Source organism: Streptomyces sp. NPDC026515 (genome assembly GCF_055567595.1).
The window spans coordinates 111778-224836 of sequence record NZ_JBVHQD010000002.1 but is presented as its reverse complement, the minus strand read 5'-3'; the positions used below and the strand labels follow the sequence as shown (position 1 = coordinate 224836).

Genomic DNA, 113059 nt, shown 5'->3' with positions numbered 1-113059 from the left:
TGATGCGGTGCAGCCAGCCCTCGAAGGTGCCCGGCGAGTAGGTCGACAGGGAGCGGAAGACGCGGACGAAGACCTCCTGGGTGAGGTCCTCGGCGTCGTGCTGGTTGCCGGTGAGCCGATAGGCCAGGCGGTAGACGCGGCCGCTGTGCGTGCTGACGATCTCCTCCCACGTGGGCGGAGTCCATGCCTGCCCGTCCGCGTCGGTGGAGAAGGTCGCGGTCCGGTCCTCGCCCATGGCGAGCGCGTCGGCGTGGCTGGGGTCAGCAGCGGTGTCGTTCACGGATTTCGGCCTGCCCGCCGATCCGAGGAAGCGCCGTAGCACTCCTCCCCGGTCCCCGGGTTCGGCCGCACCTCCCCTGTCGGCTCTGGTGGTGTCCAGTGGAGCCCCTACCATAGCCACCTCGCCCGTTAGCACCGGATAAGCGGTTTTACGAGAATTTGATCTCTGCCGGTACGGCTCGTCCCGCCGTGTCGGCGGCTGCTCTGCCGCCGTCTCCTCATCGTGATCCATTCGTGTCCCCCCGCCCTGTCTTCCACCCCTCTAAACGCCTGGTCCCATCTGCGGGTTCCCGGCACCAACGGATACAGTCACGCCCAGGCAACCACGGGGACAGGAGAGGGTCATTACCGGCAACCGGCAGACGAGCTGGGCGTTCGCCGACGCCTTTGTCGCCGAGGACGAAGCGCTGCGGTGGGCCCGTGACCGGGCCCGCGACGCAGGGCTGCGCTCGGTGTCGCCCGGCACGGGTGCCGCGCTGCGTCTGCTCGCCGCCTCCGTGGACGCCAAGGCCGTCGCCGAGATCGGCACCGGGTGCGGGGTGTCGGGGATGCACCTGCTGCACGGCATGCGCGCGGACGGTGTCCTGACGACCGTCGACCCCGAGCCGGAGCACCAGCAGTTCGCCCGGCAGGCCTTCCGCGCCTGCGGATTCGCCAGCAACCGGGCCCGCTTCATCCCGGGCCGCGCCCTCGACGTACTCCCCCGTCTCGCGGACGCCGGTTACGACCTGGTCTTCTGCGACGGCGACCGGCAGGAGTACTCCGACTATCTCGCTGAATCGTTGCGCCTGCTGCGCACCGGCGGCCTGGTGGTCTTCGAGGGCGTCTTCGCCAACGGCCGGACGGTCGACTCCGGGCCGCAGCCGACCGAGGTGCTGCGGCTGCGCGAGCTGCTGCGCACGGTCCGGGAGAGCCCGGAGCTGCTGCCGTCACTGCTGCCGGTGGGCGACGGACTGCTCTGCGCCGTCAAGCGCTGACCCGCCGCGCGGGGACCCCGGATACGGCACCGCCCCGGTACCGCATGCGGTGCCGGGGCGGCCGAAAGGGTGTGGTCGCTGACGCCTCAGACGACGACGTTCTTGAGGGCGTCGGCGAGTGCCGCGGCCTCGTCAGGGGTCAGCTCGACGACGAGCCGACCGCCGCCTTCGAGCGGAACGCGCATGACGATGCCCCGCCCCTCCTTGGTCACCTCGAGCGGGCCATCACCCGTCCGCGGCTTCATGGCCGCCATGCTGGTTCCCCTTCCTGAAAACAGCTCATCGTCTGCCGACGGCCCACGAGGGCACGCGCGATCCTTGGCGGGACACGCGGTACCGGCATCGAACACATTGCTTCCAAGCCATTATCCCGCATCTCAGGACCCGATGACCAACATCAGTCGGCATCGCTTGGGCAACGCGCGCGAGCAAAACCACCCAATTCGGCGATGTGACTGCGATACTGCGCCGCCTCGCGTCCTTACGCCGACCGAGTCGGCTCCGATTTTCTTTGACGCAGGTCACACAACGGGTCCGGTCGCCGGACCGCGATCTCCGCCATGCTGTCCTTCGGACCTGTACGTACTGAGCGGTACGTCAGCCGCGACGACGGAGACGACGGAGGGGACGCACCATGACCGACACCGTGCTCTACGAGGTGAGCGACGGGCTCGCGACGATCACGCTGAACCGCCCCGAGGCGATGAACGCGCTGAACATCGCGACGAAGGTCGCGCTTCGGGAGGTCGCGCGGGAGGCGGCGGCCGACCCGGCCGTGCGGGCCGTCCTGCTGACCGCCGCCGGAGACCGGGCGTTCTGTGTGGGCCAGGACCTCAAGGAACACATCACGCTGCTCGCCTCCGACCGGGAGACGGGGTCGGGGCAGACGATGACGACGGTCCGGGAGCACTACAACCCGATCGTGCGGGCACTGGCGGGGGCACCGAAGCCGGTGGTGGCCGCGGTGAACGGCGTCGCCGCCGGTGCCGGTCTCGGGTTCGCGCTGGCCGCGGACTACCGCGTGGTCGCCGACACGGCCGCCTTCAACACGTCGTTCGCCGGGGTCGCGCTGACCGCGGACTCCGGGGTCTCGTGGACGCTGCCCCGGGTCGTGGGCCCTGGACGCGCCGCCGACCTGCTGCTCTTCCCGCGCAGCATCAGCGCGCAGGACGCCTACGAGCTGGGCATCGCGAACAAGGTCGTGCCGTCGGCCGAGCTGCGGGCCGAGGGCGAGAAGATCGCGCGGAAGCTGGCCGAGGGGCCGACGATGGCGTACGCGGCACTGAAGGAGGCCGTCGCCTACGGGCTCACGCACTCCCTCGACGAGACGCTGGACAAGGAGGACGAGCTGCAGGCCCGGGCCGGTGCCTCCGAGGACCACGGGATCGCCGTGCAGGCGTTCGTGAACAAGGAGAAGCCGAAGTACCTGGGGCGGTGACGGCCTGTGGGGAACCGCGGGCGCGCAGGGCATCTCGCGCAGTTCCCCGCACCCCTCAACGGGAGCGTCTGCTCATGCACGCTTCCAGGTGGTCGTCGACCAGACCGCACGCCTGCATCAGGGCGTACGCCGTCGTCGGGCCGATGAAGCGCAGCCCCCGCTTCTTCAGGGCCTTGGACAGGGCCGTCGACTCGGCGGTCACCGGTGCGACGTCGGCGATGGTCCGCGGGGCGGGGTAGGTACCCGGCCCCGGGGCGAACGACCAGATCAGCTCGTCCAGCTCGCCCCGCCCCCACTCCGCCAGGACCTTCGCGTTGGACATCGTCGCGTCGATCTTCGACCGGTTGCGGATGATGCCCGGGTCCGCCAGCAGCCGCTCCCGGTCCTCGTCCGTGAAGGCGGCGACCTTCTCGATGCGGAACCCGGCGAAGGCGGCGCGGAAGCCGGGGCGGCGGCGCAGGATCGTGATCCAGGAGAGTCCGGACTGGAAGGCCTCCAGGCTGAGGCGTTCGTAGAGGGCGTCGTCGCCGTGGACCGGACGGCCCCACTCCTCGTCGTGGTAGGCCACGTAGTCCTCGGTGGACAGGGCCCAGGGGCAGCGCAGCCTGCCGTCCGGCCCGGCCACGGCCGCGCCGGCGGTCGGGGCGGCCTGACCGGTCAGGTCGGTCACGGCCGGTCCTCCGGCTCGGGCTTGTCCAGCGAGGTGTGCCGGGCGTGCGGCGTGGCCCGGGAGCCGGCCAGCGTGGTCTCCAGGTCGGCGATCCGGGCGTCGCGCTCGGCGAGTTCGGCGCCGAGGCGGCTGAGCGCGTCGTCGACGTCCGCCATGCGGTAGCCGCGCGGGGCGAGCGGGAAACGGAGGCTCTCGACGTCCGCGCGGTTCACCGGACGGTCCGGGGGCAGCGGGTCCTGGAAGCGCTCGGGCGCCACCTCGGCCAGCGGGGCGCTCTCGCCGCCGCTCACCACGGACAGCGTGACCGCGGCGACCACGACCGCGAGCGCGACGACCAGGAACAGGAACATAACCATCGCGGTGGCCCCCAGGCTCGATGAAGCTCGTGCGTACTCGTACTGCCGAGTGCGCTTAGTGTGCTCGGTGTCGAATGTGTCTGTGTCCGATCGTGCCATGCGAGTCTGACAGTCAGGGGCACAGGCGGTCGCACCGAGGGACTTACTACGAGAGGTCACAGGCGATGCTCAGGCTGGGCAAGCGGGAATTCGCGCCGCACGAATCGGTGATCATGGCCATCGTGAACCGGACGCCGGACTCCTTCTACGACCAGGGGGCGACCTTCCTCGACGAGCCCGCCCTCGCGCGCGTGGAGCAGGCGGTCGCCGAGGGGGCCGCGATCATCGACATCGGCGGGGTGAAGGCCGGCCCGGGCGAGGAGGTCACGCCCGAGGAGGAGGCGCGCCGGATCGTCGGGTTCGTCGCCGAGGTGCGCCGGCGGTTCCCCGACGTCGTGATCAGCGTGGACACCTGGCGGGCGTCGGTCGCGGAGGCCGCCTGCGAGGCCGGCGCGGATCTGCTGAACGACGCGTGGGGCGGGGTCGATCCTGCGCTGGCGGAGGTCGCGGCCCGGTACCGGGTGGGGCTGGTGTGCACGCACGCGGGTGAGGCGGAGCCGCGGACGCGGCCGCACCGGGTGACGTACGACGACGTGATGGCCGACATTCTGCGGGTGACCCTGGGGCTGGCCGAGCGGGCCGTGGCGCTCGGGGTGCCCCGGGAGTCGGTGATGATCGATCCCGGGCACGACTTCGGCAAGAACACCCGGCACAGCCTGGAGGCGACGCGCCGGCTGGGCGAGATGACCGCGACGGGGTGGCCGGTGCTGGTCTCCCTGTCCAACAAGGACTTCGTGGGCGAGACGCTGGACCGGCCGGTGAAGGAACGGGTGATCGGCACGCTGGCGACGACGGCGGTGTCGGCGTGGCTGGGAGCGCAGGTGTACCGCGTCCACGAGGTGGCGGAGACCCGCCAGGTCCTCGACATGGTCGCGTCCATCGCGGGCCACCGCCCTCCGACGGTGGCCCGGCGAGGCCTGGCGTAGCCTCCGGCGGCTGCGCCCCCGGTAGCCGGCGCGTCCTAGCGGGCCGCTTCCTTGGAGACCAGGGCCACCGCTTCCGCCACGTCGTCCGTCACGTGGAACAGCAGGAGGTCCTTCTCCGAGGCCTTGCCCTGCGCCACCAGGGTGCTGCGCAGCCAGTCCACCAGGCCGCCCCAGTAGGCGCTCCCGAACAGCACGATCGGGAAGCGGGTGACCTTCTGCGTCTGCACGAGGGTGAGCGCCTCGAAGAATTCGTCCAGGGTGCCGAGGCCGCCGGGCAGCACCACGAAGCCCTGGGCGTACTTGACGAACATCATCTTCCGCACGAAGAAGTAGCGGAAGTTCAGGCCGATGTCGACGTAGGGGTTCAGGCCCTGCTCGAAGGGCAGCTCGATGCCGAGGCCGACCGAGACGCCGCCCGCCTCCAGGGCGCCCTTGTTGGCCGCCTCCATCGCGCCGGGGCCGCCGCCCGTGATGACCGCCCAGCCGGCCTCGACCAGGCCCCGGCCCAGCCGCACCCCCGCGTCGTACTCCGGCGAGTCCACCGGCGTCCGCGCCGAGCCGAACACGCTGATCGCGGCGGGGAGTTCGGCGAGCGTGCCGAAGCCCTCGATGAACTCCGACTGGATGCGCAGCACCCGCCAGGGGTCCGTGTGGACCCAGTCGGAGGGGCCGCCCGCGTCCAGCAGACGCTGGTCCGTCGTGCTCGCGGTCACCTGACCGCGCCGTCGGAGGACCGGTCCAAGGCGCTGCTCGTCCGGCGGCACCTTCTTCCCCTCGGGGTTCCCGGTAGGCATATGCGCGCTCCCTCCGCTTGCACGTGTACCCGACCCAGCGTAGATCCACCCGGGTTACCGGCGCGGGACGTCGGCATGTCCGCCGCGCAGCGCCGTCGTGCGGCTCAACGGGTCAGCCAGGCGCGCAGCCGCTCCTCGCCCGACAGGATCTTTCCGGTTTCGACCCTTTCGTCCCTCTTGTGCGCCAAGTGCGGATTGCCCGGACCGTAGTTGACCGCCGGGACACCCAGGGCGGAGAAACGGGAGACGTCGGTCCAGCCGTACTTGGGCATCGGGGTGCCGCCGACCGCCTCGATGAAGGCGGCCGCGGCCGGGTGCGAGAGGCCCGGCAGCGCACCGGGGCTGTGGTCGTCGACCACGAACTCCTCGACCCCGCAGCCGGCGAAGACCTCCCGGACGTGCGCGATCGCCTCCTCCTCGGAACGGTCGGGGGCGTACCGGAAGTTGACCGTGACCACGCACTCGTCGGGGATGACGTTGCCGGCGACCCCGCCCGAGACACCCACCGCGTTGAGGCCCTCGCGGTACTCCAGGCCGTCGATGACCGGGTAGCGCGGCTCGTAGGCGGCGAGCCGGGCGAGGATCGGGGCGGCCGCGTGGATCGCGTTGGAGCCCATCCAGGAGCGCGCGGAGTGGGCCCGCTCGCCCGTGGTCCTCAGCAGGACCCGCAAAGTGCCCTGGCAGCCGCCCTCGACCTCGCCGTCGGACGGTTCGAGAAGGACCGCGAAGTCGCCCGCCAGCCACTCCGGGTGCGCCTCGGCGACGTGCCGGAGGCCGTTGAGATGGGCGGCGACCTCCTCGTTGTCGTAGAACACGAAGGTCAGGTCGCGGTTCGGGGCGGGCACGGTGGCCGCGATGCGCAGCTGGACGGCGACGCCGGACTTCATGTCGCAGGTGCCGCAGCCCCACAGCACGCCGTCCTCGTCCAGCCGGGACGGCACGTTGTCCGCGATCGGGACGGTGTCGATGTGACCGGCCAGGATCACGCGCTCGGAGCGGCCGAGGTTCGTCCGGGCGATCACGTTGTTGCCGTACCGGTCGACCGTCAGATGCGGCAGGGCACCCAGCGCGGCCTCGATCGCGTCCGCGAGCGGCTTCTCGGTGCCGCTCTCCGAACGGAAGTCGACGAGTCGCGCGGTCAGCGCGGCCGCGTCCAGAGTGAGGTCAAGCGAGGTGTCGGCCATGGCCCCGACCCTAGCGCGCGGTACCGCGGAGGCGGTTTCACAGGCTTTCGCGCGTGGGGTTGAGCCGCTCGTACTCTCCAGTATGTTGTACGCGTGCGAGAGCCGTCCCCCACCCGCCCCACGCGTCGCCGCCGCGCCCTGCGTTTCGTGTCGGGTTTGCTCATCCTGTGCGCCGTCGCGGCGTATCTGGTCGTCCAGTACGTCACCGGCGGCGGCGGCTCCGAGGGCTGCAAGGTCGTCTCGGGCCGGAGCGACAGCGAGTCGTACGATTTCACGCCCGAACAGGCGGTGAACGCGGCGACGATCGCCGCCGTCGGCACCGGGCGCGGCATGCCCGAGCGGGCGGTGGCCATCGCCCTGGCGACCGCGCTCCAGGAGTCCGGGCTGCTCAACATCGAGCACGGCGACCGGGATTCACTGGGCCTGTTCCAGCAGCGGCCCTCACAGGGCTGGGGCACCGCGAAGCAGATCCTGGACCCGGCGTACGCGGCGGGCATGTTCTACGCGCACCTGGCCAAGGTGCGCGACTACGAGACCCTGCCGCTGACGGTGGCCGCGCAGCGCGTGCAGCGCAGCGGCTACCCGGAGGCGTACGCCAAGCACGAGACCGACGCCACGCTGCTCGCGGCGGCCCTGACCGGGCAGGCGGCGGCCACGCTGACCTGCGACGGGCGCCCGGCGGCCGTCACCGGGGCGGCGGCGACGGGTCCGGACGCGGTACGGACCGCGCTGGTACGGGACTTCGGGCGGGACGCGGTCGAGGAGGCCGGCGCGGAGGTGAGCGACTCGTCCGCGAGTTCGCCGACACCCACGCCGAGCGTGACCGCCACGGCGCACGGACGGACCGTGACCGTGCCGGTGCCGCAGGGCGGCGGGAAGGACGGGTTGGGGCGCACCGAGAGCGAGCGCGGCTGGCAGCTGGCGCACTGGGCGGTGGCCAACTCCTCGGCCCTGCACATCCAGCGGGTGTCGTACGCCGGCCGGGAGTGGTCCGCCGGGAGCACGGACAGCCAGTGGCGGCCGGCGGCCGGTTCGAAGAGCACGGGCGGAGCGGAGAAGTCCGCGGGGGCGGTGCGGATCGTGACCGGGCAGTAGTTCGGCGTTTCACTCCGACGGGTCGGCCCGGGCGGATCGGGTCCATGGTGTACCCACGTTCTCGCACGGTCAGCCACGCCTGCGCGAAACCCGTTGCGAGCACGGGGACGTAAGGATTCTGCGCGGTTCCGGGCACCCTCACCCCCGGGCGCTCTTTGCCCGTTTTTATCCACACCCGATAATGCGATGCGTTATCAATTCTTTACCTTGCGCCTCCGCAACCTTCGCGGACTTCGAGCGGTAGTCACGGCGATCACGTTCCCTCCCGTCGAATGGAGCATCATGTCCCTCCCTCTGACCCGCCGGATCGCCCGTGCCGCGCTGCTCGTCGCAGCGGGAGCGGCAGCCGGGGTCGGTGCGGCCGGCTCCGCCGGCGCGGCCCCGAGCCTGCCGGCCGCCACTCCGAACCTGGGCGGTCTGACCGCGCTGGACGGCGCGAGCGTCGGCAATACCGCCGACAGCGCGGCGCAGAACGTCGCCGGCACCGTCGGCCACACCGGCGGCAGGACGGTCGAGTCGGCGCTGCCGGCCGCGGGCAGGACCGGCGGCAAGGCCGTCAAGGTGGCGGCGCCGGTGGTGCAGCACGCCGCCGGCGACGCGGCCGGCTCCGCCGGTGGGCTGCTCGGCGAGACGGCGGCCACGGCGACCAAGGGCGGCCTGCCGACGCAGGAGCTCACCAAGGGCGGCCTGCCGACGCAGGGACTCACCAAGGGCGGCCTGCCGACGCAGGGACTCACCAAGGGCGGCCTGCCGACGCAGGGACTCACCAAGGGCGGCCTGCCGGTCAAGGGCCTGCCGCTGGGCGGCTGACGCCGCGCGACGCCGGTGATGCGAGAAGGAAGGGACCCGGGGTTCGCCCCGGGTCCCTTCTCGTCGTGCCTCGGCTGCCGCCGAAGAGAACTCCGGCAGCGGTCGGGGTCTAGGAGAGCCGCTCCACGGCCGCCCGTACGCGCTCGTCCGTCGCCGTCAGGGCCACCCGGACGAACCTCTCGCCCGCCGTGCCGTAGAAGTCGCCCGGTGCCACCAGGATGCCGAGTTCGGCCAGGTGGGCCACCGTCCGCCAGCAGGACTCGTCCCTCGTCGACCACAGGTAGAGGCTCGCCTCGCTGTGTTCGACGCGGAAGCCGTGGGCCACCAGCGCCGCACGGAGGAGGCGGCGGCGGGCCGCGTAACGCTCGCGCTGTTCCTGGACGTGGGTGTCGTCGGACAGGGCCGCCACCACCGCCGCCTGGGTGGGTGCCGACGTCATCATGCCGCCGTGCTTGCGGATCTCCAGGAGCGGGCCGAGCACCGCCGGGTCACCGGCCAGGAAGGCCGCTCGGTAGCCGGCCAGGTTGGACCGCTTGGAGAGGGAGTGGACGGCCACGATGCCGTCGTACGAGCCGCCGTTCACGTCCGGGTGCAGGACCGAGACGGGGTCTGCCTCCCAGCCCAGTTCGAGGTAGCACTCGTCGGAGAAGACCAGGACGCCGTGGGCGCGGGCCCAGGCGACGATCTCCGTCAGCTCCGGCGCCGGGATGACCCGGCCCGTCGGGTTGGACGGGGAGTTCAGCCAGAGGAGCTTCAGGTTCGTCGGGTCCAGGTCGCGCGGGTCGTCGTAGACCTCGTACTGCGCGCGGGCCAGGCGGGCGCCGACCTCGTAGGTGGGGTACGCCAGGCGCGGGTAGGCGACCTTGTCCCCGGGGCCGAGGCCCAGCTGGGTGGGGAGCCAGGCGACGAGTTCCTTGGAGCCGACGATCGGCAGGACGTGTCGGTGGGTGACGTCGCGGGCGCCCAGGCGGCGCCCGACCCAGCCGGTGATCGCGTCGCGCAGCGCCGGGGTGCCCCAGACGGTGGGGTAGCCGGGCGAGTCGGCCGCGTCGATCAGGGCCTTCTGGATCAGGTCGGGGACCGGGTCCACCGGGGTGCCGACGGAGAGGTCGACGATGCCGTCCGGGTGCGCCGCTGCCGTCTTCTTGTACGGCTCCAGCTTGTCCCAGGGGAAGGCGGGCAGACGGTCGGAGACTGCGGACACGGTCACTGGCTCACTTTCTTCGGTACGACCGGTACGACCGGCACGGCAAACGCCTCGGTCCCGCAGGCGCCGACCGGGTGCGATCAGGCCGGTACGGGACCGAGGCGGCACGGTGGTGCGGCGGGCCGCCGTACGGGCTACCCGGCCTGCGGGGGCAGCGCGGCGACGAAGGGGTGGTCGCGCTCGATCAGGCCCAGCTTGCTGGCGCCGCCGGGAGAGCCGAGCTCGTCGAAGAACTCGACGTTGGCCTTGTAGTAGTCCTTCCACTCCTCGGGAGTGTCGTCCTCGTAGAAGATCGCCTCGACCGGGCAGACCGGCTCACAGGCGCCACAGTCAACGCATTCGTCCGGGTGGATGTACAAGGACCGCTGGCCCTCGTAGATGCAGTCGACCGGGCACTCCTCGATGCACGCCTTGTCCTTCACGTCGACACAAGGCTGCGCGATGACGTAGGTCACGCTGTCGTTCCTCCTCGATTGGGCGCTGGCGGGCCTCCGTAGGCTCCGCCGCCTGGCGCGCGGGAGCGCGGCGTCGTCGATGCCCACCCCTAGTATCTCCGTTCTCGGGCATGATCCGAACAGGAGGGGTGAACCGACCAGTGGAAATCTCGGCCGCAGGACGCTTCGAGGTCCGTATCACCGCTGCTGACGTGGGCAAAAGAATCTCCGTGCGCCGTTTGGCGGGAAATGGCCTACCCGGGGAGAAGTTCACCGACACGGTGGGTGTTCTCACATCATGGGACGACGACGGCATGCTGACGATCGCACGGCGGGACGGGCTGATCGTCCGGATACCGGAGTCCGCTCTGGTGGCCGCCAAGGTGGTGCCGGCCGCTCCGGCGCGCCGCCGGGGACCGGCGGCCACCTACCGCGAAGTCGCGCGTGTCGCCTCGCGCGGCTGGCCGCCGCTGGAGAGCGAGCGGCTCGGTGAGTGGGAGCTGCGGGCTTCCGGGGGATTCACCCGGCGGGCGAACAGCGTGCTGCCGCTGGGCGATCCGGGCCTCCCGCTCGACGCGGCCCTGGACGCCGTACGGCGGTGGTACGGCGAACGGGGGCTGCCCGCGTACGTGCAGACCGCGACCGGCGCCGAGGGCACGCAGGAACTGCTCGGCGCCGAGCTGGAGCGGCGCGGCTGGGTGCGTGAGGTGAGTGCCGAGCTGTGGACCGGGGCGACGGCGCCGGTGGCGGACCGTGCGGAGGGTGCCGGTGTGGTGCTCTCCCGGTCGGCCGACGAGGCCTGGCTCGCGCGCTACCAGCGCAAGGGGGTCGGCGAGGTCGCCCTGCGGGTGCTGCGGGGAGGGCCGTCCGTGTGGTTCGCGGCCGTTCCCGGCGAGGGCGCCCCGGCGGCCATCGGGCGGCTGGTGGTGGACGGCCGGTGGGCCGGGTTCGCCGCCGTCGAGGTGGATCCGGCGCTGCGACGCCGGGGACTGGCCGGCGAGGTCATGGCCGCGCTCGCCCGGCGGGCGCTGGAGGAGGGCGCGTCCGCGGCCTGGCTCCAGGTGGAGGCCGGGAACACCGGGGCACGGGCGCTGTACACCGGGCTGGGTTTCGGGGCACACCACGCGTACCACCACTACAGGGAGCCGGCGGCGGACGGCCGCTGAGGCCGCCGTGGTACGGAGCGTTCCGGAAGGGCACGAAACAGCTATGCACCCCCCTGTTCCAGATCCGGATCCAGCACCGCGTCCGCGTCTGCGTCCGCCGGCGCCGGAGCGGGCCTCCGAGGTCGGGCGGCGCTTCGCCGAGGAGGCGCGGTCCGAGCGGCCCGATCTGGCGACGCTGTGTCTGCTGCTGGGCGCGGCGGCCGACGGCTCGCTGGACGAGGCCGGGATCGACGCGGCGCAGATGGAGCTGGACCGGCTGGCCGGACAGCTTCCGTACCGGCCGGGCGGCCCGCACGCCTGGGCCACGGCGGCGCACCGGCTGCTGGGCGAACGGCTCGGCTTCCACGGCGCCGCCTCGGACTACCGCAGGCTGGAGTCCTCACTGCTGCACGAGGTGCTGCGCCGGCGGCGCGGGCTGCCGATCCTGCTGTCCGTGGTCTGGCTGGAGGTGACCCGGCGGGCGGGCGCGCCGGTCCACGGGGTCGCGCTGCCGGGGCACTTCGTGGTGGGGTTCGGGCCGGCCGAGGAGCAGGTGCTGGCCGATCCGTTCGACGGCGGCCGGGTGCTGACCGGTTCGGACGCGCAGACGCTGGTGGTGGGGGCGACGGGGGCGCCGCTGGAGCCGGCGATGCTGGAACCGGCAGATCCGCTGGACGTCGTACGCCGGATCCTCAACAACGTACGGGCCTGGGCGGCGGCCCGGCCCGAGCGGTCGGAGGTGGGCCTGTGGGCGGTGGACCTGTCCCTGCTGATGCCCTCCCACCCGGCCAGGCTGCGGTACGACCGGGCACGGCTGCTGGTGCAGCGGGGTGACTTCACCGACGGCGCCGAGGAGCTGGAGGAGTACGCAGGGCTGATCGAGGCCGTCGACGAGGCGGCGGCGGAGAAGGTGCGCGGCGAGGCACGGTCGGCTCGGGCCAGGCTCAACTGAGGGGAACGGGGGCCGCCGCTTCGCCGTGGGGGGACGCGTTGCGCGGCCGCGAGTCCGTCGTGGCGCGGCGCGCGGTTCCCCGCGCCCCAGGCCGGCTGCCCATGCCGGCAGGCAGTCCCTCGGACTCCCGGGTCCTCTACAGCCAGCCCTTCTCCCGGGCTATCCGGACCGCCTCCGCCCTGTTGCGCACCGCCAGCTTCTGGATGGCCGTCGAGAGGTAGTTGCGTACCGTCCCCTGCGAGAGGTGCAGGGCCGCCGCCAGCTCCGCGTTGGTGGAGCCGTCTGCCGCCGCGCGCAGCACCTCCCGCTCGCGGTCGGTCAGCGGGTTGGCGCCCTCCGCCAGGGCCGCCGCCGCCAGCGTGGGGTCGATGACGCGCTCGCCGGCCAGGACCTTGCGGACCGCCTCGGCGAGCTGGGCGGCGGGGGCGTCCTTGACCAGGAACGCGTCGGCCCCCGCCTCCATCGCGCTGCGCAGGTAGCCGGGCCGCCCGAAAGTGGTCAGCACGACCAGCTTCACGGCGGGCAGCGCCTTGTGGAGCTGGGCCGCCGCCTCGATGCCCGTGCAGCCCGGCATCTCGATGTCGAGCAGGGCGACATCGACGCCGTGCTGCCGGGCGGCCGCCATCACCTCGTCGCCGCGCGCCACCTGTGCCACGACCTCGATGTCGTCCTCCAGACCCAGCAGGGCGGCGAGCGCCTCGCGGACCATCGACTGGTCCTCGGCGAGGAGGACCTTGATCGTGCTGCTCATGCCCCGGATCCTACGGCCCCGTCGGCTCCCAGCGGGACCCGGGCGACCAGCCGGAAACCGTGCTTCAGGCGCCCCGCCTCCAGCGTGCCGCCGGCCTTCTCCAGGCGCTCGGTGAGCCCGGTGAGGCCGTTGCCCGGGCCCTTGCCGGAACCGCCCGATCCGTTGTCCTCGACGGCGAGTTCGAGGACCGGGCCGTCCAGCGTCTGCCGGCGCAGCAGCTCCACCGTGCAGGCGCTCGCGCCACTGTGCCGGACGACGTTGGTGACCGCCTCGCGCAGCGCCCACGCGAGGGCCGCCTCGCCGTCCTCGGGGACTCCGGTGAGGTCGGGCTCGGCCGGGACCTCCGCGGTGACCGCGGCGGCGGTCAGGGCGACCTGGGCGCCCGCGAGCTCGGCGGCTAGCCGGGGGCGCCGGTAGCCGGTGACCGCCTCCCGGACGTCCACCAGGGCCTGCCGGCTGACCTGTTCGATGTCGGAGACCTGCTGAGCCGCCTTGTCGGGGTGGTCCGGGAGCATCCGGCCCGCCAGCTCGCTCTTCAGGGTGATGAGCGAGAGCGAGTGCCCCAGCAGGTCGTGCAGGTCCCGGGCGAGCCGCAACCGCTCCTCGTTCGCCGCCAGTTGGGCGACGGTGGCGCGGGCCTTGCGCAACTCGATCGTGGTGGCGACCAGTTGCCGTACGCCGATCATGGAGTAGCCGATCAGGAGCACCACCAGGAACAGGCCCCAGGCCTCGTCCAGGTCGTGGCGGTACCAGCCCGCCAGCATCATGGCGGCGGTGTTCAGCGGGATCGTCCAGTAGGCCACCCGCAGCGGGAAGGTCACCCCGCACATCACCGAGACGTACACGAACAGACCGAACCAGGAGCCGCCGAGGCCGAAGGCCAGCACGACCGCGAGCGTCCCCTCCACGGCGATCGCGGCGTCGACGATCCAGCCCCGGAAGGGACGGCCCATGGAGCGGAAGACGATCGCCAGGTAGATCCCGACGAAGGCCACGAGGCCCGCCCAGCCGGCCGCCGTCGCCACGGTGCCGTGGTGGCCGGAGGCAAGGTCCTCCGCCGGGGAGGCGAGGTAGATCAGCCAGGGCAGGACCCACACCATCTTGCGCAGCGCCTCGCCCTGGCTGCGGGGCGGCCGGCCGATCGCTACCAGCCGGTCCCCCCGCGTCTGCCCGTCGGGCCGTGGGTCTTGCGTCATCGTGCTCACGCCTTCAGCGTGTCCTTCCGGTACAGCCAGGCCGCGCCGCCGACGAACAGGGCGAAGAAGGCGACGAGGATGGCGATGTCCTGGGCCTGCGGGGCCTGGCTCTGTTCGATGGCCCGCCCCAGTGCAGCGTACGCGTGGGTGGGCAGCCACTTCGCGATGTCCTGGAGCCAGGTGGGGAAGGAGGACGAAGGCCACCACAGGCCGCCGAGGATCGACAGTCCGAAGTAGGTGATCATCGTGATCGGGCGCACCGCGTCCCCGGATGCGAGGTAGCCGATCGCCACGCCGAGCGCGGCGAAGACCAGGCTGCCGGCCCAGATGGCGCCGGTGAGGGCGAGCCACTGCCAGGCGTCCAGGCGTACGCCCTTCACCGTGGCGGCGATCGCGAAGACGACCACGATGGAGGGCAGGCTCACCACGGCGGCACTGGCGGTCTTGGCGAGGACGTAGCCGCGTCCGGGCAGGGTGGTCAGCCGCAGCTGCCGTACCCACCCGCTCTCCCGTTCCTTGGCGATGCGCTCGCTGTTGCCCATCAGGACGGCGGTCAGGGCGCCGAAGGAGGCCATGGAGACCATGACGTAGGCCGCCACGGAGAGCCCCGAGTCGCCGACGGTCTGACTGGTGTCGCCCTGGCTGGCGACCAGCAGGAAGATGATCGACGGGTAGATCACCGAGAAGAACAGGAACTTGCGGTTGCGCAGGGCGCGGGCGAGCTCCAGCTTGATCAGGGCGTTCACGACTGCGTGGCCTCCTTGGCCTCTTCGGCCTCCGTGATGGCGACGAACGCCTGCTCCAGGCCGAGCCCGGCGACTTCCAGGTTGTGCGGGTAGACACCCAGGCCGTAGAGGGCGTGGACGGTGGCGTCGGCGTCGGACGACTGGATGCGGATCGTCTGGCCGGAGATGTCGACGGCCGTCAGGAAGGGCAGCGCCCGCAGCGGCGCCTCGTCGATCTCGCCCTCCAGGTCGAAGGAGACCCGGCGGGCGCCCGCCTTGGCCTTGATCTCGGCGGCCGTGCCGTCGGCGAGCAGCCGGCCGCGGTGCAGCACGAGCACCCGGTCGGCGATCGCGTCGGCCTCTTCGAGGTAGTGCGTGGCGAAGAGGACGGTACGGCCCTGGTCGGCCTGTTCCCGCATGGTGGCCCAGAACGCCTGGCGGGCGGAGACGTCCATGCCGGTGGTCGGCTCGTCCAGGACGATCAGGTCGCTGTCGCCGGCGGTCGCGAGCGCGAAGCGGACGCGCTGGGACTGGCCGCCGGAGAGCTTGTTGACCTTGCGGTCGGCGATCTGCGAGATGCCCGCGCGGGCGAGGACGTCGCTGACCTTGTACGGCTTGGGGTGCAGCCGGCAGGCGAGCCCGACGAGTTCGGCGACCGTGACCTCGTCCATCAGACCGCCGCTCTGCAGCATCGCGCCCACCCGGCCGGCGACGATGGCTTCACGCGGGCTCGTGCCGAACACGCTCACCGAGCCGGTGTCGGCCTGCTTGAGGCCGAGCAGCAGGTCGAGCGTGGTCGACTTGCCCGCGCCGTTCGGCCCGAGCAGGGCCACGGTCTCCCCCGGGTGCAGCCGCAGCGAGAGCCCGTCGACGGCCCGCACCTTCCCGTACGTCTTGCTCACCTGGTCGAACCCGACCGCCACCGGGGAGCCGGTGGCGGTGGTCGCCGCTGTCGTCGTCATGCGTCCATGCTCGCGGCCGGACCTGGTCCGGGGGCAGTGCCCACCGTCCGGAGTGCCGTATGACAGATGTCATCCGCACGGCATGACACGCGCGAGGGGGCGCCCGGTGAGTACCGGGCGCCCCCTCGCGGAGTGGCGTCAGCTCGGGTTGGTGTCGATGACCCCGACGCGCTCCGCCGTGGTCTTGCCGACCAGCGCCTTGCGCAGCGCGGAGGCGACGTCCTGCGGGGTGACGGCCGTCTTCTGGCCGGTGCCCCGGGTGATCAGCACGCCGTCGAAGGTGGCGCCGTACGCCTTCTTGAGGGCGTCGAGGTCGTACGTCTCGACCAGCTTGCCGTCGACCGCCTTGAAGCCGAGGATCTTCGGCAGCGACAGGGCGCCGAACGGGATGCTGTGCACCGCGTCCGTCTGCACGATGACGTTCTTCGACATCGCCGGCTCCGCGAAGTCCTTCATCTCGCGGTCGACCTCCGCGTTGGAGACCGTCGGCTGCACGGTGGTCGTCGGTACGGCCACCGCGGACGCCGTGCCCGTCTCCACCATCGACTCGTACGCCTGCTCGACGGCCTTCGTGGAGGCGGCCGCGTCGATGCCCTTGCCCGCCTTGCCGTAGACCGCGACGGCCTTGCCCCCGGAGAACTTGATCGTGCCCTCGGTGACCGAGCCGGAGCTGCCGCCGAGGCCCTTGAGTGCCGCCTGGAGCTTCTCCTCGTCGACCGGCATGGCCGGCTCGACGACCCGCTTCTGGCCGAACAGGGACCCGATCACGGAGACCGGGTTGTAGTCGCTCTCGGCTGCCTGCTCGACCGTGGACTGCATGTCGAACTGCAGGCCCGCCTGGTCCGGCGGCAGCGATACGGCCTTGCCGTCGACCGACAGCTTCAGCGGCTTGTTCACCCGTGAGCCGAAGGCGTCGTCGAGCTTCTTGACGGCGTCGTCACGGGTGCCGCCGCCGATGTCGACGCCGAGCACCGTGGTGCCCTTGGGCACGTCGGAGTGGCTCATCAGGAGTCCGGCGCCGTAGACGCCGAGGCCCGCGACCACCACGACACCGACGAGCAGCGGCAGCTTGCCGCGCTTCTTCTTCGCCTTGGCCTTGCCCTTGGACTGGGGCGGGGGCGGCGAGACCGGTTCGGGCAGCTTCGGGGGCGTGTGCGGCAGCGGCCCGTCGGCGGGCGCGCCCGGTGCGAACGGGGAGTTCGCGCCGGGGGGTACGACCGGGACACCGCTGGTGACGGTGTGTCCGGAGACGTTGTCCGCCGGGGAGCCGTAGCCGGGCATGCCCGGTTCGGGCGCGGGCTTTTGCGGGGTGAGGATCGCGGTGTCGTCGCTCAGACCACCGCCGGGGCCGAGACCGGGACCGGCGGGGGCGGTGCGCGCGCCGGGTCCGGCCTGGGCCTGACGGCCGGCGGGGCCGCCCGGGCGGGCGCCGGGGCCTGCCGGGCCGCCGGGCGCGCCGAAGGGCTCGCCGCCCTTGAAGGGCGCGCCGTTCGGCCCCGCGAAGGACTCGCCGCCGTTGACCGGCGGGATGAAGGGGCCGTCGCCGGTGACCGGGCCGCCGGTGGGGCCCGCCGGGCCCTGCGGGCCCCCGGGACCGCCGGGCAGGCCCGGCCCGTTGAAGCCGCTGGGGCCGCCGGGGCCGGCCGGCCCGCCACCGGGCGCGCCGGGACCGGGCTGAGCGCCGTTCTGGCCACCGTTCTCGGAGAAGTACGGCAGTTCGTCCCGGCGGGGCTCGCCGGGGCCCCTCGCGCCGCCCCGGGGGCCGCCGAGCGGGCCCGCGGCGAGCGCCTCGGTCACGTCGAAGGAGCCGGTGCCACCGCCGTGCCCGGGAGCAACCGGGCCGCCGGTCGCACCCGTGGGCAGCCCCGCGCCGTTGGTGGATCCCGGCCGGGACCCGCCGGGCACGCTCATGGATCCGACGACACCGCCGGGGCGGCCGCCGTTCGGACGGGCGGCACCGGGGGCGCCGGGCCCGGCACCGGGCGGGCCCTGGGCGGCCGGACCGTTCGGCGCCGCGGCGGGTGAACCGCCGGGCGTGTCCGCGCCGTTGGCGGCGCCGCCGCGCTGACCGCCCTTGGCCGGGCCGGACTTGCGCGGCGCGAACCAGTCGCTGGACTTCTCGCCGGTGGCGGGCCCGGGCGACGGCGCGGTCTGGGCGGGCGGCTCGGCGGTGCCGGTGGACGTGGTGGCGCCCGTCGGCTGCGCGTGCGTGCCTGTCTCCTCGCCCGCGCCGCCTTCGGCGTCGGTGACCGGAGTACGGACGACCACCGGCGGAATCGGCCGGGATCCGGGGATGTTGATCCGGATCCGGGTCGTCAGCGTGGTCTCGGTCTTGCGTTCCTCGGGCTGGGCGGCCGAACGGCCTGCGGCCTTGCCGTCGTCGGAAGCCATGGGGGTCCCGTACGGCGGTGTGCCCGAGGGGTAAGCGGCTCCCCCGTGCCCGTCGGGCCCGGAGGAAGGAGTGTCAGTTTCACGACTCAAGGCAGGTTCTCCCGGTTGGCTCCGCCGCCCGTTCGACCTTGCTCGGGCGGCTCGGCGGCGCGCACCACCATACTGGCCACTTCTGGCGCTTATCCCATGACCGCTGGGGAAACCCACACCGGACTGTCACGCGCGCCGCACGGCGAAGTGGTACGTCACTTGCCAAGTCGGGCGCCGTACGCGTCAGGTTGCCGCCCCAAACCAATAGTGGCGCAGATCACAGCCAGCGCCATGCCGCCGAGCAGGAAGAGATAGGAGCCGCCCCCCGCGCCGAACAGGAAGTCGCCCTCGGGTCTGCTGACGGTGAGCAGGATGACGGCGACGACCCAGCCGAACGCGGGCGCCACGGCCCCGGACCGGCTGTCCAGCGCCCGCGACCCGCCCACGAAGAGCCCGGCGGCACCGGCCAGGGCGAGCAGCAGCCCGCCGGGGAACCAGGCGGCCTGGACGAGGGTCCCGGCGGCGCCGACGGCCACGCCGAGCACGATCAGCCCGAGCAGGGCGGCGATCCGTCCCGCGGAGGGCCGTTGCAACGGTTGCGCGAGCATCGAGCCACGTCCGGCAGAACTCATGACGCCTCCTCCATCGGTACGCCGAGGCCGGCGAAGAGATCGGTCTCGCGCGCCGCGCCCGGCTCTCCGGCCGCCAACTCGTAGTACTCGGTGACGAATACGGGCTGCGCCAGCTCATTGCTCAGCGCGAAGCAGAGGGCGCCGTGCGGTGCCACCTCGACCTGGGTGGCGTGGGCGGCCATCGCCGCGGTCTTCGCGGTGGCGTACGCGGTCCCGTCGATCTCGGCGGTGACCCGGCGGTCGTCGACCACGCCCGGCACGTCGCCGAGGGCGGCGGCCTTCTCGAACGGGAGACCGGGCAGGTCCTCGTGCAGCCGGGCGAAGGCGGCCTCGGCGACCGTGCGCGGGACGCGGTTCCAGTAGACCTTCGCGACGCGGTGGCCGGCCCCGGCGGCCAACTCGACCGCCCGCATCGCGACGCGGTGGGCCTGGATGTGGTCCGGGTGGCCGTATCCGCCGTTGTCGTCGTAGGTGACGAGGACCTGGGGGCGGATCTCCAGGATCACCTCGGCCAGGTGTCCGGCGGCCTCGTCGAGGTCGGCCCGCCAGAAGCAGTGCGGGTCGTCGTTGTCGGCGGTGCCCATCATGCCGGAGTCCCGGTAGCGGCCGGGGCCGCCGAGCAGCCGGAAGTCGCCGACGCCGAGCTCGCGCATGGCGGCGGCCAGCTCGCCCTGCCGGTGCGCACCCAGCGCGGGACCGGTCAGGTGCCGCAGCTCGGGCGGAATGACCTCACCGCCCTCGCCCAGGGTGCAGGTGACCAGCGTCACATGGGCGCCCTGGTCCGCGTAGCGGGCCATGGTGGCGCCGTTGTTGATCGACTCGTCGTCCGGGTGCGCGTGCACCAGCAGCAGACGCCGGGCGGGTAGCGGCCGGGCGGGCGGTTCCGTCATGTGCCCAGCCTACGAAACGCCACCGACAGCGCTGTGCAGCCCCGGTCGACGAGGCCGACCGGGTCGCAAGCCGCCGCGGGTCAGAACTTGATGCTGCCGATCATGCTGGCGACGTTGGTCGTCAGATCGCTGATCGTCGGCGCGATGGTCGAGGAGGCGAGATAGAAACCGAGCAGCATGCAGACGACCGCATGCCCGCCCTTCAGACCCGACTTCTTGATCAGCAAGAAGACGATGATCGCCAGCAGCACCACCGCCGAAATCGAGAGTGCCACGGCGGCTCACCTCCAAAGATCCCAGGGACGCGGGGGGTTCGGGTATGGGGGTTGTAGATCGGTACAGCAAATCCATCCGCAAGCCAGCAGGTTCATACCCACACAGCGGTAGTGATCATAACTATGCGTGCTCGCGCATCGCTCGGCGCACGGCCGCACAAGGGGGCGCATGGCCAATATGGTCAGGGCATGAAGACCGAGGCTGTCTCATTCCCCCGCCGGCACGCCCGCACCCAGCGTTTCACGCTCGGCGCGCCGCGCGCGTTCACCGTGGCCCCCGACGGCTCCCGGGTGGCGTTCCTGCGCTCGGGTTCCGGTACGGACCGGGCCAATTCCCTGTGGGTTCTCGACGTACCGAGCGGCGAGGAGCGCCTGGCGGCGGACCCGCGCACCCTGCTCGGCGGTGCGGACGAGCGTCTCTCGGCGGCCGAGCGGGCCCGTCGTGAGCGCAGCCGCGAGGGCGGTGCCGGCATCGTCGGCTACGCCTGTGACGCGACCCTGGAGCTGGCGTCTTTCGCCTTGTCAGGGCGGCTTTTCACGGCGGAGCTCAGGGCCGGCACGACCCGTGAACTCACCGTCCCCGGGCCGGTGATCGACCCGCGCCCGTCCCCCGACGGGCGCCATGTCGCGTACGTCGCGGAGGGCGCGCTGCGGGTCGTGGGCGCCGGCGGCGACGGCGACCGGGCGCTGGCGGAGCCCGAGTCGGAGCAGGTCACCTATGGACTGGCCGAGTTCATCGCGGCCGAGGAGATGGGGCGTTCGCGCGGCTTCTGGTGGTCACCGCGGTCCGACCGGCTGCTGGTGGCCCGCGTGGACGACACGCCGGTACAGCGGTGGTGGATCGCCGACCCCGCCCACCCCGGGCGTGAGCCACATCATGTCGCCTACCCGGCGGCGGGCACCGCGAACGCGGACGTCCGGCTGTTCGCCTACGACCTCGAAGGGGGGCGCGCGGAGGTCTCCTGGGACCGCGCGCGCTACCCGTACCTGGCGCATGTGCACTGGTCAGAGGCGGGTGCACCGTTGCTGCTCGTACAGGCTCGCGACCAGCGCAGCCAGCTGTTCCTCGCCGTGGACCCGGGGTCGGGCGCGACCCGGATGGTGCACGCCGACGAAGATCCAACATGGCTTGAACTGTTCGGTGGAGTGCCCTGCTGGAGCCCCTCGGGACAGCTGGTCCGGATCGCCGACGAAGGCGGCGCCCGGGTGCTCGCGGTGGGTGAACGGCCGCTCACCGGTGCCCACTTGCACATCCGCGCGGTTCTCGACGTGACCGCCGACGACGTGCTGGTTTCCGCGTCCGCCGGCGAGGAGGCCGAGTCCCCCGAGACCGGCGAGGTACACGTCTACCGCGTCAACGAGCTCGGCGTGGAGCGCGTGTCGCAGGAGCCCGGCGTGCACACCGCCGTGCGCGCCGGGGGCGTGACCGTTTTGGTCTCCGCCGCACTGGACACCCCGGGCGCCCGCGTCCAACTGCTCCGTGACGGAAAACATCTGGCAACTGTCACGTCCTACGCCGAAGACCCCGGTTTGTCCCCGCGCGTGACACTCACCGAGGGGGGCGCACGCCGAATTCCGTGCGCCGTGCTTATGCCACGGGACTACCACGGGGACACTCCCCTTCCGGTTCTGCTCGACCCCTACGGCGGTCCGCACGGCCAGCGGGTGGTCGCCGCCCACAACGCCCACCTCACCTCCCAGTGGTTCGCCGACCAGGGTTTCGCGGTGATCGTCGCCGACGGGCGGGGCACGCCGGGCCGCTCCCCCGCGTGGGAGAAGTCCATCAAGGACGACGTCGCGGCGACCGTCCTCCAGGACCAGGTCGACGCCCTCCAGGCACTCGCCGCGGACTTCCCGCTGGACCTGACCAAGGTGGCGATCCGCGGCTGGTCCTTCGGCGGCTACCTCGCCGCGCTCGCGGCCCTGCGCCGCCCGGACGTCTTCCACGCGGCGGTGGTGGGCGCCCCGGTGACCGACCTGCGCCTGTACGACACCCACTACCAGGAGCGCTACCTCGGCGACCCGGGCGAGCAGCCGGACGTGTACCGCCGCAACTCGGTGATCGACGACGCGGGCCTGGTCGACGCGGCCGAGCCGCACCGCCCGATGATGGTCATCCACGGCCTGGCGGACGACAACGTCGTGGTGGCCCACTCACTGCGCCTGTCCAGTGCCCTGCTGGCGGCCGGCCGCCCGCACGAGGTGCTCCCGCTGTCGGGCGTGACCCACATGACCCCGCAGGAACAGGTCGCGGAGAACCTGCTCCTGCTCCAGCTGGACTTCCTGAAGCGGAGTCTGGGGCTCGGCTAGGGGTACGGCAACGGGCCGGGACGACATGGCGCGTCCCGGCCCGTTTACGGCACCCGCACGGCCGTACGCTGATTACAGTGCCGCGTCCGTATATCGGGACCGGGTCGGCGAAGTTGCCTGTGTGTTAACGCGATTGACCCGCATACGTCCCGCTATGAACCCCCGCCACCAAGATCGTCCGGCACTTCCCCGGCCGGCTCCTCCGGCGGCACCACCTGCTTCTCCTCCGCGAAGTGGCAGGCGGAGTCGTGCGCCGCCGGCCCCGGCACCGACCGGAACACCGCGGGCACCGCGAGTACCGGCACCTCCACCGCACACCGCTCCTCGGCCTTCCAGCACCGCGTGCGGAACCGGCACCCCGACGGAACGTTCGTCGGCGACGGCACGTCCCCGCTGAGGATGATCCGCTCCCGGTGTTCCCGGGCCTCCGGGTCCGGCACGGGCACGGCGGAGAGCAGCGCCTGGGTGTAGGGGTGGGTCGGATGCTCGTAGATCTCCTCGTCCCTGCCGATCTCCACGATCCGTCCGAGGTACATCACCCCGACCCGGTCCGAGATGTGCCGGACGATCGACAGGTCGTGGGCGATGAAGACGTACGACAGGTCGAAGTCGTTCTGGAGCCGGTCGAGCAGGTTGATCACCTGGGCCTGCACGGAGACGTCCAGCGCGGACACCGGTTCGTCCGCGACGATCACCTCGGGGCGCAGCGCCAGCCCCCGCGCGATACCGATGCGCTGCCGCTGGCCGCCGGAGAACTGGTGCGGATAGCGGTTGATGTACTCGGGGTTGAGACCGACGACGTCCAGCAGCTCCTGGACCCGCTTGCGCCGGTCGCCCTTGGGCGCCGCCTCGGGGTGGATCTCGTACGGCTCGCCGACGATGTCGCCCACGGTCATCCGGGGGTTGAGGGAGGTGTACGGGTCCTGGAAGACCATCTGGATGTTGCGGCGGACGGCCTTCAGCGCCCGCCCGCCCAGCCTGGTGATCTCCTCGCCCTTGTACCTGATCGACCCGGCCGTCGGCCGCTCCAGGTTGACGAGCATCTTCGCCACCGTGGACTTGCCGCAGCCGGACTCCCCGACGATGCCGAGGGTCTCCCCCTTGCCGAGCACGAAGTCGACGCCGTCCACGGCCTTGACGGCACCGATCTGCCGCCTGATCAAGATGCCCTGGGTCAAGGGGTAGTGCTTGACCAGTCCGCTCACTTCCAGGATCGGCTCAACCATCGCGTCAACCATTGAGGCACTCCCTCCAGAAGTGGCAGGCGCTGCCCCGGTGCCGGTCCACCTCGTACAGCGGTGGTTCGTCGGTGCGGCACACGTCCTGGGCCATGGGGCAGCGCGGGTTGAAGGCGCACCCGGGAGGGATCTGCATGAGGTTGGGCGGCAGGCCCTTGATGGCGTAGAGCTCCTGGCCCTTCTGGTCCAGGCGCGGGATGGAGTCGAGGAGCCCGCGCGTGTACGGGTGCGCCGGTGCCTTGTAGATGTCGTGCACCGGCGCGGATTCGACGATCCGCCCGGCGTACATCACGGCGATCCGGTCGGCGACGTCCGCGACCACGCCCAGGTCGTGGGTGATCAGGATCAGCCCCATGCGGTACTCGCGCTGCAACTCCGCGAGCAGATCCATGACCTGGGCCTGGACGGTGACGTCCAGCGCCGTGGTCGGCTCGTCGGCGATGACGAGCGCCGGTTCCAGGGCCAGCGCCATGGCGATCATGATGCGCTGGCGCATCCCCCCGGAGAACTGGTGCGGATAGTCCCGCACCCGCTGGGCGGCGCCCGGGATCCGCACCCGGTCCATCAGCTCGACCGACCTGGCCCGCGCGTCCTTCCGGGACATCCCCCGGTGCACGACGAACATCTCGCCGAGCTGGTCGCCCACGCTCAGCACCGGGTTGAGCGCCGACAGCGCGTCCTGGAAGATCATGGCCATCTCGGCGCCCCGGATCCTCCGCCGCTCCTCCTCCTTCAGCTTCAGCAGATCCCGCCCCCGGAAGAGGATCTCGCCCCCGGCGATCCGCCCCGGAGGCATGTCCAGGATCCCCATCACGGCCTGGGCGGTGACCGACTTCCCGGATCCGGACTCCCCGAGGACGGCCAGGGTCTCGCCGGCGTCGACGGCGTAGGACACCCCGTTGACCGCCTTCGCGATCCCGTCCCGGGTCCGGAACTCCACGTGCAGGTCGCGCACTTCGAGCAGCACGGCGGCGCTCACCTCAGCTTCGGGTCGAGGGCGTCGCGCACCGCGTCGCCGAGCATGATGAAGGCCAGGACGGTCAGCGCAAGGGCCCCGGAGGGCCACAGCAGCGCGTGCGGGGCGTTACGGATGTACGGCGAGGCCGCGGAGATGTCGATGCCCCAGGAGACGCTGGGCGGCTTCAGACCGACGCCGAGGTACGACAGGGTCGCCTCCAGCGCGATGTAGGTGCCGAGCGCGATGGTGGCCACGACGATCACCGGGGCCACGGCGTTGGGCGCGATGTGCCGCAGCAGGATCCGGGAGTTGGAGGCGCCGAGGGCGCGGGCGGCCTGGACGTAGTCGTTCTGTTTGGCGGTGATCACCGAGCCGCGGGCGATCCGGGAGATCTGGGGCCAGCCGAGCAGCACCATGAACCCGATGACCGGCCAGACCGTATTGCTGGTCACCACGGAGAGGAGGACGAGACCGCCGAGGACGACCGGGATCGCGAAGAAGACGTCGGTGATCCGGGACAGCACCGAGTCCCAGACCCCGCCGAAGAACCCGGCGAGGCCGCCGAGCACCGACCCGAGCAGTGCGACCCCGAGCGTGGCGCAGACGCCCACCGTGACGGACGTACGGGCCCCGTAGACGGTCCGGGTGTAGACGTTGCAGCCCTGGCCGTCGTACCCGAAGGGAGCGCCCGGCTGGGAGCCCTCCTGGGCCTTGGCGAGGTCGCACCTGAGGGGGGAGCCGGAGGCGATCAGGGACGGCCACAGGGAGATGACGACGAGGAAGAGGATGACGAGGGCGGAGACGATGAAGACCGGGTTGCGCCGCAGGTCCCGCCAGGCGTCCGACCAGAGCGAGCGGGGCTTGTCGGCCGGGCCGGTGCCGAGCGGTCCGCCGGGTGTCCGCTCCAGCGTCTCCGCCTCGGTCGCCGCCAGGTCCATCGCCCCGCCCATGCCCGTCCCCGCGATGGCCCGGTCCGGCTCGAACGGCTGCTCAGGCATAGCGGATCCTCGGGTCGAGTACGGCGTAGAGCAGGTCCACCAGCAGGTTGGCCACCAGGAACACCAGGACCAGCACCGTCACGAAGCCCACGACCGTCTGGGTGTTCTGCCGCAGGATCCCCTGGTAGAGCTGGTAGCCCACGCCGTGGATGTTGAAGATCCGCTCGGTGACGATGGCGCCGCCCATGAGCGCGCCGATGTCGGTGCCGATGAAGGTGACCACCGGGATGAGGGAGTTGCGCAGCAGGTGCCGTGCGATGACCCGGCGCCTGGGCAGTCCTTTGGCGACGGCCGTACGGACGTAGTCGCTCCGTTTGTTCTCGGCGATGGAGGTGCGGGTCAGCCGGGTGACATAGGCGAGCGAGACGGAGGCGAGGACGAGCCCCGGCACGATCAGCTCGCCGAAGGTGGCGTCCGGGGAGACGGATGGTCTGATCCAGCCCCACTCCACGCCGAGCAGCAGCTGGAGCAGCAGACCGGTGACGAACGTCGGTACGGAGATGACGACCAGGGTCGCCAGCAGTACCCCGGTGTCGACCGGCCGCCCGCGCCGGAGCCCGGTCACGACGCCCAGGGTGATGCCGATGACGACCTCGATGACGACGGCCACGATCGTCAGCCGGATGGTGACGGGGAACGCGGTGGACATCAGCTCGGTGACCGGCTGCCCGTTGAACGCCGTACCGAAGTCCCCGGTGAAGACGTTCCCCATATAGGTGAGGTATTGCTGCCACACCGGCTTGTCGAGCCCGAACTCCTTCTTCAACTGGGCGGCGGTCGCCGGATCGCAGGCCCGCTCTCCGCACAGCCCGGCGATCGGGTCGCCCATGACGTTGACCATCAGGAAGATCAGCAGCGTGGCACCGACGAACACCGGGATCATCTGGAGCAGCCGCCGGACGACATAGCGCCCCATGCCGCGTCAGCTGACCTTGATCTCGTTGTACACGGGGACACTGAACGGGTTGAGGGCCACGTTCGAGAGGCGCTCGGAGTAGCCGGCGCTGCCGTTCTGGTACCAGAGCGGAATGGCGGCCATGTTGTCGCGGACGACCTCCTCCGCCTTCTGGAAGGTGGAGACGGCCTTGGCGGTGTCCGTCTCGGCGTTGGCCTGGTCGACGAGTGTGTCGAAGTCCTTGTTGGACCACTTGCCGTCGTTGGAGGAGGCGTTGGTGTAGTAGAGCGGCTGGAGGAAGTTCTGGATGAGCGGGTAGTCCATCTGCCAGCCCGCGCGGAACGGCCCGGCCATCTTGTGCTGGCCGATCTGATTGCGGAAGTCGGCGAAAGTGCCCACCGGATTCCCGACGCACGCCTTGTCGTTGCCGAGCGCGTTGTTGATGGAGTTGCACACGGCGTCCACCCACATCCTGTGCGAGCCGGTGTCGGCGTTGTACGTGATCTTGAGCTGTCCGCCGGGCAGCCCGCCGCCCTCCTGGATCAGCGCCTTGGCCTGGGCCGGGTCGTAGTCACAGGCGCTCCCGCACAGCCCCTCCTTGAAGCCTCCCGCCGTGCCGAGCACCGGCGAGGTCCAGTCGGTGGCCGGGGTGCGGGTGTTCCGGAAGATGGTGTCGGTGATCTGCTTCCGGTTGATGGCCATGGAAAGGCCGGTACGGACCTTGTCCGATCCGCTCTTGTTCCAGGCGCTGTCGTAGTAGGGAAAGGCGAGCGTCTGGATGATGCCGGCCGGGGTGTTGATGTAACGGTCACCGAGATCGTTCTTGACGTTCTTCAGCTGTGAGGCGGGAACGTCGTCGACGAGGTCGAGGTTGCCGGCGATGAGGTCGGTGTAGGCGGTGTCGCTGTCGGTGTAGACCTTGAGCGTCACTCCACCGTTCTGCGCCTTGTCGGCACCGGGGTAGCCGTCCCACTTCTTCAGGGACATCTGCGATCCCTTGGTGTAGGACTCGATGGCGTACGGGCCGTCGCCGACCGGCTGCGCCAGCCAGCCCGCGTGGTCGGTGAAGAAGGACCGGGGCAGCGGGGCGAAGGCCGCGTAACCGAGGGTGTCGGGGAAACTGGAGAACTTCTGGTTCAGCTTCACCGTGAAGGTCTTGTCGTCGACGACCTTCAGCCCGGAGAGCGCCTCGGCGCTCTGGCTGCCGGTCTCGGGATGGACCTTGTCGTATCCCTCGATGTAACCGAAGAAGTAGGCGTTCTTCTGGTTGTTCTTGAGACTCGCTCCATAGTTCCAGGCGTCGACGAAGGAGCGGGCGGTCACCTTCTCGCCGTTGGAGAAGGTCCAGCCGTCCTTGACGGTGATCGTGTAGTTCTGCGAGTCGCTCGTGTCGATCTTCTGGGCGAGCATGTCCTGGGCCTTGCCGGTCTTCGGGTCGTACTTCTTCAGACCCCGGAAGATCATGTCGAGGACCTTGCCGCCCTGGACCTCGTTGGTGTTGGCCGGCTCCAGGGGGTTCTGCGGGTCGCCCCAGGAGGAGCTGAGCACGCCGCTCTCGCCCCCGCCGCCCCCGCTGCCGCCGCCGCCCCCGCAGGCCGTTGCGGCGAGCGCCGTCACCACCGCGCAGGCCGCCCATCGGGCGTGCGTGGCTGAACGCATGGCGTGCCTCCTCCATGAAGGGTGATCCGTGAGTCGTGCATTACCGGTCAATATCGACCCAATCGGTCGATATTGCTCACCCACTGCCCCGAACGGCGGCCCTCCAGGAGCCCCATGACGACCTTTAGGGGGACACGTCACCCGATTGCAGGCGGTCTCCCGGGAGGCGCTTGAGGATCTTGCCTGCGGGGCGCAATGGATCTACGCGTAACGATGCCGAAACGTTGGATTGCGCCCTGCCGATGTACGCATTTCGGCACACTCGCGTCCGCATAACGAACTCCTTGCCCGTTTAGCCCGAATGGTCCGAACTAAAGCACGGAGTGATTACGAGGTGCTACCCGCGTAGCTACGGAACGGTCAAGACCAGGCAAAGAAGGTAAAGAGAAACTCAAGCCGCCCGAGAATTTATTGACCTTGAATGAATTGCGTTGAAAAAGTCCGGCGTAGCCCGTAGGGGAGTGCCCTGCGGAGTCATCAGACCCTCCCTTGGGCCAGGAGCACCATGACCCCCCCAACTCCATCCGCGGCTGCCCCGCTCGAGGTGACCGAAGAGACCGGCAAGAAGCCCACCGCTTCGGACGGCTCGAAGGGCAGCGAGAGCAGGTCGCCGGGCCGCCTGGCCTGGAAGCGCTTCAAGCGCGACCGGACGGGCGTTATATCCGCTTACGTCGTGATCTTCTTCTTCGTGATCGGCGTAGCCGCGCCGCTCATCGCGAAGCTGTACGGCAAGAACCCGTACACGACCTACACCACCCTGCACCCCGAGCTGCTCGACGCCTTCTCGTACCCCGCGGGGCCCAACGGCGGCATGAGCTCGGAGTACTGGTTCGGCATCGAGCCCCAGCTGGGCCGGGACGTCTTCACGTTCCTGCTGTACGCCATCCGCAACTCCCTCGGCATCGCGACGGCCGCCGCCCTGCTCACCACGGTCCTCGGCGTCGTGATCGGTGTGACGGCGGGCTACCTGGGCGGCAAGACGGACTACCTCGTCAGCCGGATCATCGACATCCTGCTGTCGTTCCCGTCCACGCTGTTCTTCATCGCGTTCATGCCGGTCGTCTTCGGCTTCTTCGTCGCTCCCGACGAGAACATCCCGACCTGGCTCCGCGCCACCGCGCTGATCCTCGTGCTGTCCGCCTTCGGCTGGGCCTCCATCGCCCGACTGCTCCGCGGACAGGTGCTCGGCCTGCGCGAACGGGAGTTCGTCGAGGCGGCCAAGGTCACGGGCGCGTCACCGATGCGTGTCGTGTTCAAGGAACTGCTGCCCAACCTCTGGACTCCGATCATCATCCAGTCCACCCTGCTGCTGCCGGCCTTCGTGACCGCGGAGGCGGGCCTCGCCTTCCTCGGCGTAGGCATGATCGATCCGACCCCCGACTGGGGCGTGATGATCGGCCGAGGCGCGCAGTTCTACACCCAGGACATCACCTTCATGCTCTTCCCGGGCGTCTCCATGGTGATCTTCGTCCTGGCCTTCAACCTGCTCGGTGACTCGGTGCGCGACGCGCTCGACCCGAAGTCCAAGCGGTAGCGATCCCTGTTCCACCCGGCCCGGTTCGATGACGTCCGGCTGGTTCCGACCATCCGAATTGACCCCTATAGGCAGGCTCAGCATGTCTTTTTCTCGCAGAAACTTCCTGATCGCCACCGGTGTGGCTGCGGCCTCCACGACCGTGCTGAGCGCTTGCAGCAGCGGTGACGACAGCAAGGGCTCGTCCAAGGTCCCCTCCGTCTCCACGGCGAAGACCATGAACATCCCGGTCGGGACCAAGGCGGACTCCACGGGCCCGGCGCCCGAGGTCGCGGGTGCGGTCAAGGGCGGCACGGTCTACTCGCTCGACCAGTTCGACATGGACCACCTGGACCCGGCGCAGATCTACGTCTCCACCGAGGGCGCCATCACCCGCCCGATCCTGCGCGGCCTGACCGGCTACAAGGTCGACGACAAGGGCGGCGCCACGCTCGTCGGCGACGTCGCGACCGACGCCGGCACCATGAAGGACGGCGGCAAGACCTGGTCGTTCACGATCAAGGAAGGCGTCAAGTGGGAGGACGGCACCGAGCTGTCCATGGACGACGTCCGCCACACCTTCGAGCGTCTCTTCGCCTCCTTCGTCACCGAGGGTCCCCGCTACGTCCAGCAGTGGCTGGCCGGCGGCGACAAGTACAAGGGCCCCTACGACGGCAAGAAGCTCGCCTCGATCGAGGTCTCCGGCCAGACGATCACCTTCACGCTCAACGAGGCCCGCACCGACTTCAACTACACGCTGGGCATGCCGGGCTACGGCCTGGTGAACAAGAAGAAGGACACCAAGGAGAAGTACGACAAGCGTCCGTACTCCCTCGGCCCCTACAAGATCGACAGCCGCAGCATCGGCAAGTCGATGACCTACGTGCGCAACGAGCACTGGGACCCGGCCACGGACGCGATCCGCAACGCGTACCCGGACAAGTACATCTTCCAGTTCGGCTTCCAGCCGGTCGCCTCCACGGACCGCTACATCGCGGACAAGGGCAACGACCAGTACGCGATGTCGATCTTCAACGAGGTCGCCGCCGAGCGCACCGCGCAGGTCCTCACCAACGCCTCGCTGAAGAAGCGCGTCCTCACCCAGGTCGACACGGTCACCTACTACTGGCCGATCAACATGACCCGGATCAAGGACGTCAAGGTCCGTCAGGCGATCAACTGGGCGTGGCCGCACCAGCAGCTGCAGACCATCCGCGGTGGCGCCTCCACCAGCGAGCTGGCCAGCACCATCCTCAGCCCGGTGACCCCCGGCTACAAGAAGTTCGACCTGTACGGCGTGACCACCAAGCCCGGTGGCGACCCGGAGAAGGCCAAGGCCCTGCTGAAGGAGGCCGGCAAGGTCGGCCAGAAGCTGGTCATCGCCTACCAGCAGTCGGACAACGCGGTGAAGCAGGCCGTGGCCATCAAGAACGCCCTTGAGGCGGCCGGCTTCCAGGTCGTCAACCAGCAGGTCGACAAGACCACCTTCTACACCCAGATCGGCAAGATCGACAACGGCTACGACCTGTTCGCGGCCGGCTGGAGCCCGGACTGGCCGAACGGCTACTCGGTCTTCTACCCCTGCTGGAGCGGCAAGAACATCGGCGACGGCCGCAGCAACTACGCCCAGCTGAACGACCCGAGCGTGAACAAGGCGATCGACGCGGCCGCCAAGATCGCCGACGTCGACGAGGCCAACAAGGCTTGGGGTGACATCGACAAGCAGATCATGGAGCTCGCGGCGGTCGTTCCGGACTACCACTCCATCCGTAACTGGATGTACGGATCCAAGATCGGCAACGTCGTCTACGACGCCGGCAACACCTGCGTCGCGCTCTGCAAGCTGTACGTCAAGAAGTAAGCGCACAGACCCTCGGGGGGCGGCCGCGACCGGCCGCCCCCCTACGGCCCACCCCCTCACCCCGGCGACGGCGCCCCGTCCGGAAAGTCACCACCCATGTTCCGCTTCCTTGTCCGCCGAGTCTTCGGCGCGCTGGTCATCCTGTTGATCATCAGCGCCGTCACCTTCTGGCTCTTCTACGCCATCCCGCGTGACCCCGCCACGATGTCCTGCGGCAAGAACTGCACGCCCGACATGCTCGCGCAGGTCCGGCACAACCTGGGCATCGACCACCCGGTTCCGGTCCAGTACTGGTACTGGCTCAAGGGCATCTTCGTCGGACGCAGCTACGGCGACTTCGGCAACTGCAGCGCGCCGTGCCTCGGGTACTCGTTCGCCAACCGCGAGCCCGTCCTCGGCACGATCATGGACCGGCTTCCGCTGACCCTGTCGCTCGCCTTCGGATCGGCCGTCGTCTTCCTGATCTTCGGCATCGGCTCCGGCATGCTGGCCGCCGTGAAGCAGGGCAAGTGGCAGGACAAGGTCGCCAGCTCGGCGTCGCTGATCGCCTCCTCGATGCAGATCTACTTCGTCGGCTACATCGCGATGTACTTCCTCGTCGCCAAGCTCGGCATCCTGGACAACCCGTCCTACACCCCCCTCACCCAGGACCCGTTCGAGTGGGCCTCCGGCCTGCTGCTGCCGTGGCTGGTGCTGGCCCTCATCTGGACCGCCAACTACACCCGTATGACGCGCTCGCAGCTGGTCGAGACGCTCAGCGAGGACTACGTGCGCACGGCCCGCGCCAAGGGTCTGTCCCGGCGCAACGTCTTCTTCCGGTTCGCCTGGCGCGGCGCCATGGGTCCGATCGTCACGATCTTCGGCATCGACCTCGCCACCCTCGTCGGCGGCGCGATCATCACCGAGACCGTCTTCAGCCTCCAGGGCGTGGGACAGCTCGCACTGAAGTCCGTGGAACAGAGCGACCTGCCCATGGTTCTCGGTGTGACCCTGCTGTCCGCCGGCGCGATCGTGCTCTTCAACATCGTCGTCGACGCCGTCTACGCCCTCATCGACCCGCGGATCCGGCTCGCCTGACCTCCGCCCCACCCCCTACCTCTCGCATCACCCCCCAGGAGCGTCACCGTGACGAGCACCGATCAGCAGCCGTTCCTCTCCGTCAAGGACCTCAAAGTCCACTTCTCCACCGAGGACGGCATCGTCAAGGCCGTCGACGGGCTCAGCTTCGACCTCGTCAAGGGCCAGACACTCGGCATCGTGGGCGAGTCGGGCTCCGGCAAGTCCGTCACCAACCTGACGATCCTGGGTCTGCACGACCCCGCCCGCACCCAGATCGACGGCGAGATCCTGCTCGACGGCAAGGAGCTGCTCACGGCTTCCGAGCGGGAGCTGGAGAAGCTGCGCGGCAACAAGATGTCGATGATCTTCCAGGACGCGCTGGCCTCGCTGTCGCCGTACCACACCATCGGCACGCAGATCTCCGAGGTGTACCGCAAGCACACCGGTGCCTCCAAGAAGGAGTCCCGGGCGCGGGCCATCGAGATGCTGCGCCGGGTCGGGATCCCCCAGCCGGACGTGCGGGTGGACGACTACCCGCACCAGTTCTCCGGCGGTATGCGCCAGCGGGCGATGATCGCGATGGCCCTGGTCTGCGACCCGGAGCTGCTGATCGCGGACGAGCCCACCACCGCGCTCGACGTGACGGTCCAGGCCCAGATCATGGACCTCCTCAAGGACCTCCAGCAGGAGTTCGGCACGGCGATCATCTTCATCACCCACGACCTCGGTGTCATCGCCGACATCGCCGACGACGTCCTGGTGATGTACGGCGGCCGCTGCGTGGAGCGCGGCACCAAGAAGCAGGTGCTGGGCGCGCCGCAGCACCCGTACACGCTGGGCCTGCTCAACTCCATGCCGAGCCTCGACGGACCGGTCGACGTCCCGCTGTCGCCGATCCCCGGTTCACCGCCGTCGCTGCTCAACCCGCCCACGGGCTGCCGTTTCCACCCGCGGTGCGCGTTCGCGGACAAGGTGCCGGGCAACCGGTGCTCCACCGAGCAGCCGCTGCTCCAGCTGACCGAGGGCCGCGGCTCCGCGTGCCACCTGGAGCTGAGCCGGCGTGACGATCTCTTCGCCGACTACGCGGCGACCAGCCACAACTGACGGACAAGACGGGACTTCACGATCATGAGCAACACGAACCCCCTCCTGGACGTCTCCGGGCTGACCAAACACTTCCCGATCAAGGGCGGCTTCCCGATCAAGCGGACGGTCGGCGCGGTGCAGGCCGTCGACGGCCTGGACTTCCAGGTCGCCGAGGGCGAGGCCCTGGGCCTGGTCGGCGAGTCGGGCTGCGGCAAGTCGACCACCGGCCGGCTGATCACCCGCCTGCTGGAGCCGACCGGCGGCAAGATCTCCTACCGCGGGCAGGACATCACGCACGCGGGCCGCAGGCAGCTGGCGCCGATCCGGTCCGAGATCCAGATGATCTTCCAGGACCCGTACGCGTCCCTCAACCCGCGCCAGACGGTCGGCAAGATCATCGCGGGTCCGATGGAGATCAACGACATCAACCCGCCCGGCGGCCGCGAGGCCCGGGTCCGCGAGCTCCTGGAGATCGTCGGCCTGAACCCCGAGCACTTCAACCGTTTCCCGCACGAGTTCTCCGGCGGCCAGCGCCAGCGCATCGGCGTCGCCCGCGCCCTCGCGCTGGAGCCGAAGCTGATCGTGGCGGACGAGCCGGTCTCGGCCCTGGACGTCTCGATCCAGGCCCAGGTCGTGAACCTCCTGCAGAAGGTGCAGAAGGAACTCGGCATCGCGTTCGTCTTCATCGCGCACGACCTCGCGATCGTGCGGCACTTCTCGCAGCGCGTCGCGGTCATGTACCTCGGCAAGATCGTGGAGATCGCCGACCGCGAGGACCTGTACGAGAACCCGCGCCACCCCTACACGCGGGCGCTGCTGTCCGCCGTGCCCGAGGCGACGGTGGACGTGGAGCCGCGCGAGCGGATCCGTCTGGTCGGTGACGTCCCGTCCCCGATCAACCCGCCGTCCGGCTGCCGTTTCCGCACGCGTTGCTGGAAGGCGACGGAGAAGTGCGCGACGGAGGCCCCGCCGCTGGTCCAGGCCGAGGGCAACAAGCCCGGTCACCTGACCGCGTGCCACTACCCTGAGGTCCGGGACATGGTTCCCGCCCCGCGCCTCTCCAAGGACCCCGAGGCAGCGGCCTGACACACCCCTTTCCGTCAGCCGCCGCCTGCGGAACGGACCTTCACCGGCCCATTGACCCGAGCCCTGATCGTCCGCTCCAGGGGAGCAAGGGCCCGCACCTCCCCAGGTGCGGGCCCTTCTCATGGCCTCCCCGCTCAGGTGGGTGTGGCGTCGCCCGCACCGGTCCCGGGCAGCGCCGGGCCGGTCCCCGGCGAGGCCGTCGGTGTCGCCGTACCGGTATCACAGGGCTCCGGCCGCCCCGCCTGCGGTGCCCGCAGCGACCGCACCGCAGGGGACAGGAGTGCGGCGAGCGTCGCGGTGACGATCAGGACGGCGCAGACCTCCAGCATCCGGTCGGTGCCGAACGCGTCGGCGGCGGGGCCCGCGACGGCCAGGCCGAGCGGGGCGAGGGTGAGCGAGCCGAACCAGTCGTAGGAACTGACCCGGGACAGCGCCTCCTCGGGGACTTCACGCTGGATGGTCGTGGACCACAGCACACCGAAGAAGTCCAGGCTGACACCGGCGGCGAAGGCGCCCACCGCGACGGCCCACAGCGGCGCCCCGCCCCCGAGGAGAACGGGCGGCAGGGCCACGGGCAGGGTGAACAGGACCGCCGCCAGGATCGGCCGGCCCACCCGGGTACGGCCCGCGATCCCGGCGCCCGCCACGGCCCCCAGCGCCTGCGCCCCCACCACCAGCGACCAGGCACGGGCCCCGCCGAAACGGGCGCTCGCGGCCAGCGGTCCAAGGACACCGGCGTTGGCGTTCATGGCGGCGACCACCACGGAGAACTGGACGACGACCACCCACAGCCACTGGCGGGAGGCGAACTCCTGCCAGCCCTCGCGCAGATCGGCCCAGCCCGAGGCGGCCTTCCGTGGCCGGCGGCTCAGCCGCAGCGGGGCGGTGAGGGCCGCGCTGACGACGAACGACAGGCCGTTGAGGGCCAGCGCCCAGCCGGCCCCGACCCAGGCCACGGTCACGCCCGAGAGGGCCAGGCCCAGCAGCAGCGAGGTGTTGGTACCGACCCTCAGCAGGCCGTTGGCCCGCTGGAGCGCCTCGGACGGCACCAGCCGCGGGATGACCCCGTCCATCGCGGGCCCGAAGAGAGCCGACGCGATGCCGGCCGCGACGGCCAGTGCGCACAGCGCGGCGACGGGGGCGTGGCCGCTGAGCACCATCGCCGCCAGCCCACCGTAGGAAAGAGCGCCCAGCACGTCCGCCGCGGCCATCAGCCCGGAGCGGGAGACCCGGTCGGCGATCACGCCGCCGACCAGGACCAGAGCGAGCTGCGGGACCGCCTGGCAGGCGACGACGAGCGAGAGTTCTCCAGGGCTCGCACCGGGCAGCGAGAGCACCGCGAAGGCCAGCGCGATCCGGGCGAACCCGTTGCCGAGGACGGAGATGATCCGGGCCAGTGCCAGCCGGACGAAGCCGGCGTTGCGGAGCAGGGAAGGGGTGTGGTCAGCGACGGACATGGACGCGCACCCTACGCCCTGTGGCTCGGGCCCCTCGCCCCGCCCTACGGTCACTCCTCGGCGAACAGTTCCACAGCGTCGGTGACGTGCATGGCGCGCTGCGCCCATGCCTCCAGCCGGTCCAGGTCGGTACAGGCGTGCACCCGCTCCCGCACGGGATCGGTCACCGGGACGCCCCGCCACTCCAGAATCCGGAGGACCATCTCGGCCTTGGCCTCGGCTCGGCCTTCCTCCCGGCCTTCCTCCCGGCCTTCCTCCCGCACCTGCTCCGCCAGCGGGTGTCGCCAGAAGTACTGGATCGCCGTCATCAGGTCCCTCCACATCTGCTTCGCCTGAGGATCAACCAGGCACGAGTCGACGAACTGCACGAAGACCGCGGCGCTGTCACGGTCAATGGTTCTCAGGGCGGCCGCAAGCGATTCCAGTATGGCCGGGGCCTGCCGCCCCCGCCCATGCGTCATCGCCGAAAGCACCGCAAGAGGTACGTCGTTCTCCGCCTCCCGCACATCCGCGATCACCGGCACGTTGTCCGGCCCCAGCACCAGCGGACGCACCGTCAGCGACTCCCACCCGCGCAGCCCCAGCTGAATCGGCCGGGCCGCCCACCGCGCCGTCGCACTGCTCTGCGTGATCACGATCAGCACCGGCTCACACCGGTACTTCTCATACAGATATGACAGGTAGTACGGCCAACTCCCCCGCTTACGCTCGTCCGCCTTCCCCTGCGACTCGACGACCAGGAGATACGTCCCCTCGTCCGTCTCCGCCCGCAGCAACGTGTCCACCCGACGCTCGACCGGCTCGATCTCCGTCAGATCCACGTTCATCGCCGCGATCTCCCGCGGCTCCGGGAACGGCACACCCAGCACCCGCTGCAACGCGTGCGTCAACAGCCCAGGGTCCTTCTGGAAGATCCGGTGCAACGCCTCGTGCGTCGGCCCCACCATCACGCCACCCCCAACTCACACCACACGTATTTGCCCCGGTCCCCGAACCGGGAAGACGGCTGCCAGCCCCAGCAGTCGGCACACGCCACCACCAGGCCCAGCCCCCGTCCCGCCTCATCAAGACCCGCCACCGCCTCCAACCTCCCCGGCGGCTCGGGAGGCACGGGATCCGCGTCCCACACCCCGATCCACACGACACCCTCCGGGGAACGCCGTACCCGCAACGCCGCCGGCCCCTTCGTATGCCGTACGGCGTTGGAGACCAGCTCCGCCGCCAGCAGCTCCGCCGTGTCCGCAACGGCGATGAGCCCGTGCATCGTGAGGATCAGACGGAGGGTGCGGCGGCAGATCGTGACGGCTCTGAGGTCGTTCGGGATGGAGAGCGTGTAGTCCCAGGTTTCGGGCATGCGTCATCAACTCCGGTCGGGTGAAGGGGATTTCAGGCGCGGCGGCATTGCGGTGCATTTGCGCAGCGTGTGCTTGGCATCACCGAACGTAGGTCATAAATTTCATTCGCTGCAAGCCGATCGCGTAACCTGACCTCCGAACGAGTGCACTCACCGGGGACGTTGAGGAAAGAAGGACGCCGTGCCAGCACGTCGGCACCCCACCGCACGCCAGGTACGCCTGGGGACCGAGCTTCGAAGGTTGCGGGAAGCCGCCGGACTCAAGGCGACCGAGGCGGCAAGCTTGCTCGGGGTGAGCTCCGTCCAGATGAGTCAGATGGAATCCGGGATCGCCGGAGTGAGCGCACAACGAGTTCGCCGGCTCGCAGCCAACTACGCATGCACGAGCCCGGAGTTGATCGAGGCCCTGGCCGAGATGGCGGCCGACAGAACACGCGGCTGGTGGGAGGAGTACCGAGATCTGCTGCCCAGGCCCTTCATGGATCTACCCGAGCTGGAACATCACGCCAGCTATCGCTGGGACGTGGAGTTCCTGCATATCCCCGGCCTTCTTCAGACCGCCGAGTACGCCCGGTCCCTCTTCTCCTACGTGAACCCGGAATTCCCTCAGAGCGACGTCGATCGCTGGGTGGAGCACCGCATGAAGCGCCGGGTCATCGTCGAGCGTCCGGATCCGGTCCCGTACAAGGCTCTGATCCACGAGGCCGCGCTGCGCATTCGAGTCGGGCATCGGCACGCGACGCGACTGCAGCTCACCCACCTCCTGGAACTCGCCGAGGCCGACCACATCAGCGTCCGCGTCGTCCCCTTCGAGCTGGATGGCTTCGGCGGGGCAGGGAGTGCCATGGTGTACGCAGGTGGCACCGTACCGAAACTGGACACCGTCGTCCGGGACGGGCCCAACGGACCTGTTCTCATCGACGCAGAGGCACAGCTCAACCGCTATCGAACACTCTTCCGTAGGGTGGAAGCCGTGTCACTCGAATCCGATCCGTCGCGTGACTTCATCCACCGCATGGCGAAGGAGCTGTAACCATGCCGACCCCTGGCGCTTGGCTGAAGTCGTCCTTCTCCGGAGGCGGGCAGGGAGACGCCTGTGTGGAGGTCGCCCACCTGGGCCCCCACATATCCATCCGCGACTCCAAAGCCCCCACCAGAGCCGCCCTCACCTTCCCTGTCACCGCCTTCGCCCCGTTCCTCGACGCGCTGAAGGCCACCGCCCCTCATCCATCCTGAGCCACCAGCTCCACCTCGAACCCGGCCTCGTTCTCCAGGTACGCCGCGTAGTGCCCGGGGCCGCCGGCGTACGGATGGCGGTCGGTGAAGAGCAGCGACCAGCCGTGTGCGGGGGCCTCCGTCGCCAGCGCGTCCACCGTCGCCCGGTCGGCCGCGTGGAAGGCCAGGTGGTTGAGGCCCGGGCGCATCCGGTCGTGCCCGGCGTCGGCGCCCCGCAGTGCCGGTGACCGCTCGATCACGAGATACGTCGATCCGTGCCGCCAGCTGCGGCCCGCCGGCCAGTCCTGGTACGGCGCCCAGCCCAGCCGTCCGAGCAGCCAGCCCCAGGACTCCGCGGCCCGGTCCAGGTCTGCCACCCACAGCTCAATGTGATGAAGCAACCACGCTCCAGGGAAAGTTGAGGGGAGGTCAAGAAGAAAGCTGTTCCTGACCTTTCGTTCAACATCATGTGGCAGACTGCCGCGGTGGTCGATCATTCGTTCGCGGATCCTTCGCTCGCCGCGCTGTACGACAGCCTCAACCCGTGGGGGCCGGGTGACGACTTCTATCTGGATCTCGTCATGGGCGCCGGCTCCGTGCTCGACGTCGGCTGCGGTACCGGGCGGCTGCTGCGGCGGGCTCGTGGAGCGGGGCACGAGGGCCGGCTGGCGGGGCTCGATCCGGCGGCCGCGATGCTCGTGCAGGGGCGGCAGGCCGACCCGACCGTCGAATGGATCCTCGGCGATCTCCGTACCCGGCTCTGGGACGGCCCCGGCTTCGACCTCGTCGTGATGACCGGTCACGCCTTCCAGGTGCTGCTGACCGACGAGGAGCTGCGGATCGCACTGGACGCGGTCCGCCGCGCCCTCTCCCCCATCGGCCGCTTCGTCTTCGAGACCCGCAATCCCGGCGCCCGTGCCTGGGAGCGCTGGACCCGCGACCGCGTGCACCACGTCACCGACGCGGACGGCCGTGCGGTCCGGGTCTGGCACGAGGTCGAGGGGGCCCCGGCCGGGGACCGGGTGACCTTCACCGAGACGTACGAGGGCTCCCCCTGGCCGCGGCCCCAGGTGTGCCGCGCCACCCTGCGTTTCCTCGGCCCCGACGCTCTCGCCGGTTTCCTCACGGACGCGGGTCTCCAGGTGGCGGAACAGCACGGCGACTGGTCCCGGGGCCCGCTCACCTCCGCCAGCCCCGAGATCATCACCGTGGCGCGACCCGTCTAGTCGTCCTCCTCCAGCGCGAGCAGCGCCGGGTCCAGGACGATGTCCTCGTCCCTCGCCTCCGTCGTCGGCTCCTCAGGGAAGTGGCAGGCCGTCAGGTGGCCTTCCCGGTTGCCCGAGATCTGGACCAGCGGCGGCTCCTCCGTCGCGCACTTGTCCTCGGCCTTCCAGCAACGGGTGCGGAAGCGGCAGCCGGACGGCGGGGAGATCGGGGACGGGACGTCGCCGGCGAGGCGGATGCGCTCGCGGCCCACCGCGTCCTCGTCGTCCGAGAGGTTGACCTCCGGCACCGCCGAGAGCAGGGCGTGGGTGTAGGGGTGACGCGGCCGGTTGTAGATGGCGTCCCGGTCACCGACCTCGATGATCTTGCCGAGGTACATCACCGCGACCCGCTGGGAGAAGTGCCGTACCACCGCCAGGTCGTGGGCGATGAAGAGGAAGGCGATGCCCAGTTCCCGCTGCACCTGCTGGAGGAGGTTCACCACCTGGGCCTGGATCGAGACGTCCAGGGCCGAGACCGGCTCGTCCGCCACGATCAGCTTCGGCTCCAGCGCGAGGGCGCGGGCGACGCCGATGCGCTGGCGCTGGCCGCCGGAGAACTCGTGCGGGAAACGGTTGAAGTGCTCGGGGTTGAGACCGACGATCTCCAGCAGCTCCCGTACGCGCTTCTCCCGGCCGCCCTCCGGCTGAATCCCGTTGATCTCCATCGGACCCGAGATGATCTTGCCGACGGTCTGGCGGGGGTTCAGCGACGAGTACGGGTCCTGGAAGATCATCTGGATCTCGGAGCGGATCGGCGCCAGCTGCCTGCGCGTGGCACGGCTGATGTCCTTGCCCCGGTACGCGATCGAGCCGCTGGTCGGCTCCAGGAGGCGGGTGATCAGGCGGCCCGTGGTCGACTTGCCGCAGCCCGACTCGCCGACCAGTCCGAAGCTCTCCCCCACCCGTACGGTCAGGTCGATGCCGTCCACGGCCTGGACGTGCCCGACCGTCCGCCGGATCGGGAAGCCGCCCTTGACCGGGAAGTACTTGGTCAGTCCGGAGACTTCCAGCAGCGGTTCCCCGGCGGCGGCCTCACGCGGGGCGGGAAGGATCGTGTCCTGGGTCATGACGTGTCGTCTCCTAGCCCAGTCGGGGCTTGATCTCTTCGATGAAGATGGTCTGCTTCTGGTCCGCCGTGAGATGGCAGGCCGAGGCGCGGTCGGGGGCCAGCAGCGGGCGTTCCGTGACGCAGCGGGTACCGCCGACCCGGTCCTGGAAGGTGCAGCGGGGATGGAAACGGCAGCCGGAGGGAGGGTTCAGGAGCGACGGCGGCGTGCCCGGGATCGGGCTCAGGGGGGTCGAGAGGTCGGAGTCCAGCCTCGGCATCGAGTTCAGCAGGCCCCAGGTGTACGGGTGTTGCGGTGTGCGCATGACCTCCTGGACCGTGCCGCGCTCCACCGCGCTCCCCGCGTACATCACCATGATGTCGTCGGCCATGTCGGCGATCACCCCCAGGTCGTGGGTGATGAAGATGATGCCGGAGCCGAACTCCTGTTGCAGGTCCTTCAGCAGATCCAGGATCTGCGCCTGGACCGTCACGTCCAGGGCCGTCGTCGGTTCGTCGGCGATCAGCAGGTCGGGGTCGCAGATCAGTGCCATCGCGATCATGGCGCGCTGGCGCATGCCTCCGGAGAACTGGTGGGGGTAGTCCTTGGCCCGTTCCCGGGGGTTGGGGATGCCCACCTTCGCCAGCATCTCGACCGCACGCTCCCACGCCGCCCGCTTCGAGACCCGCTTGTGCTTCATGTAGGGCTCGGCGATCTGCCGGCCCACCGTGTAGAAGGGGGACAGCGCGGTCAGCGGGTCCTGGAAGATCATCGCGGCCCGGTTGCCGCGCAGCCGCTCCATCTCGTTCTCGGTGGCGGTGATCAGCTCCTTGCCGTCGAGCACGATCTCGCCGTCGATCTTCGTGAACAGCGGGTTGTGCAGGCCGAGGATCGTCAGGTTGGTGACGGACTTGCCGGAGCCGGACTCGCCGACGATGCCGAGGGTCCTGCCCCGGGCCAGCTCGAAGGACAGCCCGTCGACCGCCTTCACAGGACCGTCCTCCGTGGAGAACGTCACCTGGAGATCGCGGACCGAGAGGAAGCCGTCCGGCGCGTCCGCCGCCGGTGCGGGCTCGGGCTTGGTCACTGTGGTCACGGTGTCGCTTCCTAAGGGTTCTTCCGACGGGTCAGGAAAGGCGGATGCGCGGGTCGATCCACGCGTACGTGATGTCGGTCAGGATGTTGATGGCCAGGATGAAGGACGCGCCGAAGAGCATCACGCCCATCGTCAGCGGCAGGTCCTTGTTGACCGCGCCGTCCACCGCGAGCCGGCCGATGCCCTGGAGGGAGAAGGTCAGCTCGGTGACGACGGCACCGCCGAGCATCGCGCTGACGTCGATGCCGAGCACGGTGACGATCGGGATGAGCGAGCCGCGCCAGGCGTACCGGAAGAAGACGTACTTGCGGGACATGCCCTTGGCCTTGGCGGTGCGGACATGGTCCTCGGCGAGCTGCTCGATCATCGAGGACCGTGCCATACGGGTGTACTGGGCGGTGAAGATGGTCGCCATCACGCACACCGGGATCGACATGCCGACGAACCAGCCGACCGGGTCCTCGGTGATCGGCACGTACTTGGGGTCCTCCATCCAGCCGGTGCTGTAGACGAGGACGGTCAGGACGATCGGACCGAGGAAGTAGATCTGGAAGGAGCTGAGCACCATCGAGGCACCGGTGGCGAACTTGTCGATGTACGTGCCCCGGCGGTAGGCGGCGATCATGCCCGCGCCGACGCCCACGACGAGGAAGACGATCGCGCCACCGGCGGTCAGCGTCAGGGTGAGCGGGAAGCGGTCCATGATGGTGCTCCACACCATGTCGCCCGAGTAGAACGAGATGCCCAGGCACGGGGCCGAGCAGTGGCCGGTCGGGAAGTCACGGCCCCTCACGATGCCGGACATGAAGTCCCAGAACTGCTGCGCCAGCGGCAGGTTGAGGCCCAGCGCCTCCCGGATGTCGTGCAGCCGCGCGGGCGAGCAGTCCTTGCCGCAGGCCAGGGAGGCGTAGTCGGAGGGGGCGGCGACGAACAGGAAGAAGGTCGCCGCGCCGATGAGGAACAGGGTGACGGCGGCGCCCACCGCGCGCCGGACGATGAACTGGATCATGACGGCCAGGCTGCTCTCTGCAAGGACTGCAAGGACGAGTGTGGAGGGTCGCAGGAAACCGCGGGGGCGCCGGACGCCCCCGCGGTCGCACAGCCGTTACGACTTCAGGTAGACCCTGGTGACGTCGATGTAGCTGGAGACGCTGCTGTAGCGGGCGCCGCCGATGTTGGAACCGAACAGCTGGAGCTGCTTGGTGTACCAGAGCGGGGCGGCCGGGTTGACCTTCTCCAGGATGTAGTGGTGCGCGTCGCGCCAGGTCTTCGCGGCCTCGGTGGGCTCCTGGGTCAGCGCCTTCTTGATCAGCTCCTGGACCTTGGGGTCGTTGATGTGCGAGTAGTTGGCGGAGCCGTCGGCGACCTGGTCACCGTCGTAGATCGGCGTGACGACCGTGCCCGGCGACGGCCAGTCCTGGCCCCAGCCGCTGATGTACATGTCGTACGGGTTGTCGAGCTTGCCGATCTGCTCGTAGTAGCTGGCGCCGTCGACCTCCTTGGAGACGACGTCGAAGCCGACCTTGGTGAGCGCGTCCTCGATGGCCACCTTGCGGCGCTGGCCCGCCTCGGTGTTGGCGTAGGCGAAGACGACCTTCTTCTCGGCGGCCGGCACGCCCTTGAGGATCTCCTTGGCCTTGGCGATGTTGCCCTGCGGGGTCTTCAGCCGGCCGTAGGGGTCGTACGTCGCCTCGTAGCCCGGCAGGGTGGGCGCGAACAGGTTCGGGGCGACGTCACCGCCGTAGGCACCGCCCTCGCCGGCGATCAGGGACTTGGAGTTGACCGCGTAGGTGATGGCGTCGCGGACCTTCTTGTCCTTGACCCGGTCCAGGTTGAACGTGAGCGTCATGACGTACGGCTGGTAGCCCTTGATGGTCCGCTTGTACGTCTCGGGGTTCTTGACGACGTCCTGGATCTGGGTGGCGTCGACGCTGCCGGTGAACTGCATGGCGTTCTTGGAGTCGCCCTGGTCGGCGATGAGCCGCTTGGTCTGGGTGGACTCGGTGACGCCGAAGGCGAAGTTGAAGCCGTCGACGTACTGGTGGCGCACGGAGTCGGTCTTCGGGTCCCAGTTGGTGTTCTTCGCCAGCACCAGGGACTTGCCGGACTTCGACGAGGCGATCTTGTACGGGCCGGTGGAGACCGGGGCCTTGTCGTAGTTGGCCTTGGTGTCGGTCTTCGCCGGGACGATCGCGTAGCCCGCCATGGCCAGGGTCTGCGGCAGGTCGGTGCGCGGGGTGTCGAAGTGGAAGACGACCGTCTTGGCGTCCGGGGTGTCCAGGACCGAGGCCGGCAGGTGCTTGGAGCCGAAGCCGCCGTCGGGCAGCGCCTTGCGGTAGTCGGCGCCGCTCAGCCAGGTCTGGAGGTAGGTGGGGCCGTCGAAGATGAACTTCGCGTACAGGCGCTCGACGCTGTGCCGGACGTCCGCCGAGGTGATCGCGTTGCCGTTCTGGTCCTTGATCCCGTCCTTCAGGGTGAAGGTCCAGGTCTTGCCGCCGTCGGTGGACTTGCCGGAGTCGGTGGCGAGGTCGCCGACGACCGAGACGTTGCCCTTGTCGTCCTCCTGGAACTGGGTCAGGCGGCGGAAGAGCAGGTTGGCGATCTGGCCGGCGTCGGAGACGTAGATCTGGCCCGGGTCCAGGTGGGTGAGCGGGGTCTCCTGGAAGATCTGGACGGTGCCGCCGCTCTTTGCTCCGGGCACGTCCTTCGCGGGCCCGGTGGAGGCGGCCGCGTCCAGGTAGGTGACCGCCTTGGACTGGACGGCGGCCTCCTTCTGATCCTTCTTCGAGTCGGTCCCGGACTTGCCGCCCTCGTTCTTGGAGCAGGCGGTGAGCGCGAGGGAGCCGGCCGCGACGGCGACCACCAGGGTGCGCGCTCTGCGGGAGAGCAGTGAGCGATGAGACATCATGTGGCGAATCCACCTATTTGTCGGTTGTGATCCCTGAGTACTGCCGGACGCCGGCCGTGAGGCCGACGGGGGCGGCAGCCACCCCCCACCCAAGGGACGTCCTATCGCCCGGACTTGGGGTCGAACGCGTCCCGAACGGAGTCTCCGAGGAGGTTGAAGCTCAGGACGAAGATCACCAGAGCGACGCCCGGGAAGAACATGAACGCGGGGTCCTGCTCGGCGTACTGCGCGCCGGCGGCGAAGAGACGCCCCCAGTCCGGGGTGGGCTCCACGAAGCCGACACCCGCGAAGGAGAGGAAGGCGATACTGAGGATGGTGCTGGGGAGCGTGTACGTGAACTGCACCAGGATCGGCGTCACGACGTTCGGCAGGATCTCCTTGCGGACGATCCGCCAGGGCGAGGCCCCCGAAACCCGGGCCGCCTCCACGAACTCCCGTTCCCGCAGGGACAGCACGGTGGAGCGGACCAGACGCGCCATGCCCATCCAGCCCAGCAGCCACAGCACGATCAGCATGGCCAGGGCCCGGAAGTAGGTGGGCGTCTCCTCACGCGGGTCCACGAAGAACGAGGTGACCACGGGCATGAAGGCGATGAAGAACAGCTGCTGCGGGAAGGACAGGAAGAAGTCCGTGACCCGGCCGACCCAGTAGTCGGTACGGCCGCCGAAGTAGCCGCCGACCAGGCCGATGACGACACCGGTGACCATGACGAGCACGGTGATGCCGAGCGCCATGAACAGCGAGGTCCGCATGCCGTACAGCAGCATGGCGTACAGATCACGGCCGTACTGCGGCTCGATGCCGAACCAGTGGTCGCCCGAGACGCCGCCCAAGTAGCCGAGCGGCAGCCCGAATTCGTCCAGGACCGGCTTGTCCGCGTAGGTGGGATCCTGGCCGTACAGGGTGTACGGATTGGTGCCGGAGAGCTTCGTCAGCAGCGGCGCCGCCAGGGAGATCACGAAGTACGCGAGCACGATGACCGCGCAGACTACGCCCGTGCGATCCCGCTTGAAGCGGATCCACATCAGCCGGCCGGGAGACCGGCCCGCGAGCTGGTCCGCTCCGGGCTTCGCAGGGGGCACGGGTTCGCCCTCGGCGACGACCGGGGTCCCGCCGTCCTCGATGTCGATAGGACTGGTCACTGTTCGTCCGTTTCACAGGTGTGGGTGTGAGGGGCTTCCGGGTAGCCCGAGGAACGCACGCAGACGCGGCGGGAAACCGCAGTCGGACGCGCGTAGTCGAACGGCCGCGCTACACGGCCGGACGGATCCTCAGAATCGGTCGCCGGACGAACAGTTGTCGACGCAGGAATGACCTGATGGCGCGAGTGCGACCCACCTGGTGTTCGTGACACCACGCATGGGAGTTCCTCCTCATGACTTCACGTGTTCACCAACAGGAGGCTTCCGCCCATACCCTCCGACACCCCTGACGGAGGGCCAGACGCCCCCTGATGCTCGTGAGCCGGCGCTGTCCCCACAGCGCGTGACCCATTGACCCGAGCGCTACGCGGCTAACTATCTGCCATGCGCCAGGTGCCGACCACTGTCTTTAAATCTCAATTCAGTCACAGCTGATGCCAAGTTCTTCCGAAAAATGGACAAACTGTTCGCCGCGAGAAGGCCACGAAACGGACTTGTTACATGGGTATCGGGCGAGGATCTCCGCATTTCGGACACTGACCGAAGCCGGCCTACTCTCGGCCACCAGAAAACGGGTTGCAAAAAGCCCGGGCACCCCCATGATGGGGGCACCCGGGCTTCGATGTCCTGCGATCAGCCGTGCTTGGCGCGGCTGGCGGTGCGGCCGCGCTCCTTCTGGTCGAGGACGACCTTGCGGATGCGAACGGCCTCGGGAGTCACCTCGACGCACTCGTCGTCACGGCAGAACTCCAGCGACTGCTCCAGGGAGAGCTTGCGCGGCGGGACGATCGCCTCGAACGAGTCGGCCGACGACGACCGCATGTTGGTGAGCTTCTTCTCCTTGGTGATGTTCACGTCCATGTCGTCGGCGCGAGAGTTCTCGCCGACGATCATGCCCTCGTACACCTCGGTGCCGGGGTCCGTGAACAGCACGCCGCGTTCCTGGAGGTTCGTCATCGCGAACGCGGTGACGGCGCCGGCGCGGTCGGCGACGAGCGAGCCGTTGTTACGGGTCGTCAGGACACCGAACCACGGCTCGTGGCCCTCGTGGATGGAGTGGGCGATGCCGGTGCCGCGCGTGTTGGTCAGGAACTCGGTGCGGAAGCCGATGAGACCGCGGGACGGGACGACGAACTCCAGCCGGACCCAGCCCGAGCCGTGGTTGGACATGTTGTCCATCCGGCCCTTGCGGACACCCATGAGCTGCGTGACCGCGCCCATGTGCTCCTCGGGGACGTCGATCGTCATGCGCTCGACGGGCTCGTACGTCTTGCCGTCGACCTGCTGGGTGACGACCTGCGGCTTGCCGATGGTCAGCTCGAAGCCCTCACGGCGCATCTGCTCGACCAGGATGGCGAGCGCCAGCTCACCACGGCCCTGGACCTCCCAGGCGTCCGGACGCTCGGTGTCGAGGACGCGCAGCGAGACGTTACCGATCAGCTCGCGGTCGAGGCGGTCCTTGACCTGGCGGGCGGTGACCTTGCGGTCCTTGACGGCCGACTTCGCGTCGGCGCCCTTGCCGGTGCCGCCGCGGCCGACCAGCGGCGAGGTGTTGGTACCGATGGTCATCGAGATCGCGGGCTCGTCGACCGTGATCAGCGGCAGCGGGATCGGGTTCTCGGGGTCGGCGAGGGTCTCGCCGATCATGATGTCCGGGATGCCGGCGACCGCGCAGATGTCACCCGGCCCCGCCACCTCGGCGGGCTTGCGGGTGAGCGCCTCGGTCATCAGCAGTTCGGTGATGCGGACGTTGGACATCGTGCCGTCACGCTTGATCCAGGTGACGGTCTGGCCCTTGCGCAGCTCGCCCTGCTCGACCCGGAGCAGCGCGATACGGCCGAGGAAGTTGTCGGCGTCCAGGTTGGTGACGTGCGCCTGGAGCGGGGCGGCCTCGTCGTACTCGGGGGCCGGGACGTGGGACAGGATCGTGGAGAAGAACGGCTCCAGGCTGTCGCTGTCCTGCGGGACCGTGCCGTTCTCCGGCTTGGTCAGCGAGGCCACACCGTCACGCGCACAGGCGTAGACGATGGGGAACTCGATCTGGTCCTCGTCGGCGTCGAGGTCGAGGAAGAGGTCGTAGGTCTCGTTGACGACCTCGTCGATGCGCGAGTCGGGGCGGTCCGTCTTGTTGATGCACAGGATGACGGGCAGCTTGGCCTGGAGGGCCTTGCGCAGCACGAAACGGGTCTGGGGCAGCGGGCCCTCGGACGCGTCGACGAGCAGCACGACCGCGTCCACCATCGACAGACCGCGCTCGACCTCGCCACCGAAGTCGGCGTGGCCCGGGGTGTCGATGATGTTGATGGTGACGACCTCGCCACCGTCTTTCGGGTGGTACTTCACGGCCGTGTTCTTGGCCAGGATCGTGATGCCCTTCTCACGCTCCAGATCGTTCGAGTCCATCATGCGATCGTCGAGCGACTCTGCGGCGTGCGCGGCGAAGGCGCCGGCCTGCTTCAGCATGGCGTCGACAAGGGTCGTCTTGCCGTGGTCGACGTGGGCGACGATGGCGACGTTGCGGATGTCGTGGCGCGTGGCCATTAAGGCGTACTCCTGGAGTGTGAGGAAGGCCAGCGCGTACGTCGGTGTTACGCGGACCCTGCCGGGCTGAACACGCCACGGCCTCACCCCATGGTACGGGCACCAACCAGGGTGGGCTCGCCGGGCCGCCCCACAGGGGCGTGGGCGGTGTCACCGACCCGCTGAGCCGCGCGGTCGCGACCAGCACGATCAGGCGTCCACCACCACCCGGCCACCCGTCCGGTCCGGCTATCCCCCGGCCGGGCTCGCCGACACCTTCGCCCCCTTCTTCAGGAATCCCATGTCCTGGTAGACCGGCGTCTGGAAGCCGAACGCACCGACGTTCACCAGGTCCTTGCGGGCCCCCACGATCTGGGGCCGCTGGTACAGCGGCAGCGAGCCCGCCGACGCCCAGATCCGCGAGTCGGCCTTGCGCAGCAGTCCGTCCGCCTCGTCCTCGTCCAGCGCCCCGAGCGCCTGGTCGAAGAGCTGGTCCACCTGGTCGGTGCCCACCCGCGTGTAGTTCTGCCCGACGTTCAGCGACCCGTCCGCGGCCGGTACCGGCTTCGCGTAGATCGGCCGTGCGTCGGTCGCCGGGAACGCGGACGAGGGCCACGAGTACAGGGCGAGGTCGTACTGACCGGAGGCGATGTGGTCCTTGAAGTAGCTCTCGTCGGAGACCTTGATGATCTCCGTCTGGATCCCGACCGTCGCCAGCATCTGCCGGATCCGCTCGGCGACGTCCTGGAGCGTGTCCGAGCCCGGCCCCGACGGCAGCACGAACCGCAGGCTCAGCGCCTTGCCGTCCTTGGCCAGGGGCGCGGCCGCGGCCTGCGCTCCCCTGGGTGCGGCGGTGCCCTTGGGGGCGTACGCCCCGGGCGCCCCGTGGGCGTGGTCCCTCTGGTGGTCGCGGGTGCCCTTGTCGTCCGGGGTGTCGGGGCTCTTGTCGTCCTCCCCGACGATGTACTGCCCGTCGCTCCCGCCGCCGCCCGAGTCATCACCCTTGTCGCTCTTGTCACTCTTGCCGGGTTCATCGGACTTGTCGCCCTTGCCGGTCTGCGCGCCGGCCGCCTTCTCCCCGGCCTTGATCGGCCCTCCGGCCACCCACCCCGCGTCGGCGAGCAGCGCCTGCGCCTCATGGGTGTCGAGGCCGCCGATCGTCCCGCTGCCGTCGGCGTAGGCAGCCTGCCCGGACAGGGCGAGGTGGCTGCCGACCGGCACCGCGGGCAGCCCCAGCGGGGTCAGCACCAGCTTGGCCAGGGTCTTGCGGTCGAGGGCGCGGGCGACGGCCCGGCGCACCCGCTCGTCGGCCAGCGGGCCCTCGGAGCCGTTCAGGGCGAGCTGCGTATAGGCGGGTTCCAGGGACTTGCGGACGTCGACGTCACGCAGCTCCTGCTGCTGCTCGAGCCACTTCGAGATGGTCTTGCGGAGCTTCTTGGGCCCCTTGGGCAGCCGCTCCTGGTCCATGCCGAGGGCGAGCGCCCAGGAGCGGAGCTTCTTCGCGGAGGTCTTCCCGGCACCCTGCAACGGCGTGCCGCTGCCCTTGTCCCGCCCGGCGAGGGCGATCCGCTGGGCCTCGGCGGCGTCGATGTCGGCGACGTCGACCGTCCCGGCGGCCAGCGAGGCGGCCCGCTGGTCCCGGCCCACGGCGTGCAGGTCGATCTCGTCGAGCTTGGCCGGGCGGCCCCACCAGCGGGGGTTGCGGGTGAGGACCAGGTCCTTCTTGGCGGTGTCGACCTTGTCCACCTTGAAGGGACCCGCGGTGACCGTGAGCTTCCGGCGGGCGCCGTCGTTGAAGGCGTCGGGGGTGCCCATGACCTCCTTGGGGTACAGCGGCGAGAACAGCGACTTCCAGTCGGCGTAGGGCCGCTCGAAGGTGACCCGGACCTCCAGGTCGTTGGCGCCGCGCTCGATCTTGCCGATGCGGTCGTATCCGGCGTTGCGGGCGGTCCAGTAGGCGGAGTCCTTGCCGGACAGGGCACGCCACTGGGCGGCGAAGTCGGCGGCGCCGATCTCCCGGCCGTCGCTCCAGACGGCCTGCTGGTTGAGCTTGTAGAGGACCACCTGGCGCGGCTCGGTCTCGATGACCTTCGCGGACTCCAGGTAGTCGGGGTCGCGGACCGGACGGCCGGTGGCGTCGATGGTGAACATCGACGGCAGCACGGCCTGGGCGACCCGGGTGGTGCCGGCGTCGGCGTCGGCCTGGAAGGTGTTGAGCGTCTCCGGTACGGCGTCCACGGCCCACTTCAGGGTGCCGCCCTCGGCGACCGCGTCACGGGCGACCGCCGCGGTGTCCTGTCCGGCGAGCGGCTTGCTCCCCTCGTCGTCGGAGCCGCAGCCCGCGAGGAAGGGCACCGCGAGCGCGCCCGCGGTCAGGAACGTGACGGAACGCATGACCGCACTGCGGCCAGGCCTGGGTCCGACGCCGTGGTGAGACATCTCTGCTACCTCCGGGAGGCCCGGTGACACGGGTGGGGTCTGTTCACATTTGGGGTATTTTGGAGTTGATCACATCTACGTCAGAAGTACGGTCCCCACTGAAATGGACGGGGTCCACCTGCCGGGGCCGACACGGCGGCGGGGGGCGTCAAAGGCCACCCGTGCGGCGCAACGCCCGCCCGGGGCGGCGAGCGGGGCTCCACACCCGCCCCGGCGCACACAGAGCGCGTGCGGGCGTGCGACCCAGGTGTGCAATCCGCCAATCGCTGCACACGCCTTCACACCAGCAGGTGTGACGCGCAACACTCGCAGGCGCATGAACGTCGCCGCCTTGGACACCGAAGTCCGCGGAAGTGAGGTCACGTCATGTCCGTGCACGACGACCTGACATCAGTACAGCGCTGTCTGGACGATCTGAACCGGTCCGTCGGCCGCCTGGAGCAGCAGCTCGGGCGCGGCGGGCTGGAGATGCGCCGCGTCCGTGCCGACGCCGATCACCTGCGCGAGAGCGTGGCACTGCTGCGGGAGACGGCCGGCGCCGGCGCCCCGAGCAAGCGACCCGAACTCGTCACCATCTCCGACGCCCCCTACGACATCAACCTGTGGACGGACACGGACGACGAGGGTCTCGGCGCCCGCGACCGGCACGCCCCCTGAGAGGCGTGACGGCACCGCCGACAGGCGTGCCGCCCGCAGGCCCGCCCCCGAACCGACCGGAGTCATCCATTGGCCACTGGTACGGAACCACATCAGAACAGCGGCGGTGTACGCACCCGTACGCGCGCCGCGATCTCCGCCCCGCACCTGCGGACCGACCGCTGGTGGCTGGCGCCCGCCGTCACCGCGGCCGGTCTGTTCGCGTTCGTCGTCTACTCGACCTGGCGGGCCTTCGCCAACGCGGACTACTACTCGGCGCCGTACGTCTCGCCGTTCTACTCGCCGTGTCTGGCCGAGAACTGCAGGACCATGCCCTCGGGCCCCAACGCGGACCTCTTCGGCGGCTGGTGGGCGATCTCCCCGGCGATCATCATCCTGATCTTCCCGCTGGGCTTCCGCCTGACCTGCTACTACTACCGCAAGGCGTACTACCGCAGTTTCTGGGCGTCCCCGCCCGCCTGCGCGGTGGCCGAACCGCACGCGAAGTACTCCGGTGAGACCCGCTTCCCGCTGATCCTGCAGAACCTCCACCGGTACTTCTTCTACTTCGCCCTGCTGGTCGCCTGCGTGCTGACCTACGACACGGTGCTGTCCTTCCGGGACACCCACGAGAACTGGGGCCACATGGGCCTCGGCACCCTGGTCTTCCTGGCCAACATCGTGCTGATCTGGGCGTACACCCTGTCCTGCCACTCCTGCCGGCACATCGTGGGCGGCAAGCTCAAGCACTTCTCCCAACACCCCGTGCGCTACCGGGCGTGGCAGTTCGTCGGCCGGCTCAACGCCCGGCACATGCAGCTCGCCTGGGCGTCGTTGGTGAGCGTGGCGCTCGCCGACTTCTACGTCTACCTGCTCGCGTCCGGTGTCTTCGACGACCCGCGACTCTTCTAGGACTGGGGCATGTGATGACATCGGTGGAGCGGCAGCAGTGGGACGTCGTGGTCGTCGGCGCCGGCGGCGCCGGGCTGCGCGCCGCGATCGAGGCCCGCGAGCGGGGCGCCCGTACGGCGGTGATCTGCAAGTCGCTGTTCGGCAAGGCGCACACGGTGATGGCCGAGGGCGGCATCGCCGCGGCCATGGCCAACGCCAACGAGCACGACAACTGGCAGGTCCACTTCCGGGACACCCTGCGCGGCGGCAAGTTCCTCAACCAGTGGCGGATGGCCGAGCTGCACGCCAAGGAGGCCCCGGACCGGGTCTGGGAGCTGGAGACGTGGGGCGCCCTGTTCGACCGTACGAAGGACGGGAGGATCTCCCAGCGCAACTTCGGCGGCCACGAGTACCCGCGCCTGGCGCACGTCGGGGACCGCACCGGACTCGAACTGATCCGGACCCTCCAGCAGAAGATCGTCTCGCTCCAGCAGGAGGACAGGAAGGAGACCGGCGACTACGAGTCCCGGCTCAAGGTCTTCCAGGAGTGCACGGTCACCAGGATCCTCAAGGACGGCTCACGGGTCAGCGGCGTCTTCGCGTACGAGCGGGAGTCCGGCCGGTTCTTCGTCCTCGAGGCGCCCGCCGTCGTGGTCGCGACCGGCGGCATCGGCAAGTCCTTCAAGGTGACGTCGAACTCGTGGGAGTACACCGGCGACGGGCACGCGCTCGCCCTGCTGGCGGGGGCGCCCCTGCTCAACATGGAGTTCGTGCAGTTCCATCCGACGGGCATGGTCTGGCCGCCGTCGGTGAAGGGGATCCTGGTCACGGAGTCGGTGCGCGGCGACGGTGGGGTGCTGCGCAACTCCGAGGGCAAGCGGTTCATGTTCGACTACGTCCCGGACGTCTTCAAGGAGAAGTACGCCGAGTCCGAGGAGGAGGGCGACCGCTGGTACGAGGACCCGGACCACAACCGGCGCCCGCCCGAACTGCTCCCCCGCGACGAAGTCGCCCGGGCCATCAACTCCGAGGTGAAGGCGGGCCGCGGCTCCCCGCACGGCGGGGTCTTCCTGGACGTGTCGACACGGATGCCGGCCGAGGTGATCCGGCGCCGGCTGCCCTCCATGTACCACCAGTTCAAGGAGCTGGCGGACGTCGACATCACCGCGGAGGCGATGGAGGTCGGGCCCACCTGCCACTACGTGATGGGCGGGGTCGCGGTGGACTCCGACACGGCGGCGGCCCGAGGGGTGCCGGGGCTGTTCGCGGCCGGTGAGGTGGCCGGCGGGATGCACGGCTCCAACCGGCTCGGCGGCAACTCGCTGTCCGACCTGCTGGTGTTCGGGCGCCGGGCGGGCTGGCACGCGGCCGACTACACGGCGGGCCTCGGCGCCCGGCCGGACGTGGACGACGAACAGATCGACGCGGCGGCGGCCGAGGCGCTGCGGCCCTTCTCGGCCGAGAGCCAGGAACCGGACTCCGGGCCGCCGGAGAACCCCTACACGCTCCACCAGGAGCTCCAGCAGTCCATGAACGACCTGGTCGGCATCATCCGCCGGGAGGGCGAGATGGAGCAGGCCCTGGAGCGGCTCGCCGCGCTGCGGGTCCGGGCCCGCCGGGCCGGGGTGGAGGGGCACCGCCAGTTCAACCCGGGCTGGCACCTGGCTCTGGACCTCAGGAACATGCTGCTGGTCAGCGAGTGCGTGGCCCGGGCGGCCCTGGAGCGCACCGAGTCACGCGGCGGCCACACCCGCGAGGACCATCCGACGATGGACCGCGCCTGGCGCCGGATCAACCTGCTCTGCCGGCCGGCCGACCCCACGGGCGGGCTCGCGGCCACCGACCCGGTGCGCGGCCAGATCGACCTCGTCCGCGAGACCACCGAACCCATCCGCGCCGACCTGCTCGCCCTCTTCGAGAAGGAGGAGCTGGTCAAGTACCTCGCCGAAGAGGAGCTGTACGAATGAGCGGCTACACGGCCCACTTCCGGGTGTGGCGGGGCGACGTCGAGGGCGGCGGCCTGGAGGACTTCAAGGTCGAGGTGAACGCGGGCGAGGTGGTCCTGGACATCATCCACCGCATCCAGGCCACCCAGGCCCCCGACCTGGCCGTCCGCTGGAACTGCAAGGCGGGCAAGTGCGGTTCGTGCTCGGCGGAGATCAACGGCCGGCCGCGCCTGATGTGCATGACCCGGATGTCCGTCTTCGAACCGGACGAGACCCTCACGGTCACCCCGCTGCGCGCCTTCCCGGTGATCCGCGACCTGGTCACGGACGTCGGCTTCAACTACCAGAAGGCCAGGGAGGTCCCGTCGTTCGTGCCGCCCGCCGGAGTGGGCCCCGGCGAGTACCGGATGTTCCAGGAGGACGTGGACCGGTCGCAGGAGTTCCGCAAGTGCATCGAGTGCTTCCTGTGCCAGGACACCTGCCATGTCGTCCGCGACCACGAGGAGAACAAGACGGCGTTCGCCGGGCCGCGTTTCCTGATGCGGGTCGCCGAGCTGGACATGCACCCGCTGGACGCGGCCGAGGCGTCCGGCCTGGACCGCAAGCGCACGGCCCAGGACGAACACGGTCTCGGCTACTGCAACATCACCAAGTGCTGCACGGAGGTGTGCCCCGAGGGCATCCACATCACCGACAACGCGCTGATCCCCCTGAAGGAGCGGGCCGTCGACCGCAAGTACGACCCGCTGGTCTGGCTCGGCTCGAAGATCAGGAGGCGCCCCGCAGGAGGCTGAGCACCTGCCGGAGGCTGGACTCGGCGATGTCCCGCATCGGTTCACGGTCCGGGAAGTCGCCGTCCAGCAGCCTCAGCGGCCCGGCGACCAGGTTGAGGTGCACCGCCAGCCGGTACAGCTCCATCCGGTCCTCGTCGAGGTCGGCGGTGCGCAGCACGTCGTAGGCGGGCCCGAAGCGCAGCCGCAGGAAGACGTGCTCCCACTCGGCGTCGAAGTACATCAGGCCCTCGATGTCGATGAGCGCGGGATCGCCCTCGTCGGTCACCAGGACGTGGTCCGGGCCGAGTTCGCCGTGCACGAGGGAGGCCCTCTCGCGCGGCTCGACCGCGTCGTACAGCTCCCGGACCCGCTCCGACAGCGCCTGGCTGACCTCCCGTACCCGGGGGTCCCGCTCGGCGAGCTCCACGATGTCGCGCACGGCACGGTCCGCGACGACCTGCTCGCAGGAGGTGCCGAGCGGCTTGGCGCCCTCCTCGACCAGGGCGGCCTTGCCGTATCCGGGGGCCGTGCACTCCCGGAGCACGCCGAGCGTGCCGGCCAGCCGGGCCAGCGGCACCCGGGCCGCGCCGGGGTCGCTGCGCAGCAGCATCTCCAGGCTGCCGCCACGGACGTCCTCCACGACCGCCGCGAAGACGGGCAGGTACTCGGCCTCCTCGTCGGCGAAGAGCAGACGCGGGGTGCGCACACCCAGCTCGGTCAGCCGGTCGTGGGCCGACAGGAAGAGACCCAGCCCGGAGGCGTGGGCGAAGGGGTCGCGGATGTCGGCGTCGGCCGGGCCCCAGTAGTCCTCCTCCGGGGACCAGACGTAGGCGATCGCGGTCCTGCCGTTGTCGAGGGCAAGCCGGTAGACGCCTTTCTTGGAGCCACCGCGCAGCCGGGTGACGGTGGCGGGAGCACGGCCGAGGGCCGCGCGGGCGAGCGGAGCGAGGTCGTCACGGGTGAGGTGGGCACGAGCGGTTGTCATGACGTACGAACCCAGTCCTTCCGATAAGAGGTCCAGTCATCCTCGGTGGCGGCGAAGTCGACGTACAGGGCGACGCCGAAGTTAGCGCGATCCGCGTCCGTGCGGGACAGTCCCAGCCGAACCCCTCGCACGGCCGCCGGCACGGTCTCCGCGTGCGCCCAGTGGCCGAAGCGGTTCTCGTGGTAGAAGGGCAGGCCCATCAGGAGGTCGGTGTCCGCCGGTGTGACCTCCAGCGCAAGGCTGGTCTGCTGCGCGACGTACCCGCCGTACAGGCTCTGCAGGGGCTGCATGGTGTCGTACGACATCACCGCGATCTGGTCCACCCGGCGGGCGACTTGCCCGAAATACTCCTGTGACCACCATTTGGGATGGCCGGTGACGGTACCCCAGAAGGAGTGAAAGGCGGGGAGCGGATCGATCTGGTGTGCGGCGACGGACAGCAGCGGGGTCACCGGCCGCAACGCGTCCAGGAGGGCCAGGTAGTCGCGGTCGCCGGAGCGCAGGGGCTCCAGGTCGAAGTGGACCCCGTCGAAGCCGGCGGCGATCACCTGGCGGGTGGAGGCGACGACGGCGGCACGCGTCCGCGCGTTCTCCAGATGCATGGCGTACGGCTTCTCGGGCGCGACCTCGTCCCCGAGCCAGGCCTGGACGCGGACGCCGGGAAGTTTTCGATGCACGGCCGTTATCAGCCAACGGGCCTTGGGGTAGTCCGTTCTGGGCAGCGTGCCGTTGTGTTCCAGCGGCCCGGCATGGACGTAGAGGTCGCGTATGCCGGTGTCCGCGAGCCGGGCGGCGAGGGCGGTGACGTCGGCGTCGGTCTTACGGCCGTCGACCCAGGCGTGCCCGAGCCAGATGGCGTCCCTGCCCCGGGTGCGGGTGCCGGGCCCCGGGTCGCCGGTGAAGTTGATGCGGAGGGCGGTCTCGGCGATGAGGAGCGGGAGGACCAGGAGCAGGACGGCGGCGAGCCCGACCCGCCTGGCCCAGCGGATCCGGGCGGCTCTCCTGCGGACCCCCGGCGCCTCCGGCGCGCCCGCGCCCTCGGCCTCGCCCGTCCCCGCCGGTTCGGATTCCGCTGCCATCGCCCGTACCCCTCTTCTCGTCGACGCCCGCCCGTCCCCACCCCGGTCGCGAAGCCGACTTGCTGCCCATACGCTCCGAAATGTGACGTCATCCTTGATCCGGGGCCGTCCGAGGCACGCCACCGCCCGCATAGGTGTGCGGGTGGGGCATGCCGTGCTGGGCGGCGTGACCGGAGCGGCCTGGCTGGTGTTGCCGGTGATGACGACCACCGCTCAAGATCCGGTTCCCGCGGCGGCACGCGAACCGGTCGCCACGGCGCGGGCTGACGGGGCGTCCACCGCCGATTACGTCATGCCGCTGGTCGCGGTGGCGGCCGCCGGCGCGCTGGGCGGCTACGGGTACGTACGGCGGGTGCGGCGGGCCCGCTCGCGCACCACCCCGGGGATCGTCTCCACCGCCCCGCCGGTGCCGTCGCCGGTGGACGTCGAGCGTCAGGCGCGGGCCGCCCTGGTCCTGGCCGACGACTGCGTCCGCACCAGCCGCCAGGCGCTCGGGTACGTCGACGGCGGCGATCCGGCCGCGGAGGCCCTGCGGACGGCCGAGACCGAGCTGTCGGCCGCGTTCGCGATATGGCGGCGGTACGAGGAGGGGATACCCGGGGACGACAGGGGCCGGCGGCAGGCGTTGGTCGGAGTGGTCGGACGGTGTGCGGAGGCGGGGCGGCGACTGGACGCGGCGGCGGCGGGATTCGACGCCGAGTGGGATGCGGGGGACGCACTGGCGGTGGCCGAGGGACGGTTCCGGGAACTGGCCGCGCGCACGGGCAAGGTGGCGGGTGCGCTGACGGAGGCCGGCGAGCACTACGGGAGCGGGGCCGTCGCCGCCGTGCTGGGGTACGTCGAACAGGCCAAGGACCGGCTGGTGTTCGCGACCGGACGGCTCAACCAGGCCCGCCGGGACGCCGACTCGGGCGACGGCGACGGGATGCGCCGTGGGGTGTGCGCCGCCGAGGGGGCGGTGGCCCAGGCCGGGGTGCTGCTGGGCGGGGTGGCCGGGCTCGCGGCGGAACTGCGGACGGCGGCGGGCCTGGTGCCGGCCGCGCTCACCGGGGCGGAGAAGGAACTGGCAGGCGTCCGGGAAGCCGCCTCGCCGTCCCGTCTGGCCCACGCCGACACCGTGCTGGCCGCGGTGCGTGAGGAGCTGACCGGGGGCCCGTACGACTCGCTGGACGCGCTGCGCCGGGTCGTACGGGCGGTGGAGGGAGCCGGGGGCGGCCGCTCCGGGGTGATCTCCGCCGGAGCGGAGCTGGTGGCGCGGAGCGCGCTGGGGGCGGCGGACGACTTCGTGGAGGTGCACCGGCGGGCGGTGGGGGCGGAGGCGCGGGCGCTGCTGGCGGAGGCGCGGCGGGCGGCTGCCGCGGACGCGGACCGGCTGGCGCGGCGGGCCCGGGAGCTGGCGGGGCGGGACGTACGCGCCCATGGCAACCCGTACGCGGGAGAGGCGGCCCATGAGAGCGGCCTCGCGGGTGCGGTGCTGGGGGGCGTGCTGCTGGGCGAGGAGGCGGACGGGGGGCCGGTGGTGACGTTCGGCGGCCCGCAGACGCGAGCACGACTGCGCTGACCGGCTGCAGCGACTGCGGCCGGTGGGGGTCGTTCGCGCGGTTCCCCGCGCCCCTGAAGGGCGCGGGGAACCGCGCGAGGATCGACGGCGCCGCACCCGTGCACCGGTCCGCGCCACCTCTGTCAGAACAGGCTGAGCAATGCCTCCGCCGGGTCGGTGAGGCCTGTTTCGCCGTCCGGGAGGGGCAGTTCGAACCACACGGTCTTGCCGCGCGGCGTCCGCCGTGAGCCCCACGCCGCGGAGAGCAGTCCGACCAGCTGAAGCCCCCGCCCGCCCTCGTCGGTGTCGCGGGCGCGCCGCCGCCGCGGCTGGACCAGGCCGGAGTCCCACACCTCGCACACCAGCGTCCGGTCCAGCAGCAGCCGTAGCCGTATCTCCCCCTCGCCGTACCGCAGCGCGTTGGTGACCAGCTCGCTGACCAGCAGCTCCGCCGTGTCGACCAGCGGCTCCAGGTCCCAGCTGAGCAGCTGGCCGCGCGCGTACTCACGGGCCCGGCCCACACTGCGCGGCTCGCGCGGCAGCGTCCAGTCGCCGACCGACTCGGCCGGCAGCCCTTGTACACGTGCCATCAGCAACGCGATGTCGTCCTCGCCGTGGTGCGTGTCGAGGGTGTTCAGGACGTGGTCGCAGACGTCCTCGAGGGGCTGGGAGGGGTCGGTGAGGGCTCCGACGAACGCCTGGAGGCCCTCGTCCAGGGGATGGTCGCGGGACTCGACGAGACCGTCCGTGTAGAGCGCGAGCAGCGCGCCTTCGGGGAGTTCGACCTCGACCTCCTCGAAGGGCTCGCCGCCGACGCCCAGCGGCATGCCGGGCGGCACGTCGAGCATCAGCGCGTCCTCGCCCGGTTCCACCAGCACTGGCGGCAGATGGCCGGCGTTGGCGAACGTACACCGCCTGGTGACGGAGTCGTAGACGGCGTACACGCAGGTCGCCAGGTAGACCTCGGAGAGGTCGGCGTCGCGGGGCTGGCGGGCCGTCCGGGTGGCCTGCTGGACCCCGCCGGGGGTGCCGAGGCCGCGGGCGATCTCGTCCAGCGCCGAGAGGACCTCGGCGGGTTCGAGGTCGAGCAGGGCCAGGGTGCGGACCGCCGTGCGCAGTTCGCCCATCGCGACGGCCGCGCGCAGTCCTCGGCCCATCACGTCACCGACCACCAGCGCCGTGCGGTGGCCGGGGAGTTCGATGACGTCGAACCAGTCGCCGCCGACCTCGGTCGCCGCGTTGCCCGGCAGGTAGCGGCACGCGATGTCCAGTCCGGAGGCCTCCGGGTCGCCGGGCGGGAGCAGGGACCGCTGCAGTATCAACGCGCGTTCGTGCTCACGGCGGTACAGGCGCGCGTTGTCGATGCAGACGGCGGCACGGGCGGCCAGCTCGACGGCCAGGTCGCGGTCGCGGTCGCCGAACGGCTCACTGCCCTTGGTGCGGGCGAACTGGGCGAGGCCGACGACCGTGTCGTGGGCGACCATCGGGACGGCGAGGGTGGACTGGACGAGGCCGCCCTCCTCGGCCGGCACATGCTGCGGGCGGGCGGTGCGCAGGGCGTCCGCGCAGGGCGAGTTGAACGGGTAGTGGTGGACCGCGCCGACGGCGACCGGGGCACCGCCGCCCACGAAGGGCGCGTCGGAGACCGCGCTGGCGAACGCGACCCGGCGCAGCTCCGCGCTGCCGTCGGAGAGCCCCGGCGGCCGCTCGTCGCCCGCCAACAGGCCCTGGTAGAGGTCGACGGTGGCGAGGTCGCAGAAGCCGGGCACGACCACGTCGAGGAGTTCACGGGCGGTGGTCTCCAGGTCGAGGGAGTTGCCGATCCGGGCGCCGGCCTCGTTGAGGAGGGCGAGATTCCGCCGGGCCGCGGCGGCCTCGCGGGCGGCGGCGCGGCGGGCGGTGATGTCCAGTCCGAGCCAGGCGATACCGATGGGGCGGCCGGTGCCGCTGTGCACCCGGTAGAGGTTGATGGACCAGTGCCGGCGCTCCTCGGAGCCCGGCACGAACCCCGTGACGTGCATGTCCGTGATGGAGTTGCCGGTCTCCAGGACCCGCCGCAGGGTGGCCGCGACCCGCTCGGCCTCCGAGCGCGGCAGATAGTCGTGGACGCCCTTGCCGCGGTGGTCGTCGGGGCTGCCGCCGAAGACGGAGGAGAACCGTACGTTGGCGCGGCGGATCCGCAGGTCGGGGTCGATCAGCAGGAAACCGAAAGGAGATTGACCGAATATCGACTGCGAGGCGGCCAGGTCGGTCTCGATGCTGCGTAGGGTGCGGACGTCGACCACGATGCACACGGCCGCGTTCTCGCCCTCAGCGGTGCGGGTGGGCATGACGTAGACCTCGGCGAGGCCCTCCTCGCCGCGCTCGCCGTCCGCCGTGTCGGGCATCCGGAAGGGGACCACGCCGGTCCACTCCCGCCCGTCCAGGATCTCGGCCATCTTCCGCTGGCCGTGCTCGCGCAGGTCCGCGTCGACGAACGCCTCGATGGGATCCATGCCGACGGCCCGCTCCGCCGGGATGCCGAAGATCTGCTCGGCGCGCAGGCTCCACTGGTCGACCAGGCCGCCGGCGCCGATGGAGAACGAGGCGACCTTGATGTAGTCGTAGATCGAGCCGGGTGGGCTGCTCTGCCACATGGCGTCGCCGGGGGCCGCGGCTGTCTCCGCGGTCCCCGCCCTCACGCCGTCCGACGGGTCCTCGGACTCCGTGGCCTTAGCTGGTATCTCGCTCACGCGAACCGTCCCCTCCAGCTCACCGCACCCGGCACCGGTCACCGGGGGCGGCTGCCCGCAGTATCCAGCACTACGGCGCCGCCTGACACGGTGTTCACGATCACAGCACGGTCCCGACTGTTTCCGGACCGGGCCGTGACAACACTTCCAGTCTTCTAACCAGGGAACACGCCCTCGAACCACCCACTCCGGTGCCCATTCCCCGGCCACTCCCGGGAGTGGACGGCGTAGCACTGCGTGTACACCCCGTTCACCCCGCCAGGTCGGGCACCGCGAGCTCGAACCAGACCGTCTTGCCGGTGTCGCCGGGCCGGGTCCCCCACCTCCACGAGGAACCGGCGACCAGCTGGAGGCCGCGGCCGCTCTCGTCGTCGGGGCTGGCGGCGCGTTCGCGGGGCGGGTCCGGGAGCGGGTCGGAGACCTCCACCCGGAGGGTACGGCCGAGGTCGGCGGGGCGTACCAGGCGGACACCGATGGGGCCGGTGGCGTGCCGGAGCGAGTTGGTCACCAACTCGCTGACCAGCAGTGCGGTGATGTCGGCGAGGGTGCCGAGGCCCCAGCCGGTCAGTTGGTCACGGACCGCGGTCCGGGCGGTGCGCACGGCGCCCGGTTCCGCGGGAAAGGTCCACTCGACGGTGTCACCTTCGGTGTCGATCACACCGATCACTTCCCAGTCGCTTCCCCGGTTACGAGCCCGGCTCTGTCCGGTTTCATGGGGTTAATGGGCACATACCCGATTACTGGGGGGCAGTACCGCACGGGAGGGCGCACTGTGGGACGAACGGCTTACGCCGGGGTGGCCGAGCGCCGCCCGGGCGCAGGGGGTGCGGGTGCCGGGCGGCTGCGACCGCGCCGTCGCCGGTCGCGCCCGCGCGGCGGCAGGCCGTACGTCCCGTACGGCCCCGCGCCCCTATGCCTCGGGGCTTCGCCCCGTACTCAACCGGTCGGCCACCTCGCGCACCGCCGGGACGTCCTGGTCCAGCCAGTCCACGGACCAGAGTTCGTCCGGGGCCAGCCAGCGCAGCTCGTCGTGGTCCTGGAGGGGCGCGGGGGCGGCGGAGGCGGGGCGCAGGCGGGCGGTCCACACCTGGAGGGCGTACGGCTCCCGCAGCGGCCACTCGCCGGGCACCCGCGCCAGCACCTGCGCCCGCACGCCCAACTCCTCGTGCAGTTCGCGCGCCAGGGCCTGTTCGGGGGTCTCGCCGGGCTCGACCTTGCCACCGGGCAGTTCCCAGCGGCCGGCCAGCTCCGGGGGTGCGCTGCGGCGGGCCGCGAGGAGGCGGCCGGCGTCGAGCAGGGCGGCCCCGACCACCACGATCCGTTCGCTCATGGCCGGAGCCTACGGGAGGCGGTGCGGGGTCAGTTGCGCGTGCCGTCCCCGCTGCCGTTGCCGAAGCCGATGCGCTCGACCCAGTAGAGCTGCTTGTGTCCGCGGTCGTCGAGACTGTCGGCGATCTTCTGCGCCTCGGCCCGGGTCGCGTACCGGCCGACGCGGTAGCGATTGCCGTTGTCGTCCTGCCGTATGACGAGCCAGGGGAGAGAGACCGTGCCTTCCGTCATCGCACCCCTCCGTCTCTCCCGGCTCCCGCCCATCCCCACCCCGCTAAGGAAACCGCACTCCGCATATGCCCGAGCGTACGCCTAACCTTTACGCAGCGAATACGGCTTTTCACAAAGAGGTACGCAACCAGCCAGAACGGTGGGGGCGCACGATGACGAATGCGCCGTGCGCACAGCGGGCACCTCCCGTCGGAGGCATGCCGCGGACAGCCCGGACCACCTGGGAGAACGGCCGGATCGCAACGGCCGGTCCGAGATCCCGACAGAGACGGTGAAGGCGTCAACTATCGCAAGGGTGTGCGCTACTTCACGGGCAGGTGGTACGCGGCACGGTACCGGTCGGCCGGGATGACGACGTCAGCCGTCTCCACCGGGCGGCCGGAGGCGTAGTACGTCCGCTGGATCACCAGGACCACGTGGCCGGGGACACCGCCCAGGGTGAGCAGCTCCTCGGCGAGGCCGGGGCGGGCACCGACCTCCTCGGTGACGTTGTCCACGATGACGTCGATGGCCCGCATCCGCTCGACGACGCCCATGCCTCCCAGGGGCCCCTCCTCGGGCAGCATCACGGGGGTGCGGCCGGTGACCGCGAGGGGCTCCCAGGAGGTGGAGAGCATCATCGGCTCGCCCGCGTCCCGGAACAGGTACCGGGTGCGCATCACCCGGTCCCCGGCCTGGATGCCGAGCCGGTCGGCGATCACGGCGCCGGCCACGGCCTGCTCACTGCTGGACTCCCAGGTGCCGCGCGCGGCCGCCTCGGACTGCTCCTGCCGGAACGGGGTGGCGCCGCCGACCGGCCGGAACCCGGAGCGGGCCACCCGGCGGGGCACCGGCCGCTCCCGCACGTAGGTCCCGGAGCCGGAGCGGCCCTCGACCAGCCCCTCGGCCATCAGCACCTTGCGGGCCTCCAGGGCGACGGTGTCGGAGACGCCGTACTCCTCGCGGATGCGGGCCTGGGAGGGGAGCCGGGTGTGCGGTGGCAGCGAACCGTCGACGATCTTCTTACGGAGATCACCCGCGACACGCAGATACGCCGGCTGCTCACCGAAAGTCACTGGCCGCTCCCATCAGGTTGTACAGACAGCAACAGCCTGGCAACCGTGGGTTCCGCCACGCAAGCAAAGGCCAGAGAATCACTCGATGTGATGACATACGGCCGGGGAACGCTTTACGCAGGCACTTTCTCCCCGCTATGGCCGCGCTCACACCTGCATGCCGGAGCCACTTCCTCCGCTGCCGGACTCGCCGCCTCCGTCGCCGTACGCGGGCGGGGTGGCGAAGAGGCCCAGAGCATCGCGTACGGTCACCGCGCGGTGCGGGTCGATCAGCTTGTACCCCTTGTCATAGTGCGCGTAGAAGGTGTCGACGTCCGCCGCCTTCGCCGCCTTGGCCCACTCGACGCGCGCCTTGTCGAGGTCGGCGGCGAGGGCGCGGACCGGCCGGCCGGTGGCGGCGGTCCACTCGTACGAGCGCAGCATCGCCGACTGCTTGCCGAGCGCCGTGGCCACCCGGCCCGCCCACGCCTTGTTCCCCGGCAGGTCGTCCTCGACGTACTCGGCGTCCGGCGCGGAGTCCAGGGCGGCGTTCAGGACGTGCGCGGCCTTGAGGTAGGCGACCTGTTCGGGACTGTAGGAGCCGGCGTCGTCGTGGTAGGAACTGGTGAGCTTCTCCCCCTCCGTGGCACTGCCGAAGGCGCAGACGACGCTGCGGTCCCCCGCGGCCCAACTGTCCTCGCTGGGCGTGAAGTAGTACACGGCGACGTCGTCGGGGACCAGCCAGAGGTCGAAGGCGTAGGTGTCCTCCAGGGCGTAGCAGCGGCGGTCCGCCGTCTCGCCGGACGCGTCGTCACCCGGGTAGTCGGCGCCCTTGAGGTCGTAGGTGGCGAAGACCTCGCCGTCGTGGGCGTCGTCGCAGCCGACGTGCGTGACGTCGGTGACGAGGTCGCCGTTCAGGGAGCCGTCGGGGGTGTCGAAGCAGTCGCCGGTGGACAGCGAGAGGCTGGAGCTCTCGCTCGCGCCCTCCTTGACGCCCTCCCAGAAGTCGCCGGCGCCGCCGGTGGCCAGCACCAGCACCCACACGGCCAGCCCGATTCCGGAGAACACCGAGCCGACGACCGCCATCGCCCTGCCGCGCTCACCGCGCCTGCGGATCTGGCTCAGCGCGACCAGTCCGAGCACCAGCCCCACCCCCGGCAGACAGCACAGCAGTCCGAGCACGAGGGAGGCGATGGCGAGGCCGTTGACCGGCGCGGGCACGACGTAGGGGCTGTAGCCCTGACCCCAGGGCTGGTACGGCGAGGGGTACGGCGGCTGCTGTCCGTACGGACCCTGCGGGTACTGCGGGTACTGCGGCGGGCCCGTCCGGGGCGGCTGGTAGGGCCCTTGTGGCTGCTGGGGGCCGGGAGGCGGAGGTATGGACACCGGTACCGTGCTCCTGAGGGGGCGTCTGGCCGCGTGAAACGCACGGCTGAACTGATGTACGACTGCGCGCATCGTAAGCGCGCCGTCAACGGGGGCGGAATGAGGGCCGTGCGCGCCACCGTCCGGGGTCGGCGCCCGCTTCGACCGGCCGAGTACTCCTGGGGGGACGACGAATGAACGAGACCGTCAGCGCTGTCAACGCGCTCACCGCGGCATGGGCGCAGCGGACCAGACAGGGCACGGTCTTCTCGGCCGCCGGTGTCTGGCCGCTGCTGGCCTTCCTGGCCGAAGGCGCCGCGGGCCCCGCCCGGGACGAACTGACCCGTGCCGTGGGGCTGCAAGCCGACCAGGCGGCGGCCGGTGCGCGGGAGTTACTCGGCGGGCTCGCCTCGATGCACGGTGTCGGGGCGGCCCTCGGACTGTGGACCGACCGTGCGCTGGAACTGGACGGGCGGTGGGCGGCGGGGCTGCCCGCCGACGCGCACGGGGTGCTGGCCGCCGACCCCGCGGCCTCCCAGGAGGCGCTGGACGCATGGGCGGCCGAGCGCACCGAGGGGCTGGTCGAGCGGATGCCGGTCAGGCTGGCCGAGAGCGCCCGGATGGTGCTCGCGACCGCGCTGGCCCTGCACACGGAGTGGCGGCAGCCGTTCCTGGAGACCGTGCTGCGGCCCGGCTCGGGCCCCTGGCGGGACCGCACTCTGGCGGGCCTGCGGCGCAGCAGCGTACGGCCGGACCGGATCGGGGTGGCCGCGGGCCCGGACGGCCGCGTCACGACGCTGAAGGTGCCGGGCGGCAACGCCCTGGACGTGCATCTGCTGCTCGGCGAGGAGGGGATGGCGCCCGGCCAGGTGCTGCACACCGGCATAGGCGTCCTGGAACGCACCCTGCCGGTGACGACCGGCGGCCGGCTCCCCTACGGTCCGGCGGGACCCGGGGTGGCCGTGGAGCGGCTGCCGTCGGCCACCCCCGACCCGGTACGGCTGGATGTGACGACCGTCGGCTTCCAGGTGCGCGCGGACCACGATCTCCTGCAACTGCACGGCCTGTTCGGGCTCTCCACGGCCGCCGACGCCCGCGAGGGGCACTTCCCCGGGATCAGCGCCGCGCCGCTGGCCATCGGGGCGGCCGGGCAGTCCGCCGTCGCCGAGTTCGGGCCGCTGGGGTTCCGGGCCGCGGCGGTGACGGCCGTCCTCGCGGCGCCGGGCGGCGGCCCGCCGCGGCACCGGCACGAGTCGACGGTCGTGCGGGCCACCTTCGACCGCCCGTTCGGCTTCCTGGCCGTGCACCGCGACAGCCGCCTGATCCTGGCGGCGGGCTGGGTGACGGACCCGACGGCGGCGGGCTGAGCGCCGGCTCCGCAACCGTGGCGGGTCCTCGCGGGTGCCGCCCCGGGCGGGCGCGGCCGGGTCCTGCGGTGGCCCGGGGCGCCGGGCCGCGCCCACGACGGTGTCGTCCGCGGCGGGTGCGGCCTCGGCGGGCGCCCGGTCTCCGGGACGGGTTCACCTCACCCGCGTACCCCCTCGGTGATGCGCAGCCTGATCGTGCGGGCCTCCGGGCGCAGGGCGAACTCGGGCCACACGTCCGGTCCGCAGGCCCGGGAGCCGAGACCGTGCTGGGCCGCGTCGATGATCAGGTGGCTGGTGGTGGACTCCGGGAGTTCGAAGGGGTGGGCGGCCCGGGCGAGCTGCTGGGGGGTGTGCCGGGCCAGGGTGAAGCCGGGGCGCCGTCCCCGGGTGTCGGGGAGCGCCGTGACGTGCAGTACCGCGGTGTCGGCGCTGGTCAGGGTGAGGCGGCGGAGCCCGGAGCGGTGGCCGGTCTCCTGGGGGCGGGCGTATCCGGCCGCGAGGTCCGCGACGGCGGCGGAGAAGCGGCCGGTGCGGGCCGCGCGGAGGCTGTCCGGGTAGGACTCGTGCGGGCCCAGGCCGAACCAGTCGGCGCCGTCCACCGGGGCCGTTCCGTCCGGCAGTTCGAAGCTCACCCCGATCCGCGGCCAGACCGTCGTCCAGCCCCGCGAGGGCTCGATCTCCACGCGCAGTTCCAGCTCGCCGTCCTCGACCGTCCAGACCGACTCCACGGTCACCGACAGCCCGGAGTGCGCGGCGGAGACCCGGTCGACGGTACGCAGGGCCTCATCGGTCCGTGCCACGCCGGTCCGCCGTGTCGTCAGCCGGTCGAGTCCGGCGCGGCGCCACAGCTCGGCGCTGGACACCTCGGGCAGGGCGTCGTCGCTGCCCTCCAGCCGGTCGGAGGTGCCCTCGTCGTTGTCGGTCGGCGCCCGGAACAGCTCCAGCCGCGGCCCGGTGACGGCGCGTCCGCCGAGGCGGGTGAGGGAACCGCCGGTGAACTCGGCGATGCCGAGGGCGAGTGTGCCCTCGTCCGGCCGCCAGCCGGTCCGGCGCCGGACGGCGGGCACCGGCCGCCGTACCGAGCGGTCCAGCTGGGCGGTGGCCACCTCGTGTCCCGCGGGCGCCCAGGAGGTCTCCGCGGCCAGCACCGCCTCGACCGTCAGCCAGGTCTCGGCGTCCGGCGCCACCGGGACCGCCGGCAGCGGCACCCGCCCCGACTCGCCCGCGGCCACCGGCGCGACCTTCAGGTCCCCGGACGCCACGAGGACGCCGTCGTGCTCGGCCCGCCAGCGGAAGAGCAGGTCGGCGGTGTCGGCGGAGTGCCGCAGGTTGGTGACCGTGAGCCGGTCGCCGTCGACGGCGAAGCGGATCGGCTGCACGACCGCCTTGAACTCGTGGAGGCCGGGGGTCGGCACGTCGTCGCTCAGCACCATGCCGTCCATGACGAAGTTGCCGTCGTGCACGACCTCCCCGAAGTCGCCGCCGTAGGCGTAGTAGGGCGTCCCGTCCGGGGTCCTGGCCAGGATGCCGTGGTCGCGCCACTCCCAGACGAAGCCGCCGTGCAGCCGCGGGTGCCGGTGGACCAGTTCCTCGTACTGGTCGAGGGCGCCGGGTCCGTTGCCCATCGCGTGGGCGTACTCGCACAGCAGGAACGGCCTGGTGCGCTGCCGGGCGCCCTGCGCGGGGGTGCAGCCGAGCAGCGGGGCGCGGGAGCCGTCCGTACCGATCTGCTCGGTCTCGGGGACGGTCGCGTACATCCGCGAGTAGACGTCGGTGTACTCGCCGGTGTAGTCGCCCTCGTAGTGCACGGGACGCTCGGGGTCGCGGGCGTGCACCCAGGCCGACATGGCAGCGAGGTTGGCGCCGGTCCCGGCCTCGTTGCCGAGCGACCACATGACGACGCCGGGGTGGTTCTTGTCGCGCTCGACGGTGCGCTCGATGCGGTCGAGGCAGGCCGCGCGCCAGGCCGGGTCGTCGGTCGGGTTCCCGTGCCAGCCCACGTTGTCGAAGCCGTGGGTCTCCAGGTCGCACTCGAGGACGACCCAGAAGCCGAGTTCGTCGGCGAGGTCGAGCAGCCGGGGGTGCGGCGGGTAGTGGCTGGTGCGGATGGCGTTCACGTTGAACCGCTTCATCCGCGCCAGGTCCTCGCGGGCGTGCGCCTCGTCGAAGACCCGGCCGCGCTCGGGGTGCGCCTCGTGCCGGTTCATGCCGTGGAAGACGACCCGGCGGCCGTTGACCAGGAAACGGTCACCACGGATCTCGACGGTACGGAAACCCACCCGCAGGGCTATGGTCTCGGCGGCCGACGCCACGGTGACGTCGTACAGCCGGGGTTCCTCGGCCGACCACGGCTCCACGCCCGGGACGTCGAGGGGCGTCACGTCGGCCGGCGTCTGCCAGACCCGCTCGACGCCCAGTTCGGGGATACGCAGGGTGACGGGGAACGCGCCGGCGCCGGCGGTGATCTCGGGGTCGATCCGGCCGTGTCCGCCGGCGTAGCCGGGGCGCAGCCAGACGTCCTCGACGCCGCCGACGGGGCGGGCGAGCAGGGTGACGTCCCGGAAGATGCCGGGCAGCCACCACTGGTCCTGGTCCTCCAGGTAGCTGGCGGCCGACCACTGGTGCACCCGGACGGCGACGACGTTGTCACCGGGGCGGACCGCGGAGGTCACGTCGAACTCGTGGGCGAGCCGGCTGCCGCTCGCGCTGCCGATCTCGACGCCGTTCACCCACACCTTGAACAGCGACTCCACACCGTCGAAGCGCAGCAGCACCCGCTCGGCGTCCGGCCAGTCCTCGGGGAGGACGAAGTGGCGGCGGTAGTCGCCGGTGGGGTTCTCGTCGGGCACGTGCGGCGGGTCGATCGGGAAGGGGAACTGGATGTTGGTGTAGATCGGCCGGCCGTAGGCGCCGTCGCCCTCCAGCACCCAGTGCGCGGGCACCGGGATGCCGTCCCAGCCGTGGTCGTCGTAGTCCTCGGCCGCGAACTCCTCGGCGACGGCCGCCGTCGGCGACAGCCTGAAGCGCCAGTTTCCGTTCAGCGACAGGGCGGGGGCGTCGGAGTGCAGCCACGAGCGGGCCGGGCGCAGGGCGCCACGCCAGGGAGCGGTGTCCGATACGTACGCGGAGTGCTCGGAGGGCAAGAGTTCACAACTTTCTGGATGAGGGGGGTGTTGTGCCGCTAGCGGAGGACGACGGTGCGGATCTCCCAGGGGCCGAGGGAGAGGGTGAGCCCGTCCTCCGTCACCGGTTCCGCGGCGATCGGCCGGCCGAGCAGGTCGACGGTCCCGGCTTCGGTGAAGGCGCCGGTCACCCGGACCTCCGTCGCGGTGTCGCGCAGCGCGGCGAGCCGCACCTCGGTGCCGGGCCCGTGCTCGGGGTCGGTGACGCGGCGGATGCTGGACACCTGGACGTCCCGGCCCTCGACCCGCACGCCGGCCGCGTCGGGGGGCAGCCCGCCGCCGCCGGGCGCGGTGCCGCGGGTGACCAGGACGCCGGCCCTGAACTCCTCGGCGAGCGCGACCGCGTCCGCGCCCCGCCAGCCGCCCGCCGAGGGCAGCACGGCGAACCGGTTCTCGATGCGCATGCCCAGGTCCTGGGCGCCGGGGACGGGGATCTCGCTCGCCGCGGGTTCGTCGCGCAGGGGGTGCAGGTTGACACTGATCGAGCCGATGGCGCGCAGCAGGGTGAGGGCCAGGGCGGAGCCGCCGTCGACGATTTCGTACTCGGCGGAGTGGTCCAGCAGGACGGTGGCCGGCCCCGCCGACACGAAGGAGCTCGCCGGGAAGGTCGGCAGGGGGTACTCGCCCCAGCCGCCCTCGGCGGTCAGCCCGCGTTCGGTGACGGCGAACTGCCCGGCCGACGCGGAGGCCGTGACGGGTTCGGGCAGCGGCACGTGGAAGCGCAGCCGGTGGTCGGCGCTCCGGTTGAGGAACGCGGTGGAGATCCGGACGAACGGCTCGCCCGCGCGGAGCTCCACCACCATGTCCACGGGGGTCGCGACGGTACGGCCGTCCCGCCGGTCCCGGTCCTCCGTGGCGAGCGCGGCCGGCCAGTCGTAGACGCGGGTGACCCGCAGCCTGGCCCGCAGCGGGCCCCGGTCCAGGAGTTCGACGCCGACCCGGGCCGGCTCGGAGACGAGGACGTCGTGGGCGGGCGGGGCGTAGTTGTAGCTGTCGCCCCGGTCGCCGCCGTCGACCAGCCGGCCGACCCCGGACAGGACGGTGCCGTCACGTCCGGCCACCTCCAGGGTGCCGTCGGCGGCCACGGTGACCTCGACCAGGCCGTTGGCGAGGCGGTCGGATGCCGCCGTCACCGGCCGCGCGGCCAGGTCGGTGGGGCGGTCGGCCGGCTCGACCCGGAAGGCGGCCAGTCCGGCGGCGGGGACGGGCACGGCCACCACCGCGGTGGCCCGGGCCTGGGCCAGGGTGCGCACCCGCCACTCCCCCGGGTGGGCGGCCGCGGCGGCGGCGACCTCGCCGCGCAGGGTCATCAGGTCGAAGGGTCCGTCCGGCGCCTCGGCGAGGTGGAAGACCAGGGAGTTCGGGGTGAGTTCGTAGTGGTCGATGAGCAGGCCGAACAGCTCCCGGCGGTGGATGCGGCGCAGTACGCGTTCGAGCTGCGAGGCGTCGTGCCGCTCGTCGCTGAGCACGGTGGGTGCCTCGGAGACCAGCTGGACGGGGTGCGTGGAGCCGTCGGCGGTGGTGGCGACCAGCGTGCGCCCCTCGGGGGCGGCGACGACGTCCACCTCGACCAGTGCGGTACGGGGCACGGGCAGCGGGTTGGCGACCAGGTGGCCGTCGCTCGGGACCAGGGCGGCGGGCTCGGCGAGGGCCGCGTCCCGGACCGCGCGGGCGGTCTGCGCGGCCTCGGCGAGGCGGGCGGCGACCTGGTCGCAGGTCTCGTCGGTGCCGGAGCCGACCACCGAGTCGTGGGCCGTCGACTCGACGATCTTGTGCCAGGCGAGGGCGAGGAAGTGCGACTCGTCGCGCCGGGACCACAGGGCGTTCATCCGCTCGGCGTGGTCGACGGTCCGCTCGGCGAGGGCCATCCGCTGCTTGAGCCCGAGCCGCACGGACAGCACGCCCGGCAGGATGTTGCCCCGGACATGGCTGCGCAGCTCACCGGTGACGACGGCGGTCACCTCGTCGCGTACGTGCCCCCGGAGGTACTCGTCGAGCGTGGCGACGGTGATCGGCCGCTGCTCGCCGGAGGCCCGCCGCAGCCAGTCCGCCAGCTTCGGGTCGGGCGCGTTGTGGTCGGTGCCGGCCATGGCCAGGAGCGGGTCGCCGCCCCAGCGTCCGGCGGTCTGCTCGGCGTACTCGGCGAGCGCCTGCCGGATCCGGTCCGGTACCAGCAGGACGTCGAGTCCGTTGTCGTACCCGTCGAAGAGGAACTCGGTGCGGACCTCGGAACCGTCGGGGGCGCGCCAGCGGAAGGCGTGGCCGTCGACCGAGCCGGGCACTCCGCGCCACAGGGCCGCGTGCTCGATGCCGGCGCGGGCCAGGATCTGCGGCATCTGCGCGACGTGGCCGAACATGTCGGGCAGGTAGCCGATGGGCATGGCCCCGCCGAGCCGCTCCGCGGCCGCCCAGCCCATCTGGAGGTTGCGGACGATGGTCTCGCCGGTGCAGAGGAACTCGTCGAGCAGGATCAGCCAGGGCCCGACGGCCAGCCGGCCCTCGCGGACCAGGGCGGCGACCCGGTCGCGGTTCTCCGGGCGCATCTCCAGGTAGTCCTCGACCGCGGCCATCTGCCCGTCGACGGTGAACCGGAAGTCCGGGTCGGCGTCGGCGGTGGCGAGCACGGTGTCGAGGGCGGTGACGAGTCGGTGCCGGAACACCTGGAACGGCTCGTACCACTCGCGGTCCCAGTGGAAGTGGGGCACGAAGACGGCGGAGTCGGGCATGACGGGAGGTACCTTCCGGGTGGTCACTTGAGGGAGCCGGCGGCGAGGCCGGTCCGCCAGAAGCGCTGGAGCAGGATGAACACGATGATCACGGGCACGATCGACACCAGTGAGCCGGTGATGATGGACTGCTGGAGCGCCGGGGCGCGGGCGGTCTGGCCGTTCCACTCGTACAGGCCGAGCGTGATCGGGAACAGGGACTCCTTCTGCAGCATCACCATCGGCAGGAAGAAGTTGTTCCAGATGGCCACGAACTGGAACAGGAAGATGGTCACCAGGGCCGGGGTCATCAGCCGGAACGCCACCGAGAAGAACGTCCGGAACTCGCCCGCCCCGTCCAGCCGCGCCGACTCGATCAGCTCCTGCGGGACCGCCGCGTTGGCGAAGATCCGCGCCAGGTAGACGCCGAACGGGCTGACGATGCTCGGCAGGAACACCGCGAAGTAGGTGTTGACCAGCCCGGTCGCCGAGAACAGCAGGAACAGCGGCAGGGCGAGCGCGGTGGTGGGCACCAGGACTCCGCCGAGGATGACGGAGAACAGGAACTCCCGGCCGCGGAAACGGAACTTGGCGAGGGCGTAGCCGCACAGCGCGGAGATCAGGGTGCCGACGGCCGCGCCCAGCACCGCGTAGATCACGGTGTTCAGGGCCCAGCGGCCGAAGATGCCGTCGCTGCGGGTGAACAGGACGTGCAGGTTGTCGAAGAGGTCGAAGTGCGAGAACGCCAGCCCGTTGGTGGTGGCGAGGTCGCCCTGCGGCTTGGTCGCCGCGACGACCAGGAAGTAGACCGGCAGCAGGAAGTAGACGGCCAGCAGCAGCATCAGGCCCATGGCTGCGGTACGGCTGACGCGGCTCTCTTTGATCACGGTGGGGTGGTTGCTCACAGTCCGGCCTTCTTCGAGGTCAGTCGCATGAACCCGAAGCTCAAGACGAAGGTGATGACGGCGATGACGACGGAGATGGCGGCTGCCTGCTGGTAGTTGTTCCCGGAGGCCACCGTGTAGGCGAGCATGTTCGGGGTGAACGTGCTGGAGATGTTCGAGGAGATCTGCCGCAGCACGGCGGGCTCGGCGTACAGCTGCAACGTGCCGATGATCGAGAACACCGTGGTCAGGACGATCGACGGGGCGATGATCGGTACCTTGACCCGCCAGGCGATCGTCCAGTTGGAGGCGCCGTCGATCTTCGCGGCCTCGTAGAGCTCCTGCGGGATCGACTGGAGCGCCGAGAACATGATCAGCATGTTGTAGCCGGTCCACAGCCAGGTGGAGACGTTCGCGGCCGACCAGAGCACGGCACCCGGGCCGAGGAAGTCGGGGTGCAGCCCGACGCTGTCCAGCAGGTCGACGACGGGGCTGAGCTGCGGCGAGTAGAGGTACGACCACATGATCGCGGCGATCACCCCGGGCACCGCGTACGGCATGAACGCGGTGATCCGGAAGAACGCCTTGACCTTGAGCAGCGGGGTGTCCAGGAGCAGCGCGATGATCAGCGCGACGAACAGCATGACCGGCACCTGCACGATGCCGAACAGGCCGATCCGGCCGATGCTGGACCAGAACTCGGTGTTCCGGAACACCTGGCCGTACTGCTCGAAGCCGCCGAAGGTCGTGTACGAGGTGCCGTACTGTCCGCCGCTGCGGCGCACCACGCGGAAGCTCTGCCACAGCGCGTAGCAGACCGGCACCAGGTAGAAGAGCAGGAACGGCAGGAAGAACGGGGCGACGAAGGCGGCGATGGTGCCCGGCCGGGGGCCGCCGCCGTCGAGACGGCGGCGGCCCCCGGTCGGCAGCACCACGCCGGCGGGGCGGGGCGCGATGTCGGTCATACGGCGGTCACTTGCCCGCCTCGGCCGGGATGGCCTGGTCCTTCATCGACTTCAGCGCGGTGGCCTGGGCGGCGGCGAGCGCGTCGGTCAGGGCGCCGTCACCGGCCGCGGCCTTGGCCATCGCGTCCTGGAGCGCGAGGTTCACCGTCTTCTGGGTGGGGCCCCAGCTGAAGCTGGTGTCGATCTTCTTGGACGAGTCCGCGAAGACGTCGAAGATCTTCTCGTTGTTGTAGTACGGCACGCCCTTGGAGAGCGCCGGCAGCTTCAGCCCGTCGAGGGCCGCCGGGTAGAGACCGCCCAGCTCGTTCTCCATCGCCAGCGCCTGCGGGTCGCTGTTCAGCCAGGTGTTGAACTCGACCGACTCGTAGAGGTGCTTGCTGCCCTTCATGAACGCGACGGTCGAGCCGCCCCAGTCACCGGAGGAGCCGCCCGCGCCCCAGGTCGGCATCGGGACGATCGACCACTTCCCGGCCTGCTTGGGCAGGTTGTCGCGGAACATGCTGTATCCCCAGGCGGCGCCGACGTAGCTGGCGATCTGGTCCTTCTGGTACGCCGCGTACATCTGCGTCGACCCGTTGGCGAGGTCGGTGCGCACCAGCTTCCCGGAGATCAGCTTCTGCCAGTAGTCCGCGACCTGCCTGCTCTGCGCCGACTCGACGCTGACCTGCCACTTGTCGCCGGAGTAGCCGTACATGTGGGCGTCGTTCTGCCAGAGCAGGCCGTTGAACCACTCGGCGTTGTTCGGGTCGAAGAACGTGATGTCGAGGTCGGGGTCCGCCTTGTGCAGCTTCTCGGCCGCCGCGGCGTACTCGTCCCAGGTCGTGGGGACGGCCACGCCGTACTTCTTGAAGATGTCGGTGCGCACGAACAGGGCCATCGGACCGGTGTCCTGCGGCAGGGCGAACACCCCGGTGCCGCCGAAGCTGGCCTGCGACCAGGTCCAGGGCACGAACTTCGACTTGGCCGCGGTGGCCGCCTTGCAGGCGGAGGCGTCGACGAAGGCGTTCTGGGTGCGCAGGTTGGGCAGTTCGTCGTAGCCGACCTGGGCGAGGTCCGGCGCCTTGTCCGCCTTGAGGGCGTTGCCGAGGGTGCCGTACTGGTCGTTGGAGATGTTCTTGGTCTCGACCTGGACGTCGGGGTGCTGCTTGTTCCACAGGGCGACGACCTTGTCCATGCCCGGAACGGTGTTCCAGTACTGGAGGGTGACCTTGCCCTTCGCCGGTGCGCAGGACGAGGCGGAGGACGCCTTGTCCGACGTACCGGAGGAGGAACATCCGGCGAGTACGACGATGCCCGCAGTGGCGGCCGCGGCGGCGAGGCGGGTGCGTGTGGCTGTGCTGGTCATGTCTTCCGTTCCAGAGAACGCCTGGCGAAGGTCGGCAGGCGGGTCGACGTTGACACCTGGAGGCGGATGCCTTCTGGTTGGAATCAGGTTCCGTGAGCGGTAACGTGAGCGCTCACGGGAGCGGTAACGGGAAGTGATTGGGAGTGTGGGCTCCGGTCCGCCGGAGTGTCAAGACTCAAAACGTCGGACCCGGCATACTCGGTGTCCCTGCGACGCGGCCGCGTCGGCAACTGCACGGAGGTGAGTGATGGCGCCGTCGGGGACCGGACCCCGCAGGGTGACGATCGACGATGTGGCCGAAGCCGCGGGAGTGTCCCGGCAGACCGTGTCACGCGCGCTCAACGACAAGGGCGAGATCGGCGTCTCCACGAAGCAGCGCGTCCTGGACGCCGCCCTGGAGCTGGGCTACCGGCCGAGCCGGTTCGCACGCGGGCTGGTGCGGCAGGACACGATCAGCGTCGGACTGGTCATCCCCGATCTGCTCAACCCGTTCTTCACCGAGGTCGCCGCCGCCGCGCTGGACGCGGCCCGGAGCCGCGGCTGGCACGTCGTGGTGTACGACACCGGTGACCATGTCGAGGAGGAGCGGGGCACCCTGGAGGTGATCGCCTCCCAGGTGGACGCGGTGGTGGGCTATCTGAGCCTGGCCGAGGACGAGATCGCGCGGCTCACCCGGGGGCTGCCCGTCGTCCTCATCGACCGCAAACGCCCCACCGAGCGGTTCAGCTCGATCCGGATCGACGGCGAGGCGGGCGTGCACGCGGCGATAAGGCACCTGACAGCGGCCGGACACCGGCACATCGGCATGCTGGACCACGCGGAGCGCTCCGAGCCGAGCGTCCGGCACGAGTGGTTCGACTCCGCGATGTCCGCGTGCGCGCTGGACGCCGGTTCGGTGGCCCGCGCCGACCAGAGCGTGGACGGTGGCGAGCACGCGCTCCTCGAACTCCTGGCCCGGCACCCGCACCTGACCGCCGTGTTCACGTTCAACGACATCATCGCCTTCGGCGCGTTGCGGGGCGCCCGCCGGCTCGGCCGCCAGGTCCCCGGGGACCTCGCGGTCCTGGGCTTCGACGGCCTGGGCCTGGGCACCCTCGTCGAACCGGCGCTGACCACGGTGGCCCTGGACACCCGCCGGCTCGGAGCGCTCGCCGTCGAACAGACGGCCAGGCTCCTGACCGGCGCCGCCCCGCTGCGCCCCGACGAGCTGGCGGTGGGGGCGGAACTGCGACTGCGCGAGTCGGCGTAGCCGGCGGGCCGGGCGTGAGGGGGGCGGGGCGCGGTCGTCGACTCGCTGCGGCCCGGTGGGGGCTTGTCGCGCAGTTCCCGCACCCGAGAAGGTGGGCCCGCCTGTCCTGGCCCAAGGGGCGCGGGGAACTGCGCGAACGGCCCCCACCGGCCCGCAGCCGCCCGACGACCGCACCCCGCCCCCCTCACGCGGACCGGCGGGCGCGGCGGTTGCGCCAGCGGGTGACCAGCCACAGGACGTTGACTCCGCCCAGGGTGACCAGCACGGCCGCCGAGTCGGCGTTGCGCGCGAGGCCGTGGTCGGGGCCCAGTCCGCGAGCCGCCCGGACCAGCAGGGTGAGGTCGGCGGGAAGGGTGACGGCGGCCATGAACGCCAGGCAGGCCGCCGTGCCGGCCACGAGGACGACGCTGTAGAGGCGGACGGCACGGCGCTCGTGCGGGGGCAGCCGGGTGCTCGGGTCGGTGGTGGCGTGGCGGGTGGCGCGCAGCAGCCGCCGGATCCGGTAGCGGGCGTAGGCGAGGCCGTCGCCGTACAGGTTCCGGCAGCCGGTGACGTCCTGGAGGACGAAGTAGAGGTCGGTGCGCGTGAACACCATGCACTGGAAGGGCAGTGGCAGCAGGGCCAGCAGCAGGGCCGCGGCCAGCAGCCGGTGGGCCGTCGTCCCGGGGTCCGTCAGGGCGAGGACCGGCACCAGGGCCGAGGCGACGGACAGGTTGAGGGCGATACCGGCCAGGTAGGCCGTCAGCCTCAGGCGGCGGGGCGCGAGTTCGATGCCGCTGATGTCGGTCTGCATGACGAGGAACTGCAGCCGGGTGCCCAGTCGCATCCGCCCCGGCACGCCCGCGGCCCGGGCGGTGACCAGGTGCGCCAGCTCGTGGGCGAACAGCAGCGCCCACCCGGCCGCCGCCCCGGTGACCAGGACGAGGCTGCCGTGCGGGCTCCACAGCAGGTCGCGGTAGCACGGAATGAGGTCGGGCCGGTGGACCAGGACGGCGACGGCGGCGGCCAGCAGCAGTCCGACGCCCACCGCGAGCGCCGGGTGCTGGGCGAACCGGACCGTGCGCGGACGCAGCCACGGCAGGGACGCACGCGGCGGTTCGGCGTCCGGGACCGGGCAGTCCCCGATCCGCGCCACGAAGCCCAGGGCCGCCAGGTCGCGGACGAAGTCCTCGACGTCGAGTTCCTCGCCGGTCTCCTCCCGCAGCAGGTCCGTCGTGCGGGCCACGCTCAGCCCCTGGCCGAGGAGTTCCACCGCGCGGGCCCCGGCCGCGGGCAGGGCCACGAAGGTCCGGGTGGCCATGCGGCCCACGATCCACTCGTCCCGGTCCCGCCGGATCCCGAGGTCGTGCAGCACGACGCGGGTCGACGGCTCGATCCGGGGCCGGTCCACCGCCGCCGTACCGGTCACGCGGACCCCCCGGCCGTCCGCGCCGGCCCGGCGGTGCGGGCGCTAGCGGCGGTTCCGCAGGCGGGGCAGTCGGGGCGGCGCTCCGCGCGTTGCGTGACGGGGTCGCCGGGCAGCATGAGGTTGAGGCCGAACCGGCATCCGGGGTCGACCGGCGGGATCCCGCACAGCAGTGTCAGCGCGGCATGGGCCAGCAGGCTGCCGGACAGACCCGCGGTCACCGCGTTGACCGGGTTCCACGGCATGCGGGGGGAGGCCGCCTCCTCGTCCTGGCCGGGCGCGAGCCGCAGATCGCGCCGCTCGGTCTCGGCGCTGCGCAGACACTCCCAGCACGCGCCCCGGCCGGGCCTGAACATCCCGACACTCACCAGCGGACCGCGGTACCCGGCCTCGGCCCACGCCGTCCCGGTGGCCAGACAGACCTGGTTGGCCCACCTGCGGATCACCGCGGGCCGGTCGGCCGCCAGCAGCAGCACGTCGTACCCGGAGCCGTCGCCGGGGCCGCCGGCCAGCAGTTCTTCCAGGTCCGTGGGCCCGCGCACCTCCCGGCGTTCGCCGGTGACCGTCGTGTCCGAGTTCAGGGCGCGCAGCGCCGTCAGCGCCGCGTCGATCTTCGGCGTGCCGAGGTCGCGCTCGCCGAAGAGGGTCTGCCGGTTGAGGTTGGACAGTTCGACGACGTCCGGTTCGACGCAGTGCAGGCGCCCCACCCCGGAGGCCACCAGGTCCCGCGCCGCGGTCCCGCCGGTGCCCCCGACGCCCACCAGCAGCACCCGGGCCCGGCGCAGCCGCAGTTGCGGCTCCCAGGCGCTCTCCCGGGGCCGGAGGTCCATCCAGCGCAGCAGGGTCATCCCCCTGCCGTACCGCTCGCGTTCCCGCTCGGACAGCTCCGCGGGCGGCGCGGCACCGGCGTCCTCCACGTACCCGGCCGTCGTCAGGTCCGTGATCGCCTGGGCGATGTCCGGATCCGGCAGCCGCAGTCCCGGATGGCGGCGGGCCACCTCGGCGACGATGTCGGCGGCGCTGCGGGTGCCGTCCATGGTCTCCACCAGCGTCCACACCCAGCCGTCGGGATCCGTGACCTCGGCGCCGATGCCGTGCACGACGCTCCCGATCCGCACATGGCCGTCGACGGTCCGGTAGGCCCGGTGTTCCGGCTTGATCCGAGGCCGCCGCATCGCGGGTACGGTCATTTTCGCGCCAATCTCCTGAGCCTCAACCAGCTTGTGGACCAAGGACGTTGACAAGGGTTGCCGGTACGGCCAACTCTGGCAAGAGCACGTCAATCACCGCACGCCACGGCCACCGTCGGGAGGAGATGGCATGCCGAACAAGATCGAGATCCGGCCGCTGGACAAGAAGGAGACCACCGGCGACAGCGGTGGCAACGGCGGCAGCTGACCGGGCACCGATGCCTGACCGCTACCTCACGGTCGCGGAAGTCGCCGACTCGGCGAGGCGGCTGGTGTCCCGGTTCCCCGGGACCGGCCGGCTGCGCCGGATCGGCGCCTCCCGGGCCGGCCGCCCGATCCTGATGCTGTCCGTGGGACACGGGCCGCACCACGTCCTGGTGGTCGCCCGGCCGCACCCCGACGAACCGGTCGGCGGCACGACCGCGATCGCGCTGGCGGAACGGCTGCTGAGCGCCCCGGCGACATCCCCGGCGCACAGCGGCCGGCCGGCCGCGGCGACCGACCTTTCCCTCGTCACCTGGGATCTCGTCCTGTGCCTGGACCCGGACGGCGCCGCGCTGAGCCAGGGCATCGAGGAGGCGACGGCCCGGCCCGGCCGCACCCCGGCCGACTACTACCGTGCCGCCTACCGTCCGGTCGCGGCGGAACAGCCGGAGTGGGCCCCCATCGAGTCCCGGCACCTCCCGGAGAGCCAGGCCCTGTTCGACGTCATCGACGAACTGCGGCCGCTCCTGCAGTGCTCCCTGCACAGCGTCGACGCGGGCGGCACCTGGGTCCAGCTGACCCGCGCCCTCCCCCGCCTCGCCACGCCGTTCGAGGAGTCCGCCGCCTCACTCGGCATCCCGCTCCAGCGCGGCACGTTCGACGCCCTGTACTGGGAGAACCCCGGCCCCGGCCTCTACGTCCTGCCGCCGCCGGAGAGCGCCGCCCGGCTGGCGGCCGGGTCCGAGAACATCGCGGTGTCGACCTGGTGCGCACCCGGGCGGTACGGCGGGGTCACGGCGATCGTCGAAGTACCCCTGTGGGCGACGGACCTGGCCGACGACCTGTCCCCGCACCCGGGTCCCGCTGCCGCCCTGCACGACCTGGCCGGGCTGGTACGGGACGGCGGGCGCCAGGTGACCGCCGTCCTCGACAAGGCGCGCCCCTTCCTGCCGGCGGCCCGCGACGACGCGCGCAGACGTGTCCTTGAGTGGATGGCCGACGGTCTCTACGACCTGGTCGCGGGCTCCTGGGAACCGCTCGCCCGGCAGGCGGCCGGCGATCCGCCGGGGCTGACGACGGCCCAGGTCTGCGCCCTGGACATCGTGGCCCGCCGCCAGCCGCTGCGCGCCGCCGGTCTGCTGCTACGGCTGCTCGGGGCGGCGGCCGACCCCGCCGCGCCGGGGCTGCGCCGCGACCTGGACGACCTGTTCACCGCCTGGTCCACGGAGTTCGCGAGAACCCTGCGGCTGCACTGGGTCCCCGTGCGCCGGCAGGTGGCCCACCAGACCCGCACGGTCCTGGCGGCGGCCGAGAGCGCGCTGGCCGCACCGCGGTGACGGTCCCCGGGCACGGCCCGGCCGGGCTCGGGTCTCGGCGCCCTGGTCCACGTGACCCTGCTCGACGCCTTCCGGCCGGGGCGGAGCGGGCTGCCCGCCGAGCCCGCGGTCGCGGGCTCGGCCGACAGCCGGACGTCGCCTTCGGCCGTGCCGCCGGGCACGGCCGTCACCCTGGCGGAGCCGGGGCGAGGGGACGAGAACGCACTCTTCTACGGGACCGTCGCCGCGCGGTGCTGGGCGAGTTGAGCGGCGAAGAGGTGGGAGTCGAGCAGGGCGGGGTCGGCCGTACGGGCGGCTTTCGCGTAACCGGTGAGCATCCGTTTGGTCAGGACCAGTGCCTGGGGCGAGCGCCGGGCGAGGGGTCTGGTCCAGGCGGTGACGGCCTCGTCCAGTTGGCCGAGGGGGACGGTCTTGTGCAGGAGACCGAGGCGACGGGCCGCCTCGGCGTCGAAGTCCTCGCAGGTGAGCATGAGTTCACGGATGCGGGCGGCACCGGCCTCGGTGATCAGACGGCCCATGGCACCGCCCCAGGCGGGGGCGAGTCCGAGGCCGATCTCCGGCATGCGGAAGCGGCAGGTGTCCGCCCCCGCGCGGAGGTCGCAGTAGGCGGCGAGCGCCAGGCCGGCACCGACGACCCTGCCGTGCAGCCGGGCGATGGTGACGACATGGGTGTTCTCCAGGGCCTGGCACAGGCGCTGGGCCTTGTCCGCGATACGCCGCACCGTGGTCCCGGTCGGATCGGCGGCCAGGGCGTCCTGGTACTCCAGGCGGTCGGCTCCCAGGCAGAAGTCCTCGCCCAGGGAGGAGAGCACCAGGATGCGGATGTCGGGCTGCTCGTGGAGGCTGTCGAGGACGGCGATGAGCTCGTCCACGACGGCGACGCTCAGCACGTCGTCCCGAGCGGCTGGATTGAGCCGGACATGAAGGACCGGACCGGTCAGGGTGAGGGCTATGGGTACGGGCACGGACTCGGCCGTGTCCGCGAGTTCTGGGACGGGGGCGCGCTCGGACGCGGAGGCGGATGTTATTGGCGAGTTCATGTCAGCGATACATCCAGGTTCAGCAGGCGCCTGAACGCCACCCGGGACGCCTGCGCGGGGCGGCGGACCAGGGTGAGTCCCGGCAGGCGGGCGATCATGTGGCGGAGCAGGGTCTGCGCCTCCAGCCGGGCGAGAGGCGCGCCCAGGCAGTAGTGGATGCCTCCACTGAAGGCCAGGTGGGTCGGCCTGCGCCGCGGGTCGAAGGAGTCGGGGCCGGCGAACCGCGCCGGGTCACGGTGGGCGGCGCCCACCATGAGGTGGACCATCTCCCCGGCGCCGACCTCGGTGTCCTCCAGGAGACAGTCCTGGGAGGCGACCCGGCTGATCACGTGGGTCGGCGGATCGTAGCGCAGGGCCTCCTCGACGAACCCGGGCACGAGGTCCGGGTGTTCGGCGAGCAGGGGCCAGCGGCCGGGGTCCTCCACCAGCAGGAGAGTCATGGTCGACAGCATCGTCGCGGTCGTCTCCAGAGCCGCCAGCAGGACGAACAGGGCGAGGAAGTAGACCGCCTCGTCGGCCTTGTCCTGGTCCGGTTCGAGCTCGTCCCACGTCCGTATCCAGCCGGAGACCGGATCGTCGCCGGGGCGCCCGCGCCGCTCGCGCACGAGGCCGAGGAAGTAGGCACGGAGCTCGGCCATGGCGGCGTCGGAACGGGCCAGCTGACTGGCGTTCGGGAGGAGCTCCTGGGTGAACACCTGGTCGTGGGTCAGTTCACGCAGGCGGGGCCAGTCCGCGCTCGGCAGCCCGAGCCAGTCGCCGATGGTGGCGACGGGAAGTTCGTCGCTCACCAGTGCCGCGAAGTCGGCCTCCCCGTCGCGCAGTCGCTCGTGCAGGGTGTCGAGGAGCCGGTCGACCACCTGGCTCACACGGCGGCCGATCCGGTCGATGGTGGTGCGGTCGAAGGTGCCCGCCGACCGGCGCACCCGGGTGTGCTCCGGAGGGTTGAGCGCGGGCAGGGTGTGGCTGATCTCCCGGGAGGAAGGGGCGCTCCAGCGGGTGCGCGCACCCTGCTGCTCCCGCCACCTGGTGTCCGGTTCGAGCCAGGCACCGTTGCGCAGTACCTGGTCACAGGTGCCGTAACTGGTCACGAGGTGACCACCCCAGGGCGCGGGGCTGACTCCGCCGCGCGCCCTGAGTTCCGCGTAGATAGGGAAGGGATCGGCCTGTCCTTCAGCCGTCCGAAGACGGGAGAACAGGGAGATGACGGCCCGACGGTCCGCTGACGGAGTCGTGACACTCCCCACGATGACGGCTCCTTTCTGCCAGCCGCCATCCGTACCCGTCGAGCGATTGAAGCATCCAATAACACATTGCTTTCATAGGGTTACTTACATCACTCGCCATTCACCCAGGCCCGGAAGCGGCTGAACAGCCCGCCCTTGGGCCGCGCTGCGGCGTGGACCGGACGCCCTGCCGAGGCCGTCTGCGGGTAGTCGGCGGGCGACTGCGCCGCCATGGCGGAGGCCGGGGTCGCGGGCCTGGTAGCGGCCGCGGGCCGCACCGTGCGGGGGGTGTACCGGATGGGCACGGTCACCAGCGAGCGGCTCCACGGCGTCGCCACCCACGCGAGCTCCTTGAAGGGGACGCGTATCTCGACATCGGGCAGCCGGTTGAGCAGGGACTCGACGGCCGTCGCCGCGATCATGAACGCCGGGTCCTTGGCCGGGCACGCGTGCGGGCCGGCGCCAAAGGCCAGATGGGCCTTGGAGCTGAGCTTCTCGCGGTGCTCGGTCAGCCTCGGGTCGGTGTTGGCGGCCGCGAAGGAGATCAGCACCGGATCGCCCGCCCGGAGGGTCCGGTCGCCCAGCTCGACGTCCTGGGTGGGGTAGTGGGCGGCGTAGTTGGCGATCGGCGCGTAGTTCCACAGGGTCTTGACGACCGCGTCCTCGACGGGCAGGCCGGTCGGCCAGTCGTCGCTGAGGTACAGCGCGGTGCTGGTGCCGATCGATGCGGTCAGGGGCGCGGTTCCACCGGAGAGCAGGGTGACGAGCTGGTGGAGCACCTCCTCGTCGGTCAGCCGGGCGGAGTGCACCATCAGCCGGGTGGTGAGATCCTCGCCGGGCTCCCGCCGCTTGAGGGCGATCAGCTCGGCGAGCGCGCCGCCCAGGGTCTCGTCGGCCCCCGGGGTGCCCTGGAAGATGCCGGTGATCCCGACGATGACGCGGTCACCGATCTCGGGCGGGCAGCCGAACAGGTCACCGAAGACCAGCAGGGGCAGCGGCTGGGCGTAGGCGGCCATCAGCTCGGCCTGGCCGAGGGCCTCGGAGCTGAAACGGCTGATCAGGTAGTCGGCCGACTGCTGGGTCAGCCGGACGAGACGGCCCTGGTCGACGGTGGCGAGGCTGTCGGTGACCGCCTGCCGCAGCCGGGCGTGCGCGGCGCCGTCGCTGAACAGGGCGTTGGGGCGGTAGCCCATCATCGGCAGGGCCGGGCTGTCCGCGGGCACCCGGCCCTCGTTCAGGGCGTTCCAGCGGCGCGAGTCCCGCACGAACAGCGTCGGGTTCTGCAGGATGTACAGGCCGGCGTCGTAACTGGTCACCAGCTCGACCTCGACGCCCGGCGCGATGTCGACCGGGGCGCTGGCCCCCAGCGAGCGCAGCCGGGCGTACGTGCTCTCGGGGTCGGAGCCGAAGTCCGTCCCGTACAACGGGACGTTGCCGTGTGCAGGGCAACCGGCCGGTATCCCGGCCGTGTCGAAGGGCTGTTGCATGCTGGCTCCTAGCCGAGTGAGGACAAGAGGTGCTTCACGAGCGTGATGAGTGCCTGCATCGAGGAGTCCTGGTCACGGACGTCGCAGTCGATGACCGGGGTGTCCTCGGAGATGTTGAGCGCCTCGCACACCTCGGACAACGGGAACTGGCTCTTCCCGTCGAAGGTGTTGACGCCGATGACGTACGGCAGACCGAACGCCTCGACCAGGTCCAGGACCGGGAACGTCTCCTCGAGCCGGTCGGGGTCCACCAGGACCAGCGCCCCCAGCGCACCCCGGGACAGCCCCTCCCACATCTGCTTGAACCGCTCCTGACCGGGGGTTCCGAAGATGTAGAGGACCAGGTCCTCGCTGAGGGTGAGACGACCGAAGTCCATCGCCACGGTCGTGGTCGTCTTGTCCGGGGTCTCGGAGAGGTCGTCGAGGCCCTCGCTGGCCTCGGTGATCTCCTCTTCGGTCTGGAGCGGCTCTATCTCGGAGACACTTCCGATGTATGTGGTCTTCCCGACCGCGAAGTGGCCCACGACCAGGACCTTCACGGAGCGGGAGACGTCGGGATCCAGATACACGGGATTACGCTCCGGTTCGAATTCGCATCAGGCCGTCGAGCACGGCGGTGAGCAGGACGGGGTCGTGGCGTTCGGCGTGAGGCACCGGATTCCGCACATGGATCAGGCCGTCCTCGGCCATCTGCGCGAGCAGGATGCGGATGATGCCCAGCGGCAGTTGGGTGTGGGCGGCGACCTCGGCAACCGAAAGGAAGCCGACCTCGATCAGGTCCAGCACCGTACGGGCCTCCGGGGCCAGCGTACGAGCGGTCGCCAGGGCACCGTCCTGGGCCGTGATGATGGTGGTGTGCTCGTACTCGCTGTCGCGGGGCAGCGCGCGTCCCTGCGCGATGACGAAGAGTGGGACTAATGGGGCCGTCAGCTCCAGCTCGTCGTCCAGGTCGTCATGCATCGCCCGCCCTCCCTCCCCGAGCGCCCGGCCCCGCGGTGAGCGTGGGCATCGTGTCGCTCAGACGTACGGTGAACTCCTCGATGTCGCAGCCGTGCTCGGCGGCCGCCGCGAGGAAGGCGCCCTCGCCGGCCGCGATCAGGAACACCCAGCCGTGCTCGAACTCGATGACCGTCTGGATCCACTCGTCGTCCTGCTGCCCGCCCGCGAACGGTGCGGTCGCCCGGCTGTACGCGTGGATACCGGTCATGGCCGCCGAGATCGTGTCCGCGAGATTCCTGCCGATCCCCGCGCTCGCCCCGCGCGGCAGGCCGTCGGCGCCGAGCAGCAGCGCGTGCAGCGCGCCCGGCACCGAGGCCACGGCCTTGTCCAGCTCCGCGAGAACGAAGAGCGACCCGCCCTCTCCGTCACGCGGCAGCGAGGGGTCCTCCCCGGCCTGGACCGCGTCACCGGCGGTCACCCGCGGCGGGGCCGTGAGGTTGTTGCCCAGCCGGGAGACCAGCCGGTTCATACGGAACGAGAGCTGCTCCATGTCGACGTCGGGCTCCGCGGCCGCGGCCAGGTAGGCCCCCTGCCCGGCCCCGATCAGGAACACCCAGCCGTGCTGGAACTCGATGACGGTCTGGATCCACCGCCGCTCCGGCGAGGGTCCGGCGAAGTGGCCGGTGGCCCGGCTGAGCGACTGCATCCCCGCCATGGCGGCGGAGATGGTCCGCACGTCCTGGGTGGTCAGGCCGTCCGTGGCCCCGCGCGGTATGCCGTCTGCGGACAGCACCACGGCGTGCCGTGCCCGGGGCACGTTGTCCACGATGTCCTGGACCATCCAGGACAGGTCTGGCGTACTCATGCGTTCTCGGACCCTCCGGGCGTCGGGGCGTCAAGGGAGGCCGCGTCGCGCGCGGTCTGGGTGCCGCGCTGCAGGGCTGCCAGGCTGCCGGGGCCGCGCCGGACACTTCGCCGGGGCGCCTGTTCCGCGCCGCTGGAGGTGCCTGTGGGCGACATGCGGGAGCCGCGCTTCGGCAGCCCGCCCGCGGTACGCGCCGGCTTGCCGGTCTCCACCGGCCGGATGCTGCTCACGGGGGCCTCGGCGGCCGGCGGCAGGGTCTCCTCCATGGTCCACAGCTCCTCGGGCAGCAGGACGACGGCTCGCACGCCGCCGTACCGGGAGACGCCGGTGACATCCACCGTGAAACCGTGCTGACGGGCGATCAGGCCGATCACCGGGAAGCCGAACTTCGGCTGGGTGCCCAGCTGGGACAGCCGGGGTACGTTCTCGCCGGACAGCAGGGCACTCGCCCGCTGCCGGTCCTCGTCGCCCATGCCGACGCCGGCGTCGTCGATGACGATGCACAGGTTCTTCTGGACCTGCCGGAACGTGACCTCGATCGGAGCGTCCGCCTGGGAGAAGCTGGCGGCGTTGTCGAGGAGTTCGGCGACGGCCAGGGCGACCGGCGCGACGGCGGAGGCCTTCAGCGCGATACCGCTCGGCTGCATGATCTCGACCCGCTGGAAGTTGCGGATCTGGCCCTGGGCGCTGCGGACGACGTCGTAGACGCTGGCGGGCTGGTTGCGGCGGCCCAGCGGCGCGCCGCACATGACCGCGATGCCCTGTGCCTTGCGGGCCATCTGGGCGTTGGCGTGGGTGATGTCCATCAGGTCGGTGAGGACCGCGTGACCGCCGTACTCACGCTGGACCCCGTCCAGCAGGGTGGTCTGCTCGGCCGCGAGGCTCTGCAGGAAGCGGGCGGCACCCTTGAGGACCGCCTTGGTGTTCTCCTCGGCGGCCTGCTCGGCCTCGCGGATGACACCGTCCTGCTCGTCCCGCAGCTTCACCAGGTCGCCCTGTGCGCGGTCGAGTTCGCCCTGGGCATACCGCAGCCGCGCCTCCAGCGCCGCCTCGGACTCCTTCTTCCTCCTCCCCAGGGCTCTGCTGCGGAGCATCAGAGCCACGACTGCGGCTATGGCTATCACCGCTGTCGCAACCAGGCACCAAAGAAGCACGTCTTGAGTCATGGAAACCTTTCCCGGCGCGTGGCATGTGGGCGTCAAGGGGGTACGCCTCGCAAGGATCCGCAACCCGTCCGGGGCACTGCATGGCTGCTTGATGCGGAGAGCTGACCGCGTCCAGACGCTGGGTCTGAGCAAAAGTGGATCAAGGTCGCAGACGGCGGAATGCTACCACCGTCAACTCCAGTAACAGAGTTCACTCCTTCGGGTTTCACAGGGTCAACATCTCTACCCACAGGGGCCGTTGGCGGTACCGCTCCGGCGAGCCCCGTCCGGGCCGGAGCGAGGTGCGGCGAGTCCCGCGCCACGGGACCACGGAGTTCGATCGGCACGTCAGGGCCGTCGAACGCCAAGACCGTCCGCCGATGCCGGTGAGCCGCCGGACGCCTGACGCCACCGCGACGGGAACGGCCGGCCGAGCCGGCCGACGCGCCCCGGCCCCCTGGGCCGACGGTGCGAAACGCCGGACCAGCACACAGAAGCCCCCAAAGCTCCCTGTGAAAAGCCCGCGCGCCAGGGCGGCTCCGCACGGCACGGGAGTTGTCCGCATGCGCGTCGCGAGAGGCCGTCCGAAGGAGAAGGGGCAACCCCCTCACATGGGGTCGAACGTGTGATTTGATGCGCGGTCGCGGGGGCTTCATGTACCGGGCATCGGAGGGGGTTTTCGTCGTGGGTGATGACAGACGCGGCGGCATATCGAGGACAAGGACCCGGTGGCGCGGAATGGCGCTCGCGGTGACGGGCGCGCTGACGGCGGGACTGATCGGCGTGGGCGTCTCGCAGGCGCAGGCCGGCGAGACCACCGCGTCGGTGGACTCGCTGCGGACCGGCTGGGACCAGGGTGAGGGAGCCCTGAGCGCGGCGGAGGTGCGGTCCTCCTCGTTCGGGCAGTTGTGGAAGGCCCCGGCACAGCTGGACGGGCAGATCTACGCGCAGCCGATCGTGGTCGGCGCCACGGTGGTCGCGGTCACCGAGAACAACGTCGCCTACGGCCTGGACCGGACCACCGGCGCCGTGCTGTGGCAGCGCAACTTCGGGCCCACGTGGCCGGCCGCGACGCTCAGCTGCGGCGACCTGGCACCGAACGTCGGCAGCACCGGCACGCCGGTGTACGACCCGGCCACCGGCGCGGTCTACCTGACGACCAAGGTCGACGACGGGCCGAACGCGCTCAACCCGCACTGGTACATGCACGCGCTCGACCCGGTCACCGGCGCGGAGAAGCACGGCTTCCCCGTGACGATCCAGGGCTCGGCGTCCAACGACCCGAGCCAGTCGTTCCTGCCCGCGTACGAGATGCAGCGGCCGGGACTGCTGCTGCTCGACGGGGTCGTGTACGCGGGCTTCGGCGGGCACTGCGACGCCAAGCCGTACCGCGGTTACGTGGTCGGCGTCAGCACCACGTCGCCCTCGGTGACCTCGATGTGGGCGGCGGAGACCGGCGCCAGCAACAGCGGCGCCGGCATCTGGCACTCCGGCGGCGGGCTGGTCTCCGACGGTCCCGGCCGGATCTTCGTGGCCACCGGCAACGGCGTCAGCCCGGCGCCCGGCCCGGGCACCTCACCGCCCGGCACGCTCGCGGAGTCCGTGGTGCGGCTCCAGGTGCAGCCGGACAAGAGCCTGAAGGCCGTGGACTTCTTCAGCCCGTCCAACGCGCCGACGCTCGACCAGCTCGACACCGACCTGGCCTCCGGCGGCCCGGTGGGTCTGCCGGACGGCTTCGGCACCGCCTCCCACCCGCATCTGCTGGTGCAGCAGGGCAAGGACGGCCGAGTGTTCCTGCTGGACCGCGACCACCTCGGCGGGCGCTCGCAGGGCCCCGGCCGGACGGACGCGGTCGTCGGCGTCACCGGACCGCTGAAGGGCCAGTGGGGCCACCCCGCGGCCTGGGGCGGCGACGGCGGCTACGTGTACGTCGTCGGCAACGGCGGCTCGCTGACGGCACTGCACCGCGGCGTGACCGCCGGCGGCGCCCCGGCGCTGTCCGTCGCGGGCGCGAGCCAGGACTCCTTCCCGTACACCAGCGGCTCGCCGGTGGTCACCTCCGACGGGACGCGCTCGGGCAGCGCCCTGGTGTGGGTCGTGTGGTCGGGCGGCCCGACGGGCGTGGGCGCCCAGCTGCGTGCCTACGACCCGGTGCCGGACGCGAACGGCGTCCTGGAGCTGGTGTGGTCCGCGCCGATCGGCACCGCGCCGAAGTTCGCCGTCCCGGCGACCGACGGCAACCAGGTCTTCGTCGGGACACGCGACGGCAGGGTCTACGCGTACGGCAACCCGGTGGGCAGCCCCCTCAGGGGCGCACCGGTCGACTTCGGGACGGCGCGGGTCGGCAGCACGGTGAGTACCGAGGTTGTCCTGACGGAGAACCAGGACCCGTCCAGGGCGCTGGGGATCAGGTCGGTGAGCGTCGAGGGTCCGTTCACCGCGGACACCTCGTCGCTGCCGGCCTCGATCCCGGCCGGCGGGCAGCTCACCGTGCCGGTCACCTTCAGGCCGACCGCGGTCCTGGGCGCGAGCGGCACGCTCACCGTCGTCACGGACGCGGGCACGTTCGCGCTGAGCCTGCACGGCGTCGGGACCAACGCCGGGCTGGCGGCGTTCCCGGGCACGGTGTCCTTCGACAACCAGCCGACGGGGACCACGGCCACCGCGAACGTCCAGGTGACCAACACCGGCACCGAACCGGAGACCATCACCTCGGTCACGGCGCCCACCGCGCCGTTCAGCGCGGACAACCTGCCGAGCGCCGGCCCGGCGGACCCTGCGGTGGTCCCCGCCCAGGGCTCGGTCGTGCTCCGCGTCGGCTACGCGCCCACGGCCACCGGCCGGCTCTCCTCGTCGATCACGCTGACGAGCACCGGCGGCACGCTGACCATCCCGGTCGAGGGCAACGCGATCAGCGGCGAGGGGCACCTGCTGCTCACTCCCCCGTCGCTGGCGTTCGGCGGGGTCACCCGCGGCACGTCGGTCACCAAGTCGTTCACCCTCACCAACTCGGGGAACGTTCCGGTCACGATCACCAAGGCGAAGGCGCCGGCCGGCGTGTTCACCAGCGCCGCCCCGCTGCCCGAGGGCCTGGTCATCGGTCCCGAGCAGAGCGTGCGGCAGACCGTGACCTTCTCGCCGACCGCCGTCGGCGCCCGGTCGGCGTCCTACGAGATCACGGGCGACGCCGGGCAGGGCGCGATGCTGGAGACGGTCAGCGGCACGGGCACCCCGCCGCCGGCGCAGCTCGGCACCCTGCTGGCGCGGGACACCTCCGGCGCGCTGTGGCAGTACCACGGCACGGGCGTGACGGCGGCGCCCCTCGCGCGGCGCCTCGGCGTCGGCCCCGGCTGGAAGACCTACAACCTGATCACCAGCGTCTCGCGGGTGATGTCGGACGGCAGCGGCTCGGTCGTGGCCCGCGACGCCACGGGCACGCTGTGGCTGTACCAGGGGACCGGAAAGGCGGCGGCCCCGTTCGCGGCACGCAGGAAGGTCGGGCCGGGCTGGGGCGCGTACACCTCGCTGACCGGCGCGGGCGACCTCACCGGCGACGGCAGGGCCGACCTGGTGGCCCGCGACACCAAGGGCAGGCTCTGGCTCTACCGCGGCACCGGCAAGACCACCGCCCCCTTCGCCGCCCGCACCCTGACCGGCGGCGGCTGGAACACCTACAACGCGTTCGCCGGACCGCGTGACATCACCGGCGACGGCAGGGCCGACCTGCTGGCGCGCGACACCGCGGGCACGCTGTGGCTCTACCGGGGCACCGGCAAGGCCACGACACCCTGGGCGGCACGCGTCAGGGTCGGCCCCGGCTGGAAGATCTACAACTCCCTCATCTGAGCCCACGGCCCAGGAGACGCAGTGCGGCGCGGCGCCCTCTGAGGACGCCGCGCCGCACTGGGTCCGCCACCGGACTCACGCGTCTCACACGTTGAAGCGGAACTCCACCACGTCGCCGTCCTGCATGACGTACTCCTTGCCCTCCATGCGGGCCTTGCCCTTGGCCCGGGCCTCGGTGACCGAGCCGGTCTCGACCAGGTCGTCGAAGGAGATGACCTCGGCCTTGATGAAGCCCTTCTGGAAGTCGGTGTGGATGACACCGGCCGCCTCGGGGGCCGTGGCGCCCTTCTTGATGGTCCAGGCGCGGGATTCCTTGGGGCCGGCCGTGAGGTAGGTCTGCAGGCCGAGGGTGTTGAAGCCGACGCGGGCCAGGGTGGCGAGGCCGGGCTCCTCCGCGCCGACCGACTCCAGCAGCTCCAGGGCGTCCTCCTCGTCGAGCTCCGCGAGGTCCGCCTCCAGCTTGGCGTTGAGGAAGATCGCCTCGGCCGGGGCGATCAGGGCGCGCTGCTCGGCCTTGAAGGTGTCGTCGGTCAGCTCGTCCTCGTCGACGTTGAAGACGTAGAGGAAGGGCTTGGTGGTCAGCAGGTGCAGGTCGTGCAGGAGCTCGGCGCGGTCCGAGCCCTGGAGGATGCCCTGGGAGAACAGGGTGTCGCCCTTCTCCAGGATCTCCTTGGCCTCCTCGACGGCCTTGACCTTGGGCGCCACGTCCTTCTTGATCCGCGACTCCTTCTGGAGGCGCGGCAGGACCTTCTCGATCGTCTGGAGGTCGGCGAGGATCAGCTCGGTGTTGATCGTCTCGATGTCGTCCTTCGGCGAGACCTTGCCGTCGACGTGCACGACGTTCTCGTCCTTGAAGGCGCGGATGACCTGGCAGATCGCGTCGGACTCACGGATGTTCGCGAGGAACTTGTTACCCAGGCCCTCGCCCTCGGAGGCGCCGCGCACGATGCCCGCGATGTCGACGAAGTCCACCGTCGCCGGGAGGATCCGCTGCGAGGAGAAGATCTCGGACAGCTTGGCCAGGCGGGCGTCGGGGACGCCGACCACGCCCACGTTGGGCTCGATCGTGGCGAACGGGTAGTTGGCCGCGAGCACGTCGTTCTTGGTCAGGGCGTTGAACAGGGTCGACTTGCCGACATTGGGCAGGCCGACGATTCCGATCGTGAGCGACACGTTGCGACTTCCCGTAGTGAGTGGGTGTGTGAGCCGGAGGCTGCCAGTGCCGGCGGGCCGGCCGATCCACCAGTTTACGGGGTTCGGGGGCCCGGACCGGCGGCCGCGTCGAACACCTGGACACGCTCCCCTCTTCGGCTTGGTTTCGGCGTGTCTGGGCTGCGATTCGGCACATTAACCGACCTAAGTTGGTCCGGTGGAGCATCACAGGACCCGTCCCCGGCATCACGGACAGCGCCGTGAGGCCCCCCGCCCGCCCCTGCCGCCGCAGGCCGGACGCCGGCCGGCGGCGGCCGAGCGGCGGCCCGCCCCGGCGGGCTCCCGAGCGGAGGCCGTGGCCTGGCCCGGGCGGCCGTCCGGCCCACGGCTCACCGGTCTCGGCGGCGGCCTGTTCTGCGTGACCGTGATGTTCCTGGTCGGCTTCCTGGACGACCTCCTGTTCGGAGCGTCCCTGACCGTGTACGGCGTACTCTCCCTGCCGGTGTGCGCACTGACCGCGCTGTGGGTGCGCGGGAGCGATCTGCTGACCGCCCCCGTCGTCGTCCCGATCTCCTTCGCCGCCGGCCTGCTGACCGTCGCCGACGACGGCGGCGGCGGATTCCTCGGCGGTGTGATGGGCCTGGTGACGGCCCTGTCCACGCAGGCCGGCTGGCTCTACGGCGGCACGCTGGTCGCCGGGGTGATCGTCATCGTCCGCCGGATCCGGCTGATCCGGCGCCGGCGCCGAGGCTGAGCCCCGGCCGCCCGTGCCTACTTGGCGTGGTGGGCGGCACGCATCGCCGCGCCCACGATCCCCGCGTTGTTCTGCAGCTGGGCCGGCACGATCTCGGCCTTGACGCCCTCGATGAGAGGCAGGAACTTCTCGGCCTTGCGGCTCACTCCGCCGCCGATGATGAACAGGTCCGGGGTGAACAGCATCTCGACGTGGGCGAGGTACTTGGTGACCCGGCGCGCCCAGTGCTCCCAAGTGAGGTCGTTGTCCTCCTTGGCCTTGCTGGACGCCTTCTTCTCGGCGTCGTGGCCGTCCAGCTCCAGGTGGCCGAGCTCGGTGTTGGGGACCAGCTCGCCGTCGGTGAACAGGGCGCTGCCGATGCCGGTGCCGAAGGTGAGCAGGATGACCACGCCCTTGCGGTCCCGGCCGGCGCCGAACTGCATCTCGGCCACACCCGCCGCGTCCGCGTCGTTGACCACGGTCACCGGCAGGCCGCCGAGCCGGTCGCTGAACAGCGTGCGCGCGTCGGTGTCGATCCAGCTCTTGTCGACGTTCGCCGCCGTACGGATGTGCGTGCCGTCGCTGATCACTCCGGGGAAGGTCAGCCCGACCGGGCCGGTCCACCCGAAGTGGTCGATCACCTGCTTTACCCCGTCGGCGACGCCGTCGGGCGTCGCCGGCTGCGGGGTGAGCACCTTGCAGCGCTCCTGGGCCAGGTCGCCCTTGTCCAGGTCCACAGGAGCACCCTTGATCCCGGAACCACCAATGTCCACACCGAAGATCTGCATGGCTCCACGTTACGTCGTACGACTGACAGTCACGACGCCGGACGGCCCCCGGTCACACCGTCGTACGAGTGCCGTCAGGCCCCGGTGCCGCTGCCGCCTCGCTCGGCGACCAGGGCGGCCGCCTCTTCGCGCAGGTCGCGGCGGAGTTCCTTGGGCAGCGAGAAGGTGATGGACTCCTCGGCCGCCTTGACGATCTCCACGTCGCCGTAGCCGCGCTCGGCGAGCCACTCCAGGACCTCCTCGACCAGTACCTCGGGGACCGAGGCACCGGAGGTGACGCCGACCGTGGTCACGCCGTCCAGCCAGGTCTCGTCGATCTCGGCGGCGAAGTCGACCAGGTAGGCGGCGCGGGAACCGGCCAGCTTGGCGACCTCCACGAGCCGCTTGGAGTTGGAGGAGTTGCGGGAACCGACCACGATGACCAGTTCGGCCTCGGCGCCCATCTGCTTCACGGCGAGCTGGCGGTTCTGGGTGGCGTAGCAGATGTCGTCGCTCGGCGGCGAGATCAGCTGCGGGAACTTCTCCTTCAGCGCGTCGACCGTCTCCATGGTCTCGTCGACGGAGAGCGTGGTCTGGGAGAGCCAGACGACCCTGGACTCGTCGCGGACCTCGACCTTGGCCACGTCCGCCGGGCCGTCGACGAGCTGGATGTGGTCGGGGGCCTCGCCGGAGGTGCCGATGACCTCCTCGTGGCCCTCGTGGCCGATCAGGAGGATGTCGTAGTCCTCGTCGGCGAAGCGGACGGCCTCCTTGTGGACCTTGGTGACGAGCGGACAGGTCGCGTCGATGGAGGCGAGGCGGCCGCGCCGGGCCTCCTCGTGGACGACGGGGGCGACGCCGTGCGCGGAGAACATCACGATGTTCCCCGGCGGGACCTCCTCGGTCCGCTCGACGAAGACCGCGCCCTTCTTCTCCAGGGTCTGTACGACGTACTTGTTGTGCACGATCTCGTGCCGGACATAGATCGGGGCCCCGTACTGTTCCAGGGCCTTCTCGACGGCGATCACGGCGCGGTCCACACCCGCGCAGTAGCCACGGGGGGCGGCGAGCAGGACACGGCGGCCAGGCGAAGCGGTCATGGCACCCATCGTAAGGCCGCGTTCGGGGGGCCGGAGATCGCGTCCCGGTGACGATCCCGGGGAGACCGGCCGCAGACCGGAGCAGGGTGCGGCACACCCCGGCGGGGGGGACCGACGTCCGAGACCGGTACGGCGACGGCGCCCCGCCAGGGGCCGACGAACGGCACCGGTTGCGGCGCGGTCCCGGCTCTTGGGACCTGGTGGTGCACGGGCTGCTGTTCTTCGCCCCGATGGCCCCGGAGCGGATGTCGGTGGTGGACATCGGGGCGCGGCCGGTGGGCGCGGTGCGGTGTGGCCGGCGGTGGGGCTGCTGGTACCGGTCGCGCGGGCCGCGGGGTGACGGGCCTGTCGGTGGGCGCCGTTACTCTCGGCGCATGGCTTTGAACACGTCTGTCGAAGCGCCTGTGCCGGTCGGTGAGGTGTCCCGGTTGATCGGTGGGTGGATCGACCGGCTCGGTGCCGTGTGGGTCGAGGGGCAGATCACCCAGCTCTCCCGGCGGCCGGGTGCGGGAGTGGTGTTCCTGACGCTGCGGGATCCGTCGTACGACATCTCGATCGCCGTCACCTGCTACCGGCAGGTGTTCGACGCGGTCGCCGATGTCGTCGGTGAGGGTGCGCGGGTCGTCGTCCACGCGAAACCGGAGTGGTACGCGCCGCGCGGGCAGCTGTCGCTGCGGGCGGCCGAGATAAGGCCGGTCGGGGTCGGGGAGCTGCTGGCGCGGCTGGAGGCGCTCAAGAAGGCGCTGGCCGCCGAGGGACTGTTCGCCGCCGAGCGGAAGAGGCCGCTGCCGTTCCTGCCGCAGCTGATCGGTCTGGTGTGCGGCCGGGCCTCGGCCGCCGAGCGGGACGTCCTGGAGAACGCCCGGCACCGCTGGCCCGCGGTGCGCTTCGAGGTGCGCAACGTGCCGGTGCAGGGCGTACACGCCGTACCGCAGGTCGTGCAGGCGGTGAAGGAGCTCGACGCGCTCCGGGACGTCGACGTGATCATCGTGGCCCGGGGCGGTGGCAGCGTGGAGGATCTGCTGCCGTTCTCCGACGAGCAGCTGGTACGGGCCGTCGCCGAGTGCCGTACGCCGGTCGTGTCCGCCATCGGGCACGAGCCCGACACCCCGCTGCTCGACTACGTGGCCGACCTGCGCGCCTCCACGCCCACCGACGCCGCCAAGAAGGTCGTGCCGGACGTCGGCGAGGAGCTGGAGCGGGTGCGGATGCTGCGGGACCGGGCCCGGCGGTGTGTCGACGGGCTGGTGGCGCGGGAGGAGCGAGGGCTGGCGCATGCGCTGGCGCGGCCCGTCATGGAGGATCCGCACCGGATGGTCGACGAGCGGGCCGATCATGTCGCCTCGCTGGTGGACCGGTCGCGGCGCACCCTCGGGCATCTGCTCGACCGTGCCGACTCCGAGCTGACGCACACCCACGCGCGCGTGGTGGCCCTCTCCCCCGCCGCCACGCTGAAGCGGGGGTACGCCGTGCTGCAGAGGGACGGTGGTGATGTGGTCCGGGACCCGGGGGAGGTCGAGCCGGGCGAGGCGTTGCGGGCGCGGGTCGCCGAGGGCGAGTTCACGGTGCGGGTGGACGGCTGACGCCGTCCCGTACCAGTCGATGAGAAAGGTCAGGGCATGAGCAGCAGGACGGAAGAGGCCGCCCTCTCGTACGAGCAGGCGCGGGACGAGCTGATCGAGACCGTGCGGCGGCTGGAGGCCGGCGGCACGAGCCTTGAGGAGTCCCTCGCGCTCTGGGAGCGGGGCGAGGAACTGGCCAGGGTGTGCCGGCGGTGGCTGGAGGGTGCGCGGGCCCGGCTGGACGCGGCGCTGGCGGAGGAGGAAGAGGGAGAGGACGGGGACACGGAGGAGCAGTGAGCCGGACGGCGGCACCCACGGGTGCGGGGCGGGCGGTGCGCGGGGGCGCGAGGGGGTGGTGCGCGGCGGCGGCTGTGAGGCGGCTCACCAGATTCCGGGTCTTTGTTGAAGCTTGAACCTTTCCGGCGTATGGTCGTGCCGTCAGCGTATCCGGACCGCGGTCCGGATTGCATCGGATCGCGATCTTCAGGAAGTTCGAAGTCATGTCTCTTGCTCTTGACCCCAGCGCCCAGGACCTGCTGTTCCGCGAGGCCCGCACCGCCAACACCTTCACCGACGAGCCGGTGACCGACGAGCAGGTCCAGGCCATCTACGACCTGGTCAAGTACGGCCCGACCTCCATGAACCAGTCGCCCCTCCGGGTGATCCTGGTCCGCTCCCCCGAGGCCCGCGAGCGCCTGGTGCAGCACATGGCCGAGGGCAACCAGAAGAAGACCGCCACCGCCCCCCTGGTCGCGATCCTCGCCGCGGACAACGAGTTCCACGAGGAGTTGCCGGAGCTCTTCCCGCACTTCCCTCAGGCCAAGGACGCCGTCTTCGGTGACCGCGCGGTGCGCGAGGGCAGCGCCGCCCTGAACGCCGCCCTCCAGGCCGCCTACTTCATCATCGGCGTCCGCGCCGCCGGCCTCGCCGCCGGCCCGATGACCGGCGTCGACTTCGCGGGCCTCCAGAAGGAGTTCCTGGACGACGACCACACCCCCTTCGTGGTCATCAACATCGGCAAGCCGGGCCCGGACGCCTGGTTCCCGCGCTCCCCGCGCCTGGCCTACGACGACGTCGTCACGACTGTCTGAGCCGCCCCGCGCCCATGGAAGTGGCCCCCGGCAACGGCGCCGGGGGCCACTTCCACGTCAGTGCCGGGGGCGGGTCAGGACATCTTCAGCGCCGCGGCCATCTTCGTCAGCTGGGTGAAGGAGGCCGTGCCCGCCACCACCGTCGTGGAGCCCGGGGTGTCCGCCAGCACCAGCGCGTCGTAGCGGCCGCCGGTGTAGTGCGTCCACGTGCGGTCGCCGATCCTCTCGGTCGTCCTCGTGACCGTCGCGCCCTGGCTGGCGTCGGCGATGAAGTCCGCGGGCTTCTGAGTCGACTGCTCGATCTGGACGTACTGACCGTCGGGGGTCTGGTAGCCGAGGTGCCAGCGGTCGCCGTCCTCGCCCTGGAAGCGGACCGAGGTCGCCTTCCAGTCGCCGGGCAGGCCCTCCGGCGCGGCCACCGGGTAGGTCGCCGCGCGCCGGGCCGTCAGCAGCTCGACCCGGTAGTCGACCCGCCGGATGTCGGGAGCGTGATCGTCATGCGGGACGAGCAGGTAGATGAAGCCCGCCGCGAGACCGATCAGGGCCAGGGAGAGAATCATGTCCCGGACCGTCTTCTGCTTGCCGTTCGTGCCTGCCACGTCCCCTATCGTCGCAGGTGCCCGCTGCGCTCATCCGTGGGGTCCCCTGCTCATTTTGTCAGCCTGGCGATAGAGTCGACGGGAACCCTCATCCGGCCGTCGTCGTATCAGAAAGGTGCGCTCCGATGACCGAGCATCATCACTTGCCGTCCGAACTCGATGTCCCCTCCGAGGCCCCCGACCGCAACCTCGCCCTGGAACTCGTCCGTGTGACCGAGGCCGCCGCGCTGGCGGCCGGCCGCTGGGTGGGCCGCGGCGACAAGAACGGCGCCGACGGCGCCGCGGTACGCGCCATGCGGACCCTCGTCTCCACCGTGTCGATGAACGGCGTGGTCGTCATCGGGGAGGGCGAGAAGGACGAGGCCCCGATGCTCTTCAACGGAGAGCGCATCGGTGACGGGACCGGACCCGAGGTCGACATCGCCGTCGACCCGATCGACGGGACCACGCTGACCGCGAAGGGCATGCCCAACGCGATCGCCGTGCTGGCCGCGGCCGAGCGCGGTGCCATGTTCGACCCGTCCGCCGTCTTCTACATGGACAAGCTGGTCACGGGCCCGGAGGCGGCGGACTTCGTCGACATCAACGCGCCGGTATCGGTCAACATCCGGCGGGTCGCCAAGGCGAAGCGCGCCACGCCGGAGGACGTGACCGTCGTCATCCTCGACCGGCCGCGGCACGAAGGCATCATCCAGGAGATCCGTGAGGCCGGCGCTCGCATCAAGCTGATCTCCGACGGTGATGTCGCCGGCTCGGTCTACGCGCTGCGCGAGGGCACCGGCGTCGACATGCTGCTCGGGATCGGCGGGACGCCCGAGGGCATCATCTCGGCGTGCGCGGTGAAGTGCCTGGGCGGGACCATCCAGGGCAAGCTGTGGCCCAAGGACGACGAGGAGCGCCGGCGGGCCGTCGACGCCGGGCACGACCTGGACCGGGTGCTGACGACCGAGGACCTGGTGACCGGGGAGAACGTGTTCTTCGTCGCCACCGGGATCACCGACGGTGAGCTGCTGCGCGGGGTGCGATACCGGTCGGAGACCGCGCTGACCGAGTCGATCGTGATGCGGTCGAGGTCGGGGACGGTACGGAAGATCGACTCCGAGCACCGGCTGCGCAAGCTGCGGGCGTACAGCACGGTGGATTTCGACCGGGCGAAGTAACGCCTTACGCGAAGGGGCCGTGGGGGCGCCGGCGACCGCGGGTGCGTCGTGGCTTGTCGCGCCCACGCGGCGGAGCCGCATGCCGGCACAGCCCCGCGCCCTGACAGGACGTCGAGCCGGCCGCGTCCAGAAGGCGCCCTCTGTGCGGAGAGGGCGCCTTCCTGTCAGCCGGCCTGCGCTATGCGGTTCGTCGCCGTCGCTCGTGCCGCCTTCTTCAGTTCCATGTCACGGCGCCTGCGCCTGGCCAGCACCACGCGGCGTTCCGCCGCGGTGAGGCCGCCCCAGACGCCGTACGGCTCGGGCTGGAGCAGCGCGTGTTCGCGGCACTCGACCATGACGGGACAGCGGGCGCAGACCCGTTTGGCCGCCTCCTCCCGGGACAGCCGGGCGGCGGTTGGCTCCTTGGAGGGTGCGAAGAACAGGCCAGCCTCGTCGCGCCGGCACACCGCCTCGGTGTGCCAGGGTGCGTCTTGGTCCCTGTCCCGCACTGGCACCCGCTGGGCCGGCACGGCAGCTACCTGCAGGGACGAATGCGGCGGTTGCAGCACGGTCTACTCCTGACGACGGCTTCGCGAGCGAGAGACGATGCAGCAAGGCCTACCCGCTGTACGCGGGCCTATGCACAGCGTCCCCAACAGCCGTGGCACGGCGGCCTGTTCACGACCCCGGGCGCCCCTCGCCGGGCGGTTGTTCGCGTCCGTCAACGATCCAGGTGTTTGCGCAACTTCCTGTCGACCTTGTCCTGAACCCGGTCCAGGATGTCCTCGATGAGCTTGCCGCGCTTCGGCCGCGCCTCCACGTTGCCGAGCACGGCCCAGCCCTCGACGTAGACGACCGGCGCGTCGGAGTCGACGGAATCCCGCGTGTCCGCCTCGAAGTTGCCCAGCACGCCGCCGCCCGTGCCGCGCAGCGACACGTTCTCCGGGACACGGATCTGGACGTCCCCGAAGACCGAGAAGGCCCTGATGACGACCTGCTGGTACTCGAAGATCGCCTCGGTGAGGTCCAGCTCGACGGAGCCGAAGACCGCGTACGCGTGCAGTCGGCGGCCCGCCCGCCAGCGGCCCCGGCGGCGGGCGCTGCTGAAGACGGCCACCACGTTGCTGTCCGGCTCGACCGGGATCGCGCCGGGCGTCGGCCGGGGCGGAACCGGGGTGTAGGCAGGGGCGGCCGGGCCGGCATGGGCCGCCGGCAGGTCCCGTATGAAGACCTCCAGCTCGCCCACCGTCTTGGCGCTCAGCACGCCTTCCACACGCTCGGCGTGCTCGTCGGCCGTCAGGCGGCCCTCGGCGAGGGCCTCCCGCAGGATGTCGGCGATGCGGTCACGGTCGGCGTCCGAGGCGCGCAGCTCGGCGAGCGGCGTACCGGCGCGCTCCTGCGGGGTCTGCTTCTGAAGGTCCACGACAGCAGAGTACCGAAACGCGATAGATCGCGACTAGGGGTGTGGACAACCTCGGGCGTGTCGAACTGAGCCCTACCTCACAAGCTCCGGGTCAGGGCCAGGTCCTACGCTGGAGAGCGCCCGCCAGCGTCGGCGGGCGGCCGTCCGTCAGAGTGAGGAATGGGCTGAGATGCCTGAGTTCGCGTATACCGATCTGCTCCCCCAGGGCGAGGACACCACCCCGTACCGGCTGGTGACCTCGGAGGGCGTGTCCACCGTCGAGGGGCCGGACGGGCGGACGTTCCTCAAGGTGGAGCCGGAGGCACTGCGCAAGCTGGCCGAAGAGGCGATCCACGACATCCAGCACTATCTGCGGCCCGCCCACCTCGCCCAGCTCCGGCGGATCATCGACGACCCGGAGGCCTCGGCCAACGACAAGTTCGTCGCGCTCGACCTGCTGAAGAACGCGAACATCGCGGCGGCCGGCGTGCTGCCCATGTGCCAGGACACCGGCACCGCGATCGTCATGGGCAAGCGCGGACAGAACGTGCTGACCGAGGGCGGCGACGAGGCGGCGCTGAGCCGCGGCATCTACGACGCCTACCTGAACCTCAACCTGCGCTACTCGCAGATGGCTCCGCTCACCATGTGGGAGGAGAAGAACACCGGCTCCAACCTGCCCGCGCAGATCGAGTTGTACGCGGCCGACGGCGGCGCCTACAAGTTCCTCTTCATGGCCAAGGGCGGCGGCTCGGCCAACAAGTCGTTCCTCTACCAGGAGACCAAGGCCGTCCTGAACGAGGCCTCCATGATGAAGTTCCTGGAGGAGAAGATCCGCTCGCTCGGTACGGCCGCCTGCCCGCCGTACCACCTGGCGATCGTCGTCGGCGGCACGAGCGCCGAGTACGCGCTGAAGACCGCGAAGTACGCCTCCGCGCACTACCTGGACGAGATCCCGGCGGAGGGATCGGCGCTCGGCCACGGCTTCCGGGACAAGGACCTGGAGCAGAAGGTCTTCGAGCTGACCCAGAAGATCGGGATCGGTGCGCAGTTCGGCGGCAAGTACTTCTGCCACGACGTGCGCGTGGTCCGGCTGCCCCGGCACGGCGCGTCCTGCCCGGTCGCGATCGCGGTCTCGTGCTCCGCGGACCGCCAGGCCGTCGCGAAGATCACCGCCGAGGGCGTCTTCCTGGAGCAGCTGGAGACGGACCCGGCCCGCTTCCTCCCGGAGACGACCGACGAGCACCTGGACGAGTCCTCCGACGTGGTGAGGATCGACCTGAACCAGCCGATGGACACGATCCTCGCCGAGCTGACCAAGTACCCGGTCAAGACCCGGCTCTCGCTCACCGGCCCGCTGGTCGTCGCCCGTGACATCGCGCACGCCAAGATCAAGGAGCGGCTGGACGCGGGCGAGGAGATGCCGCAGTACCTGAAGGACCACCCGGTGTACTACGCCGGTCCGGCCAAGACGCCCGAGGGGTACGCCTCCGGTTCCTTCGGTCCCACGACGGCCGGCCGCATGGACTCCTACGTGGAGCAGTTCCAGGCCGCCGGCGGCTCCAAGGTGATGCTCGCCAAGGGCAACCGCAGCAAGCAGGTCACCGACGCGTGCGACAGCCACGGCGGTTTCTACCTCGGCTCCATCGGCGGCCCCGCCGCGCGGCTCGCCCAGGACTGCATCAAGAAGGTCGAGGTCGTCGAGTACGAGGAGCTCGGCATGGAGGCCGTCTGGAAGATCGAGGTCGAGGACTTCCCGGCGTTCGTCGTCGTGGACGACAAGGGCAACGACTTCTTCCAGGACCCGGCGCCGGCCCCGACGTTCACGACGATCCCGGTGCGCGGTCCCGGCCTGGCGTAGCGCCTTTCGGGGCGGCGGGGACGGAATCCGCCCCCGCCGCCCCTGCCCGCCCCGTCGCAGGGGCCGGGCCCCTTCGCCCCGCCGGGGCCGGGCCCCCGGACCCCGCTTCGGCCCGAAGGACTCGTCCTCGAACGCCGGACGGGCCGGGTGGTGCCACCCGGCGGTCAGTAGGGCATGCAGCCGAACCAGTTCACCGTGGCGCCGGCCTTGGTGTAGCCCATGCACCTGACGGTCTTGTCGTGCTTCGTTGTGGTTCCCGTGACCGGGCTGTCCGCGTAGTCCGTCTTGTGGCGGCGCTCCACGAGGGTGTCGACCTCGACGCGGTACCAGCGCTTGCCGCCCCCGGACGGCACACTGCAGCCGCGGGCGGTGATGTTGCGGCTGGGGTCGCCACTCCAGACCGGCCGTTCGGCGCGGTCGCAGTGGGCACGGTGGGTGCCGCCGGACGCGGCCGCGGGGCCGGCTCCCGTGCCCAGCAGGGTCGCCGCGCCTATGGACACCGCCGCGATGGCGCCGAGCAGACCCTTGGGAGTGAAGTTCATCGGTTGGTCCTCCTGCCAGCCGTGGTGATGGCGGGGAATCGCCTGTCACCTTGGGCAGATAGTCACACTTATCCGTGATGTCCCGCCTGGCGGCAGCGGACGCAGTCCCCCGACCCGGTGACGTCGGTGGTGCCAATGCAGCAGGCCGGAACAACCGCGGCACCCCGATCGCTGATACCGGCATGAGCGACTACCGGATCGAACACGACTCCATGGGCGAGGTACGGGTCCCGGCCCACGCCAAGTGGCGGGCCCAGACGCAGCGGGCCGTCGAGAACTTCCCGGTCTCCGGCCAGCGGATCGAGCGCGCGCACATCGAGGCGCTGGCCCGGATCAAGGGCGCGGCGGCGAAGGTGAACGCCGAGCTGGGGGTGGTCGACAAGGACATGGCCCGGGCGATCCAGGAGGCGGCCGCGGAGGTCGCCGAGGGGGAGTGGGACGACCAGTTCCCGGTGGACGTGTTCCAGACCGGGTCGGGGACCTCGTCGAACATGAACACCAACGAGGTCCTCGCGACGCTGGCCACCGAGCGGCTCGGGCGCGAGGTCCATCCGAACGACCACGTCAACGCCTCGCAGTCGTCGAACGACGTGTTCCCGTCGTCCATCCACATCGCGGCCACCGCCGCCGTGACCAGGGACCTGATCCCGGCCCTGGAGCATCTCGCGGCGTCGCTGGAGCGCAAGTCCGGCGAGTTCGCCGACGTGGTGAAGTCCGGGCGGACCCATCTGATGGACGCCACGCCGGTGACCCTCGGACAGGAGTTCGGCGGCTACGCGGCGCAGGTGCGGTACGGCGTGGAGCGGCTGCGGGCCTCGCTGCCCCGGCTGGCCGAACTGCCGCTCGGCGGTACGGCGGTGGGCACCGGGATCAACACCCCGCCCGGATTCTCCGCCGCGGTGATCGAGGAGGTCGCGCGGGTCACCGGGCTGCCGTTCACCGAGGCCCGCGACCACTTCGAGGCACAGGGCGCGCGGGACGGGATCGTGGAGACCAGCGGGCAGCTGCGGACCGTCGCGGTCGGCCTGACGAAGATCGCCAACGATCTGCGCTGGATGGCCTCGGGCCCGCGGACCGGACTCGCCGAGATCGCGCTGCCGGATCTGCAGCCGGGGTCCTCGATCATGCCGGGGAAGGTCAACCCGGTCGTCCCGGAGGCCGTCCTGATGGTGTCCGCGCAGGTCATCGGGAACGACCAGACCATCGCCGTGGCCGGCGCGGCCGGGAACTTCGAGCTGAACGTGATGCTCCCGGTCATCGGCAAGAACGTGCTGGAGTCGATCCGGCTGCTGGCCAACGTCTCGCGGCTGCTCGCCGACCGGACCGTGGACGGCATCACCGCGCACCGGGAGCGGGCCCGCGAGTACGCCGAGTCGTCCCCGTCCGTGGTCACCCCGCTCAACAAGTACATCGGCTACGAGGAGGCCGCCAAGGTGGCCAAGAAGGCGCTGGCGGAACGTAAGACCATCCGCCAGGTCGTCATCGAGGGCGGGTACGTCGACAGGGGCGATCTGACCGTCGGGCAGCTGGACGAGGCACTGGATGTCCTGCGGATGACACGGCCGTAACCACGTGCGAACGTTTCGCGCCGCCCGGCCAGAACCGTGCCGTCCGCCGCGGCGTCGTATGCCTATGGCACCTAATATCTGTGCATGGCAGACGGTGGAGCGGTGAGACGCGTGACGCGCGGGGAAACGGGCGGTGCGACCGGTGGCGGAGCCGGGTTCTGGGCTCCGGGGAGCCAGATCCTGTGGCGGTACCGGGAGAACGCCGGGCACGGTTTCCACATCGCGCGCCCCGTCACCGTCGTCCGCGACGACGAGGAGCTGCTGGCGGTCTGGCTGGCACCCGGCACCGAGTGCGTCCGGCCCGTGTTCGCCGACGGCACGTCGGTCGGCGAGGAGCCGCTGGAGTCCCGGTACACCAAGCCGCGCACCGTGCGCCGCGGGCACTGGTTCGGCACCGGGGTGCTCAAGCTCGCCCGGCCCGGTCAGCCCTGGTCGGTGTGGCTGTTCTGGGAACCGGGCTGGCAGTTCAAGAACTGGTACGTCAACCTTGAGCAGCCACTGGCCCGTTGGGACGGCGGGGTTGACTCGGAGGATCACTTCCTGGACATCTCCGTGCATCCGGACCGCAGTTGGCGCTGGCTCGACGAGGACGAGTTCGCCCAGGCGCAGCGGGACGGCCTGATGGGCGCGGAGACGGCCGAACGGGTGCGGGCGGCGGGCCTGGCCGCGGTGACCGCCGTAGGGGCCTGGGAGCCGCCGTTCTCGGACGGCTGGCAGCACTGGCGCCCGGATCCGTCGTGGGCGGTACCGTCGCTGCCTGAGGACTGGGACCGTACGCCCGCGCACGTGTCCACATGAGACCCTTGATGCGCCCCCGGTGCACAACCGTAGGATCGTCCTCCGCAAGGGCGCGTTGAGCACAACTCCCGGAGCGTTCAGCCGGGCTTGACCGAACGTCACCGAGGGGCGGCAGGACGTGAGTGAGGGGTACGAGGGCAGCACCGGCGAGCGGGGCGCGGCCCGCAGACCGTCCGTCGGCGGTACAGGAACAGCCTCCAGCCACGCCGTAAATCCGTTCCTGGGCCACGTAATCCGGGTATCGGAGTCTCGGCGGGACCACCTGCGCGCCCGGCGCGCAGCCCCGGACGGACGGATTCGACACGCGTGACGGAGCACCCCACCTCCTACGAGCGCCCACAGCCGGGCGCCGACCCCGCGGAGGCCCGCGGGGCGCTCCTGCGTACCCCGCAACCGCCACCGCAGCCGCAGGCGGCGCCCCTCCCGCTCGGCGCCACCGCCTTACCGGCACAGGCCCGCGCGGGCGAGACGCCCTCCGGCCCCGGTACCAGCATGTCCAAGGAGCACTCCGTCAACGGCCCCGAGCACGCCCAGCCCACCAGCGCTGAGCCCGACCCACACCGGCCGCGCCCCACCCCGGAGGGCATTCCGCCGCAGCCCGGCGCCGAGCAGGAGCGGGTGGCCGGCACGAGCGCCCAGGAGCGCCGTACCGGACGCGGGCTGCCACCCGGACGGCCGATGCCGATGCGCCGGGACGGCGACCGGCTGCGCTTCGTGGGCGCCGCGACCCGCCGGATCGCCCGGGGCATCGACCTGGACGAGATCGTGATGGGGCTGTGCCGGGCGACCGTGCCGACGTTCTCGGACGCGATCCTGGTCTATCTGCGCGACCCGCTGCCGGTCGGCGACGAACGGCCGGTCGGCCCGGTGGTGCTGCGGCTGCGCCGTACCGACCGGATCCCGGAGGAACGGGACACCGACGGCTTCCCGCCGCTGCCCGCGCCGGAACCGGAACCGGCCGACATCGGTCTGTCCGCGCTCACGGCGGAGCTGTGCGAGGTACGGCCGGGCGGTGCCCTCAACGAAGTACTGCGGGGCGTACGGCCGGTTTTCGCCGACTCCCCCGCCGCGCGCACCGCGCTGCCCGAACTCCTCGGTGAGGGCGCCGAGGCCCTCGTACCCGGCGGACAGCACGCGATCCTCGCCCCGCTGCGCGGCCGGCGCCGGGTGATCGGCGCGGCGCTGTTCCTGCGCCGGCCGGAGCGGCTCGCCTTCGAGACGGACGACCTGCTGGTCGCCGCCCAGCTGGCCACGCACACCGCGCTCGGCATCGACAAGGCGGTGCTGTACGGCCGGGAGGCCTACATCGCCGACGAACTGCAGCGGACCATGCTGCCGGAGCACCTGCCGAGCGCCACGGGCGTGCGGCTGGCTTCGCGCTATCTGCCGGCCGCGGAGACCGCGCGGGTCGGCGGTGACTGGTACGACGCGATCCCGCTGCCGGGCAGCCGGGTGGCGCTGGTGGTGGGCGACGTCATGGGGCACTCGATGACGTCGGCGGCCATCATGGGGCAGCTGCGGACCACCGCGCAGACGCTGGCCGGGCTGGACCTGCCGCCGCAGGAGGTCCTGCACCACCTGGACGAGCAGGCGCAGCGGCTGGGCACCGACCGGATGGCGACCTGTCTGTACGCGGTGTACGACCCGGTGTCGCACCGCATCACCATCGCCAACGCCGGGCATCCGCCGCCGGTCCTGCTGCACCTGGGCGGGCACGCCGAGGTGCTGCGGGTGCCTCCGGGTGCGCCGATCGGGGTCGGCGGGGTCGACTTCGAGGCGGTGGAGCTGGACGCGCCGGCCGGGGCGACGCTGCTGCTGTACACCGACGGTCTCGTGGAGTCCCGGCTGCGGGACGTGTGGACCGGGATAGAGCAGCTGCGGGAGAAGCTCGCCGCGACCGCGCAGCTGACCGGGCCGGATCATCCGCCGCCGCTCGAAGCGCTGTGCGACGAGGTGCTCGACATGCTCGGGCCCGGTGACCGCGACGACGACATCGCGCTGCTCGCGGCCCGGTTCGACGGCATCGCGCCGAGTGACGTGGCGTACTGGTTCCTGGAGCCGGAGGACGCGGCGCCGGGGCGGGCCCGGCGGCTGGCCCGGCGGGCGCTGTCGCGCTGGGGGCTGGAGGAGCTGACCGACTCCGTGGAGCTGCTGGTCAGCGAGGTCGTGACCAATGCGGTGCGGTACGCGTCGCGGCCGGTGACGCTGCGGTTGCTGCGGACCGATGTGCTGCGCTGCGAAGTCGGCGACGACGTGCCGCAGTTGCCGCGGCTGCGGCAGGCGCGGGCGACGGACGAGGGCGGCCGGGGGCTGTACCTGGTGAACCGGCTGGCCCGGCGCTGGGGGGCGACCCGGCTGAGCACCGGGAAGGTCGTCTGGTTCGAGCTGAACCGCTAGGCCCGCAGGGCTCCGGGTCGTCGGGAAGCTGCGGACCGGCTGTGGCTGGTCGCGCAGGTCCCCGCGCCCCTGGGGGGCCGCGCCCGCGGAGCCCCGAGACACCGCCGGTCGCGTCCGCGCGGAAGCAGCCGCGCGTCGATACGGACCCGGCGCCCCACAAAGGGGGGCGGGTCCGTATCGCTCGTGCTCGGACGGCTACTGGAAGTCGTCCGCCGGGTCCAGCGGGTTGTCCGTGATGCCGCCCGTCGGGGTCTGGCTCGGGGTCTGCGACGGGGTCTGGGAAGGCGGCGCGGACGTCGTCGGAGTCTGGCTCGGGGTCTGCGACGGGGTCTGGGAAGGCGGCGCGGACGTCGTCGGAGTCTGGCTCGGGGTCTGCGACGGCGTCTCGGACGGGGTCGCGGACTTCGACGGGGTCTGCGACGGCCGGACGGCCGCGCCCAGGTCGGTGTCGAGTTCGAACTTGGCCTTCTTCGTGACGCCGAACGTGTACGTCGCCCAGATCTGCGCCGGGTAGCCGCCACCGTTGATCCGGCCGGTGCCGGGGATCAGACCGGTGGCGCCGGTGAGGGACACCTGGCTGTGCTTCTTGTAGTCCTCACCGAACAGACCCACCGAGGTCACCAGGTCGGGCGTGTACCCCGTGAACCAGGCCGACTTGTTGTTGTCGGACGTACCCGTCTTGCCGGCCACCTGCTGGCCCCTGCGCAGCGGGTTCTGGGCCACCGACACCTTCGCCGTACCGTCGTCGACCACACCGGTCAGGACCGAGGTCACCTGGTCGGCCGCGCTCTTGTTGATCACCTGCTCGCCGATCGGGTCCGGCGGGTCGATCTTGCGGCCGGTCTTCTCCGCCGACGCGAGGATGGTCGGGGTGACCTTCTTGCCGTGGTTGTCGAGGGTGGCGTACACCCCGGCCATCTCCAGCGGGCTCGCGCCCATGCTGCCGAGCGTCTGCGCGGGCACCGCCGGCAGGTCCGTGGTGTCCAGGCCGAGGTCGTCGGCGACCTTCATCACGTTCTTCATGCCGACGTCCACACCCATCTGTGCGAACACCGAGTTGACGGACTTGTTCATCGCCGTCTGCACGGTGATGTCGCCGTAGTCGGCGTCGTCCTCGTTGGGCGGCGAGAAGGCGATGTCGCTGCCCTTGACCGCGCGGCCGCTGGTGCCGTCGTAGATCGTGTTGGCGTTGATCTCCTTGCCGTCCTGCGTCTTGGCGTCCTGGTCCAGCGCGGCGGCGAGGATGATCGGCTTGAAGGTCGACGCCGGCTGGTAGTCGGCGCGGGTGGCGTTGTTGGTGTAGTGCTTGTAGTAGTCGACGCCGCCGTACAGGGCGAGGATCTTGCCGGTCTTGGGGTCGACGGAGACGGCGCCCGCCTGGACGTTCTTGTCCACCGTGCGCTTCTTGCCGTCGAGCTTGCTGGTGAGCTGGCCCTTGACCGCCGCCTCCAGCTTGGTCTGCTTCTTCGGGTCGATGTTGAGGGTGATCGTCCAGCCCTGGTCCACGACCTGGGCCTCCGCCTCGGAGCGGGTGAGGCCCTGGTCCTTCATCAGCTGGTTCTCCAGCTGGGTGTTGGCCAGTTCGACGAGGTAGCCCTTCTGGCCCTCAAGGCCGGCGGCGGCCTTCGGCTCCTTCGGAATGGGGAACTTCATGGTGTCGCGCTTGGACTTGTCCAGCCAGCCCTGGCCGACCATGTTGTCGAGGACGTAGTTCCAGCGCTGCTGCACCAGCTTCTTGCCGATGGGGCCCGCCACCGCCCAGTCGTACTGGCTGGGCGCCTGGAGCAGCGCGGCCAGGTAGGCGCCCTGCTCCACCGAGAGGTCCTCGGCGTCGACGCGGTAGTAGGCCTGGGCGGCGGCCTGGATGCCGTAGGCGCCGCGGCCGTAGTAGCTGGTGTTGATGTAGCCCGCGAGGATGTCGTCCTTGGACGTCTCCCGGTCCACCTTCAGCGAGATGACCAGTTCCTTCAGCTTGCGCGTGACGGTCTGGTCCTGGTCGAGGTAGTAGTTCTTGACGTACTGCTGGGTGATCGTCGATCCGCCCTGGGTGCCGCGGCCCCGCGCGGTGTTGTAGAGGCCGCGGGCCATGCCCTTGAGGTCGATGCCCGAGTCGCTGTAGAAGGTCTTGTTCTCGGCCGCGACGAAGGTGTGCTGGACGTCCTTCGGGACCTTGGACAGGTCCACGATCTCCCGGTTGACGGTGCCCTTGCGGGCCAGGACCGAGCCGTCGCTGTACTTGTAGACGTTGCTCTGGGTCTGCGCGAGCGCGTTGCCCTCGGGGACGGACACCATCACGTACAGCAGGATGAACGCGCCGATCCCGAGGAGACAGACGCCGAAGAACGCTCCGAGCATCTTCTTCCAGGTGAACAGCCGGCGTATCCGGCCCTTGGCGGGCTTGCCGCCCTTGGCCGGCTTGCCCTTCGCGGCGGCCTTGCGGCGCTCCGCGCGGGTGCCCCCCTCGGCCTGCGCCGGCTGGACCGCCGTCGCGGTGCCGCCCGGGGCCTCGGGCGAGTCGTGCGCGGGCTGCGGCGACGAGCGGGGCCTGGGCGCGGCACGGCGGCCGCCGCGCTGTCGCGCTTTTCTCTCTTCCGCTCGTCCCATGAGTCCGTCTGCTCCGCTTCGTCTCGGCTGTCACACGTGTGTACGGGCATCACACAAGTACGTGGCTCAGGTCAGCTCCGAAAACTAACACCGCCCTCTATGACAAAGAGCAGACGATCCGCCCTTTACGGACGTGACAATCAGCACCCCGTACCAACGGAACCGACGATCGGGAGAGGCAGAGGGTTGCCTGGGCGCATAAAGTGCTATCACTTAGATAGAAGAAAGTCAGCAGAGCGATAGACAGCTCCTCAAGGGGGAAACCATGTCCGTTCACGACACCGCGGCGACCGCCGACGTACCCGAGATGCCGGCCCCGCGCGTACGGGAGTTCGCCGCGCACAGCATCGGCGGCGGACTCGCCCTGCTGCTGGGCCTGCTGGGGTTGCTCGCCGCCGTCGCGTTGTTCGTGGCCGCCTCCGTGAACCCGGGCTTCGCGCTCGCAGGGGCCGCCGTCCTCGTCGCCTCCGTCATCGCGATGCGCGGCCTGAACACGGTGGCGCCGGGCGAGGCGCGGGTCGTGCAGCTCTTCGGGCGGTACCGGGGCACGATCCGGCAGGACGGGCTGCGCTGGGTCAACCCCTTCACCTCGCGGACGAGGATCTCCACCCGGGTCCGCAACCACGAGACCCCCGTCCTCAAGGTCAACGACGCCTACGGCAACCCGATCGAGCTCGCCGCGGTCGTCGTCTGGAAGGTCCAGGACACCGCCCAGGCCGTCTTCGAGGTCGACGACTACACGGAGTTCGTCGCGACGCAGACCGAGACCGCGGTCCGGCACATCGCCATCGAGTACCCGTACGACGCCCACGACGAGGACGGGCTCTCGCTGCGCGGCAACGCCGAGGAGATCACCGAGAAGCTGGCCGTCGAACTCCAGGCGCGGGTGGAGGCGGCCGGCGTGCGGGTCGTGGAGTCACGGTTCACGCATCTCGCGTACGCTCCCGAGATCGCCTCGGCGATGCTCCAGCGGCAGCAGGCCGGGGCGGTGGTGGCCGCGCGGCGGCAGATCGTCGACGGGGCGGTGGGCATGGTCGAGGCGGCGCTCGCGCGGATCGCCGAGCAGGACATCGTGGAACTGGACGAGGAGCGCAAGGCGGCGATGGTGTCCAACCTGATGGTGGTGCTGTGCGGGGACCGGGCACCGCAGCCGGTGCTCAACACCGGGACGCTGTACCAGTGACGGACTCGCCCGAAGGGGCACCACGGCGTCGGCCGCGGCAGCGCAAGCAGGTGCTGCTGCGGCTGGACCCGTCCGTGTACGACGCGCTGGCGCGGTGGGCCGGCGACGAGTTGCGGTCGGCCAACGCGCAGATCGAGTTCCTGCTGCGGCGCGCGCTCGCGGAAGCCGGCCGGCTTCCCGGCGGGACGGACCCCCTCCCCCGCAGAGGCCGCCCCCCTGGCGGTTCCACCCCCGGCCCCCCGTCCGCCTGAACGCCCCTCCGCGCCACCCGACTCGGACCGGCTCCCGCCCGGCCTTGCCGTTGCCCCCCGCGTCCCCT

At 71.0% G+C, this 113059-nt stretch carries 99 protein-coding genes (1 of these 99 cut by a window edge); 37 read left to right on the top strand and 62 right to left on the bottom strand.

What is annotated here, in order from left to right; all coding sequences use genetic code 11:
* On the bottom strand, positions 1-322 hold the start of the coding sequence (gene sigE / locus ACZ4O3_RS04450; RefSeq protein WP_362731385.1) for an RNA polymerase sigma factor SigE. The gene continues 395 nt to the left of window position 1, outside the view; 322 of the gene's 717 nt are visible here — the first part of the coding sequence; the start codon lies at positions 320-322; its stop codon lies off the left edge, out of view.
* 235 nt (positions 323-557) lie between these two features.
* Here sigE and ACZ4O3_RS04445 point away from each other — a divergent pair, with 235 nt between their 5' ends.
* Positions 558-1256, top strand: a complete 699-nt coding sequence (locus tag ACZ4O3_RS04445) for an O-methyltransferase (RefSeq protein WP_384991505.1) — start codon at positions 558-560, stop codon at positions 1254-1256.
* Between the two features lie 86 nt (positions 1257-1342).
* Here the strand turns inward: ACZ4O3_RS04445 and ACZ4O3_RS04440 are convergent, their stop codons facing one another.
* Positions 1343-1510 (bottom strand): DUF3117 domain-containing protein, encoded by a 168-nt coding sequence (locus ACZ4O3_RS04440; protein WP_004950282.1) that lies wholly within the window; start codon positions 1508-1510, stop codon positions 1343-1345.
* Positions 1511-1890: 380 nt separating this feature from the next.
* Between ACZ4O3_RS04440 and chcB the strand changes: the two genes are divergently transcribed.
* Positions 1891-2694 carry a 2-cyclohexenylcarbonyl CoA isomerase gene (gene chcB / locus ACZ4O3_RS04435; protein WP_362723036.1) on the top strand — a complete coding sequence of 268 codons (804 nt, stop codon included), beginning with the start codon at positions 1891-1893 and terminating at the stop codon, positions 2692-2694.
* 55 nt (positions 2695-2749) lie between these two features.
* On the opposite strand, the gene ACZ4O3_RS04430 is transcribed toward chcB, so the two are convergent.
* Together ACZ4O3_RS04430 and ACZ4O3_RS04425 are read right to left on the bottom strand one after the other, a co-directional pair.
* The gene (locus ACZ4O3_RS04430) at positions 2750-3364 is read right to left on the bottom strand and encodes a DNA-3-methyladenine glycosylase I (protein ID WP_362723033.1); all 615 of its coding nucleotides are present in this window, start codon (positions 3362-3364) and stop codon (positions 2750-2752) included.
* Entirely contained in the window at positions 3361-3720 is a 360-nt protein-coding gene (locus tag ACZ4O3_RS04425; RefSeq protein ID WP_467721127.1) for a DivIVA domain-containing protein, read from the bottom strand. Before ACZ4O3_RS04425 ends, ACZ4O3_RS04430 begins: the two co-directional genes overlap by 4 nt.
* A gap of 164 nt (positions 3721-3884) precedes the next feature.
* Between ACZ4O3_RS04425 and folP the strand changes: the two genes are divergently transcribed.
* The gene (gene folP / locus ACZ4O3_RS04420) at positions 3885-4745 is read left to right on the top strand and encodes a dihydropteroate synthase (RefSeq protein WP_384991230.1); all 861 of its coding nucleotides are present in this window, start codon (positions 3885-3887) and stop codon (positions 4743-4745) included.
* A 35-nt stretch (positions 4746-4780) separates the two neighbouring features.
* Here the strand turns inward: folP and ACZ4O3_RS04415 are convergent, their stop codons facing one another.
* Together ACZ4O3_RS04415 and dapE are read right to left on the bottom strand one after the other, a co-directional pair.
* Positions 4781-5539, bottom strand: a complete 759-nt coding sequence (locus tag ACZ4O3_RS04415; protein WP_362723023.1) for an LOG family protein — start codon at positions 5537-5539, stop codon at positions 4781-4783.
* Between the two features lie 104 nt (positions 5540-5643).
* Positions 5644-6723 carry a succinyl-diaminopimelate desuccinylase gene (gene dapE / locus ACZ4O3_RS04410; RefSeq protein ID WP_467721125.1) on the bottom strand — a complete coding sequence of 360 codons (1080 nt, stop codon included), beginning with the start codon at positions 6721-6723 and terminating at the stop codon, positions 5644-5646.
* 93 nt (positions 6724-6816) lie between these two features.
* Here dapE and ACZ4O3_RS04405 point away from each other — a divergent pair, with 93 nt between their 5' ends.
* Together ACZ4O3_RS04405 and ACZ4O3_RS04400 are read left to right on the top strand one after the other, a co-directional pair.
* A complete protein-coding gene (locus ACZ4O3_RS04405) occupies positions 6817-7818 on the top strand; it encodes a VldE C-terminal domain-containing protein (RefSeq protein ID WP_467721124.1) in 1002 nt (333 codons plus the stop codon).
* Positions 7819-8100: 282 nt separating this feature from the next.
* On the top strand, positions 8101-8628 hold the full coding sequence (locus ACZ4O3_RS04400; RefSeq protein WP_467721123.1) for an ATP-binding protein: 528 nt from the start codon (positions 8101-8103) through the stop codon (positions 8626-8628).
* A gap of 109 nt (positions 8629-8737) precedes the next feature.
* Here the strand turns inward: ACZ4O3_RS04400 and ACZ4O3_RS04395 are convergent, their stop codons facing one another.
* Positions 8738-9832 carry a bifunctional succinyldiaminopimelate transaminase/glutamate-prephenate aminotransferase gene (locus tag ACZ4O3_RS04395; RefSeq protein WP_467721316.1) on the bottom strand — a complete coding sequence of 365 codons (1095 nt, stop codon included), beginning with the start codon at positions 9830-9832 and terminating at the stop codon, positions 8738-8740.
* Between the two features lie 137 nt (positions 9833-9969).
* Positions 9970-10290, bottom strand: a complete 321-nt coding sequence (gene fdxA, locus ACZ4O3_RS04390; RefSeq protein ID WP_086766880.1) for a ferredoxin — start codon at positions 10288-10290, stop codon at positions 9970-9972.
* A 140-nt stretch (positions 10291-10430) separates the two neighbouring features.
* On the opposite strand from fdxA, the gene ACZ4O3_RS04385 reads away from it, so the two are divergent.
* Positions 10431-11435 carry a GNAT family N-acetyltransferase gene (locus ACZ4O3_RS04385; RefSeq protein ID WP_467721315.1) on the top strand — a complete coding sequence of 335 codons (1005 nt, stop codon included), beginning with the start codon at positions 10431-10433 and terminating at the stop codon, positions 11433-11435.
* A gap of 43 nt (positions 11436-11478) precedes the next feature.
* Positions 11479-12366 (top strand): transglutaminase family protein, encoded by an 888-nt coding sequence (locus tag ACZ4O3_RS04380; RefSeq protein ID WP_467721122.1) that lies wholly within the window; start codon positions 11479-11481, stop codon positions 12364-12366.
* Between the two features lie 136 nt (positions 12367-12502).
* Here the strand turns inward: ACZ4O3_RS04380 and ACZ4O3_RS04375 are convergent, their stop codons facing one another.
* The 8 genes from ACZ4O3_RS04375 to ACZ4O3_RS04340 form a co-directional block, all read right to left on the bottom strand.
* Positions 12503-13117, bottom strand: a complete 615-nt coding sequence (locus ACZ4O3_RS04375; RefSeq protein WP_362728286.1) for a response regulator transcription factor — start codon at positions 13115-13117, stop codon at positions 12503-12505.
* Entirely contained in the window at positions 13114-14322 is a 1209-nt protein-coding gene (locus ACZ4O3_RS04370) for a sensor histidine kinase (protein ID WP_467721120.1), read from the bottom strand. Before ACZ4O3_RS04370 ends, ACZ4O3_RS04375 begins: the two co-directional genes overlap by 4 nt.
* The gene (locus ACZ4O3_RS04365) at positions 14319-15059 is read right to left on the bottom strand and encodes an ABC transporter permease (protein WP_362728288.1); all 741 of its coding nucleotides are present in this window, start codon (positions 15057-15059) and stop codon (positions 14319-14321) included. The genes ACZ4O3_RS04370 and ACZ4O3_RS04365 overlap by 4 nt, the downstream gene beginning before the upstream one ends.
* Entirely contained in the window at positions 15056-16000 is a 945-nt protein-coding gene (locus ACZ4O3_RS04360; RefSeq protein ID WP_362728290.1) for an ABC transporter ATP-binding protein, read from the bottom strand. Before ACZ4O3_RS04360 ends, ACZ4O3_RS04365 begins: the two co-directional genes overlap by 4 nt.
* A 138-nt stretch (positions 16001-16138) precedes the next feature.
* The gene (locus ACZ4O3_RS04355) at positions 16139-18481 is read right to left on the bottom strand and encodes a peptidoglycan binding domain-containing protein (RefSeq protein ID WP_467721119.1); all 2343 of its coding nucleotides are present in this window, start codon (positions 18479-18481) and stop codon (positions 16139-16141) included.
* A 155-nt stretch (positions 18482-18636) separates the two neighbouring features.
* The gene (locus tag ACZ4O3_RS04350; protein ID WP_384991202.1) at positions 18637-19053 is read right to left on the bottom strand and encodes a DUF6113 family protein; all 417 of its coding nucleotides are present in this window, start codon (positions 19051-19053) and stop codon (positions 18637-18639) included.
* Positions 19050-19943, bottom strand: a complete 894-nt coding sequence (gene mshB / locus ACZ4O3_RS04345; RefSeq protein WP_384991199.1) for an N-acetyl-1-D-myo-inositol-2-amino-2-deoxy-alpha-D-glucopyranoside deacetylase — start codon at positions 19941-19943, stop codon at positions 19050-19052. Before mshB ends, ACZ4O3_RS04350 begins: the two co-directional genes overlap by 4 nt.
* A gap of 80 nt (positions 19944-20023) precedes the next feature.
* Complete coding sequence (locus ACZ4O3_RS04340; RefSeq protein WP_089098958.1) at positions 20024-20218, bottom strand: hypothetical protein; 195 nt, start codon at positions 20216-20218, stop codon at positions 20024-20026.
* Between the two features lie 189 nt (positions 20219-20407).
* Between ACZ4O3_RS04340 and ACZ4O3_RS04335 the strand changes: the two genes are divergently transcribed.
* Positions 20408-22528 carry a prolyl oligopeptidase family serine peptidase gene (locus tag ACZ4O3_RS04335; protein WP_467721118.1) on the top strand — a complete coding sequence of 707 codons (2121 nt, stop codon included), beginning with the start codon at positions 20408-20410 and terminating at the stop codon, positions 22526-22528.
* A gap of 152 nt (positions 22529-22680) precedes the next feature.
* Here ACZ4O3_RS04335 and ACZ4O3_RS04330 read toward each other — a convergent pair whose 3' ends face one another.
* The 5 genes from ACZ4O3_RS04330 to ACZ4O3_RS04310 are packed head-to-tail and all read right to left on the bottom strand — an operon-like array spanning position 22681 to position 28276.
* Complete coding sequence (locus ACZ4O3_RS04330) at positions 22681-23754, bottom strand: ABC transporter ATP-binding protein (RefSeq protein WP_467721117.1); 1074 nt, start codon at positions 23752-23754, stop codon at positions 22681-22683.
* A 4-nt stretch (positions 23755-23758) separates the two neighbouring features.
* The gene (locus ACZ4O3_RS04325; protein ID WP_362713061.1) at positions 23759-24733 is read right to left on the bottom strand and encodes an ABC transporter ATP-binding protein; all 975 of its coding nucleotides are present in this window, start codon (positions 24731-24733) and stop codon (positions 23759-23761) included.
* Between the two features lie 8 nt (positions 24734-24741).
* Entirely contained in the window at positions 24742-25722 is a 981-nt protein-coding gene (locus tag ACZ4O3_RS04320) for an ABC transporter permease (RefSeq protein ID WP_467721116.1), read from the bottom strand.
* A complete protein-coding gene (locus ACZ4O3_RS04315; protein WP_362713050.1) occupies positions 25715-26638 on the bottom strand; it encodes an ABC transporter permease in 924 nt (307 codons plus the stop codon). The genes ACZ4O3_RS04320 and ACZ4O3_RS04315 overlap by 8 nt, the downstream gene beginning before the upstream one ends.
* A 6-nt stretch (positions 26639-26644) precedes the next feature.
* The gene (locus ACZ4O3_RS04310) at positions 26645-28276 is read right to left on the bottom strand and encodes a peptide ABC transporter substrate-binding protein (protein WP_362713048.1); all 1632 of its coding nucleotides are present in this window, start codon (positions 28274-28276) and stop codon (positions 26645-26647) included.
* A 505-nt stretch (positions 28277-28781) separates the two neighbouring features.
* On the opposite strand from ACZ4O3_RS04310, the gene ACZ4O3_RS04305 reads away from it, so the two are divergent.
* The 5 genes from ACZ4O3_RS04305 (at position 28782) to ACZ4O3_RS04285 (ending at position 34881) form a co-directional block, all read left to right on the top strand.
* Positions 28782-29810, top strand: coding sequence for an ABC transporter permease (locus ACZ4O3_RS04305; protein ID WP_467721114.1), 1029 nt, complete (start codon positions 28782-28784; stop codon positions 29808-29810).
* 82 nt (positions 29811-29892) lie between these two features.
* Positions 29893-31650, top strand: coding sequence for an ABC transporter substrate-binding protein (locus ACZ4O3_RS04300; RefSeq protein ID WP_362713044.1), 1758 nt, complete (start codon positions 29893-29895; stop codon positions 31648-31650).
* Between the two features lie 96 nt (positions 31651-31746).
* Positions 31747-32727 (top strand): ABC transporter permease, encoded by a 981-nt coding sequence (locus ACZ4O3_RS04295; RefSeq protein WP_362713042.1) that lies wholly within the window; start codon positions 31747-31749, stop codon positions 32725-32727.
* A 48-nt stretch (positions 32728-32775) separates the two neighbouring features.
* On the top strand, positions 32776-33813 hold the full coding sequence (locus ACZ4O3_RS04290; RefSeq protein ID WP_362713040.1) for an ABC transporter ATP-binding protein: 1038 nt from the start codon (positions 32776-32778) through the stop codon (positions 33811-33813).
* Between the two features lie 24 nt (positions 33814-33837).
* Positions 33838-34881 carry an ABC transporter ATP-binding protein gene (locus tag ACZ4O3_RS04285; protein WP_362713038.1) on the top strand — a complete coding sequence of 348 codons (1044 nt, stop codon included), beginning with the start codon at positions 33838-33840 and terminating at the stop codon, positions 34879-34881.
* A gap of 134 nt (positions 34882-35015) precedes the next feature.
* On the opposite strand, the gene ACZ4O3_RS04280 is transcribed toward ACZ4O3_RS04285, so the two are convergent.
* The 3 genes from ACZ4O3_RS04280 to ACZ4O3_RS04270 are packed head-to-tail and all read right to left on the bottom strand — an operon-like array spanning position 35016 to position 37692.
* Complete coding sequence (locus tag ACZ4O3_RS04280; protein WP_467721113.1) at positions 35016-36338, bottom strand: MFS transporter; 1323 nt, start codon at positions 36336-36338, stop codon at positions 35016-35018.
* A 50-nt stretch (positions 36339-36388) separates the two neighbouring features.
* A complete protein-coding gene (locus tag ACZ4O3_RS04275; protein ID WP_467721112.1) occupies positions 36389-37285 on the bottom strand; it encodes a hypothetical protein in 897 nt (298 codons plus the stop codon).
* The gene (locus ACZ4O3_RS04270) at positions 37285-37692 is read right to left on the bottom strand and encodes an ATP-binding protein (RefSeq protein WP_362713032.1); all 408 of its coding nucleotides are present in this window, start codon (positions 37690-37692) and stop codon (positions 37285-37287) included. The genes ACZ4O3_RS04275 and ACZ4O3_RS04270 overlap by 1 nt, the downstream gene beginning before the upstream one ends.
* Before the next feature lie 181 nt (positions 37693-37873).
* Here ACZ4O3_RS04270 and ACZ4O3_RS04265 point away from each other — a divergent pair, with 181 nt between their 5' ends.
* On the top strand, positions 37874-38725 hold the full coding sequence (locus ACZ4O3_RS04265) for a helix-turn-helix domain-containing protein (RefSeq protein ID WP_362713030.1): 852 nt from the start codon (positions 37874-37876) through the stop codon (positions 38723-38725).
* Between the two features lie 2 nt (positions 38726-38727).
* Positions 38728-38928, top strand: coding sequence for a DUF397 domain-containing protein (locus tag ACZ4O3_RS04260; RefSeq protein ID WP_362713028.1), 201 nt, complete (start codon positions 38728-38730; stop codon positions 38926-38928).
* Here the strand turns inward: ACZ4O3_RS04260 and ACZ4O3_RS04255 are convergent.
* Positions 38916-39308 (bottom strand): VOC family protein, encoded by a 393-nt coding sequence (locus ACZ4O3_RS04255; RefSeq protein WP_362713026.1) that lies wholly within the window; start codon positions 39306-39308, stop codon positions 38916-38918. The genes ACZ4O3_RS04260 and ACZ4O3_RS04255 overlap by 13 nt on opposite strands.
* 66 nt (positions 39309-39374) lie before the next feature.
* Between ACZ4O3_RS04255 and ACZ4O3_RS04250 the strand changes: the two genes are divergently transcribed.
* Positions 39375-40133, top strand: coding sequence for a class I SAM-dependent methyltransferase (locus tag ACZ4O3_RS04250; RefSeq protein WP_467721110.1), 759 nt, complete (start codon positions 39375-39377; stop codon positions 40131-40133).
* Here the strand turns inward: ACZ4O3_RS04250 and ACZ4O3_RS04245 are convergent.
* The 7 genes from ACZ4O3_RS04245 to ACZ4O3_RS04215 all read right to left on the bottom strand — a co-directional run bounded on the left by ACZ4O3_RS04245 (position 40130) and on the right by ACZ4O3_RS04215 (position 51323).
* Positions 40130-41239, bottom strand: coding sequence for an ABC transporter ATP-binding protein (locus ACZ4O3_RS04245; protein WP_467721109.1), 1110 nt, complete (start codon positions 41237-41239; stop codon positions 40130-40132). The genes ACZ4O3_RS04250 and ACZ4O3_RS04245 overlap by 4 nt on opposite strands.
* A 13-nt stretch (positions 41240-41252) precedes the next feature.
* Positions 41253-42314 carry an ABC transporter ATP-binding protein gene (locus ACZ4O3_RS04240; protein WP_362713020.1) on the bottom strand — a complete coding sequence of 354 codons (1062 nt, stop codon included), beginning with the start codon at positions 42312-42314 and terminating at the stop codon, positions 41253-41255.
* A 31-nt stretch (positions 42315-42345) separates the two neighbouring features.
* Positions 42346-43323, bottom strand: a complete 978-nt coding sequence (locus tag ACZ4O3_RS04235; protein WP_362713018.1) for an ABC transporter permease — start codon at positions 43321-43323, stop codon at positions 42346-42348.
* 96 nt (positions 43324-43419) lie between these two features.
* A complete protein-coding gene (locus ACZ4O3_RS04230) occupies positions 43420-45222 on the bottom strand; it encodes an ABC transporter substrate-binding protein (protein WP_362713016.1) in 1803 nt (600 codons plus the stop codon).
* A gap of 101 nt (positions 45223-45323) precedes the next feature.
* Positions 45324-46364: an ABC transporter permease gene (locus ACZ4O3_RS04225; RefSeq protein ID WP_467721108.1), complete on the bottom strand. Its 1041-nt coding sequence runs from the start codon at positions 46362-46364 to the stop codon at positions 45324-45326.
* A gap of 633 nt (positions 46365-46997) precedes the next feature.
* Entirely contained in the window at positions 46998-48905 is a 1908-nt protein-coding gene (gene typA, locus ACZ4O3_RS04220; protein ID WP_362713014.1) for a translational GTPase TypA, read from the bottom strand.
* A gap of 228 nt (positions 48906-49133) precedes the next feature.
* Positions 49134-51323 carry an ABC transporter family substrate-binding protein gene (locus ACZ4O3_RS04215; RefSeq protein WP_467721106.1) on the bottom strand — a complete coding sequence of 730 codons (2190 nt, stop codon included), beginning with the start codon at positions 51321-51323 and terminating at the stop codon, positions 49134-49136.
* A gap of 366 nt (positions 51324-51689) precedes the next feature.
* On the opposite strand from ACZ4O3_RS04215, the gene ACZ4O3_RS04210 reads away from it, so the two are divergent.
* The 4 genes from ACZ4O3_RS04210 to ACZ4O3_RS04195 all read left to right on the top strand — a co-directional run bounded on the left by ACZ4O3_RS04210 (position 51690) and on the right by ACZ4O3_RS04195 (position 55590).
* Positions 51690-51980, top strand: coding sequence for a hypothetical protein (locus ACZ4O3_RS04210; RefSeq protein WP_362713010.1), 291 nt, complete (start codon positions 51690-51692; stop codon positions 51978-51980).
* Positions 51981-52049: 69 nt separating this feature from the next.
* Positions 52050-52871, top strand: a complete 822-nt coding sequence (locus tag ACZ4O3_RS04205) for a hypothetical protein (RefSeq protein WP_362713008.1) — start codon at positions 52050-52052, stop codon at positions 52869-52871.
* A 14-nt stretch (positions 52872-52885) separates the two neighbouring features.
* Positions 52886-54817, top strand: coding sequence for a fumarate reductase/succinate dehydrogenase flavoprotein subunit (locus tag ACZ4O3_RS04200; protein WP_362713007.1), 1932 nt, complete (start codon positions 52886-52888; stop codon positions 54815-54817).
* Complete coding sequence (locus ACZ4O3_RS04195) at positions 54814-55590, top strand: succinate dehydrogenase/fumarate reductase iron-sulfur subunit (protein ID WP_467721104.1); 777 nt, start codon at positions 54814-54816, stop codon at positions 55588-55590. The genes ACZ4O3_RS04200 and ACZ4O3_RS04195 overlap by 4 nt, the downstream gene beginning before the upstream one ends.
* Here ACZ4O3_RS04195 and ACZ4O3_RS04190 read toward each other — a convergent pair.
* Together ACZ4O3_RS04190 and ACZ4O3_RS04185 are read right to left on the bottom strand one after the other, a co-directional pair.
* Positions 55565-56554, bottom strand: a complete 990-nt coding sequence (locus ACZ4O3_RS04190; protein ID WP_362713003.1) for a phosphotransferase family protein — start codon at positions 56552-56554, stop codon at positions 55565-55567. The genes ACZ4O3_RS04195 and ACZ4O3_RS04190 overlap by 26 nt on opposite strands.
* Positions 56551-57633 (bottom strand): glycoside hydrolase family 18 protein, encoded by a 1083-nt coding sequence (locus ACZ4O3_RS04185; RefSeq protein ID WP_362713001.1) that lies wholly within the window; start codon positions 57631-57633, stop codon positions 56551-56553. Before ACZ4O3_RS04185 ends, ACZ4O3_RS04190 begins: the two co-directional genes overlap by 4 nt.
* Positions 57634-57715: 82 nt before the next feature.
* On the opposite strand from ACZ4O3_RS04185, the gene ACZ4O3_RS04180 reads away from it, so the two are divergent.
* Positions 57716-59194, top strand: a complete 1479-nt coding sequence (locus tag ACZ4O3_RS04180; RefSeq protein ID WP_467721102.1) for a hypothetical protein — start codon at positions 57716-57718, stop codon at positions 59192-59194.
* Positions 59195-59316: 122 nt separating this feature from the next.
* Here ACZ4O3_RS04180 and ACZ4O3_RS04175 read toward each other — a convergent pair whose 3' ends face one another.
* The 6 genes from ACZ4O3_RS04175 to ACZ4O3_RS04150 form a co-directional block, all read right to left on the bottom strand.
* A complete protein-coding gene (locus ACZ4O3_RS04175) occupies positions 59317-61905 on the bottom strand; it encodes a SpoIIE family protein phosphatase (RefSeq protein WP_362729375.1) in 2589 nt (862 codons plus the stop codon).
* A 250-nt stretch (positions 61906-62155) separates the two neighbouring features.
* On the bottom strand, positions 62156-62572 hold the full coding sequence (locus tag ACZ4O3_RS04170) for an ATP-binding protein (protein WP_362729373.1): 417 nt from the start codon (positions 62570-62572) through the stop codon (positions 62156-62158).
* A gap of 243 nt (positions 62573-62815) precedes the next feature.
* Positions 62816-63235: a (deoxy)nucleoside triphosphate pyrophosphohydrolase gene (locus ACZ4O3_RS04165; RefSeq protein ID WP_384991133.1), complete on the bottom strand. Its 420-nt coding sequence runs from the start codon at positions 63233-63235 to the stop codon at positions 62816-62818.
* A gap of 29 nt (positions 63236-63264) precedes the next feature.
* Entirely contained in the window at positions 63265-63465 is a 201-nt protein-coding gene (locus tag ACZ4O3_RS04160) for an SPOR domain-containing protein (protein WP_362732701.1), read from the bottom strand.
* A gap of 302 nt (positions 63466-63767) precedes the next feature.
* Complete coding sequence (locus ACZ4O3_RS04155) at positions 63768-64520, bottom strand: GntR family transcriptional regulator (RefSeq protein ID WP_384991131.1); 753 nt, start codon at positions 64518-64520, stop codon at positions 63768-63770.
* Between the two features lie 147 nt (positions 64521-64667).
* Entirely contained in the window at positions 64668-65885 is a 1218-nt protein-coding gene (locus tag ACZ4O3_RS04150) for a DUF4190 domain-containing protein (protein ID WP_467721101.1), read from the bottom strand.
* A 173-nt stretch (positions 65886-66058) separates the two neighbouring features.
* Between ACZ4O3_RS04150 and ACZ4O3_RS04145 the strand changes: the two genes are divergently transcribed.
* A complete protein-coding gene (locus ACZ4O3_RS04145) occupies positions 66059-67231 on the top strand; it encodes a serpin family protein (protein ID WP_467721100.1) in 1173 nt (390 codons plus the stop codon).
* Between the two features lie 158 nt (positions 67232-67389).
* Here the strand turns inward: ACZ4O3_RS04145 and ACZ4O3_RS04140 are convergent, their stop codons facing one another.
* Genes ACZ4O3_RS04140 through ACZ4O3_RS04120 form a run of 5 tightly spaced genes read right to left on the bottom strand, consistent with a single transcriptional unit; the run spans position 67390 to position 76312 of the window.
* Positions 67390-70374, bottom strand: coding sequence for a glycoside hydrolase family 2 TIM barrel-domain containing protein (locus tag ACZ4O3_RS04140; protein WP_467721099.1), 2985 nt, complete (start codon positions 70372-70374; stop codon positions 67390-67392).
* 38 nt (positions 70375-70412) lie between these two features.
* On the bottom strand, positions 70413-73139 hold the full coding sequence (locus ACZ4O3_RS04135; RefSeq protein ID WP_467721097.1) for a glycoside hydrolase family 38 N-terminal domain-containing protein: 2727 nt from the start codon (positions 73137-73139) through the stop codon (positions 70413-70415).
* A 23-nt stretch (positions 73140-73162) separates the two neighbouring features.
* Positions 73163-73969, bottom strand: coding sequence for a carbohydrate ABC transporter permease (locus ACZ4O3_RS04130; RefSeq protein ID WP_362728280.1), 807 nt, complete (start codon positions 73967-73969; stop codon positions 73163-73165).
* 50 nt (positions 73970-74019) lie between these two features.
* Positions 74020-74967, bottom strand: a complete 948-nt coding sequence (locus tag ACZ4O3_RS04125) for a carbohydrate ABC transporter permease (protein WP_467721096.1) — start codon at positions 74965-74967, stop codon at positions 74020-74022.
* A 7-nt stretch (positions 74968-74974) separates the two neighbouring features.
* Positions 74975-76312 (bottom strand): ABC transporter substrate-binding protein, encoded by a 1338-nt coding sequence (locus ACZ4O3_RS04120; protein ID WP_362731079.1) that lies wholly within the window; start codon positions 76310-76312, stop codon positions 74975-74977.
* 247 nt (positions 76313-76559) lie between these two features.
* On the opposite strand from ACZ4O3_RS04120, the gene ACZ4O3_RS04115 reads away from it, so the two are divergent.
* Positions 76560-77561 (top strand): LacI family DNA-binding transcriptional regulator, encoded by a 1002-nt coding sequence (locus ACZ4O3_RS04115; protein ID WP_467721095.1) that lies wholly within the window; start codon positions 76560-76562, stop codon positions 77559-77561.
* A gap of 184 nt (positions 77562-77745) precedes the next feature.
* On the opposite strand, the gene ACZ4O3_RS04110 is transcribed toward ACZ4O3_RS04115, so the two are convergent.
* Both ACZ4O3_RS04110 and ACZ4O3_RS04105 read right to left on the bottom strand, forming a co-directional pair.
* On the bottom strand, positions 77746-78969 hold the full coding sequence (locus tag ACZ4O3_RS04110) for a hypothetical protein (RefSeq protein ID WP_467721094.1): 1224 nt from the start codon (positions 78967-78969) through the stop codon (positions 77746-77748).
* Positions 78966-80156 carry a HesA/MoeB/ThiF family protein gene (locus ACZ4O3_RS04105; RefSeq protein WP_467721093.1) on the bottom strand — a complete coding sequence of 397 codons (1191 nt, stop codon included), beginning with the start codon at positions 80154-80156 and terminating at the stop codon, positions 78966-78968. Before ACZ4O3_RS04105 ends, ACZ4O3_RS04110 begins: the two co-directional genes overlap by 4 nt.
* Before the next feature lie 31 nt (positions 80157-80187).
* Between ACZ4O3_RS04105 and ACZ4O3_RS04100 the strand changes: the two genes are divergently transcribed.
* Both ACZ4O3_RS04100 and ACZ4O3_RS04095 read left to right on the top strand, forming a co-directional pair.
* Positions 80188-80364: a hypothetical protein gene (locus ACZ4O3_RS04100; protein WP_362731559.1), complete on the top strand. Its 177-nt coding sequence runs from the start codon at positions 80188-80190 to the stop codon at positions 80362-80364.
* A 10-nt stretch (positions 80365-80374) separates the two neighbouring features.
* On the top strand, positions 80375-81697 hold the full coding sequence (locus ACZ4O3_RS04095) for a M14 family zinc carboxypeptidase (RefSeq protein WP_467721092.1): 1323 nt from the start codon (positions 80375-80377) through the stop codon (positions 81695-81697).
* 209 nt (positions 81698-81906) lie between these two features.
* On the opposite strand, the gene ACZ4O3_RS04090 is transcribed toward ACZ4O3_RS04095, so the two are convergent.
* The 7 genes from ACZ4O3_RS04090 to ACZ4O3_RS04060 all read right to left on the bottom strand — a co-directional run bounded on the left by ACZ4O3_RS04090 (position 81907) and on the right by ACZ4O3_RS04060 (position 88345).
* Positions 81907-82662, bottom strand: coding sequence for an enoyl-CoA hydratase/isomerase family protein (locus tag ACZ4O3_RS04090; RefSeq protein ID WP_467721091.1), 756 nt, complete (start codon positions 82660-82662; stop codon positions 81907-81909).
* A 71-nt stretch (positions 82663-82733) separates the two neighbouring features.
* Positions 82734-83981 (bottom strand): cytochrome P450, encoded by a 1248-nt coding sequence (locus ACZ4O3_RS04085; RefSeq protein WP_467721090.1) that lies wholly within the window; start codon positions 83979-83981, stop codon positions 82734-82736.
* 89 nt (positions 83982-84070) lie between these two features.
* Complete coding sequence (locus ACZ4O3_RS04080) at positions 84071-85447, bottom strand: cytochrome P450 family protein (RefSeq protein WP_467721089.1); 1377 nt, start codon at positions 85445-85447, stop codon at positions 84071-84073.
* Positions 85448-85455: 8 nt separating this feature from the next.
* The gene (locus ACZ4O3_RS04075) at positions 85456-86016 is read right to left on the bottom strand and encodes a GTP-binding protein (protein WP_362721270.1); all 561 of its coding nucleotides are present in this window, start codon (positions 86014-86016) and stop codon (positions 85456-85458) included.
* Between the two features lie 4 nt (positions 86017-86020).
* The gene (locus ACZ4O3_RS04070; RefSeq protein WP_362721267.1) at positions 86021-86407 is read right to left on the bottom strand and encodes a DUF742 domain-containing protein; all 387 of its coding nucleotides are present in this window, start codon (positions 86405-86407) and stop codon (positions 86021-86023) included.
* Complete coding sequence (locus tag ACZ4O3_RS04065; RefSeq protein WP_467721314.1) at positions 86400-87227, bottom strand: roadblock/LC7 domain-containing protein; 828 nt, start codon at positions 87225-87227, stop codon at positions 86400-86402. Before ACZ4O3_RS04065 ends, ACZ4O3_RS04070 begins: the two co-directional genes overlap by 8 nt.
* A 20-nt stretch (positions 87228-87247) precedes the next feature.
* Positions 87248-88345 carry an ATP-binding protein gene (locus tag ACZ4O3_RS04060; RefSeq protein WP_362721283.1) on the bottom strand — a complete coding sequence of 366 codons (1098 nt, stop codon included), beginning with the start codon at positions 88343-88345 and terminating at the stop codon, positions 87248-87250.
* Between the two features lie 789 nt (positions 88346-89134).
* Here ACZ4O3_RS04060 and ACZ4O3_RS04055 point away from each other — a divergent pair.
* Entirely contained in the window at positions 89135-92242 is a 3108-nt protein-coding gene (locus tag ACZ4O3_RS04055; protein WP_467721088.1) for a choice-of-anchor D domain-containing protein, read from the top strand.
* Positions 92243-92326: 84 nt separating this feature from the next.
* Here ACZ4O3_RS04055 and ychF read toward each other — a convergent pair whose 3' ends face one another.
* Positions 92327-93415 carry a redox-regulated ATPase YchF gene (ychF, locus tag ACZ4O3_RS04050; RefSeq protein WP_467721087.1) on the bottom strand — a complete coding sequence of 363 codons (1089 nt, stop codon included), beginning with the start codon at positions 93413-93415 and terminating at the stop codon, positions 92327-92329.
* A gap of 196 nt (positions 93416-93611) precedes the next feature.
* Here ychF and ACZ4O3_RS04045 point away from each other — a divergent pair, with 196 nt between their 5' ends.
* Positions 93612-94148 carry a DUF6542 domain-containing protein gene (locus tag ACZ4O3_RS04045; RefSeq protein WP_467721086.1) on the top strand — a complete coding sequence of 179 codons (537 nt, stop codon included), beginning with the start codon at positions 93612-93614 and terminating at the stop codon, positions 94146-94148.
* 17 nt (positions 94149-94165) lie between these two features.
* Here ACZ4O3_RS04045 and ppgK read toward each other — a convergent pair whose 3' ends face one another.
* A complete protein-coding gene (gene ppgK, locus ACZ4O3_RS04040; RefSeq protein WP_362731061.1) occupies positions 94166-94915 on the bottom strand; it encodes a polyphosphate--glucose phosphotransferase in 750 nt (249 codons plus the stop codon).
* Between the two features lie 74 nt (positions 94916-94989).
* The gene (locus ACZ4O3_RS04035) at positions 94990-96003 is read right to left on the bottom strand and encodes a 4-hydroxy-3-methylbut-2-enyl diphosphate reductase (protein ID WP_362731062.1); all 1014 of its coding nucleotides are present in this window, start codon (positions 96001-96003) and stop codon (positions 94990-94992) included.
* A 365-nt stretch (positions 96004-96368) separates the two neighbouring features.
* Here ACZ4O3_RS04035 and xseA point away from each other — a divergent pair, with 365 nt between their 5' ends.
* From xseA to ACZ4O3_RS04020, 3 genes are all read left to right on the top strand, one after another.
* Positions 96369-97577, top strand: coding sequence for an exodeoxyribonuclease VII large subunit (gene xseA, locus ACZ4O3_RS04030; protein ID WP_384995978.1), 1209 nt, complete (start codon positions 96369-96371; stop codon positions 97575-97577).
* Positions 97578-97613: 36 nt separating this feature from the next.
* The gene (locus tag ACZ4O3_RS04025; protein ID WP_362732918.1) at positions 97614-97853 is read left to right on the top strand and encodes an exodeoxyribonuclease VII small subunit; all 240 of its coding nucleotides are present in this window, start codon (positions 97614-97616) and stop codon (positions 97851-97853) included.
* Positions 97854-98056: 203 nt separating this feature from the next.
* Positions 98057-98647, top strand: coding sequence for a malonic semialdehyde reductase (locus ACZ4O3_RS04020; RefSeq protein WP_467721083.1), 591 nt, complete (start codon positions 98057-98059; stop codon positions 98645-98647).
* 74 nt (positions 98648-98721) lie between these two features.
* Here ACZ4O3_RS04020 and ACZ4O3_RS04015 read toward each other — a convergent pair whose 3' ends face one another.
* Complete coding sequence (locus ACZ4O3_RS04015; RefSeq protein ID WP_362730272.1) at positions 98722-99246, bottom strand: DUF4245 domain-containing protein; 525 nt, start codon at positions 99244-99246, stop codon at positions 98722-98724.
* 125 nt (positions 99247-99371) lie between these two features.
* On the opposite strand from ACZ4O3_RS04015, the gene glpX reads away from it, so the two are divergent.
* On the top strand, positions 99372-100406 hold the full coding sequence (glpX, locus tag ACZ4O3_RS04010; RefSeq protein WP_362730269.1) for a class II fructose-bisphosphatase: 1035 nt from the start codon (positions 99372-99374) through the stop codon (positions 100404-100406).
* A gap of 164 nt (positions 100407-100570) precedes the next feature.
* On the opposite strand, the gene ACZ4O3_RS04005 is transcribed toward glpX, so the two are convergent.
* Positions 100571-100954: a WhiB family transcriptional regulator gene (locus ACZ4O3_RS04005; protein WP_362730266.1), complete on the bottom strand. Its 384-nt coding sequence runs from the start codon at positions 100952-100954 to the stop codon at positions 100571-100573.
* 152 nt (positions 100955-101106) lie between these two features.
* Positions 101107-101808 carry a DUF1707 SHOCT-like domain-containing protein gene (locus ACZ4O3_RS04000; RefSeq protein ID WP_467721082.1) on the bottom strand — a complete coding sequence of 234 codons (702 nt, stop codon included), beginning with the start codon at positions 101806-101808 and terminating at the stop codon, positions 101107-101109.
* Positions 101809-101977: 169 nt separating this feature from the next.
* Between ACZ4O3_RS04000 and ACZ4O3_RS03995 the strand changes: the two genes are divergently transcribed.
* A complete protein-coding gene (locus ACZ4O3_RS03995; protein ID WP_384995989.1) occupies positions 101978-103648 on the top strand; it encodes a fumarate hydratase in 1671 nt (556 codons plus the stop codon).
* Positions 103649-103812: 164 nt separating this feature from the next.
* On the opposite strand, the gene ACZ4O3_RS03990 is transcribed toward ACZ4O3_RS03995, so the two are convergent.
* Positions 103813-104190 carry a hypothetical protein gene (locus tag ACZ4O3_RS03990; RefSeq protein ID WP_362729402.1) on the bottom strand — a complete coding sequence of 126 codons (378 nt, stop codon included), beginning with the start codon at positions 104188-104190 and terminating at the stop codon, positions 103813-103815.
* Between the two features lie 182 nt (positions 104191-104372).
* Here ACZ4O3_RS03990 and ACZ4O3_RS03985 point away from each other — a divergent pair, with 182 nt between their 5' ends.
* From ACZ4O3_RS03985 to ACZ4O3_RS03975, 3 genes are all read left to right on the top strand, one after another.
* Positions 104373-105758 carry a class II fumarate hydratase gene (locus ACZ4O3_RS03985; RefSeq protein WP_467721081.1) on the top strand — a complete coding sequence of 462 codons (1386 nt, stop codon included), beginning with the start codon at positions 104373-104375 and terminating at the stop codon, positions 105756-105758.
* Between the two features lie 84 nt (positions 105759-105842).
* Positions 105843-106556: a cytidylyl-2-hydroxypropylphosphonate hydrolase gene (gene fomD, locus ACZ4O3_RS03980; RefSeq protein ID WP_362729398.1), complete on the top strand. Its 714-nt coding sequence runs from the start codon at positions 105843-105845 to the stop codon at positions 106554-106556.
* 306 nt (positions 106557-106862) lie between these two features.
* On the top strand, positions 106863-108953 hold the full coding sequence (locus ACZ4O3_RS03975; RefSeq protein ID WP_467721079.1) for a SpoIIE family protein phosphatase: 2091 nt from the start codon (positions 106863-106865) through the stop codon (positions 108951-108953).
* A 195-nt stretch (positions 108954-109148) separates the two neighbouring features.
* Here ACZ4O3_RS03975 and ACZ4O3_RS03970 read toward each other — a convergent pair whose 3' ends face one another.
* On the bottom strand, positions 109149-111557 hold the full coding sequence (locus tag ACZ4O3_RS03970; protein ID WP_362725716.1) for a transglycosylase domain-containing protein: 2409 nt from the start codon (positions 111555-111557) through the stop codon (positions 109149-109151).
* Positions 111558-111822: 265 nt separating this feature from the next.
* Here ACZ4O3_RS03970 and ACZ4O3_RS03965 point away from each other — a divergent pair, with 265 nt between their 5' ends.
* Entirely contained in the window at positions 111823-112740 is a 918-nt protein-coding gene (locus ACZ4O3_RS03965) for an SPFH domain-containing protein (RefSeq protein ID WP_467721078.1), read from the top strand.
* The gene (locus tag ACZ4O3_RS03960; RefSeq protein WP_467721076.1) at positions 112737-112991 is read left to right on the top strand and encodes a type II toxin-antitoxin system antitoxin; all 255 of its coding nucleotides are present in this window, start codon (positions 112737-112739) and stop codon (positions 112989-112991) included. The genes ACZ4O3_RS03965 and ACZ4O3_RS03960 overlap by 4 nt, the downstream gene beginning before the upstream one ends.
* Positions 112992-113059 lie beyond the last annotated feature (68 nt).

What these genes read in the sequence shown, in the direction of transcription:
- ACZ4O3_RS04440 (WP_004950282.1), bottom strand. Translation starts at nt 1,510, where the DNA reads ATGGCGGCCATGAAGCCGCGGACGGGTGATGGCCCGCTCGAGGTGACC.
- chcB (WP_362723036.1), top strand. Translation starts at nt 1,891, where the DNA reads ATGACCGACACCGTGCTCTACGAGGTGAGCGACGGGCTCGCGACGATC.
- ACZ4O3_RS04425 (WP_467721127.1), bottom strand. Translation starts at nt 3,720, where the DNA reads ATGGTTATGTTCCTGTTCCTGGTCGTCGCGCTCGCGGTCGTGGTCGCC.
- folP (WP_384991230.1), top strand. Translation starts at nt 3,885, where the DNA reads ATGCTCAGGCTGGGCAAGCGGGAATTCGCGCCGCACGAATCGGTGATC.
- ACZ4O3_RS04415 (WP_362723023.1), bottom strand. Translation starts at nt 5,539, where the DNA reads ATGCCTACCGGGAACCCCGAGGGGAAGAAGGTGCCGCCGGACGAGCAG.
- dapE (WP_467721125.1), bottom strand. Translation starts at nt 6,723, where the DNA reads ATGGCCGACACCTCGCTTGACCTCACTCTGGACGCGGCCGCGCTGACC.
- ACZ4O3_RS04400 (WP_467721123.1), top strand. Translation starts at nt 8,101, where the DNA reads ATGTCCCTCCCTCTGACCCGCCGGATCGCCCGTGCCGCGCTGCTCGTC.
- ACZ4O3_RS04380 (WP_467721122.1), top strand. Translation starts at nt 11,479, where the DNA reads ATGCACCCCCCTGTTCCAGATCCGGATCCAGCACCGCGTCCGCGTCTG.
- ACZ4O3_RS04375 (WP_362728286.1), bottom strand. Translation starts at nt 13,117, where the DNA reads ATGAGCAGCACGATCAAGGTCCTCCTCGCCGAGGACCAGTCGATGGTC.
- ACZ4O3_RS04360 (WP_362728290.1), bottom strand. Translation starts at nt 16,000, where the DNA reads ATGACGACGACAGCGGCGACCACCGCCACCGGCTCCCCGGTGGCGGTC.
- ACZ4O3_RS04350 (WP_384991202.1), bottom strand. Translation starts at nt 19,053, where the DNA reads ATGAGTTCTGCCGGACGTGGCTCGATGCTCGCGCAACCGTTGCAACGG.
- mshB (WP_384991199.1), bottom strand. Translation starts at nt 19,943, where the DNA reads ATGACGGAACCGCCCGCCCGGCCGCTACCCGCCCGGCGTCTGCTGCTG.
- ACZ4O3_RS04335 (WP_467721118.1), top strand. Translation starts at nt 20,408, where the DNA reads ATGAAGACCGAGGCTGTCTCATTCCCCCGCCGGCACGCCCGCACCCAG.
- ACZ4O3_RS04330 (WP_467721117.1), bottom strand. Translation starts at nt 23,754, where the DNA reads ATGGTTGAGCCGATCCTGGAAGTGAGCGGACTGGTCAAGCACTACCCC.
- ACZ4O3_RS04320 (WP_467721116.1), bottom strand. Translation starts at nt 25,722, where the DNA reads ATGCCTGAGCAGCCGTTCGAGCCGGACCGGGCCATCGCGGGGACGGGC.
- ACZ4O3_RS04315 (WP_362713050.1), bottom strand. Translation starts at nt 26,638, where the DNA reads ATGGGGCGCTATGTCGTCCGGCGGCTGCTCCAGATGATCCCGGTGTTC.
- ACZ4O3_RS04310 (WP_362713048.1), bottom strand. Translation starts at nt 28,276, where the DNA reads ATGCGTTCAGCCACGCACGCCCGATGGGCGGCCTGCGCGGTGGTGACG.
- ACZ4O3_RS04305 (WP_467721114.1), top strand. Translation starts at nt 28,782, where the DNA reads ATGACCCCCCCAACTCCATCCGCGGCTGCCCCGCTCGAGGTGACCGAA.
- ACZ4O3_RS04300 (WP_362713044.1), top strand. Translation starts at nt 29,893, where the DNA reads ATGTCTTTTTCTCGCAGAAACTTCCTGATCGCCACCGGTGTGGCTGCG.
- ACZ4O3_RS04295 (WP_362713042.1), top strand. Translation starts at nt 31,747, where the DNA reads ATGTTCCGCTTCCTTGTCCGCCGAGTCTTCGGCGCGCTGGTCATCCTG.
- ACZ4O3_RS04285 (WP_362713038.1), top strand. Translation starts at nt 33,838, where the DNA reads ATGAGCAACACGAACCCCCTCCTGGACGTCTCCGGGCTGACCAAACAC.
- ACZ4O3_RS04280 (WP_467721113.1), bottom strand. Translation starts at nt 36,338, where the DNA reads ATGTCCGTCGCTGACCACACCCCTTCCCTGCTCCGCAACGCCGGCTTC.
- ACZ4O3_RS04275 (WP_467721112.1), bottom strand. Translation starts at nt 37,285, where the DNA reads ATGGTGGGGCCGACGCACGAGGCGTTGCACCGGATCTTCCAGAAGGAC.
- ACZ4O3_RS04270 (WP_362713032.1), bottom strand. Translation starts at nt 37,692, where the DNA reads ATGCCCGAAACCTGGGACTACACGCTCTCCATCCCGAACGACCTCAGA.
- ACZ4O3_RS04260 (WP_362713028.1), top strand. Translation starts at nt 38,728, where the DNA reads ATGCCGACCCCTGGCGCTTGGCTGAAGTCGTCCTTCTCCGGAGGCGGG.
- ACZ4O3_RS04250 (WP_467721110.1), top strand. Translation starts at nt 39,375, where the DNA reads ATGTGGCAGACTGCCGCGGTGGTCGATCATTCGTTCGCGGATCCTTCG.
- ACZ4O3_RS04245 (WP_467721109.1), bottom strand. Translation starts at nt 41,239, where the DNA reads ATGACCCAGGACACGATCCTTCCCGCCCCGCGTGAGGCCGCCGCCGGG.
- ACZ4O3_RS04235 (WP_362713018.1), bottom strand. Translation starts at nt 43,323, where the DNA reads ATGATCCAGTTCATCGTCCGGCGCGCGGTGGGCGCCGCCGTCACCCTG.
- ACZ4O3_RS04230 (WP_362713016.1), bottom strand. Translation starts at nt 45,222, where the DNA reads ATGATGTCTCATCGCTCACTGCTCTCCCGCAGAGCGCGCACCCTGGTG.
- typA (WP_362713014.1), bottom strand. Translation starts at nt 48,905, where the DNA reads ATGGCCACGCGCCACGACATCCGCAACGTCGCCATCGTCGCCCACGTC.
- ACZ4O3_RS04215 (WP_467721106.1), bottom strand. Translation starts at nt 51,323, where the DNA reads ATGTCTCACCACGGCGTCGGACCCAGGCCTGGCCGCAGTGCGGTCATG.
- ACZ4O3_RS04210 (WP_362713010.1), top strand. Translation starts at nt 51,690, where the DNA reads ATGTCCGTGCACGACGACCTGACATCAGTACAGCGCTGTCTGGACGAT.
- ACZ4O3_RS04200 (WP_362713007.1), top strand. Translation starts at nt 52,886, where the DNA reads ATGACATCGGTGGAGCGGCAGCAGTGGGACGTCGTGGTCGTCGGCGCC.
- ACZ4O3_RS04195 (WP_467721104.1), top strand. Translation starts at nt 54,814, where the DNA reads ATGAGCGGCTACACGGCCCACTTCCGGGTGTGGCGGGGCGACGTCGAG.
- ACZ4O3_RS04190 (WP_362713003.1), bottom strand. Translation starts at nt 56,554, where the DNA reads ATGACAACCGCTCGTGCCCACCTCACCCGTGACGACCTCGCTCCGCTC.
- ACZ4O3_RS04185 (WP_362713001.1), bottom strand. Translation starts at nt 57,633, where the DNA reads ATGGCAGCGGAATCCGAACCGGCGGGGACGGGCGAGGCCGAGGGCGCG.
- ACZ4O3_RS04165 (WP_384991133.1), bottom strand. Translation starts at nt 63,235, where the DNA reads ATGAGCGAACGGATCGTGGTGGTCGGGGCCGCCCTGCTCGACGCCGGC.
- ACZ4O3_RS04160 (WP_362732701.1), bottom strand. Translation starts at nt 63,465, where the DNA reads ATGACGGAAGGCACGGTCTCTCTCCCCTGGCTCGTCATACGGCAGGAC.
- ACZ4O3_RS04145 (WP_467721100.1), top strand. Translation starts at nt 66,059, where the DNA reads ATGAACGAGACCGTCAGCGCTGTCAACGCGCTCACCGCGGCATGGGCG.
- ACZ4O3_RS04135 (WP_467721097.1), bottom strand. Translation starts at nt 73,139, where the DNA reads ATGCCCGACTCCGCCGTCTTCGTGCCCCACTTCCACTGGGACCGCGAG.
- ACZ4O3_RS04130 (WP_362728280.1), bottom strand. Translation starts at nt 73,969, where the DNA reads ATGGGCCTGATGCTGCTGCTGGCCGTCTACTTCCTGCTGCCGGTCTAC.
- ACZ4O3_RS04125 (WP_467721096.1), bottom strand. Translation starts at nt 74,967, where the DNA reads ATGACCGACATCGCGCCCCGCCCCGCCGGCGTGGTGCTGCCGACCGGG.
- ACZ4O3_RS04120 (WP_362731079.1), bottom strand. Translation starts at nt 76,312, where the DNA reads ATGACCAGCACAGCCACACGCACCCGCCTCGCCGCCGCGGCCGCCACT.
- ACZ4O3_RS04115 (WP_467721095.1), top strand. Translation starts at nt 76,560, where the DNA reads ATGGCGCCGTCGGGGACCGGACCCCGCAGGGTGACGATCGACGATGTG.
- ACZ4O3_RS04105 (WP_467721093.1), bottom strand. Translation starts at nt 80,156, where the DNA reads ATGACCGTACCCGCGATGCGGCGGCCTCGGATCAAGCCGGAACACCGG.
- ACZ4O3_RS04095 (WP_467721092.1), top strand. Translation starts at nt 80,375, where the DNA reads ATGCCTGACCGCTACCTCACGGTCGCGGAAGTCGCCGACTCGGCGAGG.
- ACZ4O3_RS04080 (WP_467721089.1), bottom strand. Translation starts at nt 85,447, where the DNA reads ATGCAACAGCCCTTCGACACGGCCGGGATACCGGCCGGTTGCCCTGCA.
- ACZ4O3_RS04070 (WP_362721267.1), bottom strand. Translation starts at nt 86,407, where the DNA reads ATGCATGACGACCTGGACGACGAGCTGGAGCTGACGGCCCCATTAGTC.
- ACZ4O3_RS04065 (WP_467721314.1), bottom strand. Translation starts at nt 87,227, where the DNA reads ATGGTCCAGGACATCGTGGACAACGTGCCCCGGGCACGGCACGCCGTG.
- ACZ4O3_RS04060 (WP_362721283.1), bottom strand. Translation starts at nt 88,345, where the DNA reads ATGCTCCGCAGCAGAGCCCTGGGGAGGAGGAAGAAGGAGTCCGAGGCG.
- ACZ4O3_RS04055 (WP_467721088.1), top strand. Translation starts at nt 89,135, where the DNA reads ATGGCGCTCGCGGTGACGGGCGCGCTGACGGCGGGACTGATCGGCGTG.
- ppgK (WP_362731061.1), bottom strand. Translation starts at nt 94,915, where the DNA reads ATGCAGATCTTCGGTGTGGACATTGGTGGTTCCGGGATCAAGGGTGCT.
- ACZ4O3_RS04035 (WP_362731062.1), bottom strand. Translation starts at nt 96,003, where the DNA reads ATGGGTGCCATGACCGCTTCGCCTGGCCGCCGTGTCCTGCTCGCCGCC.
- xseA (WP_384995978.1), top strand. Translation starts at nt 96,369, where the DNA reads ATGGCTTTGAACACGTCTGTCGAAGCGCCTGTGCCGGTCGGTGAGGTG.
- ACZ4O3_RS04025 (WP_362732918.1), top strand. Translation starts at nt 97,614, where the DNA reads ATGAGCAGCAGGACGGAAGAGGCCGCCCTCTCGTACGAGCAGGCGCGG.
- ACZ4O3_RS04020 (WP_467721083.1), top strand. Translation starts at nt 98,057, where the DNA reads ATGTCTCTTGCTCTTGACCCCAGCGCCCAGGACCTGCTGTTCCGCGAG.
- glpX (WP_362730269.1), top strand. Translation starts at nt 99,372, where the DNA reads ATGACCGAGCATCATCACTTGCCGTCCGAACTCGATGTCCCCTCCGAG.
- ACZ4O3_RS03995 (WP_384995989.1), top strand. Translation starts at nt 101,978, where the DNA reads ATGCCTGAGTTCGCGTATACCGATCTGCTCCCCCAGGGCGAGGACACC.
- ACZ4O3_RS03990 (WP_362729402.1), bottom strand. Translation starts at nt 104,190, where the DNA reads ATGAACTTCACTCCCAAGGGTCTGCTCGGCGCCATCGCGGCGGTGTCC.
- ACZ4O3_RS03985 (WP_467721081.1), top strand. Translation starts at nt 104,373, where the DNA reads ATGAGCGACTACCGGATCGAACACGACTCCATGGGCGAGGTACGGGTC.
- fomD (WP_362729398.1), top strand. Translation starts at nt 105,843, where the DNA reads ATGGCAGACGGTGGAGCGGTGAGACGCGTGACGCGCGGGGAAACGGGC.
- ACZ4O3_RS03970 (WP_362725716.1), bottom strand. Translation starts at nt 111,557, where the DNA reads ATGGGACGAGCGGAAGAGAGAAAAGCGCGACAGCGCGGCGGCCGCCGT.
- ACZ4O3_RS03965 (WP_467721078.1), top strand. Translation starts at nt 111,823, where the DNA reads ATGTCCGTTCACGACACCGCGGCGACCGCCGACGTACCCGAGATGCCG.